The 91,331-nt window shown below is 48.1% G+C and carries 60 protein-coding genes, 2 tRNA genes and 3 pseudogenes; 26 read left to right on the top strand and 39 right to left on the bottom strand.

Annotation, left to right across the window (positions count from 1 at the left end; all coding sequences use genetic code 11):
- A partial coding sequence (locus HMPREF0650_RS09490; RefSeq protein WP_004350344.1) for a BspA family leucine-rich repeat surface protein occupies positions 1-501 on the bottom strand: 501 nt, incomplete at its 3' end.
- 405 nt (positions 502-906) lie between these two features.
- Between HMPREF0650_RS09490 and HMPREF0650_RS09485 the strand changes: the two genes are divergently transcribed.
- Positions 907-1,875, top strand: a complete 969-nt coding sequence (locus tag HMPREF0650_RS09485; RefSeq protein ID WP_004350342.1) for a cation diffusion facilitator family transporter — start codon at positions 907-909, stop codon at positions 1,873-1,875.
- Positions 1,876-1,971: 96 nt separating this feature from the next.
- Here HMPREF0650_RS09485 and nadC read toward each other — a convergent pair whose 3' ends face one another.
- The 6 genes from nadC to ruvB all read right to left on the bottom strand — a co-directional run bounded on the left by nadC (position 1,972) and on the right by ruvB (position 7,762).
- Positions 1,972-2,844, bottom strand: coding sequence for a carboxylating nicotinate-nucleotide diphosphorylase (nadC, locus tag HMPREF0650_RS09480; RefSeq protein WP_004350340.1), 873 nt, complete (start codon positions 2,842-2,844; stop codon positions 1,972-1,974).
- Positions 2,845-2,909: 65 nt separating this feature from the next.
- A complete protein-coding gene (nadA, locus tag HMPREF0650_RS09475) occupies positions 2,910-3,902 on the bottom strand; it encodes a quinolinate synthase NadA (RefSeq protein ID WP_004350338.1) in 993 nt (330 codons plus the stop codon).
- Between the two features lie 21 nt (positions 3,903-3,923).
- On the bottom strand, positions 3,924-5,510 hold the full coding sequence (nadB, locus tag HMPREF0650_RS09470; protein WP_004350336.1) for an L-aspartate oxidase: 1,587 nt from the start codon (positions 5,508-5,510) through the stop codon (positions 3,924-3,926).
- Between the two features lie 253 nt (positions 5,511-5,763).
- Positions 5,764-6,189 (bottom strand): rRNA maturation RNase YbeY, encoded by a 426-nt coding sequence (ybeY, locus tag HMPREF0650_RS09465; protein ID WP_004350334.1) that lies wholly within the window; start codon positions 6,187-6,189, stop codon positions 5,764-5,766.
- Between the two features lie 48 nt (positions 6,190-6,237).
- Positions 6,238-6,711: a pantetheine-phosphate adenylyltransferase gene (gene coaD, locus HMPREF0650_RS09460; protein ID WP_004350333.1), complete on the bottom strand. Its 474-nt coding sequence runs from the start codon at positions 6,709-6,711 to the stop codon at positions 6,238-6,240.
- A gap of 16 nt (positions 6,712-6,727) precedes the next feature.
- On the bottom strand, positions 6,728-7,762 hold the full coding sequence (gene ruvB / locus HMPREF0650_RS09455) for a Holliday junction branch migration DNA helicase RuvB (RefSeq protein WP_004350331.1): 1,035 nt from the start codon (positions 7,760-7,762) through the stop codon (positions 6,728-6,730).
- Between the two features lie 405 nt (positions 7,763-8,167).
- Between ruvB and HMPREF0650_RS09450 the strand changes: the two genes are divergently transcribed.
- Positions 8,168-10,018: a heavy metal translocating P-type ATPase gene (locus HMPREF0650_RS09450; protein WP_004350329.1), complete on the top strand. Its 1,851-nt coding sequence runs from the start codon at positions 8,168-8,170 to the stop codon at positions 10,016-10,018.
- Between the two features lie 154 nt (positions 10,019-10,172).
- On the opposite strand, the gene HMPREF0650_RS09445 is transcribed toward HMPREF0650_RS09450, so the two are convergent.
- Entirely contained in the window at positions 10,173-10,970 is a 798-nt protein-coding gene (locus HMPREF0650_RS09445) for an ADP-ribosylglycohydrolase family protein (RefSeq protein WP_004350328.1), read from the bottom strand.
- A 940-nt stretch (positions 10,971-11,910) separates the two neighbouring features.
- Here HMPREF0650_RS09445 and HMPREF0650_RS09440 point away from each other — a divergent pair.
- The 3 genes from HMPREF0650_RS09440 (at position 11,911) to HMPREF0650_RS09430 (ending at position 14,724) form a co-directional block, all read left to right on the top strand.
- Entirely contained in the window at positions 11,911-12,897 is a 987-nt protein-coding gene (locus HMPREF0650_RS09440; RefSeq protein ID WP_004350326.1) for a DNA adenine methylase, read from the top strand.
- An 18-nt stretch (positions 12,898-12,915) separates the two neighbouring features.
- Positions 12,916-13,755, top strand: coding sequence for a type II restriction endonuclease (locus HMPREF0650_RS09435; protein WP_004350325.1), 840 nt, complete (start codon positions 12,916-12,918; stop codon positions 13,753-13,755).
- Between the two features lie 90 nt (positions 13,756-13,845).
- Positions 13,846-14,724: a DNA-methyltransferase gene (locus HMPREF0650_RS09430; protein ID WP_040563070.1), complete on the top strand. Its 879-nt coding sequence runs from the start codon at positions 13,846-13,848 to the stop codon at positions 14,722-14,724.
- A 203-nt stretch (positions 14,725-14,927) separates the two neighbouring features.
- Here the strand turns inward: HMPREF0650_RS09430 and HMPREF0650_RS09425 are convergent, their stop codons facing one another.
- Positions 14,928-15,800: a hypothetical protein gene (locus HMPREF0650_RS09425; protein ID WP_004350320.1), complete on the bottom strand. Its 873-nt coding sequence runs from the start codon at positions 15,798-15,800 to the stop codon at positions 14,928-14,930.
- Positions 15,801-16,018: 218 nt separating this feature from the next.
- Between HMPREF0650_RS09425 and crcB the strand changes: the two genes are divergently transcribed.
- Positions 16,019-16,396 (top strand): fluoride efflux transporter CrcB, encoded by a 378-nt coding sequence (crcB, locus tag HMPREF0650_RS09420; protein ID WP_040563087.1) that lies wholly within the window; start codon positions 16,019-16,021, stop codon positions 16,394-16,396.
- Between the two features lie 161 nt (positions 16,397-16,557).
- Positions 16,558-16,631: transfer RNA gene (locus HMPREF0650_RS09415), tRNA-Ile, on the top strand.
- A 231-nt stretch (positions 16,632-16,862) separates the two neighbouring features.
- Here the strand turns inward: HMPREF0650_RS09415 and HMPREF0650_RS09410 are convergent.
- Together HMPREF0650_RS09410 and HMPREF0650_RS09405 are read right to left on the bottom strand one after the other, a co-directional pair.
- On the bottom strand, positions 16,863-18,611 hold the full coding sequence (locus tag HMPREF0650_RS09410) for a PspC domain-containing protein (protein ID WP_004350315.1): 1,749 nt from the start codon (positions 18,609-18,611) through the stop codon (positions 16,863-16,865).
- A 26-nt stretch (positions 18,612-18,637) separates the two neighbouring features.
- Positions 18,638-18,967: a PadR family transcriptional regulator gene (locus HMPREF0650_RS09405; RefSeq protein ID WP_036879848.1), complete on the bottom strand. Its 330-nt coding sequence runs from the start codon at positions 18,965-18,967 to the stop codon at positions 18,638-18,640.
- Positions 18,968-19,455: 488 nt separating this feature from the next.
- Between HMPREF0650_RS09405 and HMPREF0650_RS09400 the strand changes: the two genes are divergently transcribed.
- The 3 genes from HMPREF0650_RS09400 to HMPREF0650_RS09390 all read left to right on the top strand — a co-directional run bounded on the left by HMPREF0650_RS09400 (position 19,456) and on the right by HMPREF0650_RS09390 (position 25,436).
- On the top strand, positions 19,456-19,872 hold the full coding sequence (locus HMPREF0650_RS09400; protein WP_040563063.1) for a DUF6769 family protein: 417 nt from the start codon (positions 19,456-19,458) through the stop codon (positions 19,870-19,872).
- A 77-nt stretch (positions 19,873-19,949) separates the two neighbouring features.
- On the top strand, positions 19,950-24,272 hold the full coding sequence (locus HMPREF0650_RS09395; RefSeq protein ID WP_004350309.1) for a CusA/CzcA family heavy metal efflux RND transporter: 4,323 nt from the start codon (positions 19,950-19,952) through the stop codon (positions 24,270-24,272).
- Positions 24,273-24,275: 3 nt separating this feature from the next.
- The gene (locus HMPREF0650_RS09390; RefSeq protein WP_004350308.1) at positions 24,276-25,436 is read left to right on the top strand and encodes an efflux RND transporter periplasmic adaptor subunit; all 1,161 of its coding nucleotides are present in this window, start codon (positions 24,276-24,278) and stop codon (positions 25,434-25,436) included.
- A gap of 103 nt (positions 25,437-25,539) precedes the next feature.
- Here the strand turns inward: HMPREF0650_RS09390 and HMPREF0650_RS09385 are convergent, their stop codons facing one another.
- From HMPREF0650_RS09385 to HMPREF0650_RS09365, 5 genes and pseudogenes are all read right to left on the bottom strand, one after another.
- Entirely contained in the window at positions 25,540-27,693 is a 2,154-nt protein-coding gene (locus HMPREF0650_RS09385) for a GH92 family glycosyl hydrolase (RefSeq protein WP_004350305.1), read from the bottom strand.
- An 82-nt stretch (positions 27,694-27,775) separates the two neighbouring features.
- Positions 27,776-29,637 (bottom strand): annotated as a pseudogene (locus HMPREF0650_RS09380) (family 43 glycosylhydrolase).
- A 13-nt stretch (positions 29,638-29,650) separates the two neighbouring features.
- Complete coding sequence (locus HMPREF0650_RS09375) at positions 29,651-31,660, bottom strand: hypothetical protein (protein ID WP_004350300.1); 2,010 nt, start codon at positions 31,658-31,660, stop codon at positions 29,651-29,653.
- 144 nt (positions 31,661-31,804) lie between these two features.
- A complete protein-coding gene (locus HMPREF0650_RS09370; RefSeq protein ID WP_004350298.1) occupies positions 31,805-33,379 on the bottom strand; it encodes a RagB/SusD family nutrient uptake outer membrane protein in 1,575 nt (524 codons plus the stop codon).
- A gap of 29 nt (positions 33,380-33,408) precedes the next feature.
- Positions 33,409-36,603 carry a SusC/RagA family TonB-linked outer membrane protein gene (locus HMPREF0650_RS09365; RefSeq protein WP_040563060.1) on the bottom strand — a complete coding sequence of 1,065 codons (3,195 nt, stop codon included), beginning with the start codon at positions 36,601-36,603 and terminating at the stop codon, positions 33,409-33,411.
- Positions 36,604-37,040: 437 nt separating this feature from the next.
- Between HMPREF0650_RS09365 and HMPREF0650_RS09355 the strand changes: the two genes are divergently transcribed.
- The 3 genes from HMPREF0650_RS09355 (at position 37,041) to HMPREF0650_RS09345 (ending at position 39,893) form a co-directional block, all read left to right on the top strand.
- Positions 37,041-37,112: transfer RNA gene (locus HMPREF0650_RS09355), tRNA-Arg, on the top strand.
- A gap of 292 nt (positions 37,113-37,404) precedes the next feature.
- On the top strand, positions 37,405-39,705 hold the full coding sequence (locus HMPREF0650_RS09350; protein WP_004350295.1) for a hypothetical protein: 2,301 nt from the start codon (positions 37,405-37,407) through the stop codon (positions 39,703-39,705).
- Between the two features lie 8 nt (positions 39,706-39,713).
- A complete protein-coding gene (locus tag HMPREF0650_RS09345) occupies positions 39,714-39,893 on the top strand; it encodes a hypothetical protein (protein WP_040563057.1) in 180 nt (59 codons plus the stop codon).
- Between the two features lie 199 nt (positions 39,894-40,092).
- Here HMPREF0650_RS09345 and mutS read toward each other — a convergent pair whose 3' ends face one another.
- The 6 genes from mutS to HMPREF0650_RS09315 all read right to left on the bottom strand — a co-directional run bounded on the left by mutS (position 40,093) and on the right by HMPREF0650_RS09315 (position 49,463).
- Positions 40,093-42,756 carry a DNA mismatch repair protein MutS gene (gene mutS, locus HMPREF0650_RS09340; RefSeq protein WP_004350291.1) on the bottom strand — a complete coding sequence of 888 codons (2,664 nt, stop codon included), beginning with the start codon at positions 42,754-42,756 and terminating at the stop codon, positions 40,093-40,095.
- A 129-nt stretch (positions 42,757-42,885) separates the two neighbouring features.
- A complete protein-coding gene (locus tag HMPREF0650_RS09335; RefSeq protein ID WP_004350289.1) occupies positions 42,886-43,485 on the bottom strand; it encodes a 7-carboxy-7-deazaguanine synthase QueE in 600 nt (199 codons plus the stop codon).
- Between the two features lie 12 nt (positions 43,486-43,497).
- Positions 43,498-43,866, bottom strand: a complete 369-nt coding sequence (locus HMPREF0650_RS09330; protein WP_050774866.1) for a 6-pyruvoyl trahydropterin synthase family protein — start codon at positions 43,864-43,866, stop codon at positions 43,498-43,500.
- A 90-nt stretch (positions 43,867-43,956) separates the two neighbouring features.
- Positions 43,957-44,628: a 7-cyano-7-deazaguanine synthase QueC gene (gene queC, locus HMPREF0650_RS09325; protein ID WP_245543492.1), complete on the bottom strand. Its 672-nt coding sequence runs from the start codon at positions 44,626-44,628 to the stop codon at positions 43,957-43,959.
- 1,021 nt (positions 44,629-45,649) lie between these two features.
- A complete protein-coding gene (locus HMPREF0650_RS09320) occupies positions 45,650-47,623 on the bottom strand; it encodes an LTA synthase family protein (protein ID WP_004350284.1) in 1,974 nt (657 codons plus the stop codon).
- 7 nt (positions 47,624-47,630) lie between these two features.
- Positions 47,631-49,463 carry an ABC transporter ATP-binding protein gene (locus HMPREF0650_RS09315; protein WP_004350283.1) on the bottom strand — a complete coding sequence of 611 codons (1,833 nt, stop codon included), beginning with the start codon at positions 49,461-49,463 and terminating at the stop codon, positions 47,631-47,633.
- 298 nt (positions 49,464-49,761) lie between these two features.
- On the opposite strand from HMPREF0650_RS09315, the gene HMPREF0650_RS09310 reads away from it, so the two are divergent.
- A complete protein-coding gene (locus tag HMPREF0650_RS09310; RefSeq protein WP_004350282.1) occupies positions 49,762-50,226 on the top strand; it encodes a MaoC family dehydratase in 465 nt (154 codons plus the stop codon).
- A gap of 123 nt (positions 50,227-50,349) precedes the next feature.
- Entirely contained in the window at positions 50,350-52,020 is a 1,671-nt protein-coding gene (locus HMPREF0650_RS09305) for a pseudouridine synthase (RefSeq protein WP_050774864.1), read from the top strand.
- 84 nt (positions 52,021-52,104) lie between these two features.
- Here HMPREF0650_RS09305 and HMPREF0650_RS09300 read toward each other — a convergent pair whose 3' ends face one another.
- The 4 genes from HMPREF0650_RS09300 to HMPREF0650_RS09285 form a co-directional block, all read right to left on the bottom strand.
- Positions 52,105-53,988, bottom strand: coding sequence for an LTA synthase family protein (locus HMPREF0650_RS09300; RefSeq protein ID WP_050774863.1), 1,884 nt, complete (start codon positions 53,986-53,988; stop codon positions 52,105-52,107).
- A gap of 8 nt (positions 53,989-53,996) precedes the next feature.
- Positions 53,997-55,658 (bottom strand): putative transporter, encoded by a 1,662-nt coding sequence (locus HMPREF0650_RS09295; RefSeq protein WP_004350278.1) that lies wholly within the window; start codon positions 55,656-55,658, stop codon positions 53,997-53,999.
- A gap of 151 nt (positions 55,659-55,809) precedes the next feature.
- A complete protein-coding gene (locus HMPREF0650_RS09290; RefSeq protein WP_004350277.1) occupies positions 55,810-56,976 on the bottom strand; it encodes an acylneuraminate cytidylyltransferase in 1,167 nt (388 codons plus the stop codon).
- 373 nt (positions 56,977-57,349) lie between these two features.
- Positions 57,350-58,213 carry a helix-turn-helix domain-containing protein gene (locus tag HMPREF0650_RS09285; protein WP_004350276.1) on the bottom strand — a complete coding sequence of 288 codons (864 nt, stop codon included), beginning with the start codon at positions 58,211-58,213 and terminating at the stop codon, positions 57,350-57,352.
- Between the two features lie 296 nt (positions 58,214-58,509).
- Here HMPREF0650_RS09285 and HMPREF0650_RS13590 point away from each other — a divergent pair, with 296 nt between their 5' ends.
- The gene (locus tag HMPREF0650_RS13590; RefSeq protein ID WP_227962137.1) at positions 58,510-58,806 is read left to right on the top strand and encodes a hypothetical protein; all 297 of its coding nucleotides are present in this window, start codon (positions 58,510-58,512) and stop codon (positions 58,804-58,806) included.
- A gap of 38 nt (positions 58,807-58,844) precedes the next feature.
- Positions 58,845-60,593 carry a hypothetical protein gene (locus tag HMPREF0650_RS09275; protein ID WP_245543491.1) on the top strand — a complete coding sequence of 583 codons (1,749 nt, stop codon included), beginning with the start codon at positions 58,845-58,847 and terminating at the stop codon, positions 60,591-60,593.
- A gap of 197 nt (positions 60,594-60,790) precedes the next feature.
- Here the strand turns inward: HMPREF0650_RS09275 and HMPREF0650_RS12835 are convergent, their stop codons facing one another.
- The 6 genes and pseudogenes from HMPREF0650_RS12835 to HMPREF0650_RS09250 form a co-directional block, all read right to left on the bottom strand.
- The gene (locus HMPREF0650_RS12835; protein ID WP_040563075.1) at positions 60,791-61,282 is read right to left on the bottom strand and encodes an RNase H family protein; all 492 of its coding nucleotides are present in this window, start codon (positions 61,280-61,282) and stop codon (positions 60,791-60,793) included.
- An 18-nt stretch (positions 61,283-61,300) separates the two neighbouring features.
- Positions 61,301-61,513: pseudogene (locus HMPREF0650_RS13665) on the bottom strand (endonuclease domain-containing protein); the annotation flags it as partial.
- A gap of 313 nt (positions 61,514-61,826) precedes the next feature.
- Positions 61,827-63,647 (bottom strand): arginine--tRNA ligase, encoded by a 1,821-nt coding sequence (gene argS, locus HMPREF0650_RS09265; RefSeq protein WP_004350271.1) that lies wholly within the window; start codon positions 63,645-63,647, stop codon positions 61,827-61,829.
- A gap of 352 nt (positions 63,648-63,999) precedes the next feature.
- Entirely contained in the window at positions 64,000-64,515 is a 516-nt protein-coding gene (locus HMPREF0650_RS09260; protein ID WP_004350270.1) for a HutD/Ves family protein, read from the bottom strand.
- Positions 64,516-65,444: 929 nt separating this feature from the next.
- A complete protein-coding gene (locus HMPREF0650_RS09255) occupies positions 65,445-65,897 on the bottom strand; it encodes a DIP1984 family protein (protein ID WP_004350268.1) in 453 nt (150 codons plus the stop codon).
- 26 nt (positions 65,898-65,923) lie between these two features.
- A complete protein-coding gene (locus HMPREF0650_RS09250) occupies positions 65,924-66,484 on the bottom strand; it encodes an NUDIX domain-containing protein (RefSeq protein WP_040563073.1) in 561 nt (186 codons plus the stop codon).
- Between the two features lie 187 nt (positions 66,485-66,671).
- Here HMPREF0650_RS09250 and HMPREF0650_RS09245 point away from each other — a divergent pair, with 187 nt between their 5' ends.
- The 3 genes from HMPREF0650_RS09245 (at position 66,672) to HMPREF0650_RS09235 (ending at position 71,703) form a co-directional block, all read left to right on the top strand.
- Positions 66,672-67,904 carry a spore maturation protein gene (locus HMPREF0650_RS09245; RefSeq protein ID WP_004350266.1) on the top strand — a complete coding sequence of 411 codons (1,233 nt, stop codon included), beginning with the start codon at positions 66,672-66,674 and terminating at the stop codon, positions 67,902-67,904.
- Between the two features lie 178 nt (positions 67,905-68,082).
- Positions 68,083-69,576 (top strand): oligosaccharide flippase family protein, encoded by a 1,494-nt coding sequence (locus HMPREF0650_RS09240; protein WP_004350265.1) that lies wholly within the window; start codon positions 68,083-68,085, stop codon positions 69,574-69,576.
- A 15-nt stretch (positions 69,577-69,591) separates the two neighbouring features.
- Positions 69,592-71,703 carry a S46 family peptidase gene (locus HMPREF0650_RS09235; protein WP_004350263.1) on the top strand — a complete coding sequence of 704 codons (2,112 nt, stop codon included), beginning with the start codon at positions 69,592-69,594 and terminating at the stop codon, positions 71,701-71,703.
- A 29-nt stretch (positions 71,704-71,732) separates the two neighbouring features.
- On the opposite strand, the gene HMPREF0650_RS09230 is transcribed toward HMPREF0650_RS09235, so the two are convergent.
- Positions 71,733-71,921: a hypothetical protein gene (locus tag HMPREF0650_RS09230; RefSeq protein WP_004350261.1), complete on the bottom strand. Its 189-nt coding sequence runs from the start codon at positions 71,919-71,921 to the stop codon at positions 71,733-71,735.
- A 123-nt stretch (positions 71,922-72,044) separates the two neighbouring features.
- Between HMPREF0650_RS09230 and HMPREF0650_RS09225 the strand changes: the two genes are divergently transcribed.
- Genes HMPREF0650_RS09225 through HMPREF0650_RS09210 form a run of 4 tightly spaced genes read left to right on the top strand, consistent with a single transcriptional unit; the run spans position 72,045 to position 73,997 of the window.
- Positions 72,045-72,524 (top strand): DUF4252 domain-containing protein, encoded by a 480-nt coding sequence (locus tag HMPREF0650_RS09225; RefSeq protein ID WP_004350259.1) that lies wholly within the window; start codon positions 72,045-72,047, stop codon positions 72,522-72,524.
- Positions 72,525-72,558: 34 nt separating this feature from the next.
- Positions 72,559-73,071, top strand: a complete 513-nt coding sequence (locus HMPREF0650_RS09220) for a GFO_1088 family ECF-type sigma factor (RefSeq protein WP_004350256.1) — start codon at positions 72,559-72,561, stop codon at positions 73,069-73,071.
- Positions 73,058-73,531, top strand: a complete 474-nt coding sequence (locus HMPREF0650_RS09215) for a PG0215 family putative anti-sigma factor (RefSeq protein ID WP_004350255.1) — start codon at positions 73,058-73,060, stop codon at positions 73,529-73,531. The genes HMPREF0650_RS09220 and HMPREF0650_RS09215 overlap by 14 nt, the downstream gene beginning before the upstream one ends.
- Complete coding sequence (locus tag HMPREF0650_RS09210) at positions 73,515-73,997, top strand: DUF4252 domain-containing protein (RefSeq protein WP_004350253.1); 483 nt, start codon at positions 73,515-73,517, stop codon at positions 73,995-73,997. The genes HMPREF0650_RS09215 and HMPREF0650_RS09210 overlap by 17 nt, the downstream gene beginning before the upstream one ends.
- 342 nt (positions 73,998-74,339) lie before the next feature.
- On the opposite strand, the gene HMPREF0650_RS09205 is transcribed toward HMPREF0650_RS09210, so the two are convergent.
- Positions 74,340-76,559 carry a putative Ig domain-containing protein gene (locus HMPREF0650_RS09205; protein ID WP_040563053.1) on the bottom strand — a complete coding sequence of 740 codons (2,220 nt, stop codon included), beginning with the start codon at positions 76,557-76,559 and terminating at the stop codon, positions 74,340-74,342.
- Positions 76,560-76,856: 297 nt separating this feature from the next.
- Between HMPREF0650_RS09205 and pnp the strand changes: the two genes are divergently transcribed.
- Positions 76,857-79,193, top strand: a complete 2,337-nt coding sequence (pnp, locus tag HMPREF0650_RS09200; RefSeq protein WP_004350249.1) for a polyribonucleotide nucleotidyltransferase — start codon at positions 76,857-76,859, stop codon at positions 79,191-79,193.
- Between the two features lie 144 nt (positions 79,194-79,337).
- Here pnp and HMPREF0650_RS09195 read toward each other — a convergent pair whose 3' ends face one another.
- Both HMPREF0650_RS09195 and HMPREF0650_RS09190 read right to left on the bottom strand, forming a co-directional pair.
- Complete coding sequence (locus HMPREF0650_RS09195) at positions 79,338-80,549, bottom strand: GH25 family lysozyme (RefSeq protein WP_004350248.1); 1,212 nt, start codon at positions 80,547-80,549, stop codon at positions 79,338-79,340.
- Positions 80,546-81,556: a hypothetical protein gene (locus HMPREF0650_RS09190; protein ID WP_155813622.1), complete on the bottom strand. Its 1,011-nt coding sequence runs from the start codon at positions 81,554-81,556 to the stop codon at positions 80,546-80,548. Before HMPREF0650_RS09190 ends, HMPREF0650_RS09195 begins: the two co-directional genes overlap by 4 nt.
- A 634-nt stretch (positions 81,557-82,190) precedes the next feature.
- Here HMPREF0650_RS09190 and HMPREF0650_RS09185 point away from each other — a divergent pair.
- Positions 82,191-84,650 (top strand): annotated as a pseudogene (locus tag HMPREF0650_RS09185) (TonB-dependent receptor).
- Positions 84,651-84,905: 255 nt separating this feature from the next.
- Here the strand turns inward: HMPREF0650_RS09185 and HMPREF0650_RS09180 are convergent.
- Genes HMPREF0650_RS09180 through HMPREF0650_RS09170 form a run of 3 tightly spaced genes read right to left on the bottom strand, consistent with a single transcriptional unit; the run spans position 84,906 to position 91,185 of the window.
- Entirely contained in the window at positions 84,906-85,916 is a 1,011-nt protein-coding gene (locus HMPREF0650_RS09180; protein ID WP_004350243.1) for a DUF4973 domain-containing protein, read from the bottom strand.
- Between the two features lie 31 nt (positions 85,917-85,947).
- Positions 85,948-88,008 (bottom strand): RagB/SusD family nutrient uptake outer membrane protein, encoded by a 2,061-nt coding sequence (locus tag HMPREF0650_RS09175; RefSeq protein WP_004350242.1) that lies wholly within the window; start codon positions 88,006-88,008, stop codon positions 85,948-85,950.
- Between the two features lie 21 nt (positions 88,009-88,029).
- Positions 88,030-91,185, bottom strand: coding sequence for a SusC/RagA family TonB-linked outer membrane protein (locus HMPREF0650_RS09170; protein WP_004350240.1), 3,156 nt, complete (start codon positions 91,183-91,185; stop codon positions 88,030-88,032).
- Positions 91,186-91,331 lie beyond the last annotated feature (146 nt).

Below are 91,331 nucleotides of genomic sequence, written 5' to 3'. Positions count from 1 at the left end.
TTTGCTCACATCGAGCGATGTCAATGCCTTGCAGAAAGAGAACATGAAGCTCATGTTGGTGACGTTTTTGGTATTGAAGTTGCTCACATCGAGCGATGCCAATGCCTCGCAGCCAGTGAACATGCGGCTCATGTCAGTGACGTTTTCGGTATTAAGGTTCCGTATGCCCTCGATGTCCTGCAAATTGATGCAATATGCGAACCAAGAGCGGGTGCTGATGGGACGGTACTCGGAAAAGGAAATGTCGAACACAACATGCTTGATATTTTCCTGGTATAGGCGTGCATAATTATCACCTGCCCAAATGGGTTTCTCCCCGGGTTTGGGCATATCGTAGATGCGTTCGTGATTCTGAAGAAAGTGGGTGTACTGATTGTCATAATAGAAAGTGAGCGTCCCGTCGTCAGGTGTTAATACGGCATAAGCCTCTTGTGCTGCCACAGGCAGGCTACCCGTGACCGCCAAAAGAGCAACGAGGAGTGAAAGTAGATAATTTCTCATGATGATGGTTTTGAATGAATAAGAAGGTCTTGTTTCCCAAAGGGAGGGGCTTGGGCAAACTCGTGACCGTGAATAACTATCAATTGCGGATTGCAGTACACATTCATCTTTTCGTGAACAGATGATGTTCCTGCATCGAAAATCTCACCTCAGCCATACCAGTTGCGTGTCGCAGAAGGTGAATACGAATACAAAATTAAATATAAAAACCAGAAAAACAACGGGTTACCCTAAAAAAAATAAACGATCAATCGTTTAAAGTGAGTTTCAAGTGAGTGAGCCTCCACCTACATCAGAACATAAGATTGAGCATCATGTTATTTTGCAGATATTCTAAAGGTGTACACAGCGTGTAGTTAAAAATCACTATATTTGCCGGAGCAACCCTTTATTTTTAAAACATTGATGGAAAAATCCGATTCCGACCGTCAGCGAGAACAGTCCATTTACCGTGTCACCATTGCCGGCAGTATCATCAATGCTGTGTTGCTGGCGCTCAAGTTCACGGCTGGAATCTTGGGCGGATCGGCTGCCATGATAGCTGATGCCGTGCACTCGCTGTCTGACTTCATGACCGACATCGTGGTGTTGCTGTTCGTTAAGCTCGGCAACAAGCCGCAAGACGAGGACCACGACTATGGGCATGGCAAATACGAGACGCTGGCCACCGCCCTCATCGGCATAGCCTTGATGGGCGTGGGGGCGATGATTTGCTACAACGGCTTAACCAAAACGTGGGCTGTCATCAACGGTGAGCAACTGAAGTCGCCGGGAATGATAGCCTTCATTGCGGCCATCGTGAGCATCGCGCTGAAGGAGTGGGCCTATCGGTTCACCGAAAAGGTGGGGCGCGAGGTGGGCTCCCAGGCCGTGCGGGCCAATGCCTGGCACCATCGGTCGGATGCCCTGTCGTCCATCGGGACGGCCTTCGGAATTGGTGGTGCCATTCTCTTGGGTGCGCAGTGGGCGGTACTGGACCCGCTGGCGGCCATCATCGTGAGTTTCTTCATCTTGAAAGCGGCCTACGGACTGATTGTTCAGGCCACCAATGAACTGTTGGAGAGTAGTTTGCCAAAGGACGTTGAGGCGCAAATGGTGGCACTGGCGGCCGAGGAGGAGGGTGTGGCGGACATCCACAACCTGCGAACGCGCCGCCTTGGCAACAAGATAGCCATTGAGATGCACGTGCGAATGCCGGGCGAGATGTCGCTCTATGAGGCGCATGAGAAGGCCACCCGCATCGAAAAAAGGTTGCGCGAGCAGTTCGGTGAGCATACCCACATCGCCCTGCATCTGGAGCCTTTGAAGGTGAATGGCTGTTATGTGAGTCCGAAAGAAATGAACGAACACAGCCGCACGTCAACACAGTCTTGAATGCGTGTGTAATCAATAGTAACGAAAACGCTCAGTTTTCGCCAGTGTTTTTAGATTCAAAAACCAGTTTAGGCTGATGCTTCAAACCAGTCTTTTTTAGATTTTGAGCTTGTCGCTACCCGCGGCTTTCAGACTCATATCCAGACCTTTTACGCTGTGGGTGAGCGCGCCGAAGGAGATAAAGTCAACCCCCGCTTTGGCGTATGGAATCATGGTGTCGAACGTGATGCCGCCACTCGATTCGGTTTCACAGCGTCCGTTGACCTTTTCTACGGCCTGGCGGGTCTGATCGGGCGTGAAGTTGTCGAACATGATGCGGTCGCATCCCTCGGCCAATGCCTCGTCCAACTCTTGGAAATTGCGTACCTCACATTCAATTTTCAGGTTCTTGCCATGCTCTTTGCAATACTTCTTGGCGCGCGAGATGGCGTTGCGAACACCCCCACAAAAGTCGATGTGGTTGTCTTTGAGCAGAATCATGTCGAACAATCCGATGCGATGATTCATGCCCCCGCCTATCTTCACCGCCTCTTTCTCGAGCATGCGCATGCCCGGCGTGGTTTTTCTTGTGTCCAGCACGCGTGTCTTTGTGCCGGCCTCAATCAAGGCTTGCTGGTAGCGGTGCGTCATGGTGGCGATGCCACTCATGCGTTGCAGGATGTTCAGCACCAATCGTTCGGTCTGCAAAAGGCTTTGCTCGCGTCCTTTTACCGTCAGCACGATGTCGCCCGGGTGGACGTGCGTGCCATCGGGTATGTGTATCTCAACCTCCAAGTTGGGATCAAAACGATGGAATACCTCTTGGGCAATGTCTGCGCCAGCCAATATTCCTTCCTCTTTGATGAGTAGCTTACATTCACCCATGGCATCGTCAGGGATGCAGCACAGTGTGGTGTGATCGCCGTCACCAATATCTTCACTGAAGGCGAGGTCAAACAATTTGTCGTTCAATTCTTGTACGGAGAGCATGATTTCTTGATTTTGTGATGATGAAAAATGATGAGTTGACTGGCATATAGTCGTGTGAAAAACGGTCAGAGTCCCAACTTCTTGGATATCTCCAACATGCGGTTGATGGGGCGAATGGCCTTCTGAGCCACGTCAGCAGGAACCTCTATGGTGGGCCATTCATACTTCAAACAGTTGTATAGCTTGCGCATGTTGATGAGCTTCATGTAGTTGCACTCGTTGCAGGCGCAGGTGCTATCGTTGGGAGGAGCAGGAATGAATGTTTTCTGCGGAGCCGATTTCTGCATCTCATGCAGGATGCCGCTCTCGGTAGCCACGATGAATTCTTTCGCATCATCGGTGATGCTGTACTTCAGCAGGGCCGCCGTGCTGCCCACTTTGTCGGCCAATTTAACCACCGGCCCTTTGCATTCGGGGTGTGCTAAGATTTTGGCACCGGGGTGTTCGGCCTTGAGTTGGAGAATCTTTTCCACCGAAAACTTCTCGTGCACATGGCAGGCACCCTTCCAAAGCAGCATGTTACGGCCGGTCAGACTGTTGATGTATCCGCCCAAATTCTCGTCGGGACCGAAGATAATCGGGGTGTCTTTGGGGAATGATTCAACGATTTGGCGTGCGTTGCTGCTGGTTACCACCACGTCGGTGACGGCCTTTGTGGCAGCGGTGGTGTTGACATAACTAATCACGGTGTGGTCGGGATGTGCCTCAACAAACTGCTTGAACTCGTCAGCCGGACAACTCTCGGCCAGCGAACACGAGGCGTTGAGGTCGGGTACCAGCACTTTCTTGTCGGGACAGAGTATCTTATTGGTCTCGCCCATGAAGTGAACGCCGCACATGACGATAATCTCTGCATCAGTGGTGGCAGCCTTTTGCGCCAGTGCCAAGCTGTCTCCCACGAAGTCGGCGATGTCTTGAACGTCGCTCTCTGTGTAATAGTGAGCCATGATGATGGCATTCTTCTCTTTGCACATCTGGCGTATCTCAGCCTTGATGTCTGTTCCTTCTGGGATAGGCTCGTTGACAAAGCCATTTTCCTTCCATTCTTGTTTGATCATAATGTATTGTATAAGTGCCTGCTAAAGGTCGTAGGCATGTTTGGGATAGTCTACCGTATAGTGCAGTCCTCGGCTCTCTTTGCGCTCGATAGCCTGCCGTGTAATGAGGTAACCCACGTTGATGATGTTGCGCAGCTCGCAGATATCTCTGGTGGCTTTGACGCGTTTGAACAGCTCTTCGGTCTCCTCATAGAGCAGATCGAGGCGTTTCCAAGCACGATGTAGTCGCAGGTCGCTCCGCACGATGCCCACATAGTTGGACATGACTTGTCCCACTTCGCGCTCGTCTTGGGCGATGAGCACCTTCTCTTCGTTGCTCATTGTGCCTTCATCATTCCATTCTGGCACCTTGTCGTTGAACTGATAGTCGTCGATGACACCCACGGCATGTTCGGCAGCCGACTTGGCATAAACCACAGCCTCGATGAGTGAGTTGCTGGCCAAGCGGTTTCCACCATGCAAACCGGTGCATGAGCATTCGCCCACCGCATAGAGCCGGTGGATGGAACTCTCGCCGTTAAGGTCAACCTTGATGCCTCCACACATGTAGTGTGCGCTGGGACAGACAGGGATGTACTCCTTGGTGATGTCGACACCTATGGTGAGACACTTGGCGTAGATGTGCGGAAAGTGTTTTTTTGTCTCCTCCGCATCTTTGTGAGTGACGTCCAAACAAACGTGATTGAGGCCGTGTAGCTTCATCTCTCTGTCAATGGCGCGAGCCACAATGTCACGTGGAGCCAGTGACAATCGTTTGTCGTACTTCTGCATAAACTCCTCACCATTGGGCAAACGCAGCACGCCACCGTAACCTCTCATGGCCTCGGTGATGAGAAAGGCGGGGTGAGTTTCGGCCGGATTGTAAAGCACCGTGGGGTGAAACTGCACAAACTCCATGTCCTTGACCGTTCCCTTGGCCCGATAAACCATGGCAATGCCGTCGCCTGTGGCGATGTTTGGATTGGACGTGGTGGCATACACGGCGCCCGTTCCGCCTGTTGCCATCAAGGTGACGCGGCTCAAGAAGGTGTCTATCTTATGGGTGTCGGGATCCAAGACGTAAGCGCCGTAGCACTCGATGTCGGGCGTTTTACGCGTCACCTCAATGCCTAAATGGTGCTGGGTGATGATTTCTACCGCAAAATGGTTTTCCAACACGGTGATGTTCTTGTTGGATCTCACGGCAGCCATCAATCCTCTTTGAATCTCAAAGCCCGTGTCATCCTTGTGGTGTAATATTCTGAATTCGCTGTGTCCGCCCTCCCGATGCAAGTCGAATTGGCCTTCTGGGGTTTTGTCGAAGTTGACTCCCCACTTCACCAAGTCGTCTATGGCCTTGGGAGCATTGCGCACAACATGTTCAACCGCCTTGCGGTCGGAGATGAAGTCGCCCGCAATCATCGTGTCCTCAATGTGTTTTTCGAAGTTGTCTACCTTCAAATTAGTCACCGAGGCGATGCCTCCTTGTGCTTTGGACGTGTTGGTTTCGTCCAGCGTAGTCTTGCATACCAAGGCCACTTTACCTTTCCCACTGTTGGCAACTTTCAGTGCAAAGCTCATGCCTGCTACTCCGCCGCCTATAATGAGGAAATCAAATTTGCGTATCATGATGTGCTATATGATGTTCATTTACCGTTTTATGCAAAGATAGTGCAAACCGAAAATAGAGAAAGTTTACTTTCTATATTGAGGTGCCGCCTATTTTATGCAAAGATAGTGCAAACCGAATACAAAGCAAACTTGTTTGTTTTGTTGAGGTGCCGCCTATCTTATGCAAAAGTACTGAAAAACTTTTATATTTGTTACCTGCGTTACAAAAAGCCAAAGAGAGTGACCGTAGCCCGCCTCCTGGTTGCTCATTTTATGTCGTTTTCTGCTTTCTCATGGCCAAAGCCTTATCTTCCGCAGCCTCCATAATCTCGCGTTCGCCCGGTCCTTTGTCGTTGATGCCGCAGAGATGCAGGATGCCATGGATAATCACGCGATAGAGTTCTTCCTCGTAAGGCTTGCCGAAACGTTCTGCGTTGGTGCGCACCGTGTCCAGACTGATGACGATGTCACCGTTGATGATGTCGCCCTCGTCGTAATCAAAGGTGATGATATCGGTGTAATAGTCGTGTCCCAAGTACTCGTTGTTCACTTCCAGAATCTTCTCGTCGTCAACGAACATGTAGCCCACCTCTCCTATTTTGCGTCCGTAGGTGGCTGCCACGGCCTTGATCCAAGCGGATGTTTCGCGCTTTTTAATCTTCGGCATCTTCACGCCGTCTATGTTATAGGTAATCATATAAAAACCATTTTTCGGTTTCCACTCGCATGAGTGTATCTGTTAGATCTATTTTGTATGATCTGTTTTTCGTTGGGGAAGAAACATGGATGCGTCGGCACCATAGTGCAATAGCTCACGCACAAGGGACGAACTCACGCTGGCCATCCCTGGGTCGGCAAAGAGCAGGATGGTGTCGATGCCACCGATTTGCCGATTGATGTCGGCTTGTTCGCGCTCGTACTCAAAATCTTTCACCGACCGTACGCCTTTGATGAGATACTTGGCACCCTCTCGTTTGGCGAAATCCACGGCCAAGTCGTGATACGACTTCACGCTGATGCGCGGCTCATCGGCATACAGATCGCCAATGGCCTTAATGCGTTCTTCCTCGCTGTATCTATATTTTTTTTGCATGTTTACACCCACACCGATGACCAAGCGGTCAAACAGAGGTAAGATGCGGCGCACGATGGAGTCGTGTCCGATGGTGTAGGGATCGAAACTGCCTACGAAAATGCCGATTTTAGGCTTGCTATCCATGTTTTCTTCCTTGTCGTTAAGTAAACAGTCCGGGTTCCATCAAGTTGCCTTTGTAAAGATCTCTGCCCAGATGTTCGTAGGCCAAATGAGTGGCCATACGCCCTCTTGGCGTTCGCTTGATGAATCCTTCCATGATGAGGAAAGGCTCGTACACCTCTTCCACCGTACCCGTATCTTCGCCAATGGCGGTCGCAATGGTGCTTAGTCCTACGGGACCGCCCCGGAACTTGTCGATGATGGTGAGCAAGATTTTGTTGTCTATCTCGTCCAGGCCATATTGGTCGATGTTCAATGCCTGCAAGGCAAACTGTGCGATGCGGGTGTTGATGCTGCCATTTCCCTTGACTTGTGCGAAATCGCGCACCCTTCTCAGCAGTGCGTTGGCGATACGAGGCGTGCCTCTGGAGCGGCGTGCAATCTCGTAAGCGGCATCCTCGTCGATGGGTACGTTGAGGATGTTTGCGCTGCGCCTGATGATTTTCTGCAATGTTTCGGGCGCATAATACTCCAAGTGCATGTTGATGCCGAAACGAGCACGCAGCGGTGCCGTGAGCAGTCCGCTTCTTGTGGTGGCTCCCACCAAGGTAAACGGGTTCAAGTCTATTTGGATAGAGCGCGCCGACGGACCCTTGTCGATCATGATGTCGATGCGATAGTCTTCCATGGCCGAGTACAGATACTCTTCGACTACTGGCGACAGACGGTGGATCTCATCGATGAACAGCACGTCGTTTGGCTCGAGCGAGGTCAAGATGCCAGCCAAGTCGCCCGGTTTGTCGAGCACTGGTCCGCTGGTTAGTTTGAACCCTACGCCCAGTTCGTTGGCAATAATGTTGCTCAAGGTAGTCTTTCCCAGTCCGGGAGGCCCGTGCAAGAGGGTGTGATCGAGCGGTTCGCCACGGTATTTGGCAGCCTCTACGAAGATTTGAAGATTCTCCACAACCTTAGGTTGCCCGCTGAAATCGTTGAATTTCAGGGGCCTCAACGCATTCTCAAACTCTTTTTCTGCCGATGAAATGCGTTCATCTCTGATGTCGAAATCTTCTTCCATACTTGTCGGGACAGTCGTTTTTATCTGTTGCAAAGATAGTACAAATCGCACAAAAAGCAAATTTGTTTACTATGCTTAGGCGCAACCTATCTGTTGCAAAGATAGTGCTAATCGCACAAAAAGCAAATTTGTTTACTATGCTTAGGTGCCGCCTATCTTATGCAAAGATAGTGCAAACCGAATACAAAGCAAACTTGTTTGTTTTGTTGAGGTGCCGCCTATCTTATGCAAAGATAATCATTTTTAATTGATAATGCTTGCAACAGATGTTATTTAACGCATGCCGAGGCAAAGAATGGCGTGTGGCAAGTGATTCTTTTCCTTGGCGCAAGGTGCACTTTGCAACCCGGTTGCATCTTCTTTTTCGTACTTTTGCAGCAGTAAAATTTTAATATACACAAAGATATGGAAGACATTCATGAAGAAGAGCAGATGGCCTGGTGGAAGATTATCCTGTCGGGCGTGATGCTTGTCGTGGGCATTGCAGCCCCATATATTGGGTTAACGATTCTCGATGACCAATGGATATCCTTGGCATGGTACGTCGTGGCGTTTGCCTTTGTGGGCCTGCCAGTGATGAAAGAAGCGTGGGAATGGGCTGTGAAAGGCGACGTATTCAGTGAGTTCATGCTCATGACGATTGCCTGTATCGGTGCTTTCGCCATCGGTGAATATCCCGAAGCGGTTGCCGTGATGCTGCTATACTGCATTGGTGAGGCGTTGCAAGACCGTGCTGTAGACCGTGCCCGAGACAACATTCGCGCGCTGGTGGCTTTCAGACCAACCCTGGCTCGCGTGGTCGTTGATGACACAACCGTGGAGAAACAGCCGGCTGAAGTGGCCGTGGGCGATGTGATTGAGGTGAAGGCTGGCGAGCGAGTGCCACTTGATGGAACGCTGTTGTCAGACTCGGCCTCGCTGAATACAGCAGCTCTGACGGGCGAATCGATGCCCCGAACGATGGAAAAAGGCGAAGAAGTGATGGCGGGCATGATAGCCGTTGACCAAGTTTTACGCCTCAAGGTGACCCGTCCTGAAAGTCAGTCGGCCATCTCGCGCATCTTGAAAATGGTGGAAGATGCTGCCGAGCGCAAGGCTCCTACCGAACTGTTCATTCGTCGCTTCGCCCGCATTTATACCCCCATCGTTGTCATGCTGGCGGCCTTGACCATTCTGCTACCTTATCTATATAGTTTGTTCGACGCCAACTTTACCTACGTTTTCAATGATTGGTTTCGCCGTGCGTTGGTCTTCTTGGTTATCTCTTGCCCCTGCGCGCTGGTCATCAGCGTGCCGCTGGGTTATTTTGCGGGCATCGGTTCGGCCTCCAAGCGGGGCATTCTGTTCAAGGGCAGCAACTACCTGGATGCCATTACCGAGGTTGATTTGGTGATGTTCGACAAGACCGGCACGCTCACTACGGGCGAATTTGCCGTGCAAAGTGTGGAGGGACTGGATGAGGAAGCGCTCAAAACGGTGTCGGCTATCGAGAAGTCGAGCAATCACCCCATCGCTAAAGCCATCGTGCGTTATTGTCCGACGGACGAGAAGATAGATGCCAAAGACATTGCCGGGCATGGCTTGCAGACCGATGAGTGGCTGGTGGGCAACCTGAAACTGCTGGAGCGTGAAAACGTGTTCTTCCCAGATGCGTTGCGAAATATTCCGGAAACTGTGGTTTGTGTGGCCCATCTCGGTCGCTATGTGGGGCATATTATCCTGGCTGACAAGGTGAAAGATGATGCCAAACAGGCTGTAGAATCGCTGCCCGTGCGTGTGGAGATGCTGTCGGGCGATCGTCAGGAGCTGGTTTCAAAGGTGGCATCGAGCCTCGGCATACGCAAGGCATACGGCGACTTGCTGCCCGAAGGTAAGGTGAAACACATAGAGCAGGCCAAACACATGGGGCAGCGAGTGGCCTTTGTGGGCGATGGTATCAACGACGCCCCGGTGCTGGCGCTGAGCGATGTGGGCATTGCCATGGGTGGTTTGGGTTCTGACATGGCCATCGAAACCGCCGATATCATCATCCAGACCGATCAACCTTCGAAGGTGGCCGATGCCATCCGTATCGGTAAATACACGCGCCGAATCGTCAATCAGAACATCTGGCTGGCCCTCATCATCAAGGCTCTGGTGATGCTGTTGGGTCTGTTGGGCCTGGCTAACCTGTGGATGGCCGTGTTTGCCGATTCGGGTGTGGCACTGTTGGCTGTGCTCAATTCGTCACGCATCTTCTTGAAGAACAACAAATAGCAAGCGTCCCATCATGACATCCGTAGGCCTGATGCCCGTCAGTCATGGTCATGGAGCATGATTGGAAATTCAACATCAATCGAAACGGCCACCCATCGATTTTCATACGATGGGTGGCCGTGTCGTTATTGCTTGCGTGCAATGCTGCGTGATGCTACGAATTGATCCTCCTTCCCACGTGATCGTAGAAACGATCAATGACGCGTAGCATGTCGCTGGGCAGGTATTCGTAAGCCTGTTCAATCAGTTCTTCCGGCACTTCATAATATGCCTCGGCAATGCTTCCGCAGATAGCAGCCTTGGTGTCGGTATCGCCACCCGCGCCAACGGCGATGCGAATGGCGTCTTCAAAACTCTCACTTTCCAGGAAACAGCGGATGGCCCATGGAACCGTTTCTTGACATGTGCTGTCAAAGTGTCCCTGACTGCCTATTCTGTAGATGTCCTTCAAAGGTGGAATGTCATACCCGAATTTGCTCTTCACGGCACTTTCTATTTCGTCTTTCGTGATGCGACAGGTACGCAACCAATACACCAGCGTGGCGATGCACTGAGCTCCCCTGATGCCTTCGCTGTGGCAATGGCTTACCTCGGTGCAGCGTTTGCTTTCGCGAAGCACGTCGTGAAAGTCGTCAAAGAGCCATCCTATCGGACTAACGCGCATGGCTGCGCCATTGCCAAACGAACTTTGTGGGAGTGGGTTCTTCTCTTGTAGCCAAGTTTGATACATGTTGCCATAACCATTCATGGGGTTGGGATAGCGGTGACACCAGTCGAGAAGCGACTCTTGATAAGGGCGCATCTGGAGTATGGCGTCGGCTATGGCCACCGTACAGACGGTGTCGTCGGTGTAACTGCATTCTTCTGCGAAGAGGGTAAAACCTGCTTTTGGTGCAGATTGGTCAAATTCGTATGGCGAACCTACAATGTCGCCGATGATGGCTCCTAACATATAACGATTTAATAGAATTTAAGGTGTTTGACAAATTTATAAAATACTTCTCATACTTTTATCTATCAATCATGAAGTAAGCTCTTTTTTTACGCTTTATTAACAAACTGGATGCGCTAAAATTTGTCCTATCTGTTTTGTAGATGATATGGAGTGACTGCCAATCAGACATAAAGAATTTTCTTGACAACATACCCTTCTCTCCTTGGCGTATTTGTGAACAACCTTGATCTTGGTTGCAAATACGCCAAGCATAAGCGATTCTTGCATGTGATTGATAAACAGGTTTTTATAAATTTCCTTCGGTGTTTTTCAATCTTTTATGACGTCTTTTTTTGCCAAAAGCATTGCATGAAGCCCCTAATGTGTATGCTTTTGCGGGACAAAGGCATGTTGGTAAGCAGGCAAAATGATGCCTTTCATCGCTTAAAACCCGCTTTTTTGTGGAAATAATCGAGATTACGCACAAAATAACTGCTTGTTTGCGATACATTTGCCTATTGTTTTTTTCTAGATTGAAAGTTTTGAAGTGCCGTTTTTGGGGCCATTTTTTAATAAAATATTCAACAAATTGGTGTGTTGGTGGATAGTTCCTGATTATGAATTGGTTATGAATGAATGGCCGTGTAGAGAGAATGTAAAAAAGATGTAAAATAATTTGAGGCGTGAAACTTGGTCTACATTTGTGTATATTCAAATGTAAAATTTGGGTAATCAGAGTTTTTTATGTACTTTCGCAAGAGAGATCGAAAGATGTTAGACAAGGCTAATCTGAGACGAGTAAGAGGCGTATCACGCAATTGCTCCTTGAAAACTGTGAGAGGCTTGATGTGTCACCCTATAAAAAGGTTTTAATTTTCTTTCAAACCAAAAATAACGACTACTATCCTTGCATTTAATCACTCTTTGCAGAAAGGAAGATCGCTTGTAAAAATAGTATATGATAAGTAAATCCCTAAAGGCAAAACCTTTTATCAAATGGGTTGGAGGTAAAACTCAATTGATAGACCAAATAGATAAGCAACTCCCAATTGATTTTGACAATTGGGATAATGTAACGTACATAGAACCTTTTATAGGTGGAGGGGCTATGCTTTTTTATATGCTTCAACGTTATCCAAATATCGAGCGTGCGGTTATCAATGACATCAACTCAGATTTGTGTAAATGCTATCAGGCGGTGAGAGACATGCCTGAACAGTTGATAGACTCATTGCGAGCTATGGAAAGAAACTATCAGAACCTTGAAACAGAAGAAGATAGAAAATGTTTTTATATGAACATGCGCGAGCATTATAACGAAAAAAGCATGGACATTGTTGAAAATACTACACTATTTATATTTCTTAATAAAACCTGTTTTAATGGATTGTATCGCGTAAATAAAAAAGGTAAGTTTAATGTTCCCTTTGGGAAATATACAAACCCAACCATTTGTGATGCCGAGACCATTCGTTTGGATAGTAAATTGTTGCAAGGAGTGGAAATCCTTAATGGTGACTTTGAATCAACTTTTGATTATGCACATGGTAATACGCTTTTTTATTTTGATCCGCCATATCGCCCATTAAGTGATACGTCAAGTTTCAATGATTATACAAAAGAGGCTTTTAATGATAATTCGCAGATAAGATTGAAAAACTACTGTGACAAAATTCATAAGGCAGGTTATAAGTTGATGCTTAGCAATTCTGACGGTAAGGGAAAAAATGAAAGCGACAATTTCTTTGATCAGCTTTATAGTTCGTATCATATAGAACGTTTATGGGCTTCGCGAAGCGTTAATTCTAATCCACAAAAGAGGGGTAAGCTAACAGAAATATTGGTGCGAAATTATCGGGCAACCAAAGCAAATGCAGTGAGAGAAAATTTGCTATTTACTCCTGTTGCTATTTCAGAAGAAAATGTATTGACACGTATGGTTTGATTAAAATGTGAGATAGAAATGAAAACTAATTTTGAAATATTTATGTCTCAATTGCAAGAGACAAATCAAACATTGGATTTCTTCTGCAATTTTGGGAAAATCTCGAAGAATGTCGAAGACATAAAGTTAAGCCTTTGTATTTTGAATAGTCTTATAGGTTCTACAAACCTTCGCAAGAGTGTAGAGACTATTTGGCTTCGTGACAAAACAGCCTTTAGTATCATGGATGTTCTTATTGCAGTGCGAGGTGGAGGACAGAAGAAAGTTCTTAATTCCAAGGGCGAAACCACAGTCCTGAATAGATTTTTTGAAAGCGTTGATGGAGTTGTTGAATACTTGGAGACCACTGGACTTGCGGACATCCTTACAAATGGAAAAATTAAAAATCTTGTTGATTATGTTTTTGGTATAGAGACAGGTCTTGATAGTAATGCTCGTAAGAATAGAAGTGGATATATAATGGAAAATATGGTATCAAGAATTTTTGATGAAAACCATATCGCTTATAAAAGAGAAGTCAAATCTGCCACATGGAGCGAAATTAAAACTGTTTTAGGAGATGACGAAAAACGTTTTGATTTCGTTGTAGAGACACAGAACACAATTTATCTTATAGAGGTTAACTTTTATAGTGGGGGAGGTTCGAAACTCAATGAAGTTGCTCGTTCATATTCAGATATCGCACCAAAGGTAAACTCTGTTTCAGGATTTGAGTTTGTGTGGATTACTGACGGACTTGGTTGGAAGAGTGCAAAAAATAAACTTCAAGAAGCCTACAACATTATTCCCCACATTTATAATTTAACCAGTATAGACGAATTTATTTGTCTTGTAAAAAGCAAGGAGCATCAACTGTGAACATAGCTTTCATAAAGCTGTAAACTTGATAATGATTCATCGGAACAGTTAGAATAATTGCATTAGATAAGCACCAAAAACTTGTTCAAAATGATACCCTCATATTACAAGTCTTCGTCAAAGGATTTTACTCTTATTCAAGGAGATTGTGTTGAAACGCTATCGAAGTTTAAGTTTGGATTCGACATGGTTTTTGCAGATCCTCCTTACTTTTTATCGGGAGGAGGCATTAGCTACCAAAGTGGAAAAGTTGTGTGTGTGGATAAGGGAGATTGGGACAAGCCTGTTACTTCTGAAGAGTTAGATGCATTTAATTTGCGTTGGTTGACGGCTGTCCGTGAACACATGAAAGACAATGCTACCATCTGGATTTCTGGAACTCACCATAATATTTTCAGTGTGCAGCAACAATTGTTAAAATTGGGCTTCAAGATCCTGAACATCATTACATGGGCGAAAACAAATCCGCCGCCCAACATTTCTTGCCGTTACTTTACATTCTCAACAGAGTTTATTATTTGGGCTCGCAAATCTCCTAAGGTACCCCATTATTTTAATTATGCCTTGATGAAAAAGTTGAATGGCGACAAACAGATGACTGACGTGTGGCAACTACCTTCTATAGGAAAGTGGGAAAAATCGTGCGGTAAGCATCCTACTCAGAAGCCTTTGGGTGTATTGGCTAGAATTATTCAGGCGAGCTCTGAGCCTAATTCGTGGATTCTCGATCCGTTTAGTGGTAGTGGTACTACGGGTATTGCTGCAAATCTATTGGGGAGAAACTATCTTGGTTTGGAAAAGGATAAAGACTTTTTGCTCATGAGTAAAAAACGAAGAGAAGAATTGGAAAATCCGAGTGTCCGAATTAATTATCTAAAGCATTTAGAGAAAAATGGAATGATATCTCAATCAGAAGATTCTTTTTTGTCGGACAGTTTTGTATTACAATATGGAATCCCTTGGCTATAAAAAGGCTCTATTCCAAGTTTCACTCCTTATTTTTTACAATCCCTTTGCTGTCGCCGTTTCAGCATATTGATGATGGACTTTGTGCCCTATAATTTTTTTTATTTTCTTGAATGGTTCATGTTTCAAGTATAATTTGTCATATATTTCCATGGTCTGCTTGGAAGGCCTGAATAGTGAGTCTAATAGTATGTGAAGAATCACGACTAATCAGTACCCGTCTGACTTTCTTTCACGCTCACGGTGATGGTAACATGCAGGCTATCCCTATTTTCAAGTTTGTAGATTAATTGTCCTTTGGCATCCTGTGGGATTCTTAGTTGTAGCCAGTCGTATGGATAAGTTCTGTCGTCATTTGTTCCTTTTGGTGCCAGGACGTTGAAAGGTGTTTCAACAGCTGCCGACACCAGTTTCCATCCACCGTTACCATATTTGATTAAGAAATTCAGCAGTTCACCTTGTTGACATTCTACCTCAAGTGTGCTGCCAATAACGTCCCAGCCTTTGTTGACGCTCACGTTGACGTAGCGGACGACACCTCGGGTATCGGCGAGCTGGAATGAATGTCTTCCCGGCTTGATGCTTTCGATGACCAGCACGCCATCTGGGTCGATGCCGACTTTGGCCACACCATTTTCCTGGGTGTCACGCAGTATCTTTATCTTTCCTGTTCCGAACTTGAGGCTTGGATATCTCTGTCTCACCCCATACGATTGGTGCAGGTCGTAGATAGTGGGAGTTAAGTCAGGGTGTGTGGATTGTATTTTGATGTGTTGTGACAATCCACTCTCGTCCGTAACCTTCAGAAAGGTATAGTCGGCGATGAGTTCTACTGTCACATGGTGGTCTTTGATGGTGATTTTGGGTGCAGTAGGTGATTGGGTATCCGCACTTTCTACTGTGAACTTGCCCTTGCATTTGATTACGTCAAACGAAAATGTGAGCTGGTCTGTTGTTACCTCCTCGGCTACAGAAATCTCTGGTGGTGTAGGGTCGCCTTCCTCAAAAGTGTCGCTGCAAGCGGTAAGGCATGCCACTACGCATCCGATGAGGAACATTCTAAAAATCTTCTGGTTCATATCTCGTGATTTATGGCATCAGCATATTTTTTGCTTCTTTGATGATTGCCAGGCATTCCTGGCATCGGTTGGTGATGTCAGTCTTACTTTACAAAGTTAGTATTTTTGGCTAAACCAGACAAATTATCAACCTAAAAACCATTTGAAGTTGAATCTACCCAATGATATTTGTCTTGGCCTATGAAGGGACATTCAAAATGATTTCATATCTTTGCACCATGAATTTTCTACGCAGTATGTTGATGGTTGCCATGGGTGGAGCTGTTGGCTCGGCCATGAGGTATCTTACGTCTAAAGTCATACAAGATTGGCTTCCTAATGCCTTTCCCTATGGTACGTTTGCAGTCAATCTTTTGGGTTGTTTGGTCATTGGAATCCTCTATGGGCTGATTGACCAAAACATGCTTGGTAACAACAATCTCAAACTACTCTTGATAACAGGTTTTTGTGGAGGCTTTACCACCTTTTCCACTTTCTCTCATGAAAGTTTGTCTCTCGTGCAACAAGGTCATCTTTCGTATGCCGTTCTGTATGTGGGAGGGAGTGTTTGTCTCGGAATGATGATGGTGCTGATTGGAATCAAATTGGCAGGTTAGCCTCCGTGGTGTCTTTTTCAGCAATTCTTGCTATGCAACGTCTGGATGATGTTTTTGCGAAAAAATGTGTTAAATAAAAGTTTTTCTCACTTCTTCCTCCGATTATCAATTTTATTTTTTACCTTTGCAGCCATAAACTTATTCGCTTTCCGCAATAAGTCGGACTTGTAGCTCAGTTGGTTAGAGCAACAGACTCATAATCTGGAGGTCCCTGGTTCAAGCCCAGGCTGGTCCACAATCAAAATAAAGGAGTTACGAAGTTCGCAACTCCTTTTTATTTGCAATTCAATTTAATTCTTCAACTTAAATAATAAACAGCCTGCTATATGAGCCATACACGCTAATTGGTACATGCTTATTTCATCACGCTCAATGCGCATCAACCATTATAGGGTGGAGGATGAGCTGCGCTAACCGTTGTGTGCTGATACCATGTCGTTCGAGGGAACAGGCTTGATTGCCCTTTTTATTTCAAGTTGAAGTCTGCTGCCGACACCCATTGTCCTGCGAACGTGGTGCCGGTGAAGCTCGATTTAGTGGAAACACCGTAGCGAACGGTGCCTTTGGTACTGCGTATGTTGTTGATTTCTATGCGGTTCCATCCATATCCCTTGCCGTCGTTAGCGTCAACGATATTCTGATAATAGGTCCTGTCCGGATCGGATGAGAGCGAGTCTGCGATGCTCAACCTACGTTTGGCCTCTGCCCAGATATCTCCGCCCGTATTGCCATTGGCTGGTATCTCCACCATATATTTACGTCCATCGGCAATGGCATATACATAAGCCCCCTTGCCATTGGTGCGAGCGGCCACGCTCAAGGTATATGTGCCAGGTGTAACCTCGGTTTTCTCACGCTCCACCTGATAGCCCAACCCCCATTCAGAGTATCCGCTCAGATAGCGCATGCCCTGGTTGCCAGTATAATATTCTCCACTTGAGGTGTAGCGGTCCTCACGATTTGACGGAGCAACCAGCAGATACCATCCGCCCTGATTCAGGAAATCCCAATCGGTTTCGTTAATGAATACGCCATTGTGGGTGTTCTCCTTGATGTAGGCCTCATGCCTTATATCATCCAGTTTCTCCTCGGCAATAGTCATTCTTGCGCCAATGGCGATACCACTGACGATGGCCACAATGAGGCTCACGGTCCACAGTCCCGCCCACATCAGGCGTTGCGGAGTACCCATTGGCATGAGTTTTTGGGTGTTGCTAAGAATTGAGTGGATGCCGCAATAAAGGGTAATGAACAGCACTCCTGCCATACCCACAACACATACGATGCTCAATGACGGACTAACCGCGTGTGAATAAAGCTTTGCAAACTCACTGTCGCCAAACAAATCGGGCATGGTCAGCAGCACGATGAGGGTGGCCAATGCAGCCACCAAAACCAGTCCGGCAACAATACAGGCAAGAATAAACATGCCTTTTATCAGCAGCAGGATAATCTTGAAAAAGCCAGCTACGCATCCCGACGCTCCACTCCGGCGAGGTTGAGAAGCGTCGGCCTGTATGTGTTCTTCGGTCACTTCCTGCGCCAAGCTTTGTGGTGTCACATCCTTTCCTTTCATTTTCAGTCGGTCTTCGGGATTCTGTGCCACGGGTGTGATGATCGAAATCATGAAATAGATGATTACCAGCCAAAGCGGTGTCCATGTGAATGGCGTTACATGGAAGAATCTGCCAGAAGACAAAGACGTATTAAAAGTGATAAACACGAGCAACACACAAGCCAGTCGCCACCACAAGGGGTCGCCACCAAAGTAGCGGGCACATCCAGCCAGCAGTCCGGTTATCTTCTTGTCGGTGGGGTCTCGGTATAGACGTTTGCCCGATTTTCTCAATCGTTCGAAATAGGCCACAACTTCTTCCTTCAGTCGGTTGCCCATACTCTTTTCTTCTGCCTGCTCCTCCTCTTGCACCGCCGTCTCCTCATCTAAGGGTTCCTCCTCGACCATTTCTTTGGGATCTCCGATTCGTGTGATGATGTCCTGCACGTGCTGAATGTTGATTGCTTCAACGCCTTGTGCCTTCAGGTCGTCAAACAGTTCCGCAATGCGGGCCTCAATGTCGTCGGCAATCTCTTTTCCATCGGGCTTATGCGCAAAATAGCTGCGCAGCGTGTCGATATATTGTTGCAACAGTCCGTAGGCGTCTTCATCGATGGCGTAAAGCCTGCCTAACATATTGATGGTGATATTCTTTTTCATAATGACTGGTTGAATAAAAATAGAACTTACTTAGGTTGTTTCAGATAGTTGACGGTGGCGGCAATCTCACCCCACGCCTTGTCCAATTCGCGGAGGAAGACTGCTCCTTTCTCAGTGAGCATATAGTATTTTCGCGGAGGCCCCTGCGTACTTTCCTGCCATTTGTAACTCAGCAAATGGTCGTTTTTCAGTCGCGTAAGCAACGGGTACAACGTTCCCTCCACCACCAGCAGTTCGGCCTCCTTGAGCCGCTGAATGATGTCCGACGTGTAGGCCGACTGTTTTTCCAGCAGCAACAAAATGCAGTATTCCAGCATTCCCTTGCGCATTTGCGATTTCACATTGTCTACATTCATAATCATCAATTTTTCAAGTTGATGTCACAAAAGTAGGTAAAATATAAGTACCTTGCAAAACATAGTACTATAAATAATTACTATATTAACTTTATTTAACTGAAAAGGCGTAGTGAATATTTATTCAGCGATCACAGCTCTTCCATTAAAACGGTTGCTTATTAGCAAAAACAATCATTTGTTGTTCAACCCCAATAGCCTTAAACATAATGGCCGTGTTATGCGAATGTGCTGGTGGCAAAGCCTATTTTTTATATTCGAGAACACGGTTAGTGTGTTGACAATCAGCATGTTCGATGAATATCTGTATAAGAGAGTGCGCAAGCGCATCTACCTTGAAAACCAAAGTCAATGACATTGGCACCCAAAGTCATTGACTTTGGTGTCCAATTCACATGACTTTGGCGTTCAAAGTCAATGCTATTGGAAAACAATGTAAATGAGCACTTTGCAACCGAGTTGCAACAATCTTTTGCTACCTTTGCATCATGATGAGGGGAAAAGCGCTCATAGTAAGTCTTTGGCTGGCAATGCTCATGGTGTTGCTGGTGTTGGCCGTGCCTCATCATCACCACCTGAGCAACGTTTGTTTCGTGGAAGAGAGGTGCGAGACAGACGGTCAAATCAATGACCGCCACACCCAGCATCATTCTTCCGGACAGGAATCGCAGGCAGACAACTGTCCCGTAGAGCAAATCAGACACATTGTTAAGGACGATGCGGATGTGCAACCCGTCATCCAAGTGGTGCAGCAGCAGCCTCATTGGCTGTGCGCCCACGCTGCTGACATGCACCCGCACGTGCTGGAAGTCTCGCCAGTTGGCGAAACGCCCGACCCCATCGTCCGATTGCTTGAGGCACATGTAGCCTCAAGTGGCCGAAGGGGTCCTCCCACCTTATCATAACCCATTGTTTTTATCGAGTGGCAGAGCAGTTGTCAACAGCTGTTCCGCAGTAAGTCGTACATGTTCATTCTAAGGTTATGATTAACAAGATTATCTATTTTTCCATTCAACATAAATTTCTGGTGGTACTCCTGTTGGCGGCCATCATCGGCGGTGGAGTGTATTCATTGCGAACAATCAACGTAGACTCCACGCCCGACATCACGAACAACCAGGTGCAGGTCATCACGGTTTCTGAAAATCTCTCGACGGCCGACATCGAGCAGTTTGTCACCTACCCCGTAGAGTTGGCCATGTCCAACTTGCCCGGCGTTGAAGACATCCGTTCCATCTCACGCTTCGGCCTGTCTGTGGTCACCATCGTTTTCAAAGAAGACATGGGCACCTACTTGCCTCGCCAGCTGGTGCAAGAGAAGCTGGAAGAGGTGCGCGAGGACATTCCAGAGGGATTCGGAACGCCCGAGATGGGTCCCATCAGCACGGGACTGGGCGAGATTTTACAGTACACCCTTGTTCCCAAAGACACCGCCCGTTACAGTACGCAGGAGCTGCGCACCATTCAAGACTGGATAGTGAAGCGCCAGCTGTCCATGATTCCGGGCGTGGTGGAGGTCAACTCGTTTGGCGGAAGCATCAAGCAATACGAGGTGGCCCTCAACCCCCAGCGGCTGAACGCCATGCGCGTGAGCGTGGGCGAGGTGTACGAAGCCTTGAAAAAGAATAACGTCAACACGGGCGGCGCCTACATAGAGCGCGACCACATGGCCAGCTTCATCCGGGGCGAAGGACTGGTGAAGTCGGTTGACGACATTGAGAACATCGTGGTGAAGAATGTCAACGGCACCCCTGTTCTCGTGCGCGACGTAGCCGACAAGGTGGGCTTTGGCTCACAAGTGAGGTACGGCGCTTTCACGCAAGACGGTCATGAGGCAGTCGGGGGCATGATCATGATGCTTAAGGGTGCCAACTCTGACAAGGTGGTCAGGGCGGTGAAGGAGCGCATGGAGAGCGTCAGAAAATCGCTGCCAGACGGCATCGACATCAAACCTTTTCTCGATCGGTCCGACCTTATCGAGCGTACAACGAGCACCATCGCACGAAATTTGACAGAAGGCGCGCTCATCGTGATATTCGTGTTGGTGCTGTTGTTGGGAAGTTTGCGCGGAGGTGTCATCGCCGCATCGGTCATTCCGCTGTCCTTGCTGTTCGCCCTCATCATGATGCGGCTCTTTGGCGTGAGCGCCAACTTGATGAGTCTGGGGGCCATCGACTTTGGAATTATCGTCGATGGGGCGGTGATTATCGTGGAGGGTACGGTGTTCGAAATGGAGAAAAGAATCAGGAAGCACAGCCAACTGGGACGGGGCGGCATGAACGCCGTCGCCTTCGAGGCCGCCTCTTCGATGATGCATTCGGCCTTCTTCGGTCAGCTGATTATCCTCATCGTGTTCACCCCCATCATCTTTCTCTCTGGCGTCAGCGGAAAAATGTTCTCCCCTATGGCCTATACCTTCTCGTTCGCCGTACTGGGAGCCATCATTCTGTGTCTGACGTATGTGCCGATGATTTCATCTTTGCTCATTCGTCCACTGAGCCACCAGGGCGGAAGGTTGGCGCGGATGGAACGCAGCTTGCAGCGCGTGGGCAACCGTGTGACGGGGCGCATCATACATGTTTATCACCCGCTGCTGCTGTATGCCCTGCGTCATAAAAAGATGGTACTTGCTTCTGCCGCCGCTTTGTTTCTGGCTGCCGCATTTGCTTTCACGCGGATGGGAGGCGAATTTGTGCCTGAACTCGATGAGGGCGACATCGCCATGCAAACCTTCCTCCGCCCCGGCAGTTCGCTCTCGGAAACCATTAAGCGCGAGGGAGAGGTAGAACGCCTGCTGCTTCAGAGCTTTCCGGAAATCAAAACCGTATGCGCACGCATTGGGGTGGCCGACATACCCACCGACCCGATGGGGTTTGACTACACGGACAGCTTCATCATTCTGGAAAAAGACCGCAGCAAATGGACATCGGCCAAGACCAAAGAAGAATTGATAGAAAAGATCAAAGAAAAGTTGCAAATCCTGCCGGGGCTCAACTTCTCGTTCTCACAACCGGTGGCCCTCCGTTTCAACGAGCTGCTCACGGGTGTGCGCGAGGATGTGGCCGTGAAACTTTATGGCGACGATCTCGACAAACTCGGCGAACTGGGTGAGCAGATGGTGAGCATCATCAGTAGGATAGAGGGAGCCGAGGATGTGACCCTTGAGCGCACAGACGGACTGCCGCAGATTACGGTGAAGTACGACAGGCAGCGGGTGGCGCAATACGGTTTGCACATCGATGACCTCAATGCCTATGTCAGCAGCGCATTTGCCGGAAGTTCGGCAGGGTCGGTGTTTGAGGGCGAGAAACGGTTTGACCTGGTCATCAGGCTCTCTGACGCTTACCGGAAGAGTATCAACGACCTGCGCCAACTTTACATACCGCTGCCCAGCGGGGCACAGATACCCTTGAGCGAGGTGGCACATATTGATTATGAGTCGGGGCCCATGCAGATTTCTCGCGAGCAAACCTCGCGCAACATCTATGTCGGCGTGAACGTCAGAGGACGGGATGTGCAGTCGGTTGTGGATGAGATACAGGACAAACTCGATCAGCAACTGCGCCTGCCCGCTGGCTATCGGTTGGCGTATGGCGGTGAATTCCAGAAACTTCAGGAGGCCAAGAATCGCTTGATGATTGTCTTGCCCATCGCCCTGCTCCTGATCTTCGTGCTACTTTATTTCGCCTTGAAATCGCTCAAACAGAGCCTCATGATTTACATGGCGGTTCCGCTGGCCACGGTCGGCGGCGTATTGGCCTTGCTGTTGCGCGGCATGCCCTTCTCCATCTCGGCAGGAGTGGGCTTCATCGTCCTCTTCGGAGTGGCCGTGCTCAACGGTCTGGTACTCATCAATCGCTTCAACTCGTTAAAGAAAGAAGGTATGAACAACATCAACCGCAGAATCATCAAGGGTACGCAAGAGCGCATCCGCCCCATCCTTCTCACGGCCACGGCCGCCATGTTGGGCTTCTTGCCCATGGCAGTGTCGGGGTCGGCAGGTGCTGAAGTGCAGCGACCTTTGGCCACTGTGGTCATCGGCGGACTGTTCACGGCTACGCTGCTTACCTTGCTTGTCGTTCCTTTATTGTACGCTTTGGAAGAGAAAGCGCAGCGAAAAACTGCCCATAGGATACCCAAAGCGGCCTTTGCCCTGATGCTGACGCTGCTGGCACCATGCGGCATGCAGGCTCAACAGCCAGTGAATTTACAACAAGCCCTGCAACTGGCCGAGCAATATCATCCAAGCATCCGTCTGGCACGGATGGGGGTTAGTCGTGAAGAGACCATGGTCAAAGGCGTAAGCGAGGTGGGACTTACTGAGCTGTCGGCAGGGGTAGATGAGCTTGGAAGAGGCAATGATGCCACTTTTACCCTGTTGTCTGTCAGGCAAAACATTGACGTACTGGGGAACAGACAGCGCGTGCGCACCCAACGACAACAGGTGAATGTGGCTCGTGCAGAGATGAATCTCACCGAACATCAATTGCGCAAAGCCGTTTACCGCGATTATGCGCAGGCTTACATCCTAAGGCAAAGGATGAACGTACATGCCATGATAGACTCTATCTACCAGAACTTTGAGCATGCGGCGAAAGTGCGTTACGAGGCAAGAGAAACGTCGAAGCTGGCTTATCTGGCCGCCAAGAAGAAGGCTGTTGAAACCAAAGAAAACTTCAAACAGTCGGTATTTGATTACCAAGTGGCACTGAAAGCCTTGTCACGGTGGCTGGGAGAGGGACTTTATGAACCCACTACGGCTCCAGACGAGACGCTTGGAGAGGTAGCAGACAGTGCAAGTCCCGTATTGACTTGTCAGTCGGAGAGGGTTAAATTGGCCGAAGAAAACATCCGACTGGAAAGGTCCAAAGGGCTTCCGGCATTCTTCGTGGAGGGTGGTACACAGCGCATTGGCGACAAAAACGGCTACTGGACATTCGACGTTGGCGTGAGTGTTCCGCTGTTCAGACGTTCGTACAAGGCCCGACAAAAGGCTGCCGCCCTGGACAGGGACATCGAAAACACGCAGCTTGACTTGCTGAAAAAGCAACTGGGTGACAACCAAGCACGCTTGCAGACGGCGTATCAGAAGTGGCGTCACAAACTGCAATATTACCGAGAAACAGCTCTTCCCACGGCCAGGGCGCAGCAACGTGGCGCGTCTTCTGCGTACAAACTGGGCGCAACCGATTACATTGGGTTCATTCAGACCATGGGTGATGCCGTGCAAACCGAGCTTGATTATTGGGAAGCATACGAACAATTCATCGACACAATCATCAATTTACAATATCCAACCATTTAAAAAATGAAAACAAAAGCATATCTCATCCTTTCGCTCATCGTCTTTCTGGCAGCTTGTGGCAAGCAAAATAAGGACGCTGGCGAACAAGAAAAACAGTCATCGGACAGCATGACAAAGGTGGAACTCACCGATGAACAGGTGAAAAAGTTAGGCATCAAGGTGGGGAACATCGCCGACACGATGCTCATCAGCAGTGTGGACGTCAATGGAAAGTTGGCCGTTGACCCACAGAGCGAGGCAACCATAACCCCGCAAATGGGCGGTAACGTCAAACAAATATTGGTTCATCAAGGGCAATCTGTGTCCAAAGGAATGGTGGTGGCCTATCTGTCTCATCCTGATTTGGTAAACCTTCAGACGGATTATTTCTCGGCATTGAACCGGCAGAGATACCTGAAAAAGGAGTTTGACCGCCAGACCATGATGCAGAACGAAGGTGTAGGAGCCGGCAAAGATTACGATCGAACCAAGTCGGAGCTGCAAACTGTGAGCGGTCAGGTGCAGATGCTTGCCGCACAACTCAAACAACTGGGCATCAGTCCGTCTGCCCTTCGCAAGGGGAAGCCAATGCTGGCCATCGCTTTGAGAAGTCCCATCAACGGCACGGTGGAACAAATCAACGTGCAAACGGGGCAATATGTCTCGCCCGAGATGGCCATGATGAAGATTGCCAACACCAGTAACATGTATGCAGAATTGCAGGTATTCCAACGTGATGTGCCGAAAATCAAGGTGGGACAGGATGTTGCATTGAAGATTGTTCATGCCGACGGAACCGCCTGCAAGGGAAAAGTGTACTCCATAGGCAAGACTTTCAGAGCCGAGACACAAACGGTTGACGTGCGTGTTCGTTTGGATGGGCAGCACACGGGACTGATTGTAGGGATGTATGTTCAGGCGAAGATTGCAACAAGTAGCGAAAGGACGAAAGGCGTTTCGTCTGATGCCATCGTTGAAGTGGATGGAAAATCCTATATCTTCACGGCGGAAAAGCAAGGGAACAACTGGCATTTTGTCCCAACGATGGTCAAGAAGGTGAAGGAAGAAGGCGACCTCGTGGCCATAGAAACCAAGGAGCCAGCAGATCGTCTTTCACGCATTGTGCAGTCGGGCGCTTACTATCTGCTTTCTGAGATGAAGAAAGACGAGACGGGAGAGGAATAAAACATGACCGAAACGCAATGGATGTTTGGTAGGCGGGAAATTGCCACGCTACCAAACATCCATCATGTTTTCAATATCAAAAGAACAAAACTGCAGTTGATTTTTATGGGCGACGGTCGGTCATGAAGAACTCCAGCGTGCCGCCGGCCATGATGTCCTTGTAATCAATGTACAGCTTATTGTAGAGTTTTCCGTTGAGCTTGATATAGCTGACATACATGTTCTTCGGACTGTTGCCGTGCGCCAGGATGGTAAACGTCTTGCCATGGCCCACATTCACCTCAGCTTTGTCAAACAAAGGCGAGCCAAACATATACTTTCCGCCAGAGGGTTCCACCTGATAGATGCCCATGGACGACAAGATGTACCAGGCCGACATCTGTCCAACATCCTCGTTTCCGCTCAGACCATCAAAGTCGTTATGGTACATAGTTTTCAGTACCTCACGCACCTTCTCAGCTGTCTTGTAGTGCTGGTTCACATAGTTGTACATATAAATAATGTGGTGGCTGGGCTCGTTACCATGCGCATACTGGCCAATGAGTCCCGAGATGTCAGGTGAGGCATCGGCACCGAGGTCGCCAACGACCGTGAACAGCGAGTCAAGCTTGGTGACAAACTTCCGCTTGCCGCCGAAAAGTTTAATCAAACCAGGCACGTCATGAGGCACGAGCCATGTGTATTGCCAGGCATTTCCCTCGGTATAGTCGTCGTTGCGGTGGGAGGAATGGAACGGATTGAATGGCTCACGGAACTTACCATTGGCCACGCCACGCATGAAACCGGTCTTCTTGTCAAAGTAATACTTATACGATTGACTGCGTTTCAGGAAGTAGCGATAATCTTTCTTGGCACCAACCAGCTTGGCTACCTTGGCCACAGAGGCGTCTGCCAAGGCGTATTCCAGCCCTTTGGCGACCGTTTCGTAGGTAGAATCGCTGTTCCATGGAATGTAACCATACTTCTTCAGGTTGTCCAGGGAGCGTTCATCGAGCATGGCCGAAGTACGCATGGCCTTGAAAGCGGCCTGCTTGTCCACGTCAAATCCCTTGAGAACGATATCGGCCAACACGGGAATGCCTGGGTTGCCCACCATACAGTCGGTTTCGTTACCAACGAGATGCCACACGGGCAGCTTGCCTTGCTGTTCAAAAATGTGCAGGAAGGTCTGCGCGATGTCACGCTGTTTCTCGGGATGGATGATGGTCATCAGCGGATGAGCCGCACGATAGGTGTCCCAAAGCGATAGGATGGTGTAGTTGGTAAAGTCGCCTTTGTGAATCTTTCCGTCACTGCCACGGTACTCACCATTGACATCTGAGAAGACGGAAGGAGCCGTCATGGTGTGAAAGAGTGCCGTGTAGAAGATGGTTTTGTCATTGAGATCGGCGGTTTCTACCTTGATTTTGCCAAGTTCTTTGTTCCAGGCAGCATCGGCATTGTCGACAACTCGGTCAAAATCCCAATCCTTGATTTCGGCACGCAGGTTGGCTTTGGCATTGTCAACGCTCACGGCCGAGATGCCAACGCGCGCCAACAGTGGTTTCATGTTCTGCCCTACGGAGAAGACGCCCACGCTGTCGCCCTGCATTTCCTTGAGCTTCAAAGGCTGCGAAAACTCGGCAAAGAAATAAATGCGCTGGTCTTTTGCCCAGCCTTCTGAGTAACGATAACCACTCACCGTCGTGCTGTTTTCCTGCGTCAACTGGCATTTGGTCATTTTATCCCAACCAATGCCTTGTTTAAGATTAATCTTCAAGAGAGGCTCTTTACCACTAAGCGGGAAGGTATAACGATGCATGCCCGCACGCTGGGTAGCCGTCAATTCGACCAGTATCTTGCTGTCGGCCAGGCGAACGGTGTAATAACCGGGGCGCACATACTCGCCATCGTGCGAGAAACGCTCCGTGTAGGTCTTGGCATCGAATGTTGGCAAGAAGGCAATGTCGCCCAAATCGCCAATGCCGGTACCACTCAAATGGGTGTGACCAAAGCCAATGATGAGCGAGTCGCTGTAATGATAGCCCGAGCACCAGTCCCACCCGCGTGTGATTTGCGTGGGCCCTAACTGCACGGCACCAAAGGGAACATTGGCACCGAGGAACACATGTCCGTGTCCACCCGTTCCGATGTAAGGATTGACATAGCGCGTCAATTGAGCTGAAACGTCTTGAGACTGAGCCAACATGCCATGTCCTGGTAAGAACAGGAGCACTGTGGCAACGATGAAAGATTTGAACAATTTAGTATAGGTCATAAGATTTATGGATTAAAGTTTCTATGAATGTACTCCGTTCTATCTTGCGATGGAGCGAAGATGATAATGAGAATTTGAGGCGTTACCGTTTATCTTGTTTCAGGAAATGGAACGAACCGTTGACCAAACTGAAGCCTCGATCGGTATGACGGAGCTTCACCAAGGCAACTTTTCGGGGTGTTGGCTGGGTGGTATTGCGGTGAGTATGCAAGACATACTGCCACTCGCCGGCCGCATTCTTAAACAAATCGCCATGGCCAGTGCCGTTATAGCCCGTCAGTCGCGGACTGATAAGAGGTTCTTTGTGTTTGGTCCAAGGTCCCAAAGGCGAGGTGGCTGTGGCATAACCAACAGCATAATCGGGATTGCGATAATCGTTACAAGAGAAGAACAGGTAATAGGTTCCATCTATCTTGACGACCGTTGGCCCTTCACATACTTTCCAATCGGCATTCCAAGTATCCTCCCATCCTTTCTCGGCCGAAACACATTCGCGGGCAGTCTTCTCCTTAACCGACTTGAGGTTCTTATTCATTTCGGTCACAAAGATGCGGTTGCCGTTGATGAGGCGAACATGGTAGAGGTAAATCTTGCCATCATCGTCGAAGAACACGAAGGGGTCAATCTGACGCATCTTGGCGGGAAGCATTTGTTTTTCTTTTGCTTAAATGGTCCCAGTGGGCTATCAGCCTCGGCAATGGCCATTTGCTCATCGGCCGTATAGGCCATGTAATACTTGCTACCGCGCTTGAATACCTGTGGAGCCCAAAACCCCTTGGTGCCAAACACGTCGCCCTTGACCAGGGCCATGCCGTCGGTTGCGCCGACAGGGCCTGTCCACGTTTCCAAATCCTTGGAGGTGTAGACATCGAACCCTTCGCCAGGTGATGTGCCATAGAGGTAATAGGTACCGTTATCAAAGAAGATGGTAGGGTCGGCCAGCGTGATTTCGTCGAACACAGGGCGCGCTGCGACTTTCGAAGGTTGACTGCCCTGCATGTGCGGCCAGCCATCTATCCACTCCACCTTGTCGAGCCACACCTTACGTCCTGCATCGGGATCGTTGCGACTGAAGCCGTGATACAGCATCCAATCATCGCCATTGTCATCAGTAACCAGCTCGGCATGGTGTCCAGGTCCAGCCACCAGCTCATTGCCATGCAGCAACACCTCGTAGTGATTGTCCAACAACGAGCGTCCTTGCTTGTCGACATACGGCCCAAAAAGATTCTTAGAGCGGCCAACCGTGACATGATAGGTGCTGCGATTGCCTTCGCAACAGCTGCCTGCGGAGCCAAACAAATAATAATAATCGCCACGCTTATGAACGTAAACCGCTTCCATGAAGGTGCCTGCCACTTGCTGTTTGCGCGCGCCGTCCTTGATTTTCAGTCCGTCATCGGTTAGCTCAATGGCATAAATGCCGCGAAAACTTCCCCAAAAGAGGTACTTGTGCTCTCCGTCTTCGTAATAGAAGGGGTCGATGCTGTTTTGCACACCAATTTCTTTACTGATGAGAATGGCGCCATGGTCGGTGAAAGGTCCTTCGGGTTTGTCGGCAGTTGCCACGCCAACGCCACAGGTCCACTCGCCTCCCCACTCTGATTTGGCGTAGTGGAGGACATACTTGCCATGGATATAACTAATGTCGGGTGCCCAGATGTTCCCTTTCGGATTCCACTGGGGACGCGTCTCATCCGTGAAAGCCGTACCCACGAACGACCAATCCACAAGGTTGGATGAGCGGTAGATAGGCAGATTGCGGATGTTTTCAGTACCATAAAGATAGAAATAACCATCCTTTGCACGAATAACAGTGGGGTCGGGTACGCTGACATCAATAACGGGATTGCGGTATACTTGCGCATCATTCTGTGCAGCATGGATGGGCATGACAGATGTCATGCACAACCATAACCATAAAAATGTTTTTATCTTCTTCATAAATAGGATGGAATTACTTTTTCAACAAGAAATCAGAGGTTCGGGTAGGAGAATACAATTCCCAGAGAGAGGCCACGGTCCAGCCCGGTGCGAAGATATCGTTGTAGAATCCTTTGCCATTGCGTCCGTAGTCCCATGCGGTGTGCTGAACCACTTCAGGATAAAAGCCCTCCATGCCAATGCCACACATGCGATTGGTGGTTGGCAGGAGTTGGCTGAGTGAAGAATAAATTACGTCGTACATTTTACCAAAGCGAGGCTCGTTGATTTGTGTGCCCAGCCATTTCATGATGTGCGGGAACTCGAAGACGAAGACATCGATATGATTGTTTTCTACCGACACATTGCCCCATCCACGACTGCGGAAACCTAAGTCGCCGAGCATCTGACCTTCGGCAAATGGCACGTCCCAAAGATAATACCACGACAAGGCGAAATAAGTAGCCTTGCGACATAGGTCGATATAGTGCTGGCGTTCTTTGCCTTTGGTCACCATGGCAAGGTAGTAAGTAGAGGTAACAGCGGCGATGGCAGCTTCCTTATCTTCGCAGTTGGCATCGAGGGTTGACGAGAAATAATCAGCGGGGGCAATGATGTTCTTTTCCACATAATCCACCGTCCGCTTGGCTGATTTGAGATAGTTCTTGTTGCCGAAATATCGATATCCCATGACCAACGTTGACGTAGCTGATGGTGTGCTGCCGCCACTGGCATCTACATCAGTGCCATCGTCGTTGAACTTGCGGGCAAAGTGGCCGTCCGTCTTCTGCAACTTGATGAGGTTGTCAAGCAGTGCGCGGGTCTTTGTTTCCCAAGACTTGTGCTTACGTCCTTGGCTCTTTTCGTATTTCAGATAATGAAGAATGGCATAAACCGCCTCTGACTGTTGACGAATGGAGTGCACCTCCTCGGCGTTAAGTCCGTCGCGATCGAAGTTAACGAAGTCGCGCAGATAGCCATTTTGCGTGAAGCCATGCTCGAGATAACTGTCAAAGATGGCCTGTCCCTGCCTAACCAAATCACTCTGTCCGTTCTTTTCACCATATTCTATCTGGTTGAACGCATTCAACAGCACACGCCCCACGAAGCCCAACTGAACCTCACCTACCGGTGTACAGTGGTCGATGTGCAGCGTCATGCCAGAATTAAACTTCAAAGGATATTTGGAAACATACGACCTGCGGAAGTAATTGCTCATGGCCGACTTCATTTCATCTGCGGTATATAAGGCGCGAAGCGGCTTCGGTTGCATGCGGTCGAACGTACTTGTCCATGTGTTGGCCAAGAACTCACTGAAGTCGGCGGCCTGTTCCTTGCGCACAATCCATGTCAGGGTGCGGCTCTCACCCTTCTCCAACTTCATGAAAGCCTCGATGGAAGGTGCTAAGGTCAATTTACGAATATAGCGTTTCGGTGTTTCCACATAGGGGAAACCAAAGGTCAACTTGGCCACGCCACTCTCGTTATCAAAGCCAACGTAGCCGATAGAGGTCTTGCCCGACACGATAACTTCACCTTCTTGTGCCGTGGTCAGTGCTTCGGCAGGCTCATCCAACTGACGCAAGATAGTCATTCCTTGGCCTGATTTCAGGTTAAAAGCACCACTCAGTGGCGACGACAAACGGTCTTCACGAACATTCCAACTCTTCGAAGTGTGGAAGGATGGAGCTTCCTTGGGCGACCGCAAATTCTTATGATACCAAAATCCCGGCAGGTAAAAGTCGCAGTCGTTGGTGTTAAATCCCGTAGGAATCGCCCCTCCAAAGTTGAAATACACTTTCTCGTTGGCACGGATGGTCACGGCAATCACCTCATCTTGTCCGTTGCGACTCATCGTCTTGGTGAGGGTTAAAGGCAATGGAGCGGAGGCTTCAAGCTTCCCATTGCGATCGGTTAGGGTATAAGTAACGGCCTTGTTTCCCGGTTGTTTCAAACTGATATGGCTCTCCACATCTGCAGCATAGGTCATTTGTGATGCCAAAAGGGCATAGGTCAAGAGCAAACCTTTCAATGATTTCTTCATAAAAATGATTCGTAATCGTTCAATAACTAGTTTAACTTTTTGCAAAGTTAATCATTTCAGCGCACTTATAAGAATATAAAAAACAAAAAGGAGGGTTTCTTGCTCCCTCCTTTCTCAATGATGATAAATTCCTTCAGCCACAGTTTAGTATTGATACCCCTCTGTTGGTTTCAACTTCGGGTTGCGCTGAATCTCATTTTCAGAGATAGGCCATACCAAGTCTGATTGCTTGAATGTTTCACCCGAACCATTGGTGGCCCCGATGAGGTCAACATAGGTAACTTGTCTCTTGGTACCTGAAATAACGGGGAACTTCATGGTGCGCACGCAATCGTCCCAAATCTTGAACTCCAAGGGGAACTCTCGCAGACGTTCTGTCCAACAAGCCTCGATAAACTTCTCTTTGGAAAGGGCTTGCAAAACAGGGGTCAATTCAGCAACGGTCTTGCCTAATGCGCGACTTTGCACTTGTGCGAGATAATCAGCTGCCTCAGCATTTACGCCCGAACTCTGTGCAATAGCTTCGGCAGCATCAAGCAAGGTTTCTGCGTAGCGATAAACATTCCAGTCTTTCGTTCCACGACCAGTAACCTCCATGGCCTCTTGGTCGAAATAGTACCAGGCGCCAAATTCATCTGCCGATGCAGCTTTCCATGTCTTATTATTCACTTGGTTGGTGTATTCCCACACGAAGAACTGCTGATTTTGCGCACGAAGGTCACCTTCATCATAAATGTTCAGGAAGGAAGCTTTCAACGGACCAAACACGCGTTCGAAAATAGAATACTTGCTGAACACGCTGGTGGCACTTCCGCTAAAGGCGTAGGTTGGCCACCAACCGCTGGTAGAAACCGTGTTGTCATACTCTTGTGCATAGATTACCTCATCCAGGTCATCCGTCGTACGCAGCTTGTTGTATGCGCTGCCAAGGGCCAGGTCGTCGTTCGTTGTCAGCGAATAACCGCCATTGTTGATGATGTCTCTCGCAGTAGCGGCAGCTTCAGCATACTTTCCCAGATACATGTAGACATCTGTCAAAGCCATTTCTGCCACATATTTTGTAATGCGGTGATTCGCATCTTGCCACTTGTTAGCCACCAATGAGGCTACAGCTTCTTTCAAATCGTTAACAACCAGCTCCATAATCGTTGCTTTGGCTGTTCGTTCATAATTCATATTTGCCGCACCGTCGGTAAAAGGTTCTGTTGACAAAGGCACGTCACCGAAGGTTTTAGCTAAGAAGAAATAGTTGAATCCGCGAAAGAACTTGGCTTCACCTACATATTGTTTTTTATTTGCTGCCGAAAGGGTTACGCCTTCACCCTCAACACCTTTTATCACGCTGTTGGCAACATTAATCGCATCGTAACATCCATCCCATACGCCATCAACAACACCCGACACCGTGTTCACTTGGCTCTGGCGTGTTAACTCGCGCGCATACTGGCAGGTTCGCTCCTGTCCTTCATATGAATTTCTAAAGTATCCGGTCAGCATGCTGTTCAAGGTTGCGAACGAACCCACATAAGCACTGTTGGCCGATGCAATCTGGCGGATGGCGCCACTACGGTACAAATAGTTTACTTGTCCTAGAAAATGAGCATCCGTTTTGTTGAAGTCTTGGTTCGTGAGAATAGAGCCGGGTTTCTCTTTCAGGAAGTCTTCGCAAGAAGTTAGCGTCAGCCCGGCACAAGCCAAAATAATAAATATCTTTTTCATATTTCGATTTTTCTTTGAGTATTGTTTAATTAGAAAGTTACATTCATGCCAAGTGTAAAGGTCCGGGCTCTCGGATAGGAGAAGAAAGTCATGTTTTGTCCGAAGTGATTGCCTTGCGAGGTCGCTTCAGGATCATAGCCCTTGAAATCTTTCGAGCAAAGCAACCAAAGATTCTGACCACTTACATACAGTCTCAAAGCATCAATGCCCAGCTTGCCACATGCTTCTTTACCAAAGGTATAACCTAACTGCAACATGTTCAGGCGCAGGTAAGAACCATCCGTAATCCATGCCGAGTCAATGGTGGTATCTTGTCCAGCATGACCATTGTTAGCCATACGAATCATTTGTTGCATCGTTTCTGGATTCGTTCCGTCGTAAGCACCATACAGGATGTCCTTTAACCCATTGGTCAATCCAAAGCGGTCATAGGTAGAGTGGAAGAACTGTTGCATGGTCTCAACGCCAGCCACAAACTGCCAATCCATCGTGAAGTCCCAGTTGCGATACTTCAGGTTGTTAATCCAGCTGCCTGTCCAGTTGGGGAATCCCTTACCCAATACCTCTTTCTTGGCCGAACGATTGGGGCGTCCAATCTGCTCTACCGAATAGCGTTTCTTGCCCACGGCATCTTTCGAGCAAAGATTATTATTGAAGTCTTCGGCGGTCCATACCACGTTCTCTTGCATCTCTTTCGTTATCACGCCATAGCGACGGTAACCATAGAAGCTTCCCATACTTTCGCCTACACGAAGAATCGACTCTGAACCACCTACCCAGTACATCAACTCGATATCCTCGTCATTATCTCCGAGATGGAGTATCTTGTTCTTGTTGTAGTTCGTGTTGAGGGTGGTCTGCCATGTGAAGTCATTCGTGCGGACAGGATAAGCAGAAATCATGATGTCGAGTCCGGAGTTCTTTACAGAACCGATGTTCTTGTAGATTGATGAGAAACCCGTGAAATGAGGAACTGGGCAATCCAACAACAAGTTTGTCGTCTTCTTGGTATACCATGATAAATCAAGATTCAGCGCATTGTTGAACAAACCTAATTCGAAACCAATGTCAAACTGTGCTGTCTTCTCCCATTTCAACTCAGTATTTGCCATCGAACTCAGTCGATAGTAGGAAGAACGGGAACCGTTAAGGAGTAGTGTTCCTGCATTAGTACGAGCCAACGAACGGTACGTACCAATCTCAGAGTTACCGGTCAGTCCATAACTGGTATGGAATTTCAAGTTGCTCACGGCTGTGACGTCTTTTAAGAAATCTTCCTCAGAGGCAATCCATGCTAAACCGGCAGAGGGGAAGAAAGCGTATTTGTTGTTCTCACCAAATTTGGACGAACCATCATAACGCCCCGTCACCGTTGCTGAATAACGATCCATGTAGGTATAAGCCAAACGGAGGAAATACGAGTTCATGGCCCACTCGTCAATGTTCGATCTTGGTGACTCTGGGTTGGTTCCAACGCCCATGTTGTTATCTTCAAAGAAGTCGTCGGTGAAACCTTCTGTTACCGCACCGTTGGCCCGCGAGGTGTAGCCAGTCCAAGAAAGACCCAGCATACCGTTGAAACGATGACGGTCAACGGTCTTGTTGTAGGTTAGGTATGTTTCCTCCTGCCAGTACAGGTTGCTGTAATGTGAGTATTCAGCTCGGCCATTAGGCATGGAGATATTGTTCAGCGTTGTGGCGGCATAGCGACGGTAGTCAATGCCGTGCCAGTCGATACCCAACTGTGTTTTCAAATCCAGGTTAGGCAACAGATGGAATGTTAAAGCCGCATTGCCAAAGATTTGTGTGTTATAGTACATACGTTTTTGCTGTTCCAGAATCATGGCAGGGTTTGACATTCCTTCAAATCCATAGTTCATCTTAGGTGACGTGGCCGTGGTATAGTTGCCCGTGTCAGGTTCTCTTAACGGCAGCCACGGCAGCATTTCAATCATGGTGCGGCGCGCTTCCTGACCACCACCGTATGCATCGGTGAAACGACCCCACATGTGGTTCACCAACAAGTTGACACCTGTTGTCAGCCAGTTGGTAGGATTGGCATCATAAGCCATCTTGGCGCTCACACGCTTGTTCCATGTATTGTTCATGATGCCTTGATAATCAGAGTAGTTCAAGAATGCACCCATCGACGATTTGGCCCCAGCTTGCTGAATGTTCACCTGGTGGTTGTGCGAAATGGTCGTGCGGGTGGCTTCGTCCTGCCAATCGGTATCATACAGCGGATTACCATTGGCGTCGAAATAGTTGCGGTCGGTAAACCAGTCGGTACGATTCAGTGACCACTTCTTGCCGTTATAAGTGTTTTCGTTCTCCAGACCTTTCATCCAAGCGTCGGTCCACTCTTGTGCATTCAGCAAGTCCATCTTGCGTGCGATGCTGCGCATGCTTACCGAACCCTGGTAACTAATCTTCGTACCGGTATCGCCTTTCAGGCCTCGCTTGGTGGTCACCATAATCACGCCATTAGCCCCACGCGCACCGTAAATGGCGGTGGCCGAAGCATCTTTCAGCACTTCCATCGACTCGATGTCGTTAGGATTTACCAGGGCGAAGTCGCTCATCACCACGCCATCAACCACATATAATGGGTCCGAACTGGCATTGATGGTGGCCATGCCTCGAATAATCACGCGGGGCTTGGAGGTGGCTATGTCTTCTGAATTGGAGAACACGTTCACACCAGAGGCCTTGCCGCGAAGGTTGTCCAATGCAGAGAAATTCTGCGACTTGGTGAGCTCTTCACCCTTTGCAACAGCGATGGAGCCCGTCACGTCCGACTTCTTCATCACGCCATAACCTACCACGACAACGTCGTCCAGCATCTGACGGTCTTCCACCAGCACCACGCGTAGGGTAGAAGATTGTCCTGCATTGACGGTTTGTGTTTGATAACCAATGTATGACACTTGTATCTGACTTCCTGCAGGTACATCCACGACACATTGACCATTGATGTCGGTAGACCCGCCCGACTTGGTTTCCATCACCAGCACACTGGCACCGATGATAGGTTCGTTGGCGTCATCGACTACCGATACCGTCACCTTTCGCATGTTTTGCTGTAACAGAGAAGCGTTGCCGCTTGGGGTGTCAGCGGCAGACACGGTCTCAAATGGCACGGCACAGATTGAAAGCGTGCAGACTGAGAATAAGATCAGCGAACGATTCTTCGCTTTTCTTAAGATTCTGTTTTCTTTAATCATTGTAAATTTAGGTTTTAGTTTTTAATTACGGCCACCTATCCATTCAAGTAACCTGCTGAGCACCTACATGCTTCACATGAAGACAAGTTTGAATGGGGCTGTTTGGGTGTAGCATGATTTACTGTAATAGATGAATTAGCCAAAGCAAAATTAACGAATAATCTCATCAATAGCGCTGGATAGAGTCATTTCTTGAATAAATTTTACTTAAATTAACTAGTTGGTTGCGTATTTCAGCATGCCACACCGGTATGAATGTTCTTGATAACCTACCGCTTCTTTTTTGTCGCTAATTTCACCGAATGTCTGTCGTTTAACAAACGCAATGCTGGTATGGCCATTGCCTGTCAAATAGAAAAGTATTGCTTTTATTTGGGTCGAACTGATAAAATGTTTATCTTTGCACACCCACGCAACGCTGCGACAAACACTGATTTGCTCCCATAGTTAAATGGATAGAACGTAGGTTTCCTAAACCTTTGATCCGGGTTCGATTCCCGGTGGGAGTACTTTTCGCAAACTATCAACGCCAACCTGCTGCGCGTGTAACCTTTTTTAGTCTCTCTAAAAGTTACAATTTGATAGTTTGGTGGTTCAAAATAGCGTTGTAGCCACTAGCATTCCCTTTAACTTATTTGTTTCCTTCTGTCTCAGAAAAACATGTTCCGCCTGGCTTTTCTCAGGTTGGAGTCACTCCCAGATGCTGCGAACTGTTAAACTTTCTTAACAAATAGGGGGGGGTAAAAATATTACATAAATTCTAAATACTTTTGAAGAGTTTACAAACTTAAAAAAGGCTTAATGATGGCAAGAAAACATTTTTACACATTATTAATTACGTGCCTCGCACTGCTGTCCTCCGTCACAGCCAAGGCTGGTAACAGGGAATGGACAGTAAATCCGAACAATTCGAAAGAATTGTTGTACACGTACAGGACAGGAAATTATACCTATGGCGGTTATAACATCTACGGTGAAATTACATTTTCATTTGTCAACGAGCGTGTGAATCGTGAAGCTAACGACAACTGGAAAGATTTTCACATGCGCATAGGAACCGTTGAAGAGAATGGCAAAACATATCAAACGTCTGGAAATGTTAAAGTTGTAGGAACTGATGCCAATGGAAATCGGTATTATTTACCAAATTATTGTCACTTTCATTATTACAACTCAAATATTAATGAAGATAAGAATGACTTGGTAGAATTTAATGATTTTGTAGTTCAAGGCGGTGGCTGGTGGGATATGGATGTGCAAAGCAGTATTAAATTATTCTTCCAAGACTACACTGGTAAAGTTCTTGAAGTAGTACGCATCCCTCGCCCCATCGATAATACAGTTAAATGCTACAGTACCACCGAAGGCTCACTACTCGCTGATCAAAAACTATTAGTGCGTCACTATCGCACCAACCTTTTGAATCGCTATAATAGTTTTAATCAGCACATGAACAAAGGCGTGATGTTTGTGAAGAGCAATGGCGACGGTACATATCTTTTCGATCCTGTATGGGAAGAATTCAAAACCACTGATGCAAACAAAAATCAATATGCCCGAAACACATACAAACAAAACGCTTTAGGATGGACAGGACAAGTTAGTAGCGACAAGGTTGTCGTAGCTCCCAAAGGCGCAGATGGAAAATATCGTCTTTCCATAAATGCACTCATACCTGTTGCTACAGTCGAAGAACAAAAGGACCGTTTAGCCTATTCACTGTTCCAAGCCATTGTACGTGCACCAAAAGGTGCTAAGGTCCGAATGAGTATCAAGGCTTGGGACTATCTATATAAAAAGTACAACTTGGTTGAAACAGATGGTGCCGTTGTAGCAGGGGTTGGTATTGACGACAATCCCGATCTTACAAAGAATACTGCATACGGCACGGTTAATAAACATGGTCGCGTAGACTATCTAAAACGTGATGCTAATGGTGGGTGGTTGAAATTGGAATTTCCAGCTAGAATGACTCAGAAAGAAAACATTCAAGGGCAAGAAATGGAATCGAGAGGCTACATGATTCTCACTTCTGACCAACCTTTTGAGGTGAGCGACATTTTTATGCTGTGGCGTCCCAATCAGCCTGGATACTACCAAACATCTGCGAATTACACCCCCAATAATATAGGTGATGATGATATTAACACATCGTACGTTGATCTGACAAAAGAAAAAAAGTTCAGCCTCTTTGACCGAGGAGACAATCTCAATCGTGTGGTAAAGGTTAATGCAAACACTACCTTTGCACTTGAAGGGCACGAACACCCTTGCAACGTCTTAGTAGAAGGTAAAAATATGCCGCTGCTTTATCTTACTGACCGTGGTGTGCTGACAAACGACAACGGCTCATACAAAGCAAATACCGGCGTATGGTTGAACAAAGACAAGAAACAATACATGGAGAGCGGCTATACCTTCGGTGTAAAGGAAGGCTTTACGGCTGATAAGGTATGGTTCGACCGCAACTTTGCCCGTAGACAAGATGCTAACGGCAAATATCACAGCATGTCCACCGTTTGCTTACCGTTTGACATGGATCAAAACGACCTTAGGAAATTCAATGTAGAAAAGGCCTACACCTTCAAATCTGCCAACAGCAACACCGCAACATTCGAGGAGGTGACCTCTACTAAAGCAGACACACCTTATTTGATAGAACCGAATGCGGCTATCGAAACAGCTAACGAAAAGCCTATCGAGTTTCTCAACAAGCAAATCCCAGCCAGCAAGATTGCGGATGGTGACTTTATCGGCACTTACCAATATCGCAACTTGCCTGCCTCCAAGGACGGATATCGTAATTACATCTTCGGTTTCAACACGCAAAAGTTCAATTATGTCAAGTCTAACGGTGCTTCGTTTAAGCCTTTCCGTGCCTACCTGCGCTCCAAGCAACCAGCTGGCAGCTTGGCGAAGAGTATCGAATTCAAAATTTGGGATGGATCGGTGACGGGTATTGAGCAAATCGATACTAAGGATAACACACCATCACATGCACCCATCTACACCATCGACGGACGCATGGTTAGCCCAACGGGAAATCTACAACTCCTCCCTCAAGGCATCTACATTCAGAACGGAAAGAAAATCATTAAATAAGCAAACAAATGAATAAGATATATCAACAACCCCTCATCAACATAATTAAAATCAACGCCGAAGACCTATTGAAGAAAGTAGTAGTAGCATCGGAGCCAGACGAAGCAGCAGGAGCCAAGAAGGCCGACTTCGACTACTCGGAAGACGAGGACTGGGAGCAGAATCGATGGTATGATGGTGGAAAATAAACATGTGCGTGGTGCCTGACAGAAGGTAAACCCACACACATCCATCAAGTAGGAGGTAAACGTTAATCATCAGCGTTTACCTCCTACTGTTATTTTTACCCGGCAATCTCTTCAGTGTTGCAGTGCAATGCATAGGATGGAAACAAGGAAGGCAATGCCCAGGAAGATTGGTTATTCAAACATTTGGTTTTTCACCTGATTATTCTGCCCCAATGATTTTCTTGATTTCGTTGAGTTTGTTCAATGCCTCCATGGGCGTAAGGTTATTGATGTCAAGACCGAGTATCTCGTCACGAACCTGACAAAGCACGGGGTCGTCCAGCTGAAAGAAGCTCAACTGCATGCCTTCCCTGCTCTCTTCCAAGCGTTTCACGCTGGGTTTGCCCACCGAACCCACCTCGCTGTTATCAGCTTCCAGCTGTTTCAAGATTGCATTGGCACGTTTGACGATGCTTCGAGGCATGCCCGCAATCTCGGCCACATGAATACCAAAGCTGTGTTCTGAGCCGCCACGTTCCAACTTACGCATAAAAATCACTTTGCCATCTGCCTCTTTCACACTCACATTGTAATTGTGAATCCTCGGGAAATGCTTCTCCATTTCGTTCAATTCATGGTAGTGTGTGGCAAAAAGCGTGCGCGCCCGAGCCCGCGGTTGCTCGTGCAAGTACTCCACAATCGCCCAGGCAATGGAGATACCATCGTATGTTGACGTTCCCCTACCCAACTCATCGAAGAGCACCAGCGACCTGTTGGTGACGTTGTTCAGGATATTTGCCGCCTCTGTCATCTCCACCATGAAGGTTGATTCACCCAAGGAGATATTGTCAGAAGCCCCCACTCGCGTGAAAATCTTATCCACCAAACCTATCTTCGCACGCTCCGCAGGCACGAAACATCCTATCTGCGCCAATAGTACTATTAATGCCGTTTGGCGCAACAGCGCCGACTTTCCAGCCATATTGGGTCCGGTAATCATCATGACCTGCTGTTTCTCCGTATCCAAGTAGATGTCGTTAGGCACATATGTCTCGCCTAAGGGCAGCTGCATCTCAATGACTGGGTGACGACCTTGCTTGATGTCAAGTACGTCGGTGGCGTCTATTTGCGGACGCACATACTGGTTTTCCTCCGCCACCTGTGCAAAGCCAAGCAGACAATCCAAATGGGCTATCAGGTTGGCATCAAGCTGTATCTGCGGAATGTACGGCTGCATGTCGACGATGAGTTCACGAAACAGCTTGTCTTCCAACATCATGATGCGCTCGTCAGCTCCCAATATTTTCTCTTCATAAGCCTTCAGTTCCTCCGTAATGTAGCGTTCTGCCTGTGCCAATGTTTGCTTGCGAACCCAATTCTCCGGCACTTTATCCTTATACATATTGCGCACCTCGAGGTAATACCCAAACACGTTGTTATATCCCACCTTCAGCGACGCGATGCCCGTTTGCTCAACCTCACGCTCCTGTATCTGTATCAGATAATCCTTACCGTTGCGCGATATTTGTCGCAGCTCATCAAGTTCGGTATCATAACCATCGGCTATCACCCCACCTTTGTTCACCAACAGGGGCGGATCGGGTTGTATCTCGTGTTCAATGCGGTCGCGAATGATCTCGCAAAGCTGCAACTGTTCGCCAATTCTCCGCAAGCTCTCGTTCGATGCTTTCATGCAGGCAGCCTTCACGGGTTGTAGGGCTTGCAGCGCATTCTTCAGCTGTACCACCTCTCGGGGCGACACTCTGCCCACAGCCACCTTTGAGATAATGCGCTCAAGGTCGCCAATGCGCTGAAACTGCTCACCCACCAACTGTCGGAAATCGGGGTCTTTGAAGAAATAATCCACCACATCCAAGCGTTGTTGAATGGGCGTTACGTCCTTCAACGGAAACACCATCCAGCGGCGAAGCATTCGTCCTCCCATGGGTGTGATGGTCTTGTCGATAATATTCAGCAACGACCGTCCACCCTCTTGCATGGTGTCAATCAGCTCGAGCGAATGAATGGTAAACTTGTCCAACCGCACATAGCGTTCTTCTTCGATGCGGGCAAGCGACGTGATGTGCCCGATATTGGTATGTTGGGTAATCTCCAAATACTGCAAAATGGCACCCGAAGCCACGATACCGCTTTTCATTTGCTCTACGCCAAAGCCTTTCAACGACTTGGTACCAAAGTGTTTCAGCAGTCGTTGGCGTGCACTCTGCTCGGTAAACACCCAGTCTTCCAATTCAAAGACACAGTATTTGGTGCCAAAATGGGTATCAAAATCGCGCTTGTTGTTGTGGTCGTACAACACTTCCTTGGGCGCAAAGCTGCCCAATAGTTTCTCCACATAGTCATAAGTACCCTCACCTGTGAGAAATTCGCCCGTCGAAATGTCCAGAAAACTCACGCCGCAAGCCGCCTTACCAAAATGCACCGCTGCCAAGAAGTTGTTTTCCTTGTAGTTCAACACATTATCCCCCATCGCCACACCTGGCGTCACCAACTCGGTAATGCCACGCTTCACCATCTTGTCGGTAGCGGAAAGTCCCTTCTTACCTTTCAGTTCTTCTCGCTTTTTCTTAGGGTCTTCTAATTGGTCGCAAATAGCTACGCGCTTGCCTGCCCTTATCAGTTTAGGCAGATATGTATCAAGAGCGTGGTGCGGAAAACCAGCCATAGCCGTTTCGCCACTATTGCCCCCATTGTTTCTTTTCGTGAGCGTGATGCCCAAGATGCGCGAACCCTCAATGGCATCATCGCCATACGTCTCGTAAAAGTCGCCACACCGAAAGAGCAACAGCGCATCGGGATGCTGCCGCTTCATGCTGAAAAACTGCTTCATCATTGGTGTAAGACCTTTATCTTTCTGTGCCATAGGGGAATATTTCTGTTGAATTTACAAAGTTATCAAAAAACGATTGGTAGGCAAAATAATTGAGTTATTTTTAGAATCTTAAAAAAGTCTTGCTCCTTTATCCCAAATTTTACCAAACTGTCATTATCGTTACTGAATTCCTATGAGCTTATGTAATTGCAAAGACAGTTTCCATTGGGGGTGTGTTTTCACAAACTGAATTGCTTGCTGCATAATTTCTTTATTCCTCAATTCATCGCCCACGTCACAAGGTTGCACATATCGTTCCTCCGACTCGATGCCAAATGTGCTTATCGGGTGTATGCCGTCATACACCACCTTTATCTCGTTGGCTTGCTTAATATGCACGTCTCCAGCTTCTATAAATGCCTTTTTTGGCGAACAGGTTACCCAATCAACACCTTTAGGAATGGGATGCGTGCCATTTGTTTCCATCGAAACATAATAACCATGTATATGAAAAAGCTGCAACAGTTCAGGCGTTACTTGCAAAGTAGGCTCTCCTCCAGTGATGACAACAAAGTGACAGGGCGCATATTGTTGCACGTTTTCTATAATTTGTTGTGCTGACATTTCCGTAAACGTATCAAAATTCGTATCGCAAAACCAACAGTGTAGATTACATTTAGCAAACCTTACAAACACGGCTGCCCTACCTGCATGATGTCCTTCGCCCTGCAGTGAGTAAAATATTTCGTTAACCTTATAGGTGCGCGCGTCGCAATTCATTTCCGGCTATATTTACATGACGAGGTTTTCTATACCCACTATCTTTGTTTCGTCTATCGCCTGGGCCACGTTTCCTTCGCTTTCTTGCACCTCTGCCTTATAACACTCGTCGAATTGATTAACGACCCATCGCGCAATATTCTCCGCTGTAGGATTATAGGGAATGACGTCGTTGATGTAAGCATGGTCTAATTGATCGTGAATAGCCTTTTTGATGTGCGTAAAATCGAACACCATCCCATCGGCGTTCAATTTGTCTTTCTTAAATAGATACACGGTAATTATCCAGTTGTGTCCATGCAAACACTGGCACTTGCTTTCGTAAGAGAGCGAAAGCCGGTGAGCGGCACTAATTTCCATACGTTTGGATACGCAATAAATCATATTTCTTGATGTTACCAGTAGGCGTTGAAAGAACCGCATGGGTTCTTTCTTCACCTCTTTTAATTTCTATTTGTTATCAATGCCTTTTTAGTCTTCGTATGGCGTGTCGTCATTGATACCTGCAAATGCCAATGCTTCTTTGCGCTCAACGCATGTCCCACATTTGCCACACTGCTTATCTCCTCCCTTATAACACGACCAAGTTTCGGCATAATTGATACCCAGTTTTTTACCTCGCAAGGCTATCTCGCCTTTGCTAATCTGCGTATAAGGTGCTAAAATGGTGATACCCTCAAAGGTGCCAGCAGCCATGGCTTGCGAAAAACTATCAATAAACTCTGGTCGGCAATCGGGGTATATGGTGTGATCGCCGCCATGGTTTGCAATCATCACATATTTCAAATGGTTGCTTACAGCTAATCCGCAACCCACAGCCAGCATGATTCCATTGCGAAAAGGGACTACTGTCGACTTCATGTTCTCTTCCTCGTAATGTCCTTCGGGAATGGCGTCATCACCTTCCAGCAGACTGCTTTTGAAATAATCGTGCATAAACGACAAGGGAATGACGATGTGCCGTATGCCTAATCGGTCACAATGCATCTTTGCCAAGGGTATTTCTTTTTGGTTATGATTGCTGCCATAATCGAATGAAACGCCTATTGCTATACGCTGCTGGTACTCGTAAAGCATGGTGATGGAATCCATGCCACCACTCACAATAATCAAACTGTCTTTTTCCATTTTATTCCTTTCCATTCTTGTTATCCCCATGATGTCTTTCTGCCTACGAAGACAGATAATCTACTAAGTTGTTCACCAAGGGGTGGTGTACAACCAATACCTACGTTTTTTCTTTATCAATAACTCCGCTAATTCTCATTTAGTCAGTTAAAAATAAGATGGTTGATTCATGAATTTCAGTTCATTCCGCATCTTATGCGCACACACCAAACCAAAAGTTACTTAGTCATGTTATCAAAGAACTCCTTGGCTGTCCGCGGATAGCCGCATAAGCATTCGCTCATATTTTTACGAACTATAGTGAAATTGTTATAGTGGCTTTATCAAATGCTTTTGCAAAAATACGAAATGAATCTGAGTACAGCAAGCAAAATGTCAGAAACCATCCCGTCAAACGGTAAGGAAAGAACATGAAAAACAGCAGTGGTCCTCTTTTTCAGGGTCATGTATTCCTGTGGCCCCTTGAGCAAAAACAGCCACTGCATTATGTAGGTGAAGACAGCTCATGATAATGAATTTTCTTGACAACGCACCGCTTCATATTTCGCTTATTTCAAAACAACTTTGGTTGTTGGTGCAAATTCGCCCAAAATAGGCCGTATTCTTATTAGATTGATTATTAACGCATTACGTCAGCATGGTGATAATATGTATCCATCTTATATGCGTTTTTAGGGTAAAAGCATTGCAATTGGGGTGAAATATGCATGCTTTTACCTGATTAGGGCATACAGATTGCCAGCCAAAATGATGCTGTTAATGGTGTAAAAACAAGGCTTTGGGGGTGAAAATCGATTTTTCTTGCCACGACAACCGCTTGTATGCACCTTCCATGCCTATTGATTTTTTCCAGAATGAAAGTAGGGAAGGGTTGTTTTAAGGCTGTTTTTTGGATAAAAAATTAAACAAATTTTGGCGTGCAAATGCGCTCGCTCGAGCAAATGCGCATGTGTTTTGTGAAGCTCGTGACGAACGGTTAAAGCGGGCAGATGCGATGACCTGCCCCGTTAAACTGCCGGCCGTGCGCCTATGGGGGTCAGGGCATCAGCTGGTCGTTCTCCATCCTGTACATATATTGTTGGATGATGGCTTTCAGTTCTTGCTCCATCTTGCGCTGTTCCTTCACCCTTCCTTTCAGGTTGTGCCGCATCAGCAGGTCGTCCAAGGCATAGATGCCACGCGTTTGTTGACCGTCGAACTGCAACACATAGTCATACTTACAATACTGATATATGCCGTTGAGGTAGTTCACGGCGTAGGTTTCTGCGGCGGGAGTGGTCATCAAGTCGCAACCGAACGACAAGAAAGGCTTGTCATAGCCCAACAGACTCAGTACGGTGGGCAGAATGTCTATCTGCTGTGCGATGCCGTCGTGCATGCCCACGGGTACCTCTCCGCTGGGATCAAAGATGATGAGCGGTGCCGAAAAACCGCCGATGTCGGTCTGATACTGCGCATGGTCGCTCAGGTTGGTGTGGTCGCTGGTCAGCACAAAGAGGGTGTTCTTGTACCACGGTTGCTGCTTGGCCGCTTCGAAAAACTTGCCGATGGCCATGTCGGTATAGCGTATGCATTTGTGGATGGGTAGCCCTTCTTCGGGATACACGTCCTTGTATTTTTCCGGAATGACGTAGGGCGTGTGGCTCGATACGGTGAAACAGGCCGTCATGAAGGGTTCTTTCATCTCGCCAATCTTCGTACACCAGTATTGCAGGAAAGGCTCATCCCAGATACCCCAGTGCCCGTCAAAGTCGGCATCGCCGCCAAATCGGTGGTCGGCGGCATAGTCTTGTCGGCCATAGTACGCCTGGAAGCCCACCTTGTTGGCAAAAGCCAGGAATCCCATGCTGCCCCGGTTGGCACCGTGGAAGAACGCCGTGTGGTAGCCCTCGCGCGCCAACAGGCCGGCCATGCTGGTGTAATCGTTCATCGAGGCGTTGGTGAGCACGAACGGTTCTTTAAACATAGGAATGCCACAAAGCACGGATGGCATGCCGTCAATGCTCTTTCGTCCGTTGCAGAACGAGTATTTATAGGTGGCACTTTGGCTGATAAGCTGGTCAACGTATGGGGTGTAGCCCTTGTATCGGCCGTTTTCGAGCTGTTGGTTGAAAGCTCCGATATACTCGCGGCCAAAACTTTCGACGATCAGCACCACCACGTTCTTCTTTTGGAACGCATGCGTGGGCTTTGGACGGTGTATGGGCGTGAACACTTTGGCGGCAGCCTCGAGGTTGGGATAGTAGGTGGGAACGTCGAAAACGTTCTTCCCGATGGTTCTGATCAATGAGAACGGCGTGTTGAGTACCAGCGCGCACTCGGTTGGACGGCGTACGTATTGGTTGGCGTTGTTGACGGTGATGGGGCGTATGCCCGAGGCCAGGCCGCCCCGGCAGGCACCAATGATGAGAGGAGTGAGCAAGGCCAGCAGCACAAACTGGATGAGACCGAACTTCCATCGCTGTGTGGCGGTGGCGTAATGTGTGTGTGCGGTGCGGGGCATGACGTAGAGTTTCCACAGCAGGGTGATGACTACGATGGCCAACAGCACGAGATACCAGTGGCCCACAAACTCGCCCCAAAACACGTCGGCGAGGTTGTTTTCGTTGCGAAATTCGCTGAATACGCTCGTCGTGGTGCGCCGCAGGGTGTAAGGAAAGTACACAGAGTCGCACAAGTTGATGATCAGCGTCAGCGCATTGATGACCACAAACACCCATTTGCACAGCAAATGATAGCCTCTGCGCTCCTTGATCCACAGCGGAAAGAGCATCAGCAGGATGTACAGGGCATTGGTGTAGGCGATGGCGGAGCGGTCGAAGATGTAGCCACCGTAGAACAATTCGGTTAGATGGGATGCCGACAGGTTGCCGGAGAAATAGCTGTAATTCTCGAAAAGGAATTCCACGCGGGCAATGAAGTATACCACGAATGCCATCAACAGGTTGAGAATCATGGCGCCGAAAGGCCCGAAAGAAGTGTGTAGGAATGTTGCTTTAACTTGTTTCATCATTGTGTTAAACCTCTTGCATGTCATGCAGTTTTTTGTAATAGCCCTCTTTGGCGATCAGTTCTTCGTGCGTACCTCGCTCCACGATGCGTCCTTCGTGCAGCACACAGATTTCGTCAGCGTGCTTGATGGTGGACAGACGGTGAGCGATGGCCACCGTGGTGCGGGTGTCCATGAGCCGCTCCAGCGCATCTTGCACCAAGCGTTCGCTCTCGGTGTCGAGCGCACTGGTGGCCTCATCGAGTATCAGAATGGGCGGATTTTTGAGGATGGCGCGGGCAATGGAGATACGCTGACGCTGTCCGCCGCTTAACTTGCTACCCCGATCTCCGATGTTTGTGTCGAATCCTTCCTCTGACTCCATAATGAATTCGTAAGCGTTGGCGATACGAGCGGCCTGGTCTACCATTTCTTGCGTGGCGTGGTCAACGCCGAAGGTGATGTTGTTGAAGAACGTGTCGTTGAACAAAATGGCTTCTTGGTTGACGTTTCCGATGAGATGGCGCAAGCTGCGTACGCCCAAGTCACGCACGTTGATGCCGTCGATGAGCACCTCACCTTCCTGTACGTCATAGTAGCGTGGAATCAAGTCGACCAAGGTTGACTTGCCACTGCCGCTCTGTCCCACCAACGCCACGGTCTTTCCTTTGGGAATCACCAGATTGATGTCGCGCAACACCCATTGTTCCGCATACCTGAACGATACATGGCGGAATTCGATTTGATGTTCAAAGCTGTTGAGGTGAATCGGTTTTTCAGGCTCTTTAATGGCTACTTCAGCCATCAGTATCTTGTCTACCCGCTCGATGGATGCCAGTCCTTTCATGATGGCATAGCTCGCCTTTGACAGTTCTTTCAACGGGTTGATGATGCTGTAGAGCATCACGAGGTAGTAAATGAACGTGGGGCCGCTGAGCACTTGCTCGTTCAAGACCAGCGTACCACCAAACCATAACACGATGACAATCATCAACGTACCCAGAAACTCGCTCATGGGATGGGCCAATTGCTGCCGGATGGTGACCTTGAGGATGCTGTCTCGGTAGTTGGAGTTAATCTTGTCGAAGCGCGCATTCATCTTTTCTTCGGCCGAGAAGGCCTTGATGATGCGCAGTCCGCCTAACGTTTCTTCCACCTGACTCATGGTGTCGCTCCACAAGTTTTGTGCCTTCACGCTGTTTTGTTTCAGCTTTCGGCCCACCAACCCCATGAACCAGCCGAAGAGAGGAACAAAGAGAATGGTGAACAAGGTGAGCTCCCACGAGATGATGAGCAGTGTGGTGAAGTAGGCAATGACGAGGATGGGATTCTTGAACAGCATGTCCAGCGAGGCCATGATGGAGTTTTCAATCTCTTGAACGTCACCACTCATGCGGGCGATGATGTCGCCTTTGCGCTCTTCAGAGAAGAAGCCAAGTGACAGACTCGTTATCTTTTGGTACAGTTGGTTGCGTATGTCGCGCACCACACCCGTGCGGATGGGCATCACACTGGCAGAGGCAAGAAAGTAAGAACCTGTCTTGAGAAACGTCATGAAGGCCAAAAACAAGCCGATGAACAGCAGGGTGGTGGTGGCTCCGTAATGGTCAATCATCGTCTGTACATAGTAATTGGCATTGTTGCTCAGTACGTCGGGCAGTTCATTCATCGACGAGGGCCATGGCATCAGCGTGGTTACGCGCTCCTGTCCAATGTTGAAAAGGATGTTGAGAATGGGGATGAGGGCTGCGAAAGAGAAAATGTTCAATACCGCAGACAGGATGTTGAACAGTACAGAAAACCCTAAATAACGCTTGTAGGGTGCTACAAAGCGTCGCAAAACCTGTATGAATTCTTTCATGTAATAACAGAATGATGCGGAAAGCAGAAAGCCGCAACCTCTCTTTCCGAATGCTGGAACGTAGTTTATGCACTGCAAAGATAAACCAATTATTTAGAAATGACAACTTTGCCCTTATATTTTTGGTACACAGCAGCATGGCGCACAGCGTGTTGCCGGCAATCGTTTTCATTGTTTGTGCATGTCGTTTGGTTTGCTTATCTTTGTCATCTGAACGAACAATATAAAGCCTTTCACACCTGATTGCGGGCGTATGATGAAGGGCATCCATAGGTATTGAATATCAAAAGAGACAAGTATGAGTAAATTAGTAGTCAACTCTTACGACGAGTTTGCAGCCTTTGAGGGCAAAGAATTGGGTGCATCCGACTGGTTGCTGATTGACCAGGATCGTATTAATCTATTTGCTGACGCGACATTGGATCATCAATGGATTCATGTGGACGCTGACCGTGCCAAGAAAGAGAGTCCGTATCAGAGCACCATCGCACATGGCTATCTGACGCTTTCACTGTTGCCTTACCTCTGGTCACAGATCATCGAGGTGAACAACATCAAGATGTTGGTTAACTATGGCATGGACAAAATGCGCTTTGGACAGGCGGTTGTTACCGGAAGTAGGGTGCGCATGGTGACCAAGCTGCATGCCATCAGCAACCTACGCGGCATCTGCAAGACCGAAATCGACTTCAAAATAGAGGTTGAAGGTCAGCGAAAACCAGCCTTGGAGGGTATTGCTACCTTCCTGTATTATTTCAAATAGCGTACCATGGTCAGGCTTGTGCGCCGTTGAGAGGGTGGCGAATGCCTGCTTTTCTCTTCCCTTTATTAGGCGCATGGCGTGTATCATGCTTGCCCCTTAGCACATGTTTTCAAATGAAGTAGTATGCCCAATCTTCCCCAGTCGCATTCCTCATCCTTCACGATCTCGTGTTTTCATCCATTGAACACGGACGTGGAGCGACCATTGAGGCTAAACAATCCCTTTCGTTATCAGTCCCATCCTTTGGCTTTGATGGCCATGAAGCACGTCCAGGAATACATTCAGAGCATGCAAACGTGGCAGGAAGAGGTGGCAAAAGGGAAGATGTTCGGGGTTTTGGTCGTGGAAAATCAGCAGCAACAGCTGGGCTTTTTGGCGGCTTATTCAGGACAAATCGAGAGCAGGAGCGATTGGTCGGGCTTCGTTCCCGCCGTGTTCGATTACCTACAGCCGCAAGGTTATTTCAAAAAACATGAAGAACAGATCACACATATCAATGCGCTGGTAGAGCAAGAGGAAACGGATGCTGGCTGTTTGGCGATGAAACAAGAACTCAAACGCTTGGAAGAAGAGGCGCAACAAGCACTTGCTGCGTTTCAAAACCGCATGAAAGAGGCCAAACAGAAACGTGACCATCTGCGGAAAACATCCTCGCTTTCTGCCGAAAAAGAGGCCGAACTCATTCGGGAAAGTCAGTTCATGAAGGCCGAACTGCGCCGCCTCAAGCACCGATGGGCGACTGTTTTGGCGGACAAACGAGCCGGGCTGGCGCAGCATGATGACCGCATTGGGCGACTGAAAGACCAGCGCAAGCAGCGTTCAGACGCACTGCAACGGTGGTTGTTTACTCATTTTGTGATGCTCAACGCACGGGGTGAGCAGCGCAATCTCTTGGACATTTTCGCTGAAACGCCACAACATGTTCCGCCGGCGGGGGCGGGAGAGTGCTGCGCTCCCAAACTGTTGCAGTACGCTTATCAGCACCATTACAAGCCAATCGCCATGGCAGAGTTCTGGTGGGGAGCCTCACCGAAGGCCACCATACGGCACCATGGCGAATGTTATCCAGCCTGTCGAGGCAAATGCCTGCCCATCCTTCGCTTCATGTTGCAAGGTCTTGAGGTGGACGATGAATATCCAGATGATGCCGAACCCATGCAGCTTCAAATGGTATATGAGGATGATGACCTGGTTGTTGTGAACAAACCAGCCGGATTACTCTCCGTTCCAGGACGATCAAGTCGCCCCTCTGTCCTGACCATCTTGCAGGAAATGATGCCTCAAGACATGCCGTTGCATGCCGTACATCGTTTGGACATGGCTACGTCTGGACTGCTCATCGTGGCCAAGAACATGAAGGTTTACCACCATTTGCAAGCCCAATTCAAGGCTCACACCATCCAAAAGGAATACATCGCCGTACTGGATGGCAAGGTAACACAGACAGATGGTTCTATTAACCTGCCACTTCGGCCCGACTTACTCGACCGTCCAAGACAAATGGTAGACCGCGTTCATGGCAAATCGGCCATCACTTTCTACCGTGTTTTGTCAGTACATCAGGGGAAAACGATGCTCGCTCTCTCGCCCATGACAGGCCGTACGCATCAGTTGCGCATGCACTGTGCCCATCAAGAGGGGCTGAATTGTCCCATCCTGGGCGATGAACTTTACGGCCATCAGGCTGACAGACTTTACCTACATGCTGCTTCCATCACCTTTATTCATCCCACCTCTGGCAAGCACATGACGCTGAAAGCCCCCATACCCGACTGCTTTAATAACGTAAAATAGGCTGCTTCAGACAGCAAACCATTTGTTTTTGCCAACTAAAACAGCCCATGTCGCAGGTGACGTGAAAGGCTATTGCCTACGAACTCAATGCCTGTTACCCTCTTTCACTGGCTCTGTAGACAACCGATCGATGGTGTCATAGATCTTTTGCAGGTAGGCTTTCCCTCGCTTGAGATTCTTTCCAGGCCGCTTACCCCGGTCCAAAACAACCTTCTTCGACTCGTTATTGAAGACCACCTGATTGTCCTCATCCACTAAACCAAAGGCATCTGGGAACGTGAAGAACGCAAAATGAGGGGATGACGGATTGAACATATCCTTGCTATAAGTAAACTCGTGATGCGCAATTCCCATCTGCCCTAACAGCGTGGCGGCAATGTCAGTCTGCGAACCATGGATGTCTACCGTGCCAGGCCCTTTGAGTGCACCTCCCAAGAAGATGAGCGGAATTTGATAACGCTCTACGGATAGGTTGTCAATGTCCTGGGGGTAGCAGCCCAAATGGTCGGGAACCAGTACTACAAGCGTGTTCTTCCACAGCGGCAGTTTCTTCAATTCGTCCACGAAGTGACCCACGCAGCTGTCGGTATAAGCAAACGCATTGAGTATTTTGTCATTCAAACGGTGGTAAGGAACATCGAAGGGTTCGTGGCTGCTCAATGTCTGTACCACCTTGAACCACGGCTTTTGATGCTTGTTTTGCCGCAAGTTCGAGAGCACCTTCTCGAACAACAGGTGGTCGGGTACTCCCCATTTGCTGAGCCTATCTGACACAGGAAAGTCTTCATCACACACAATCGTCTCAAATCCAGTTCCCTTCAAATACGACCGCATGTTGGTAAAATCGGCATCGCCACCATAATAATAATCGGCCGTATAGCCCACCTTGCGTAAACTTGCGGCAATGGAAGGCAAACTTTGAGACACTTTTGGCATCTTCATGATGCTGTTGGTGGGCAGCGAGGGGAATCCGCTGAGGATTGAAACAAGTCCTCTGTCGGTTCGAAAACTCGTGGCATAGAAGTGGCGGAACAGCAATCCTTCGGCCGAAAGTCGGTCCAGATTGACCGCCACATTGCGCTCTCCGCCCAGTGACGCCATGAGTTTGGAGGAGAAACTCTCCATCACCACGAACAGAATGTTAGGCCGAGCGGTGGTCAATATCCATTGTTGGGGTGCCTGATATGACCGATGTACAACATCCTGGTCGTACATCTGTGCAACCAACTTGTTGGCTTCGTCATCCTTCATGAAGCGATATTGCTGCTTAAAGTTTTCTTGTTTGATCAATGAAACCAGCAGACTGAACAATGGATTGGTCGCGGCGTGGTTCAAACGCATGTTCTCACTGAAATATACTTTGCCGATATTCATGGTCGATGCCTTGAATCCGCCACGGATAGGGATGAACAAGGCCGCCCAAAGCAGCACGAAAAGGAAGGTGAAGAATGGTCGGTTGAGGGGCAAGAGCTTCTTTTCGAGCACGTCATCTCTCAGCAACAAATAAAACAGGGCATAGAGGAGGACGGTCATCAGCAGCAAAGTCACGATGCCACCGATAAGTTCCCATGCGCTGGCACTGGCCAATGCATCCCCCGGAGAGGAGCAGAAATAGAACAAGGGCGTGGCGTCTAATCGGAATCCCCAATGCCGATAGAGGCCCAGGTCGATGACAAAGACGGCCGACAGGACGATGGCAATGACGGCAAAATAGGCCTTTGCCAGTCGTCTCCACAAACGTTTGCGCGACCAGATGGTGCAAATCAACAACAATCCGGGGATGATGGTGAGGTACCCGGCCAACGAAAAATCCAACGGTAGGCCATGGTAAGGCACCAAAAACCAATCTTTCCACGTTGCCTCTTTGAACAAAGACAGGTGGTAAAGCATGAACAGAGGTTTCTGAATGATAAAGATTAGGACAAAGAAAACGTAGGTAAGAAAGAAATACTTAAAACGAGTTTTCATTATTTTTGTCACACAAAGAACATGATTAATACTTGGGCTATGATAACCCGAATAAACATTCCGATTGGGTAAACCGTGGCATAGCTGATGCTGGGTGTATCCCCTTCGATGGTGTCGTTGGCATACGACAGTGCCATTGGGTTGGCCATGGCTCCGCAAAGGATGCCGCAAATGGTTCCGTAGTCAAGTTTCTTGGTTCGCAAGGCAATGCAACCCACGATTAAAACGGGTACGATGGTGAGCAGCGCACCGATGCCTACCCACAGCAACCCTTCAGGACGGAACACCGTACTGAAGAAATCTTTGCCCGCATCAAGCCCCAGACAGGCCAGATACATCGCCAATCCCAACCGGCGAAGCATGAGGGAGGCCGAGCGAGTGGTGTACGAAATGAAGTGCATGTGTGGCCCCAACGCCCCTACGAGGATGCCCATGATGATGGGACCGCCGGCAATTCCCAGTCGAATGGGTGAGTCCATCCCGGGGAAACTGATGGGGATGGCGCCCAAGGCCAGTCCTAAGATCATGCCAAAGAAGATGCTTCCCACGTTTGGTTCGTTGAGTGTCTTCACCGAATTGCCCAAGAAATGCTCGGCACTCTCTAATTTTTTCGGCTCACCAACAACCGTCAGACGGTCACCATACTGCAACCTGAGGTCTTTGGTGGCCAGCAGTTTGACATCACCACGCGTGACACGACTGACATTGACGTCGAAACTTTCGCGCAAGTGGATTCTTCCCAGTAGCTTACCATTGAGGGCCGTACGGGTTAATACGATGACGCGCGACTCCACGTTCCGGTCGATTTGATTCCAGTCTATCTCCCCTTTGTTCCAATCGCGTTCTACTCTTTGGCCGAAAAGAATCTCCAAGCCCGACACATCATCAGGGTTAGTCACCACCATGAGGTTGTCGCCCGTGTGCAGTTGCGTTGAGGCACCTGGCACCAACACTTCGTCCTGTCGCCAAACGCGTGAGATAATGAACCTCAAAGGCGTACTCATGGCCAGCTCACCGATGGTTCGTCCTTCAATGGCTGGATTGACAATGAGGAACTGGCACACGAACGTGTGGTCTTCGTCCACAGGAGATTTTGGCACCAAATCTGCCGGCTTGACAAATAACTTGCGCATGATGAGTATGCCCAGGATAACGCCTACGACACCCAGCGGATAGGTTACGGCAGTAGCCAGGGCCACACCGCCGGTTGGAAGGCTCATGTGTTCCAATGCTTGTTGGGCCGCACCGAGTGCCGGTGTGTTGGTGGTGGCACCGCACAACAAGCCTACCATCGTGGGAAGGGAGATGCCTGTCAGCGGACACAGTGCCACCGCCAGCACCGTTCCCAAGACGACGACGGCCAGTCCCCATAGGTTAAAGCTGGTCCCCTCGTGGCGGAAAGCACCGAAAAAGTTGGGACCCACGTACAATCCAAGCGTGTATACGAACAAGACCAAACCAAAGGTTTCGGCATAGTTGAGAGCCGCTGAATCAACGGAAAGCCCCATGTTTCCGGCGATGATGCCGATGAAGAAAACAAACGACACACCAAGAGAAACTCCCATGAACTTGATCTTGCTCAATGCCGTGCCAACAGCGATGATCAGAGAGATGACCACCACTGCCTGTACTGGGGACGGAATTGTAAAAAGAGCGTTAATCCAATCCAACGTTATCAACTTTTATGATACATCAAACACAAGTGTTATGTATCTACTTATCAACTGGTTTGCTATTGATGGGCAAAGGTACTGTAAATAAAAGAACCAGCAAAACAATTGGTGCCAATTGTTGACTGGTGAGGGTTTGCAAGGCTTTATTTTACCGACTGCCCAGCAAATATTGGTCAATAAACTCACGCACGCATCCCTCGCCGCCGGCCTTCTGCATGATGATGATGCCCGGAATTTCCTGAATAGGGCGCATCGCATCGGCTGGACAGGCGCAAATACCAACGGCACTCAGCAGTTGTTGGCAGTTGACGTCATCACCGATGTAAGCCACGTCGCACAACGTGATGCCCATCTGGTCGCAAATTTCCTGAGCCGCCTCAAGTTTCCCACCATGTCGCTTGCCCTGAACGAGAAAATCTACCTTCAGCTTTTTAGCCCTGTTCTCTACCAGCTTGGTGTTTTCAGAGGTGATGATGCCCACCTTGACACCTTGCGCCTGCAAGAGTTGTAGCCCCATTCCGTCGCGTGTGTTGAACTTCTTCAGCTCGTCACCGCTTTCCGCATAATACATGCCGCCATCGGTCAGCGTGCCGTCAACGTCGCACAAGAAGAGCTTTACGGATTTCTTTGGGCTGTCCATCGCCTTGTTCAGCACATTTTTTCGCATAAGATGTTCCATTAGCGTCCAATCGTCTGCCTCTTCAATCTCCATGGCTGTATAAGCCGGCATCTCATAGATACCAATGCGACCACTTAGCCTGTTGCCCGATGATAAGATGTTTTCTACCTTATTTATATAGAGCGCGCCGTTCTCCATGAGCGTTCCTTCGAAATTATTTCGGGGCGGGCGGTGTGTGTAGTCGTAGTTCATGCTGGTGCCATCGGCGTTCCAAAAGAACCTGTAATTGCGCACACAGGAGAGGATGGAGTCGTATCGGGCGGTGTTGTACAGCGCCAAGGCTTCACTGAAATGTTTCGTTTGCGTCATGGGCGACGTGGCTTGCACCAGCATGAAGCATGTGTCGGGTGCCGGATTGGCAGCATGGATGTACGCCAGCATCACGCTCTCGGCAGAGGCGGTGTCGCTGGCATTCTCGGCAGAGTGGCGATAAATCTCCGTCTTCTGGTATGGACGGGAAGCCACTACCCCTTCTATCTCGTCCGAATCGGTGGCCACAATCACCTTGTCCACCTCGCGGCAGGCCTCCAAAGCCTCGATGCTCCAACACACAAGGGGCTTTCCGCAAAAAGGTTTGATGTTCTTCTGGGGGATTGACTTGCTGCCACCCAGCACAGGAATGAATGCTATGACCATCTTAACTTGATTCTTTTAAAGTTGTCGCACTGCACGTTTTGATATCCAGAACAATCCACACAGTTCCCTGTTGAGCTCTTCGGCCAACGGAATCTTCATCATCTGAGGCCGCAACGTGCAGATTTCTGCTTGTAAGCCTTCATGCTACAAGGCTTTGTCTGCAAATATATAAAATAATCACTCATTGACGGAATGAAACGACATGTTTTTTTATTGCGTGCGACTACAATGGGGGATGAACGGGCAAGAATCAACCTGTTTGAACAAAGAGGATGATGTGTGCATTTCAATAGCATTGACTTTAGACGCCAAACTCATTGACTTTGTAAGACGTTCGGCGACAGCATGTTACGATATGTTTCGCAGACCGGCATCATAGGGCCTGCTCGGGCTTTACTACGCCGTTTCTTATTTCACTCGGTGTGCCGCCAAGTGTTTCCTTACAGAATGTGGAAAGACGCTGTACTGAGGAGAACTTAAACTGGTTGGCTATCTGCTCCAAGGTGTCGCTGGTGTTGAGCAGCGCCTTGAACAGCGCCTCGCCTTTCACCTTGCTGACCCAAGCCTTGGGCGTTTCGCCAAAGCATTGCTTGAAGTGGCGTATGAATGTGGGGCGACTCATGCACACTTTTTCTGCCATTTCGTCAATAGAAGGATAGGTGTGCGACATCGCAATAATGGTGTCCTGGAACGACAAATCCACCCCATAGAGCGGAGCTAGAAACGGCGCCAGGTCGTCCTTGGAATAATAGGCCTGCATGACGGCCGTGAACTCGCGCTGCTTGCTCAGCTGTATGTCACAACAGAGCAGTCCGTCCATGACATAGTCGGCCGTCTGCCGAGCCAGCACTACCACTGGTTTAATCATGTCCAAGGCAAACAACCAGTCGGCACGCTTGGGCGCATTCTCGATCATCTCATCCGTGATGATATTGTGGCAAAACTTGAATTTGCTGTCTATAAAATAAAGCACCAATACCAAACTGTCCTCCATAAAGCGAATGGAGTTGTCTACACCGGCTGGCATGGGAAACATCTGGCTGCCATGAACGGTGAAATCAGGAAACCGTTTACCTTCCACACGCAAGGTTCCCTCCAACAGAAAGAGCATGGCCGTACGCGAAGGAGCCGTGTGTCTCACTGCGCCTTTCTTTTCCCTTACAACCCTGAAGCCTACGGGGGAGTTGCCTTGGTAATGCTCGCACATGAGGTGCTTGTTCAGATAATATACTTTCATAAGCTGATTCCATTCATTGATAGATGCTGTAAATATATGAAATTTTTACAAAACTAAACAAAAATATGAAGGAAAGTTGCAAATTGAATGATAATTTTAAAATAAACAACTCGTTTCACCCACTTAATTGTTCTTAAATCCTATCCTTTTCACCTATTATATATTATTTATTAAAAGACCATTCGGTAGGCATGCTATACTGAAATTATCAGAATGGAAGAATTGTGAAGATTGAAACAAAAGGATAATTTTTTGAATCAATTTGTTAGGTGGTGCAATCCTAAAGATGTCTAATTTTGCAAACAGAAGAAAGACAGAATATCTTTACCGAAGAAAATAACAGATACAAAGTACGTAAACACAAATATAAAAAAGCAACGAATCAAATTGAAAAGAGGTGCAAGTATATGAAAAAGAAGTATATAAGTCCAAAGGTGGATGTAATTAAAACAAGATTAGAAAGCGAGATACTGGCAGGATCTAATATAGGAGGTGGCATTGATGAAGGAAGCAATGCTAAAACTCATGACTTTGACTTAGACGATTTCACAGATGAATCCATGTGGGGTGATGAAACAGATGGAAATAACTAATAACAAACTATTTAAAACGATTAAATATGAAAACCGAAATGAAAAAGAACATTTTTACGTTCATAGCCATTAGTTTGCTGGGCTTCTTGACTGGTTGTTCGGAGAACGATGTGCTGAACGACGTGCAAAAAGCTGCAGCCGACCAGGCTTCGAGTGTCATATCTGGGACAGCATCATTGGATCTCGATGAAATGAACGGTGTGTTAAACGCCACTCCAACGACGCGAACAAGAGTAATATACAATAGCAACAAAAAGCTGAGCTATCGTTTGAAAAAGGGGGATAGAATACCTGTATTCGTATACTACAAACAAGATAATAGACAGAAAATTGTCGAAGATGAGGTATATGTAGTAGAGGGAAATAGATTAAGATTTGACACAAAAATACCTGCTGACTTCGACCGAAGGAAGGGAAACCTCTATATGGGAGCTGTCATGGGTAAACAACCTGGCGTGAACAACGGCGCATGGGCAAGTGGTATGACGGCTGACGGCAAGTTAAGGATTGAGGTCTCTCACACTGTAGATGCTGCATCACAGCAATTCAACTTGCCTTTCTGTGCTCCACTAAAGCTTATTAAACCTAGTGGTGATATTTATCTTCACTTCAAAGCTCTCGGTAGTTGGTTTGCTGTGACTTTGAATGTGCAGAAGGATATCAATCCCGATTTCATGGTGGTAAACTCTGATGTGGTGGCCACCAATGGCACACTCGACCTGTTCTCCTCTAAGAATGGTGAGTTTATTTGGCAGCCAGAAGTTACGACGCAGAAGAACATCAGGTATGATGTGAAAAACTTTGAGGTGAAGGCTAAGCAAGAGAGCAAGCCATTGATTGTGTGGTTCATGCCCATTCTTAACAAAGAATCACAACAGCCTACTACATTGAGTCTTCAAACAAAGGCTACCTACTCAAGCAAAATGCTTCAATATTCTAAAAAAGTCTTTGACAAAAACGAACAATTAAAGAATAACAAGACTTATAATGTGAATATTACTGAGGATGCACCCGTTTGTGACAAAGGCTTGGTGATTACACAATTCTGGTCAACACGAAAGAATAGATGCTGCAACCGCAACGTTCTTCAGATTACTAATATCAGTGATCACGACATCAGCTTAGAGGGTTATTATCTTGTTCGCTCTGTATTTGGTAGTGCTGAAACGCCTTCTGGCGTGATTGACTTGGGTAACCTGGAGGAAAACAACGCACAGTTCTTGTACAATGATCGCCAAAAGAAAGTACTTCCCAGTGGTGCCTCGCTGCTGATAACCGGCTTTAACAGAAGAGTTGCCGAAGGTACTTTCGATTACTGCGACGACGAAATTTATCAAATAGCACTCCTTGGAGAAGATGAAAACCTGCTGCAACAGTTTGTTCCAGAGGGTAATCGTGACCGCTGGGGACGAGAGTCGAACTGCCATTTCTGCAACGCTTATTTCTTGACTTTTAACGGTACAGATATCTCTTTGTCAAAGCCAAACGACATTGTAGATAACTTTGGACGCGATGCTTGTGGCAGAATCTACAACTTCCAGTTCTTGAACCGCACCTACTATCGTGTACCTTATTGTTATATCTATATGGGCGAGCAAGGCCTTGGTGGCGAAGCTACTCATCTCTATAAGCCAGAAAGGCGAGTATATTATCCTGGTTCGTACTGGGGACCGATGGAGAACTTTAGCACATGTTCCTGGAGATTTGAAAACGAGAACAAGATTACATCATTAGGTTTCTGGGGAAAATACGGTGATATTTTCATGTTCAGAAATAATATGTACTAATTGTCATTGATGATTTCAATGAAGGAATATTAAACAAGTGGGGTGATAAAGACACCCCACTTATGTAAAACCGTTGGCGAAAAGGATGATGCCATCATTCTTTTCGCCAACGGTTTTTTATATCATGTGCCGCATGTAGACGTGGAAAATGCACAACCTCATGGGTGCAAGGGATAAAAAGCAGGGTGTAAATGGATTTACTTTCTGCCGAAATCAGCGGGAATTTCACCCCATTCGGCTGTTTCCCATTTAACGACAGGGTTGCGGTAAGCGTGCGTTTTCAGCCATTGTTCGGCGCGCGAGATAATCTGATAGAGTTGCTCTGTTTGTGGTGTGCGCTTCAACTTTGTTTTACATTGTTTCTTCTTCACCCACAAAATGGCGTTGTAGCTATCCGAATAAATGGTTTTTTGCGTATCGCCCTGTTTCCACAACAAGGCCAACGCATGCACGATAGCCAAGAACTCACCTACGTTATTGGTGCCATGTACGGGCCCGAAGTGAAAGATTTCCGATCCTGTCGCCAAGTCGATTCCCCGATATTCCATGGGTCCTGGGTTGCCTGAACATGCCGCATCTACCGCCCATGCCGAAGCCCCCCTCTGTCCCCCCGATAGGGGGGAAGATGCTAACGGCGTAACTAAGTTGGTCTCTTGCGAATTGTTTTTTATCTGTTCTGCTTGATCCATGTGGTCTAATGATTTGAGTATTTGAGAGATGACGGATGAAAGACGGTGAAGCACCTGTTCGTTTGTGAAACGTAAAACGGTAAAACCACGACTTTTTAAATCAGCTGTACGTTCGGCATCCATGAGCGGTTGACTACCTTGTAGATGATAAGCACCATCTATTTCAACCACCAATTTGAAACGAATGCAAGCAAAATCAGCAATATAGTTGCCGATGATATGCTGTCGTCTGAACTTACATCCTCATTGGTTTCCACGTAATGCCTCCCACAACATGCTTTCTGCCTGTGTTGAATGCCTTCTACTTCTCTTTGCAAATGCCTTCAATAACTCATAATTCGCACAATCTGCCGTTTCGTGTTTCCGTTTCATATCATGCGGTCAAATTGCATTCAAGCCGATAATGTATTTCCCTCTATATATAATAAGGTGGATTATCGGCATCAGCAAACGAGAGTTGATCGATTAACATCCGTCAAGTAGATGGGCAAACAAGGTAACTTCCTTCTCCCTCCCCTACTGGGGAGGGCGGGGAGGGGCTTCCCTACATCCTCTCAGGAACCTCTATACCAAGCAGTAGCATGCCGTTCTTGATAATCTTTGCCACGTTGTTGGCCAGCACCAACCGGGTGAGTTTCTCCTCTTGCGTGTCGGCGTTCAGTATGCTGTAGTCGTGGTAGAACTGGTTGAAGTCTTTGGTCAACTCGTAGCAATAGTTGGCAATGCCGCTCGGACTGTAATCCGTTGCAGCCTGTTCTATCACCGCACCGAAGTCGTTCATCTTCTGTATCAATGCAATTTCCTTGTCGTTCAGTGGCGCATCGGTGGGCAGTTGTGCGGGCAATGCCATGCCCTCTGCCGCCGCTTTGCGCATGATGGAGCGGATGCGGGCGTAAGTATATTGGATGAACGGACCCGTGTTGCCATTAAAGTCGATAGACTCTTCGGGGTTGAACAACATGTTTTTGCGGGCATCTACCTTCAAGATGAAGTATTTCAGTGCGCCCAATCCAACCACGCGGGCAATCTCACGCTTCTCTTCCTCGCTCATATCCTTGAACTTACCCAGCTCGTCACTGGTCTTGCGGGCATCGTCTATCATGGTTGCTATCAACTCATCGGCATCCACCACCGTGCCTTCGCGGCTCTTCATCTTACCGTTTGGCAATTCAACCATGCCGTATGAGAAGTGTACCAACTCCTTACCCCACTTGAATCCCAAGCGGTCGAGCAAGATGGAAAGTACCTGAAAATGATAATTCTGCTCGTTGCCGACCACATATATCATTTTGTCGATGGGAAAATCCTTAAACCGCATGTCTGCCGTTCCGATGTCTTGCGTCATGTACACGCTGGTGCCGTCAGAACGAAGCAACAGCTTTTGGTCCAAACCCTCTTGTGTCAAGTCTGCCCATACGCTGTTGTCATCCTTTCGGAAGAAAAGACCTTTCTCCAGTCCTTCTTCTACCTTAGCCTTTCCCTCGAGGTAAGTATCTGATTCATAATATATCTTGTCAAAGCTAACGCCCAACGTCTTGTACGTTTCATCAAAGCCGGCGTAAACCCAGTTGTTCATTTTTTGCCACAAAGCGCGCACCTCTTCATCGCCCTGCTCCCACTTCACGAGCATTTGGCGCGCCTCTTTCATCAGCGGAGCCTCTTCTTTCGCCTTGTTTTCGGCGGCCTCTTCGTCCAGTCCCTCGTCTGTCATGAACTTGTTTTTCAGCTCTGCCACCTCGGCCCTGTAGTGCTTGTCAAACGCCACATAGTAATCGCCGATGAGGTGATCGCCTTTCTTTCCGCTCGATTCGGGTGTCTCCCCGTTTCCCCATTTCAGCCAAGCGAGCATCGATTTGCAAATATGAATGCCTCGGTCGTTCACGATATTGGTCTTCACCACCTTGTTGCCATTGGCTTGCATGATTTGCGCCAACGACCATCCCAACAAGTTGTTGCGCACATGACCCAAGTGAAGTGGCTTGTTGGTGTTGGGCGATGAATATTCTATCATCACCAAGGGCGATTGGTCTGTGACGGGTTTTTCTCCGAATTTTTCATCCGCATGCATGTCATTGAGCAATCCCACCCATGCCTCTTTGGCGATGTTGAGGTTCAAGAAGCCCTTCACGACGTTGAAACCAGCTACGGCCGAACAGTCTCGCACCAGCAACTCGCCGATGGCTTGCGCCGTGTCTTCGGGTTTCTGGCGTGATATTTTCAGGAAAGGAAATACCACTAAGGTGAGGTTTCCTTCAAAGTTACTCTTTGTTTTTTGTAGTTGTACCATCGACATGGGTACATCTTGTCTGTAGAGTTCTTTCACTGAAGCAATGACAGAACTGGCTATTTGGTTCTCAATTTTCATGCTAATAAAAAATAAAATTTACTGACACTGAAACAATCTTCATGCTTAAAAAGCATACCTATCAACGTTTTTGATGCTTTATCAATAGAAGATTTATGTGCTGCAAAGGTACAACATTTAATTCAAAACCACTGGATAACCGCTGTTTTTTATCCCAGCTTCCACCCTCATCTCTTAAAATACAGTCAGTAGATGGTCGTACACCATGCGCTATACGCCCTGCATTCTTCTACCCAACGTTTGGCATGGCGAAGAAACATATAATCATCATCGAAACAATCCCTCCCTTTGGGAGAACATTCTGCTTCATGCAATAAGATTATTTTTTTCTTGTATCAGCCGTAACTACAGCTCAAGGAATTTCTACGACCACTGCTTTTCCTGTGAACTTGTATGGCTCGGTTGTGAGAATAGAATTGTATTTCTCCACCTTCCTGCCATTGATATCGATGTCCTCGAGTGCAAAAATGAAGGTGGTGGCGGTCTCGTCGCTTTCTCCTTTGTGAACGACAGTAACCTTTGTTTTGTAGTCTTTACGGCAAATGACATTGAAATCAATAGCCCCACTGCTGTTTACCGAACGAACATTTTTGCTCCCTTCGAACACGAAAGGGAGGTCATTACTCAGTTGGTGCGCATGCCCATCTATATATAAGGTGATGTTTCCCTCAACTGGTAACAAAAAGCGTTGATAATTTGAAAAGTCAGAAAAAGTACTTTCCGTGAGGTGAATCACCGCTGACGATATCCGCAGGTCGAAGTTTCTCTCTGCAAGACTACTGTCGTGAGGGAGGATGAACAGCTCTCTTGTGATGCCACCGCTCCATTGGTTTACCTTATAATCTGACTGTTGGATAATTTTGAACATCTTTTGTTGGTTTTGATGATAGAAGAATAGCTTTGTCCCAATGTTGAAGTGAAAGCCACCTTCTCAATGAACGATGTGGCGAAGATACAAATAAAATGAATAGGTTCGCACGCTTTTCAATGAATTTTATACGATGACGAAGGACTGCTCGTTGACGATGAGTTCCTCGATGCGCCATGAAAGTTCGGTGCATAGGTGCTTTTTGTTTTTAAATCAAACCCAACATTCTTCCGTGAAATATCTGCTCTTGTAACGTGTTTTTAACACAAATGCTGGGCGTTTTTACAGCCAACTTGTTCGTAAGGCGTCAATAAGCCCATTATGAAAGGATTTTGTTATTGAGTTGATTAGTAACGACTTATATGCTTTTTGCTCCTATGTGGTAATTAAAAAGCAACGTGTTTGGGGCAAAAAGCCCTTCAATATGATGCAAATTGGGCGGTTAAAGCATGCAGATTGAGTGGTTAAAGCATACAGTTTGGAGGGCAAAAGCATGCATATTGCCCATTTGCTGCATGTGAATAGGGTACAAGAGGCTGAGTTTAAGGCTTTGAATACCTTAAAAATCTCCTCATTTTGTCTATTTCTCAATTTTATTTTGTTAAAGAAAACGAATTAATTTAACAAACGAAAGGTTTGTTAACAAAGTAGAGCGTCGGTAGCCCTACACATGTAAAAAATCCCACATCCCACCCTCATCTCAAAGAATACAGTCAGTTGACGGTCGTGCTACGTGCTCTTTACGCCGTGCATTCGTATGCTGATGTGCTGAACCTGCACCGTGACTTGATTCTAAATAGAATCATGCTGTTGGTTCCGAACAGCGCAAGTGATCATACTTTTCTTTTTCAACTCGCCCTGTATTGCGAGACTACGTCCATAAAATGTCATTGCGCAACCCGCGAGTTGCGTTTGTCGTTGATGCGACCTTATACCAAGTCTACCTCAAAATTGGTGGCCTGAATTTGCATGTCCAGCTTGCGCAACTCCTGCGAAAAGTGGTCAATCTGCTTGTTCAGCGCCTTGATGTCGATTGTAGAAACGTATTTAATCTCGGTACGCGAATAGCGATCTTGAGTCTGAGTTGCAGCGTTAAAAGCCTCTCTGAGAATGCCAATGCGCTTGGTCAGCATGTCGCGTTCGGCCATCATGGCGGTCAGGGTGCGTCCATTGCGCTCTGTCTTCAGGTTGGTGATGTTGATTTTCAGAATCAGTTCCTCGAGCTGTTTCAAGCATTCGTCCAGCACTTTGAGCAGCTCTTCCGGCTGTTCGGCAGGCTCGTCGCCCTCTTGGATTTTCACGTTTTGCTTCAGTCGACTGCTCAATTGATCAATCTTTTTCTGCAAATCTTTTCTCAAACTTAATGCTTCTGCCAGTTTCATGATGATATGTTTTTATTGATTTTTATTCATTTGTTTGGTTTCTTGCCTACGTTTGTCCAACCCATTTCGCTGGCTCTTTCGAGGAAAATGCGCAAACCTTGGCGGATAGAACGCAGTCCGAACTGCTCGGTGCGAATCTCATTTAGCGGCAACCACAAGGCTGCATCGGCGTCGTCACCAGCTTTCAGACAGGATGTATCGCTCACTTCGCAACGGAAAAACATGTCGAGTGTAGGGATATCCAGTCCGCTGTAGCGGTATTTGTTGGGCAGACTGAACATATATTCCGCGCGGTCTACCTGCAAATTCGTTTCCTCTTTCACCTCCCTGATGATGCCTTCTTCGCCCGTTTCGTTTGCATCGGTGAATCCACCGGGAAGATCCAGCGTTCCTTTGCCGGGTTCGTTGCGCCGCTTCTCAACCAACAATTCGCCACGTTCGTTGAGGATGAAGGCCACGTTGGCGGCACTTGGATTCATGAAATACACAAAGTCACAGTTCTCACATCGTTTGCTCTTCTCGTTATTTTCCACGAAGTGTTGGCTCCCACACACTGGGCAGAACTTGAATTTTTCCAAAAAATGCATCATAGTTAGTCATTCTTATCTTGTTGGACACTATCCAAATACAAATTTAGACAAAATATTTGAATTAGAGGTCTGTTTTGATGAAAATTGAGAAAGGACCTTGATTTACCCCCGTACATCGTACATTGCTGGTAAAAAATATCCGTTTACTTGGGTGAACCGCCATTTTTATATAATTTTGCACCAAATGGTATTGAACTATATTTGGGTTTCATTTTTCATCCTTGCCTTTGTCATCGCTTTGGCTAGAATGGTTTTCATGGGTGACATGGAGGTGTTTCCGGCCATGATGAATTCTACGTTTGACTCGTCCAAGACAGCTTTCGAGATTTCGTTGGGACTTACGGGCGTGCTTTCTTTGTGGCTCGGTATCATGAAGATAGGCGAGCGGGGAGGCGTCATCAACGTCTTGGCTCGTATGCTTTCACCCGTATTCTCTAAGGTGTTTCCCGACATACCGGAGGGACATCCCGTCACAGGTTCTATCTTTATGAACATGGCGGCCAACATGTTGGGGCTTGACAATGCCGCCACGCCGCTGGGACTGAAGGCGATGGAACAGCTACAGGAGCTGAACCCGAGGAAAGACACGGCCACCAATCCGATGATTATGTTCCTGGTTCTTAACACCTCGGGACTGACCTTGATACCCGTGAGCATCATGGTGTATCGCTCACAGCTGGGAGCTGCGCAGCCCACCGACATCTTCATCCCCATTCTGCTGGCTACTTTTTTCTCTACCATTGCCGGTCTTATCATCACATCTATCTATCAGAAGATCAACCTGCTCAACAAGGTCATGGTGCTCACCCTTGGCGGAATGGCGGCCATCGTGTCGCTCATCATCTGGGGATTCGGGCAGATGAGCAAGGACACGATGAACGTGGTGAGTACCAGTGTGGCCAACATTCTGCTCATGACCATCATCGTATTGTTCATCTTCGCTGGTTTGCGCAAGAAAGTGAATGTCTACGACGCCTTCATCGAAGGGGCGAAAGACGGGTTTACCACGGCAGTGCGCATCATACCTTATTTAGTAGCCATCCTCGTGGGCATCGGTGTGTTCCGCGCATCGGGTGCTATGGATATGTTGGTCGACGGCATTGGATGGTGCGTATCGGCGGTAGGAGGCGACAATCAGTTTGTGGGTGCCTTGCCAACCGCCCTCATGAAACCGCTCTCGGGCAGTGGTGCGCGCGGCATGATGGTTGATGCGATGACCACGTATGGTGCCGATTCGTTCGTTGGTCGCTTGAGTTGCATCTTCCAAGGCTCTACTGACACCACCTTTTATATATTGGCCGTCTACTTCGGCAGTGTCAACATTCGCTACACACGTCATGCCGTGGCGTGCGGATTGCTGGCCGATTTGGCGGGTGTTGTGGCGGCAATAGCCATCGCATACATGTTTTTTGGATAGAAGCCTCTCCCCCAGCCCCTCCCCGAAAGGGAGGGGAGTGAATAGCTGTATTGTGTTGTATTATGTAATGGGACTATCAATTTGTGAGCTTGTCAATTAAACCAACTATCTATTCCCCTCCCTTTCGGGGAGGGGTTAAGGGGTGGGGCTGTAATTTGTAAACTATATCATTTCAACTATGTCGAATCTAAAGTCATTGGTTAAGGATACAGCCATTTATGGACTGAGCAGCATTGTCGGTCGTTTTCTCAACTACCTGCTCACTCCCCTGTACACCATCAAGCTGGCATCGGCCAGCGGCGAGTATGGCATCATGACCAACATGTATGCCGTGACGGCATTGATACTCGTGATATTGACATTCGGATTGGAGACCACCTTTTTCCGTTTTGCCAACAAGTCGGGCGAAGACCCACGCAAGGTTTATTCTACAACGCTGATTGCCGTTGGCTCCGGCGCGCTCAGTTTCTTCCTGTTGGTGCTGATGTTCTTGTCGCCCATCGCCTCGTTCATGGGCTATGCCGACCATCCTTCGTATATATGGGTCATGGCACTCACGGTGGCTATCGACTCGTTCCTGTGCATTCCGTTCGACTACCTGCGTTTTAAGAATCGCCCTATCAAGTTTGCTTCTCTCAAAGTATTCATTATTGTTCTGAATATTTCGCTCAACTTGGTTTATTATCTCTTGCTGCCAGCACTCTATGAGCGTCATCCAGAGACGGTGGGAATGGTCTACAGTCCGTCTGTTGGCGTGGGTTATGCGTTCTACATCAACCTGGCTTGCTCGGCGCTCACCATTCCTTTGCTGTGGAAAGAGCTGACCTGCGTGAGCTATGTCTTCGACAAGAAGCTGATGAGGCGCATGCTCTCGTACAGTTGGCCCATCCTTGTGCTGGGGTTGGCGGGCATCCTGAACCAGACAGCCGATAAGATATTGTTTCCACATATCTATCAAGGAGCCGACAGTTTGGCCCAGCTTGGCATCTATGGAGCCGCCAGTAAGATAGCTATGATTATGGCTATGATCACACAGGCCTTTCGCTTTGCCTACGAACCCTTTGTCTTTGGCAAAGCAGAGGAACGCGACAATCGAGAAACCTACGCCAAGGCCATGAAATATTTCATCATTTTCACCCTGCTGGCCTTCCTTGTTGTGGTGGGCTATATGGACATCTTGCGCTATCTCATCGGCAAGGATTACTGGGAAGGACTGCGTGTGGTGCCCATTGTTATGGCCGCCGAAATCATGATGGGCGTTTATTTCAACCTCTCATTCTGGTACAAACTCATCGACAAGACCATCTGGGGAGCGTATTTCTCGGGCATTGGTTGCGCCGTACTCATTGCCATCAACGTCATCTTTGTGCCCCGTTACGGCTACATAGCCTGTGCATGGGCTGGCTTTGCGGGCTACGGCGTGGCCATGATTCTGTCGTATATTGTCGGACAGAAGATGTATCCCATCCGCTATCCCATGCGCAGCATCCTCACCTATGTGGCGTTGGCAGTGGCTTGTTTCTTTGTCATGACAGCCTTTAATGATGTACTTACCACAGCTGGCGCACTGGTTGTCAACACATTGCTCATTGCGTTGTTTGTGGCCTACATCATCAAGTTCGACTTCCCATTGCGCCAATTGCCCATCGTAGGCAAATATTTCAGAAAATAAATCAATTACAATCATATGAAAAAATCAACATTACTCCTTGCCGGACTGCTTGCTGCCAGTGTAGCAAGTGCCGACGAAGGCATGTGGACCTTGTACAACTTGCCGCAAGCTGTGTATGAACAGATGCAGGCACAGGGCTTTCAGGTTCCTTACAACGACTTGTACTATGGCGATCAGGCCATGAAGAATGCGGTGGTCAACTTCTCCGGTTATTGTACCGGCGTGGTGGTCTCGCCAGACGGATTGGTGTTCACCAACCACCATTGTGGCTTCGAGGGCATCCGCAGTCACTCCACTGTGGAGCACGATTACATGAAAAATGGCTTTTATGCCAAAAGCTATGAGGAGGAACTGCCTAACAAAGACATGTTCGTGAGCTTCATGGTCGAGCAGAAAGACATTACCGACAAGCTGAGAATGATGGACTTTGACAATCTCACCACCGAGCGACAAGACGCGATACTCGACTCACTACAGAACGCCATGAGCGACTCCATCAAGTGCATTGACAAGACACTACACATAGGGATTGACGCCTTCTACGAGGGCAACACTTACTATGCCACCACCTATCGGCAGTTCAACGATCTGCGACTGGTGTTCGCTGTGCCCAAGTCGATGGGCAAATTTGGCGGCGAAACCGATAACTGGATGTGGCCACGGCAAACCTGTGACTTCTCCGTGTTCCGCATTTATGCCGACAAGAAGACCAACGGCCCGGCCGAATATTCAAAGGATAACGTGCCATATCATCCTAAAAAATGGGCACAGGTAAGTCTGCAAGGCTACAAGGATGGGGACTATTCTATGACGATTGGTTATCCTGGGTCGACCAGCCGCTACCTTTCGTCGTATGGTATTCGTGAGCGTAGGGACGCACTCAACGCTCCCCGTGCGCAAGTGCGTGGTGTAAAACAAGCCATTATGACCCGACACATGCGGGCAGACGATGGCGTACGCATCAAGTATGATTCGAAGTTTGCGCAGAGTTCCAATTACTGGAAGAACTCCATCGGCATGAACAAGTGCATCGACTCCATCGGCATCATCAACCAAAAGCAGCAGTACGAGCAGAAAATACGCCAATGGCAACAGCAAACAGGGTACCTGAAGGGCAAGCTCGACTTTGATACCATGGCCCGACTTTACAACCAACGCCTCGATGTCATGAAGGCTTTTATGTTCTTCCGTGAAACATTCGGCCGCACCAACGAGTTCACTACCCGTGCCATGCAGCTGAATAATAAGGAAATACTCGGCCCCAAAAACAATCCCAAGAAGCAGTATATCCTCTTCAAGGACAACAGTGATGAATGGGATGAGGCATTGGATAAGGAAGTAATGGCTGCGCTGCTCAAGAATTATAAAGACAAGGTGGCGGCCAAATATCTACCTAAATTCTACCAAACCATCACCACCAAGTACGGCGGCGATTACACCCGCTATGTCAATGAGCTGTATAAAAAGTCGTTCCTGATGAAGAGTGGCAAGCGAATCTACGCCAACAAGAAAAGCTACCAGCGTGATCCAGGAGTCGTATATAGTCTTGATTTGCTGGAGACCATGGGTGAATTTACAGCCGATTTGTCGGCATTCGAGGACAGTATCAAGCTCCAAGAGAAATATCTCTGTGCCGCCAAGCTGCGCATGGAGGAAGACATGCCCCACTATTCGGATGCCAACTTCACCATGCGGTTGAGTTATGGACAGGTTGGAGGATTCTTGTTAGGCGGTAAACCTTCGGGCTATTACACTACAGCTGAAAGCATGGTGGAGAAAATGAACCAGGCTGATAAGGTGTACGAATATCAGGCAGAACCTGTGATGAAAGAGATTCTCAGCGCCAAGGACTTCGGTCTATACCAGGACAAGCACACGGGTAAGATGCAACTTTGCTTCCTCACCAACAACGATATCACCGGTGGAAACAGCGGAAGCCCGATGTTTGACGGGCAAGGACGGCTCATCGGACTGGCTTTCGACGGCAACTGGGACAGTCTTTCGAGTGACATCAACTTCGATTCTCGCTTAGCTCGCTGCATCGGAGTGGACATCCGTTATGTGCTGCTGATGATGGATCGCTGGGGACATGCTGACCGTTTGCTCAAAGAAATCAACGCCCAGTAAAGCACTGCTTATATGATAGCGGTGACAAGTCACGTGGGCAGGATGAAACGTGAAGCGGATTGCCTACCATGTTTCATTTCGCCTTGCACCCTATCTTCACACAAACTGTTTTCCTTGCTCAGCGAATTGCCTGAACGAGGAAGACAGTTTTTCTTGTTTTTCCATGGTTCGTCATGGGTGATATGACAGCCACTTAACTCCAAAGAAAGGTTCATCATCCTAAAAAAAGTGTTTGATATTTGTAACACAATCTGCGTTTTCTACGTCTGATGAAATAGAACACCACCATGATAGCGTGTTTTTGAAGTAACATAACATAATCCATTAAATAATAAAAACGTATGAAAAAAGTGATGATAATCGCAGCATTGGCATTCATGACCATGACTGTTCAGGCCCAAATGTCGGTAGATCGTTTGATGAGGAAGTACAAACATTCGCCCAAGGCTGAATATGTACATGTGCCGAAAATGATGATGTCGCTTGCCAAGGCAATAACGACCAACGATGCCGACGACTATTCGAAATACATCAAGCATATCAACAGTATCAAAGTCTTGGACATGGAGGATTGCTCAAAAGCTGTTAAACAGCAGTTTTTCAAGGATGTTGCTCGACTGAAAACAGTCGGTTACGAGGAGTTGATGACGGCTAAGGAAGCAGATGAGCAAACCGTAATCATGGTGAAGAGGAGCAAAACTAGGATTAAAGAGCTTGTCATCATCGATTCGGGTGATGACGATGCCGCATTAATCCAAATCTTAGGAAACATCAGGAATTCAGAGATACAAAAGATTCTTGCGGAGGAAAAGAAGAAATAATCAGCTCCCCAACCCACTCAACCTTACAAGCTGTATGGATGCCTCACAATTTAAACAGTGTTTCTTGCCATGTCATGAGCAAATGTACCGCATGGCATGGCGGCTCACAGGCAATGCGCAGGCGGCCGAAGACCTGGTGCAGGAGGCTTTCCTAAAGCTGTGGATCAAGCGCGATGGACTGCAAATTACCGACTCGGCCGAGGCTTTCTGCGTCACCACGGTGAAGAACTTGTTCTATGACCAGGTGCGTAAGCGGCGTCCACAGACCACGGATTATACCCCGGAGGAGTTGCAGATACCCCACGATGACGATGCCGGCAGGGCGATAGAGCAGGCAGAAGACAGGCAGATGGCGTGGCAACTCATCAGCGGTCTGCCCGAGCAGCAACGGCAAATCGTGATGATGAGGGACATCGGCGAGATGGCGTATCGGGAGATAGAGCGGCAAACGGGACTCACAGCGGTAAACATCAGGGTGCTGTTGAGCCGCGCCCGCAAGCAGATGAGAGAACAACTAAAACAGATGAAAGACAATGGATACAGATAATATCAGGCAACTTCTTGACCGCTACTATGACGGACAGACCAACGAGCGCGAGGAACAAGAGCTGAAAGACTATTTCCTTCAGGATGACGTTCCGCCTCAGTGGGCGACCGACCAACAGCTGTTCCGGCAGTTGTATGGCGCGAATATGCCGGCCGTTGATGGTCTGGAGCAGCGGTTGTCGCGGCAGATTGACGGCTGGAACCGTGTGGAGAAGACGACTAGTCGGCGTTCCCGCACCGTCGGTCTGCGGTGGATGGCCGGCATTGCGGCCTCCCTGTTGTTGCTTTTCACCATCGGCCTACTGGTCGACAGACAGCAAAAACAGGCGCAATATGCCGTGCAGCAAGATACATTCGACGACCCGAGGGATGCGTATGCCGAAACACAGAAGGCCCTGATGATGTTTTCCAAGTCGATTAACAAAGGTTTAAATAAAGTAGAAAATGTTACACAAGAGTGATTTGACTGCATGGCTGAGACCATTGTCCCTGGCCATTTGCCTCGTATTGGGGTGTGTGTCGCTGTCGGCACAGGATCGTCTGTTCAAGCAGTTTGAGAACACCAAGGGCGTGTCCACGGTGTACATCTCGCCCGCGATGTTCAAGCTGATGCCCAAACTCGATGTGGGCGACAAGGATTTGGCCAAGCTGGCCTCCCGGCTGACGCGCTTGCAAATCCTGCAATGCGAACGCCCATCGCTGATTCCTTCTATCAAGAAGCAGGCGCAGGCGTACTATGACAACAACCGCTATGAAGTGATTATGCGGGTGAAAGACGACGACGAGCACACCACCATCTACCAGAAAGTGGTAGGTAAGGGCAACAATGAGTTTGTTCTTCTCAACGAGGAGAAAGCCGAGCTGTCACTCATCCACCTCATCGGGAACATCACATTGGGGGATATAAAAGATCTCTACGACCGATAGGTGACGAGCGCGTCATACGGAAGAAGGCTGGTTTGAATGGACAAACCAGCCTTCTTTTTTCGATGGAGGGTGAGTATGGATTTCAAAGCTTGATGCATGATTGTAACTTACTGTCATCTACGGCTTTGCAATAGCATTGACTTTGGGCGCCAAACCCATTGACTTTGACTGCCAAACCCATTGAGTTTGACGACCAAAGTCAATGAGTTTGAAAACCGATAAGATGATGGTATGATGTAGGGGCGTAATTCATCACGTTTCTAATAAATATAAATGGCCTGGAGGGTAGTGGTGGTATCACGCTCCTCCAGGCCATCGTGTTGTTGTGTAAAGGCTTAACTATCAGTATTTCACCTTGATATATTTCACGCCGTGAGTGGGCACAAAGTAATTAGTGTCGGTGGTCGACAAGTCTTTCTGCTGCCACAAGTCACGCACGGATTGCAACTGCCGAATGCCCAGTTGGCCGAAATATTTGGAAAGATCCACGCGCGCATCCTCGCTTCCTACATTAAAGATACCGATGGCATGACAGCCGTCGGCCAGTGGACGTTGCCATATTTGGATGTCACCGTCCAGCACGTCGCGCTTGGCTTGCTTGCCCAGTGCGTCTTGGTTGATGGCGTTTACCTCGTTGTTGCACAACAAGCCGAAGGTGAAGTCGTCCATCTGACTGAGGTCACCGCCCATGAGCATGTTGGCAGCCAGCAGAGTCCAGAGCGAGATGTGTGTGTACTGCTCGTCGGGTGTCAGGCGTGTGTCGTGGAGTTTTGGACCCCATCCCACCTTACCTACTACCAGCATGTCGGGATCGTTCCAATGACCTGGCCCGGCGTAGGGATAGAGTTCGGCCTGACGTACGAATCCGATGTAGTACAACGACTGCCATGTATCGGTGATATCGCCCGTGGTTCTCCACGAATTGGCATCAACCGCATGGCCCCATTTCCACACGTCGGCCATGCCGTATTGACATAGACTGTAGAAAATGTCGCGTGGCTGTGCGCGCAAGTATTCCTGCATTTTCAAGTAAGGACGCACGTATGCGGCCACGGAAAGGTCACCATCGGCATCAAACTTGCGGCTGTAACCACACCAATCGTATTTCAGGTAGTCAACACCCCACTCGTTGTAGGTCTTCGCATCCTGCTCCTCATGGTCGAGCGAGCCAAGGTAATGCCCGCATGTAAGGTCGCCCGGCGAGGAGTAGATGCCAAAGCGCAGTCCGTTGTTGTGCAGCCAGTCGCCCAGTCCTTTCATGTTCGGGAACTTTTCGTTCACGGCAATGGTGCCGTCGGCGTTGCGCTTCTCGGCCTCCCAGGCATCGTCCACGTTGATGTAATTATAGCCGTAGTCGGCCAATCCACGGTCGATGAGTGCCTTGGCGGATGCCATTACTTTCTCTTGTGACACGCTGGTGCCCCAGCAGTTCCAGCTGTTCCAACCCATAGGCGGTGTCAAAGCAATCTGATGTCCAACGTGGATGCTGAAGTCTTTCTCATCTTTTCCCTTGCTGTTTTCGGCCACCAAGGTGAGTTTGTATTCGCCTCTCTCTTTCAAACTGCCGCTGATGACACCGTTTTCGGCGTTGACGGAGAGCCCGGCTGGCAGGTTCTTCACACTGAACTTCATGGGTCTGTCGCCAGAAGCAGGGATGCGGAAGATTACTGGAGAACCCGGGCGCACACCCATCACTGCTGCACTGTTGATGCGGGGCGTGGCTGGAGCAATGGGCGTGAGAATGTATTTGGGCGCATAGTGGCGTGTGATGCTCTTCTTGCTTTTGGCATCTGTGTAAACACACTGGATGCGGACATAGTTGTGGGGGTTATAAAAAACGGCGATGACTGACTGCCCGTTGGCTTTCAGGGAGAGCTTGCGTTGTTGCTGACTCAATACTTTTCCAGTCTCGGGGTTCACCATGTTGATTTGAAGGGTTCCTTTCTGTGCGAACTTGAAGACGTTCTTGAATTGAATCTTGCACACGTCTTTGCCTTTCACCTGGGTCTCGCCGAAGGTGATTTTGAGTCCATCCACTTTATTGGGAACGTTCAGCTTTGGGGCACGGAAGTACATGCCACCGTCTCCTCCGCCATTATATACGCGCACGGCAATGACGTTTTCTTGTCCCCATTTCACGGCTTTGTGCTTGGCGGAGATGCTATATTCGCGCTCAGCGTCGAACGCTTCCTTGTATCCTTGTGGCGAATCGGGCAGGCTTCCCGTGCCACCAATGCGCACACCATTGAAGAACGCTTCATCGGCATCATCAATCTTGCCAAGGTAGATGTTGATGGTTTGTTTTAAATCAGAGTTGTCCAGCATCGCTTGGGGCAAGATAAACTTGAAGCGATACCATCCGTAGGTATTCGTCTTGGTGGGTCCTTGCTCTCCCCACTTCATGGTAGTTTTGAGGGTTTTCCAGCTGCTGTCGTCGAAATCGGCATTCTTCCATTCGGGATTGTCGCCCATCTGGAACTTCGCTTTGTCAAAAGTAAGTACTTGCGCATAGGTCATACTAGTTATGAAAAGCAGCAGTATGGCTAAGATTTCTTTTCTCATGAAAAATGTTGTTTTTGGTTATTACGTTGGGTTTTGTTGCAAAGATAACGCTTTCAAGATAAACTCATGCCCCGAAAAAGAAGAAAAAAGAGAAATAAAGGCGTGTTTTTTCGTTCTTTTCTATTTATTTTCATACCTTTGCGAGGTTTTGGGATGGGAAGGTGAATGACCTAAACGATACATGAAGATGTCGATGGGACATCTCGAATGAGCAGAAAAGTAGCCTGAAAGAAAATCCCAAATTGGATGAAATATTAGATGATAGACAAGACAATAAGTATTATTTATTTTTTTTAGATGAACGTAATTACGAAAACAGTTCAATTGCCTGATGGCAGAACCATCAGCATTGAAACCGGGAAAGTTGCAAAACAGGCCGATGGCTCAGCGGTAGTTCGCTTGGGTAACACGGTGCTTCTCGCAACTGTTTGTGCAGCAAAGGATGCAGTTCCCGGAACAGATTTTATGCCTTTGCAAGTTGATTATCGTGAGCAGTACAGTGCCGCAGGCCGTTTTCCAGGTGGATTCACCAAGCGCGAAGGCAAGCCTAGTGATAATGAAATCTTAACTTCTCGATTGGTGGATCGTGCGCTTCGTCCACTTTTCCCTTCTAATTATCACGCCGAAGTGTATGTGCAAATCATGCTTCTTTCTGCCGATGGCGTAGATCAGCCTGATGCTTTGGCTGGGTTGGCAGCATCAGCAGCCATGGCATGTTCAGATATTCCTTTCGATTTCTATATCAGTGAGGTTCGTGTGGCACGCATCAATGGCGAATATGTCATCAACCCAACCTTCGAACAGATGAAACAAGCCGACATGGACTTGATGGTAGGTGCCACCAAGGACAACATCATGATGGTGGAAGGCGAAATGAAAGAAGTTTCTGAGCTTGACCTAATTAATGCTTTGAAGGCTGCACACGAGGCCATCAAGCCTATGTGCGCCGTTCAAGATGAGTTGAACAAGGAGCTGGGTAAGGATGTGAAGCGCGAGTATGATCATGAGGTGAACGATGAAGACTTGCGTGAAAAGATGAACAACGAGCTGTACCAGCCCGTGTATGACATCACCAAACAGGCTCTTCCTAAGCAGGAACGTCACGACGCTTTCGACAAAGTACTCGCCGATTTCTTGGAAGAATACGATGCTGCTCACGCTGCTGATTTGACCGAAGAGGAACTGGAGGAGAAGCATGCAGAGGCTACACGCTACTATGATGACGTGTTGAAGAATGCCATGCGCCGTTGTGTTTTGGACGAAGGTAAGCGTTTGGACGGTCGTAGGACCGATGAGATTCGTCCTATCTGGTGCGAGGTTAGTCCGCTGCCAATGCCTCACGGAAGTGCAATCTTTACGCGTGGTGAGACGCAGTCGCTGTCAACTTGTACGTTAGGAACCAAACTCGACGAGAAAATGGTTGACGATGTCTTGGACAAGAGCTATCAACGTTTCCTATTGCATTACAACTTCCCCCCATTCTCAACAGGTGAAGCCAAGGCTCAACGTGGCGTTGGTCGCCGCGAAATAGGGCATGGACACTTGGCATGGCGAGGCTTAAAGGGTCAATTACCTGATGACTTCCCCTACACAGTGCGCTTGGTGAGCCAGATATTGGAAAGCAACGGATCGTCTTCCATGGCCACTGTTTGTGCCGGTACGCTGGCTTTGATGGATGCAGGTGTACCTATGAAGAAGCCTGTTAGCGGCATTGCCATGGGCTTAATCAAGAACCCGGGTGAAGATAAATATGCCGTTTTGAGCGATATCCTTGGTGATGAGGACCATTTGGGCGACATGGATTTCAAGACAACCGGTACGCGCGACGGATTGACTGCTACGCAGATGGACATCAAGTGCGATGGCTTGAGCTTTGAAATCTTGGAGAAAGCGTTGTTACAAGCAAAGGCAGGACGCGAGCATATCTTGAACAAAATGCTCGAAACGATAGCTGAACCTCGCCCAGAAATGAAGCCTCAGGTGCCACGCATCGAAGCGTTTGAGATACCGAAAGAGTTTATTGGAGCTGTTATCGGGCCTGGTGGAAAGATTATCCAACAGATGCAAGAAGACACAGGAGCCACCATTACGATTGATGAGGTTGACAACGTGGGTAAAATACAAGTGAGTGCGCCCAACAAAGAGTCAATTGATGCGGCCATTGCCAAAATCAAATCCATCGTTGCCATCCCAGAAGTAGGCGAGATATACGAAGGAACAGTACGCTCTATCATGCCATACGGCTGCTTTGTAGAGATACTTCCGGGCAAAGATGGCTTGCTGCATATCTCTGAAATAGATTGGAAACGCCTTGAAACGGTAGAGGATGCCGGCATTCATGAGGGTGACAAGATTAGGGTGAAGTTGTTGGAAATCGATCCAAAGACGGGCAAATACAAGCTCTCTCGCCGTGTGTTGTTAGAAAAACCTGAAGGCTATGTAGAGCGCGAACGTCGTCCTCGCCGCGAGAATGGTGGTGAGCGTCGCCCACGTCGCGATGACAATCGTGAGGGACGTCGTCATTATGAGAATAGTGATCGTCAACCTCGTCGCTTTGAACATCGCAACGAAGGCTCTGATCGTGCTTATAACAACGAATCCAACGAGTTTAACGATACGTTTGATGCAGAGTAAGAATCAAATTTTAATCGTACGCATCAAGCATTGATCATTGATAGTCCCAACGATTTGGGACATTAAAATAAGGGGTGAATGGCAAGCATGCCGTTCACCCCTTTTTAGTTTTATTGGGTCGAATGGACGTTGGTAAGGTGGGATTTACTTGATTCGTTCGTTCTGTAAGAAGTCTTCGTAATGGTCTTGATAGCCATTGAAAACATTGATGTCTACATCCCCTTTGATTCCATTTACCCGCCCGTCAGGACTCAGTTGCCATATCACCAGGTGTACATCCGGCTTGTATTCGCCATAGCGAGCAATCCATACGTTGTAGTTTTCCATGAGCTCGGGAGCGTCGGGCAAATACTTGTTTACAAACGTTTGACTGATGTATAATATCGGTTTCACGCCCACGCGCCTCTCTACTGCTTGAAGCCACGCTCTCACTTCGGTGAACAAAGCCTTGGTGCCACCCATCCTTTTGATTTGACTGGGGAAGGGTTCTACATCGAGAACGGGTGGAAAATCGCCTTTTTCAAAGCGAGTGTGCCGTATGAAATAGGCTGCTTGCGCCTTACCACTGGTCCGGGTGGAGAAGAAATGATAGGCTCCGCAATGGATGCCGTGTCGCTTTGCCGCCCGATAGTCACTCATGAAGTACCTGTTCCGGATGGTCGTTCCTTCGGTTGACTTGATGTAACAAAACGAAATGGGATAGCTCACGGTGCCTCGTATGCGTTTCTTACTGATAGTACCGAGGTGCGTAATGCGCAGTTTATTCCAATGAATGGGGTAGTGTTTCTTGCCAATATCGTGCTGATGTCGGGAGATATCGATACCATAAATGCGCTGATCGGTATAAACAAGTCGTTCACCCAAGTACCTGTCGGCTTTCCATTCGCCCAAACGTAGCTTCTTGGAAGACGACGAAAAGCCGAACCCCCAGCGCTGATTATCCCGCCAATAGCCATGATAATACGTGCCGTCGTGCGATTGGTAAGTGCCTGCACCCTCAGCCAAACCTTCTTGATTCAGCTGTCCATGGTAGGTTCCGTCAGCGTCGGTACGCGTTCCATGCATCAACGTGTCGGCCTTCCATTCGCCCACGATGCGCCGTCCATGTGCGTCGTAACTCACACCCATTCCCTCTCGCTTACCCGCTTTCCACTGACCCGCGTACACGATGCTGTCTTTGTACCGCATTTCACCGTAGCCTTCGTATGCGCCATGCGCCACCGAACCCCTGTATGTGTAATCTCCATGGCGCACCAATTCTAGTTCGTCTGGCTGAATGTTACAGCTAAAAAAGAACAGCGTTAATGTCGCCAACGTGACATGAGCCCATTTCAAAGAGAGTAGATGGCGTTTCATGGTTGCTTCTCCTTTCTCAAAAGGTCGCGCAGTTGGCTCCGCGTGATGACCTCGTTCCCTCTGGTGATGCCGATGAAATAACCGCGTGTGCTGAATACTGGCGACCCATCACCGCCCAACACCGCCGGCAAGTCGTGCCGATTATCATGAAGTGTTGTTGAGATGATGCTGCACGAAGCATCGTTGCTGGCCAGCTCCTTCACGTCAAGTCCGCCGTAGCCCACAGCAAGTGCTGCGCCATGCGCCTTGCCATTTACAAAGAAGATGGACAACGGAGCCACGCCCGTGGGCGTCGTTCGTCCAACCGTTTGCAGCAAAACCGTTTGGCATTGCTTGGAAGAGCCAACCTCACGCATGCGTACTTGCTGGCATTCACCATTCGGAAGACGGTAGTAAGCGGTATAAACCGCCTTGCGTATCAGCTGTGGCCGGTCGGCTTGCCGCACCGTATCAAACAACTGTGCAAGCCTCATGCAATGAGCTTTTTCATCTTCTTTTTCATAAGCGTATGCCGCCACCGTGTTGTATCCTTCGTCATGAACGTCATGAATGCGCAGGTAGTAATTCAATTCTTTCAACTGATCACGCAGCTGACGTATTCTTTTCTGATTTCTTTCTTTCTCCTTTTCAATCAGCTTCCATGCGTCTTGCTGATTGATTTCGTTTGGCTTTGTCATGACAGAGATCATTCTTCCTCGGCATGAAGGCATGAAAGCATATCTGTTCGCCCACACGCCTGTGGCATAAGTGGTGCGTACGCATGAATCTTGTTGCAAGGAGGGACGCACCAAGGCGGTGTCGGACGCGATGTCGGAAAAATAGAGTACCGTCTTTCCTTTGCACACCATTTCGTACCACGACTGACAAGCGACAATGGCCACCGAGCGCTTCATCTGTCGTGCAGATGAAGGCCATAAGCTCCATGTCACCCATGCGATGATGGCAGATAGCAGGATGACCAGGATCATGAGCTTCAAGCGGGGGATGTGTCGACGTCTTTGTTTCATGCCATGCAAAGTTAGTTGAAAAACCAGATAGAGCAAAATGTTGTTTGTTTAATTTTCAAGATGTACTTTTCAGCCATTCATCACGCCTGAACAAGAAGGGAAGAGGATTGGCATAAATTGTTAGGATTTTTGCTCGTTTTAGGCCCTTAAAACGGCACTTCAAAACTGCTCATCTGGAAAAAATCAATAGGCGAGGAGGAAGCAAATTAGAGATGATTTGGCAAGAAAAATGATTTTTTACGCTTAAAACAACGCGTTTGCTCTACTGTAACGATGCCTATGGCGGGCAATTTACATGCTCTTGTCGTGTTAAAGCATGCAGATTGCCCTTTAAAAGCAATGCTTTTGTCAGGAAATCGCATGGCGCATTGGGGGTTAATTGTTGGCGAATATGCATAAAATATTGTGTATTAATGAGGTATAAAGCTCGCTCATGCTTGGCGTATTTGCGCCCAAGAGCAAGGTTGTTTACAAATAAGCCAAGGAGCGAAGGGTGTCGTGTCAAGAAAATTCGCATTGATCGATTATTTCTGTTTTCAGTCAGTAAGCAGGTCACATTTACCTATTATTAGGTGTTGGGTGGGAACTTTATTATTCCTACCTTTGCACCTCGATAAAAGAATGATTATAAATGATGAAAAAATTACTATTTCTTTTAATCGCATTATGCGGTATGACGGCGTCTTATGCCCAAAAAACTGACGCTATGCTCTTCGGAGATGTGAAGAGCAAAACCACGGGCAAGCACTTGCCTTATGCCATCATCAGCGTAAAAGGCACACAGATGAAGACCGTGGCAGATGAGAGCGGACACTTTAAGATGGCTCACCTGCCTTTGGGCAAGCAGACCATAACAGCTAGTCTCATTGGCTATCAGGAGCAAGGCATCGAGGTGAACATGGTGTGCGGCAAGGGTTCGGAGGTATACTTTGTGCTGGATGACGACGTGTTGAATCTCGATCAGGTGGTGGTGACGGGCACTCGTACGCAGCACTATGTGAAGAATGTACCCATTCGGACAGAGGTGATTACGTCAGAAGCGTTGAAAAACAAGAATGCACTGAATGTTTACGAAGCGCTGCAAGGCGTTCCCGGCATAAGAGTGGAGCAGCAATGCCAGTTCTGCAACTTCTCACAAGTACGCATGCAGGGCTTAGGTGCCGAGCATACACAGGTGCTCATCGACGGCGAACCCATCTATTCGGGGTTGGCCGGTGTATATGGTTTGCAGCAAATGGGAACCACCGACCTGGATCGTATTGAGGTGGTAAAGGGTGCCGGCTCTGCCCTTTATGGCAGCAGTGCGGTGGCTGGAGCCATCAACTTGATATCAAAAGAACCCACGTTTGAGCCGAGCATCAAGGCTGATTTGCAGTTTGGTAACTGGGGACTCAAGAGTTACAATGCCTCAACATCCCTTCGCAACCAGCGCATTGGGTTCACGGCCTTCGCCCAGCGCATGGAGACCGATGCCATTGATGCCACGAAAGAGGGGATGACGCGCAAGGAAGTGAAGGGCAAAGACGGCGTATCTGACCGTGTAGAGAGCAAGCTCAACAATTTTGGAGTAGGCGTTTATTTCTACAGTCCGTTTGCCAAGAACGACAAGTTGGTCATCCGAGGCAAGGCAACACAGGAAGACCGTGTGGGTGGAACCATGACCGATGACGCATTTCGCAATCCCTTTACCGAAGGCACGGAGAACATCAGCACCAACAGATTGACGTCAGAATTGGTGTACACGCTGCCCATCGGCTTGACATCGGAGTTGAACTAATCGGCAGCCTACGTTCATCATCAGCGCAAGGCCACCAACGACAGCTTTTTAAGCGACTACATGGCCACGCATGACGGAAAGACACCCGACGTGCAGATGATGCGCCCTTACATGGCCAAAGAGAACACGTTTACCACCTCACTGACCTTCGGAAGCCGGCTGGGCGACCACAACTTACTGGTTGGCGCACAGGCCTATTTAACCAAACTGCGCGAAACGGGCCTGTACTGCATTGCCGATGAAACTTCTCAATACCTGGGAGAAGCCTATACATCGCTGGGCAAGAAGCACGCAACAGAGTTTGGCTTCTTCGCACAAGACGAGTGGAACATCCTCGACAACCTGTCCGTAGTGCCGGGAGTGCGCCTCGATACGCATCGTTCGGGTGAGGAATACGAGTCGAGCAAGAAGGTTTTTGACAGTGCGTTCCCTGACACGCATTTCAATGAGACCAGCGTCAACCCACGTTTGGCCATAAAGTATGAGGTGAACCCATCGTTGGTTTTGCGTGCAAACCTTGGCACAGGCTTTCGAGCACCTTACGGATTCAGCGAAGATTTGCACCTTTGCTCTGGTTCGCCGCGTGTGTGGAAATCGTCTAACCTAAAGGCAGAAAAGTCGATGAGCTTCAATCTGTCGGCAGATTATTATGGCAAGAACTACCAACTGAGTGCCAATCTCTTCCGTACGAACTTGAAAAATAAGATTGAATTTTCTGATGCAGACGAACAAGTACGACGACTGGGTTATACTTATCAGTGGGAGAATGTGGATGATGCGTATGTTCAGGGAATTGAACTGAGCGTGAAATACAATCCCATACGCGACATCAAGCTGGGCGTGAACTGGACCTTCAACCAGGGACAGTACAAGCACGAGCGCGCAGACTGGACCGACCGTCTGGAATTGGTGAAGGCGAAAGCGCCAAAACTTGTACAACAATATGAGCAGTATGCCAAGGACAGCAAGAACGTTTCGCGCTTCCCAGCCATGACAGGTGACTTTGTTGCCGAGTACACGCCTGGCACCTGGACCTTCTCACTCATCGGTTCGTTGCAGGGCAAGATGTACATTGATTATACGTTTGATGGCGAAAACGACTTGGCAATCGCCCAGAATTCAAAGATCAAGCAAACCGAAACTTTCACCACATGGAATCTGCGCATGGCCAAGCGATTGGGTAATTTTACCCTGTATGCTGGCGGCAAGAACATTTTCAGCTACATTCAGGATGAGAAGCATCTTGACGATGCAGCCTTCATGTATGCCCCTGTGTATGGAGCCACATGGTATGGTGGGGTGAGCATCAAGCTGTAGCAGCAGGAAGAGGGTAGGTTTTGTACATGAATCATTACCCAGCTTTTCGGAGGGTGTATCATCATTCGTTGTTATGATGCACCCTCTTTTCGTGCCATACTATCTCTGTTTGTTAGATGTCAGGCCAAACAAAGACGCCTCACCATGCAGATAGCGCAAGGTGAGGACGCATGATATTCAATCGTTATAGATAACAAAACACCCATTGCATGAAACGTGCAATGGGTGTCTTGTTGCTGATAGTAGTGTTTTTGTCTACCAAAGAATGGCTTGTTCCTCGTCGGGAATCAAGATGTTGTACTGGCGTTCCATGGTCATATTTCCTTTGCAATGGAAACGGATGGGATTACTTGGGTCTGACGTGATGTCTGAGTACTTGTAATCCAGATACAACGTCATGATGCGACGCTCGAGATAAGGCTTGGTGGGATGCTTCGATACCCGGTAGGAATAGGTGCAGTTGCCACTCTGCTCAATGGCCACCTCATTGGCTGGGTCGCCTGCTGTGATGGTCACGGGACCAGTGATGTTACCCTCGGCATCGGGTGTTCCTTCCCCAAAGGTGGCAATCACCTTGTACTTATGACGGTTTACATCCTCCTCCCAAACGGTTCCAGCATAGAAGAAGATAGAATGGTCGTCTACAACGCGGGCCAGACGATTGTCTTCAACGGCAGGATCGTTGGTTGTTCCGTCTATGTAGATGTTCATGTTAGTTGCCGAATATCTTCCTGAATAGTCATTGAACAGGTTGATATTCAACAGCGCCTTGTACCATCCCTTGCGCATGTTCTGCGTATAGGAGCTGCTGGGTTCGATGGTCAATGGAAGTACCCACTGCTCATTGAGGTCCAGTCCCGAGAGGTTGAAGTCAATGATGTAGTTGGCTGTGACCTTTCCTGATGGGATGTGGCATGTTGGAGATGGGAACGAATAAAAGCGCTCGGGCAGTTGTTTGAACCATAGGTCGTTGCGTCCTACGGCAAAGCGTGCCTTGTTGAGGATGTTCAGCGTGTCATTGTCTACACCAATCTTCACGTCGATGTCGCTTGCATTTGGCGTGGACCCGCTGACAATGACGGGCAATTTGTATTGTCCCGTTCCGTCAGCCTTGTACCTCATATATATATTGTATACACCGTTGCTGCCTCGAGGAGCCTTGAAAGAAACCATTTGTGTATACAGCTCGTCTTCCCATTCATTGTTGCAGGCGGTGTATGCCATACCTGTAATGGCCATAATGGCGAATAAAAATATTTTTTTCATATCGTGTATGTTTTTTGATGCTGCGCATGAATTAATCATAGTTCTCCCATCCTGGAGCCTGCGTCATATTCCTATTTCGTTTCAGCTCGGTGTAGGTGATGGGCCAGAAGTATTGCTTGCGTGAGAAGGATGTCTGTAGGTTAGGTACGCGTACAGGTACATAGAATTGCGTTCTGTACTCCTTGCTCATGTTGGTATTGCAGCCATAAACCTGTTCGGCCTCATTCTCTTCGGCAATCTTCCAGCGACGAAGGTCGAAGAAGCGTTGGTTCTCATTGAAAAGCTCAACCTGCCGCTCATGAACGATAGCCTTGAAAAAAGCGTCACGGCTGGCGTAGGTTTGTTCAGAATAGTCGGGAACGCCGGCACGCATCCTTACTGGCATCACGCCACGCTTCATCTGTTGGATGTCGCGTGACACCGTATAGGTTTGCTTTCCGTCCCAGGTAGGGATGTTGTGAGAGGTGGTGAGGTTGTTCAGAGCCTCGGCGTACAGCAGCAGTATGTCGGCATAGCGAAGGGTAGGTTCAACCTTTACCTTGATAAAGCTGCCATTACCCACGGCACAATCGTCTGGATGAACGTATTTCATGATGCCGATACCAGTGTTGACCCATCGCTCATTGCTATTGACACGGCCATTGCCCTCGCCACGATAATAGAATACCTGTTGGTTTTTATAAATATTTTCCTGGCTACTTGAGCAGTACCATATAGATCCACTGTAAGCCACAGAGGCGTAGAAACGCGGTTCACGGTTGGCATATCCCAGCCAGATGCCGTTGTTGGGCAAATGGTCGTAGGGATGTAGTTTGGCATTATTTTTTGTCGTGAACTGCTCGTTACCATATTTCTCCAGTACTGCCTCTCTGCTGTAAGGAGTTCCATCTGCCATGTCATAGGCGTCGCATTGCTTTTGTGTCATGCCATGAATGTTCCAACCACCACAGGATGAAGGCATTTGGTGCCGTACCAAGTCGGTGACAGCTCCATTTGTTTCTAGATCACCCTTGTCACCATTCCTACCGCGCGTGAATATCAACTCTGGATTTTCGGCAGCATACAGTTCGCCATTGAAAACTGAACGATAAGACTCGAACGGATCGATGTCAGCCCATCCTTCTGGGAACGGACGACTGGAATAGGGCTCACACACAGGCGGTGTGATGGTCGCAGGGAAAGAATTGTCAATAGCTTTCTCTCGCACGGGTGTGGTGTAGATACGATAAATACCAGTTTGGTCAGCATAGTCAATCAGATCCCTGCACGCTGCTGCGGCCTTTGCCCACTTTACTTCGTCGTAGGTTTGTGATATGAGCTGGTTACCTTGCTTGTCTACAAAGTCGGCCATCTCTGTGTTTCCGTTGTAAAGAGGACTCGCTGCATACGTCAATACCTTTGCCCTAACAGCCAGTGCAGCTCCTTTGGTAGGTCGGGCGATGTTTTGGTTGTCGCGCTTCTCTGGCAAATCCTTGGCTGCCAAAATCATTTCTTCTGCGATGAAATCAACACAATCATCAAAGGTGTTGCGTGGATACGACAGTTTGTCATAGCTTTTTGTATAGTCGGCACCTTCTGTGGGCATGATTGGAACGGGGCCATACTTTCTGATGAGCAGCCAATAGAAGTAAGCTCGAAGGAAGCGAGCCTGCCCTTTCAGATCGTCTATCTCCTTTTGATTCAATTCTTCTGTGGCGTGAGCATTCATCAAGAAGATAGATGCTTGGCGAATGGCGTCGTATGCCCATGGCCATGAATTGGTGTAGTAATCCTGGAAGGCATAACCATAACCGTATTCACCAAGCTTGAATCGGCGGTAACGTTTGCCGGCTTCTCCCTCGTTAAAGGTTTGGTCGTCAGAGAAATTAGTTGGACAGATGTCGCTGTGTCCAATCTCTATGTTGTCTCCTTGCAGGCGGCTGTAGCAGAATGAAAGCCACTGCATGGTACTTTCTTTATCAGAGAAAATGTGGTCGATAGACTCAATATCCTTGAAATATTTGTCTACTTTCAGGTAGTCGGAACATGAGACCGTGGTCAATGTCAGACTGACGGTCAGCAATTCGATGGCAATATATTTGATTCTTTTCATGATTATATGCTTGTTAATCGGTTATAGGCTGAATGTTATACCCAGTGTATACGTTCTGGCCAGTGGGTATTTCTGTCCATCAGAACTGCCCATTTCAGGATCCCATAAGTTGAATTTTGAAAAAGTGAGCAGGTTGGTACCCATTAAATAGATTCTGACATTGTTGAGGCGCATGGCTGTAACGACTCTCTTTGGTAACGTGTATCCGATGTCAAGATTCTTAAGACGTAAGTATGAGCCATCACGCAGCCAGTAGGTTGAGCGGCGATAGTTGTTTCTATTTCCGCCATAGCTCAAGCGAGGATATTTGGCATTAGTGTCTTCGTTCTTACCCAATGACCAGTAGTTGTCTATCACGTCGGTCAGGATGTTGCCTTCCGATCCTTTTGTAAACGGATAAACGGTATATCCACCAATAAAGAACGATGATTTTCCTACGCCTTGGAACAGTACATTAAAGTCTAATCCTTTCCAACTTGCAGAGAATCCAAAGCCATAAATCAGGTTTGGTTTGACGGTGGCACCGATTGGCACAACATCGTTTCCATCAATCACACCGTCACCATTGACGTCCTTGTACTTGATGTCACCTGGAGCAATGTCCTTGCTGACTTCACCGGATGCGAGCCCCTCTTTGGTCAGACCATCTTGATTGGCATGGTAGCGTATGTCTTCATAGTCTTTGAAAAGACCTTCTGCAATCAGTCCTCGGGCCTGTCCTACGCGGAACCCAGCCTGTTGGGTATATGGGTAATGGCTATAAGCCTCATCGTATTCCAAAATTTCACTCTTGCTATAAGTGAAGTTTCCACGCAGTGTGAAATCAACCTCCCCTATCTGATGGGAGAATGCCAGGTTGCCGTCAAATCCTTTTGAAACAACAGATCCAATGTTTGCCGAAGGTTTCTCAGATGCATTAACACCGATACTCTGTGGCAGGTGACCGCGCCCCATGTAGATGCCGTCGCGCTGTTCATGGAAATAGTCGATGGTACCGCTTACTTTGTTGCTAAAGAAGTAGAAATCAAGACCAAGGTCATGCTTGGTTGCCACTTCCCAGGTTACCTCCTTGGATGCCAGGTGCTTGTAGTACAAGCCTTTGTAATAATAGTTGGATGTACCAACATCACCGTACATGTAGTCTGCCCTTGATGCAGCTTTAGAGTCATCACTCTTTTCATTCTTACTGTCATATACATAGAACGTGGGTTGATAAGGGAAGCGTGTTGACAAGTAATCGTTACCCACCTTACCGTACGAATAACGTATCTTGAACATGTTAACCCAAGATAGTTTTTGCTTTACAAGCGGCTCCTCACCTAAGTTCCATGCCACAGAATAAGCTGGGAAGAAACCAAACTGGTGACCGCTGGCGAAATTCTCAGATCCGTTGTATCCAAAGTTGAAGTCGAAATAGTAACGATATTTCCAACCATAAGTGAAACGCCCTGCGATACCTTGGTGACGTCGCTCAATGGCTGCGATGGTCCTGTCCATGCCAGAAAGCCAACGTTGTTCAGAGTTGTTGATGGTTTTGTCTTGAGTATATTTCAACACCCCACCCGTTTGATGGTCACCGAAAGCACGCTCATAGTGCAATTCAGCCTCGAGGTATTCTTTTCTTTCACCGTTAGAGTATGGGTTGGACGTCATCAGTGATTCGTTGACCAACTTTCTAAACTCAATCTCGCCAGCTGAGTTACGAAGTCTTTCGGCGCGCCATCCTTCCGGAGACTTCGAATGATTGTTGCCGTTGCGTGTGTAAATGTCGAAACCATATCGCCCGATAAACTTCAGTCCAGGGGTGATAAATCGGAAGTCTTGCTCCAACGTAGCTGTTGTCTGTACCGTGCTTTTCCAGGTTTCGTTATATCCACTTTGGGTAACCAGCACCCATGGGTTGTTTCTACCTTCGTCACCAGACGATCCCCAGCGGCCATTCTTATACTTAAGAGGTGTGGTAATGGGATTGTATTCCATGAGCGAACGCCATATCCATCTGTAGTCAGCCCCAGGTTTGTTTTGTTTTTCCATTGATCCCGATACGCCTACTTTCAACAAGGTTGTCTTTGACAAGTCCATGTCTACATTCATTCGGTAGTTGAAACGGCTATAGTTCGAGTTGGTATCATAGTCCTTCAAGGCTTTGTCTGTCTCATACATGCCGCCTTCGTTGACATAACTGGCGGATACGAAGTAGCGTGCAAAGTTGCCACCGCCATTCACATCAATATTGGCACGGTAGGTAGGAGCACCTTTCTTTAGAATCATGTCCATCCAGTTGATATCTGGAAACACCTCTGGGTCTAATTGACTTTCAAATAAGTAGATATCGTCGTCGGTAAATGCAGCAGGCTCGTTGCGGGTGGTGAGAGCCTCATTCATCATTCGTGCGTAGGTAGGACCATTTACAAACTTAGGCAATACGGTTTGTGTGCTATAGCTGGTTTCTACCTTTCCGCGAACTTGGGTATTGCCCTGTCGGCCTCTTTTGGTTGTAAAGAGCAATACGCCGTTGGCACCACGAGAGCCATAGATGGCAGTTGCCGATGCATCTTTCAGGACGGTAAATGTCTCGATGTCTTCAATGTTGATGTCGTTGAGATTACGCTCGAATCCATCTACCAACACCAGGGCGCTCTGTCCTGCACCAAAGGTGGAGACACCACGAATCCAGAACTCGGATACGTTGTCGCCAGGTTGACCTGTTGTTTGGCGAGCGAACACACCTGGAACAACTCCTGCAAATGAGTTGGAAATGCTGGCGGTAGGCGTTCGTAGATCTTTTGTGTCCACTGTCGTCACTGCACCTGTCAGTGTAATCTTCTTCTGCACACCAGTACCCGTTACGGTTACCTCGTCGAGAACGGTTTTCTTGTCTTCTTTCAGTACGACATTGTATATCTTCTTTTCTTTCACGAATACCTCTTGCGTTTCCAGTCCGATGTATGAATAAACCAAATGCGAGTAGAGAGGCACTTTAATGGTGTACTTGCCGTCAATGTCAGTCACTGCACCTTTGCCGACAACGCCCTTGATGGTGACGCTAACGCCAATTAAAGGCTCGTGCTGCTCATCGGTGACAGTGCCGCTAACTTCTATAATTTCCTGATCTTGAGCGTATGTAGTTGTCGTCCACAGTACCGTCAATAAAAATAGGATGATATATTTTTTCATATAGCTTAGATTGTTAAAGGTTATTCTGTTGCCACATAGCGAATGCCACGGTTGTTATTGTCACCTATATACCATATTTCATCACTGGGGTCGTAGGCCAGACCACAAGGCCTATGCAGGCGTGCTTCTTTCAATGGATCACCATC

The organism is Hoylesella buccalis ATCC 35310 (assembly GCF_000177075.1).
Classification (GTDB): Bacteria; Bacteroidota; Bacteroidia; order Bacteroidales; family Bacteroidaceae; genus Prevotella; species Prevotella buccalis.
This window is presented reverse-complemented; position numbering and strand designations above follow the sequence as displayed.

Bases quoted from the DNA above. Each gene is read 5' to 3' on its own strand.
- HMPREF0650_RS09485 (WP_004350342.1), top strand. From the start codon at position 907: ATGGAAAAATCCGATTCCGACCGTCAGCGAGAACAGTCCATTTACCGT.
- nadC (WP_004350340.1), bottom strand. From the start codon at position 2,844: ATGCTCTCCGTACAAGAATTGAACGACAAATTGTTTGACCTCGCCTTC.
- nadA (WP_004350338.1), bottom strand. From the start codon at position 3,902: ATGATCAAACAAGAATGGAAGGAAAATGGCTTTGTCAACGAGCCTATC.
- nadB (WP_004350336.1), bottom strand. From the start codon at position 5,510: ATGATACGCAAATTTGATTTCCTCATTATAGGCGGCGGAGTAGCAGGC.
- ybeY (WP_004350334.1), bottom strand. From the start codon at position 6,189: ATGATTACCTATAACATAGACGGCGTGAAGATGCCGAAGATTAAAAAG.
- coaD (WP_004350333.1), bottom strand. From the start codon at position 6,711: ATGGATAGCAAGCCTAAAATCGGCATTTTCGTAGGCAGTTTCGATCCC.
- ruvB (WP_004350331.1), bottom strand. From the start codon at position 7,762: ATGGAAGAAGATTTCGACATCAGAGATGAACGCATTTCATCGGCAGAA.
- HMPREF0650_RS09450 (WP_004350329.1), top strand. From the start codon at position 8,168: ATGGAAGACATTCATGAAGAAGAGCAGATGGCCTGGTGGAAGATTATC.
- HMPREF0650_RS09445 (WP_004350328.1), bottom strand. From the start codon at position 10,970: ATGTTAGGAGCCATCATCGGCGACATTGTAGGTTCGCCATACGAATTT.
- HMPREF0650_RS09440 (WP_004350326.1), top strand. From the start codon at position 11,911: ATGATAAGTAAATCCCTAAAGGCAAAACCTTTTATCAAATGGGTTGGA.
- HMPREF0650_RS09435 (WP_004350325.1), top strand. From the start codon at position 12,916: ATGAAAACTAATTTTGAAATATTTATGTCTCAATTGCAAGAGACAAAT.
- HMPREF0650_RS09430 (WP_040563070.1), top strand. From the start codon at position 13,846: ATGATACCCTCATATTACAAGTCTTCGTCAAAGGATTTTACTCTTATT.
- HMPREF0650_RS09425 (WP_004350320.1), bottom strand. From the start codon at position 15,800: ATGAACCAGAAGATTTTTAGAATGTTCCTCATCGGATGCGTAGTGGCA.
- crcB (WP_040563087.1), top strand. From the start codon at position 16,019: ATGAATTTTCTACGCAGTATGTTGATGGTTGCCATGGGTGGAGCTGTT.
- HMPREF0650_RS09410 (WP_004350315.1), bottom strand. From the start codon at position 18,611: ATGAAAAAGAATATCACCATCAATATGTTAGGCAGGCTTTACGCCATC.
- HMPREF0650_RS09405 (WP_036879848.1), bottom strand. From the start codon at position 18,967: ATGAATGTAGACAATGTGAAATCGCAAATGCGCAAGGGAATGCTGGAA.
- HMPREF0650_RS09400 (WP_040563063.1), top strand. From the start codon at position 19,456: ATGATGAGGGGAAAAGCGCTCATAGTAAGTCTTTGGCTGGCAATGCTC.
- HMPREF0650_RS09395 (WP_004350309.1), top strand. From the start codon at position 19,950: ATGATTAACAAGATTATCTATTTTTCCATTCAACATAAATTTCTGGTG.
- HMPREF0650_RS09390 (WP_004350308.1), top strand. From the start codon at position 24,276: ATGAAAACAAAAGCATATCTCATCCTTTCGCTCATCGTCTTTCTGGCA.
- HMPREF0650_RS09385 (WP_004350305.1), bottom strand. From the start codon at position 27,693: ATGACCTATACTAAATTGTTCAAATCTTTCATCGTTGCCACAGTGCTC.
- HMPREF0650_RS09375 (WP_004350300.1), bottom strand. From the start codon at position 31,660: ATGAAGAAATCATTGAAAGGTTTGCTCTTGACCTATGCCCTTTTGGCA.
- HMPREF0650_RS09370 (WP_004350298.1), bottom strand. From the start codon at position 33,379: ATGAAAAAGATATTTATTATTTTGGCTTGTGCCGGGCTGACGCTAACT.
- HMPREF0650_RS09365 (WP_040563060.1), bottom strand. From the start codon at position 36,603: ATGATTAAAGAAAACAGAATCTTAAGAAAAGCGAAGAATCGTTCGCTG.
- HMPREF0650_RS09350 (WP_004350295.1), top strand. From the start codon at position 37,405: ATGATGGCAAGAAAACATTTTTACACATTATTAATTACGTGCCTCGCA.
- HMPREF0650_RS09345 (WP_040563057.1), top strand. From the start codon at position 39,714: ATGAATAAGATATATCAACAACCCCTCATCAACATAATTAAAATCAAC.
- mutS (WP_004350291.1), bottom strand. From the start codon at position 42,756: ATGGCACAGAAAGATAAAGGTCTTACACCAATGATGAAGCAGTTTTTC.
- HMPREF0650_RS09335 (WP_004350289.1), bottom strand. From the start codon at position 43,485: ATGAATTGCGACGCGCGCACCTATAAGGTTAACGAAATATTTTACTCA.
- queC (WP_245543492.1), bottom strand. From the start codon at position 44,628: ATGGAAAGGAATAAAATGGAAAAAGACAGTTTGATTATTGTGAGTGGT.
- HMPREF0650_RS09320 (WP_004350284.1), bottom strand. From the start codon at position 47,623: ATGAAACAAGTTAAAGCAACATTCCTACACACTTCTTTCGGGCCTTTC.
- HMPREF0650_RS09315 (WP_004350283.1), bottom strand. From the start codon at position 49,463: ATGAAAGAATTCATACAGGTTTTGCGACGCTTTGTAGCACCCTACAAG.
- HMPREF0650_RS09310 (WP_004350282.1), top strand. From the start codon at position 49,762: ATGAGTAAATTAGTAGTCAACTCTTACGACGAGTTTGCAGCCTTTGAG.
- HMPREF0650_RS09305 (WP_050774864.1), top strand. From the start codon at position 50,350: ATGCCCAATCTTCCCCAGTCGCATTCCTCATCCTTCACGATCTCGTGT.
- HMPREF0650_RS09300 (WP_050774863.1), bottom strand. From the start codon at position 53,988: ATGAAAACTCGTTTTAAGTATTTCTTTCTTACCTACGTTTTCTTTGTC.
- HMPREF0650_RS09290 (WP_004350277.1), bottom strand. From the start codon at position 56,976: ATGGTCATAGCATTCATTCCTGTGCTGGGTGGCAGCAAGTCAATCCCC.
- HMPREF0650_RS09285 (WP_004350276.1), bottom strand. From the start codon at position 58,213: ATGAAAGTATATTATCTGAACAAGCACCTCATGTGCGAGCATTACCAA.
- HMPREF0650_RS09275 (WP_245543491.1), top strand. From the start codon at position 58,845: ATGAAAAAGAACATTTTTACGTTCATAGCCATTAGTTTGCTGGGCTTC.
- HMPREF0650_RS12835 (WP_040563075.1), bottom strand. From the start codon at position 61,282: ATGGATCAAGCAGAACAGATAAAAAACAATTCGCAAGAGACCAACTTA.
- argS (WP_004350271.1), bottom strand. From the start codon at position 63,647: ATGAAAATTGAGAACCAAATAGCCAGTTCTGTCATTGCTTCAGTGAAA.
- HMPREF0650_RS09260 (WP_004350270.1), bottom strand. From the start codon at position 64,515: ATGTTCAAAATTATCCAACAGTCAGATTATAAGGTAAACCAATGGAGC.
- HMPREF0650_RS09255 (WP_004350268.1), bottom strand. From the start codon at position 65,897: ATGAAACTGGCAGAAGCATTAAGTTTGAGAAAAGATTTGCAGAAAAAG.
- HMPREF0650_RS09250 (WP_040563073.1), bottom strand. From the start codon at position 66,484: ATGCATTTTTTGGAAAAATTCAAGTTCTGCCCAGTGTGTGGGAGCCAA.
- HMPREF0650_RS09245 (WP_004350266.1), top strand. From the start codon at position 66,672: ATGGTATTGAACTATATTTGGGTTTCATTTTTCATCCTTGCCTTTGTC.
- HMPREF0650_RS09240 (WP_004350265.1), top strand. From the start codon at position 68,083: ATGTCGAATCTAAAGTCATTGGTTAAGGATACAGCCATTTATGGACTG.
- HMPREF0650_RS09235 (WP_004350263.1), top strand. From the start codon at position 69,592: ATGAAAAAATCAACATTACTCCTTGCCGGACTGCTTGCTGCCAGTGTA.
- HMPREF0650_RS09230 (WP_004350261.1), bottom strand. From the start codon at position 71,921: ATGATGAACCTTTCTTTGGAGTTAAGTGGCTGTCATATCACCCATGAC.
- HMPREF0650_RS09225 (WP_004350259.1), top strand. From the start codon at position 72,045: ATGAAAAAAGTGATGATAATCGCAGCATTGGCATTCATGACCATGACT.
- HMPREF0650_RS09220 (WP_004350256.1), top strand. From the start codon at position 72,559: ATGGATGCCTCACAATTTAAACAGTGTTTCTTGCCATGTCATGAGCAA.
- HMPREF0650_RS09215 (WP_004350255.1), top strand. From the start codon at position 73,058: ATGGATACAGATAATATCAGGCAACTTCTTGACCGCTACTATGACGGA.
- HMPREF0650_RS09210 (WP_004350253.1), top strand. From the start codon at position 73,515: ATGTTACACAAGAGTGATTTGACTGCATGGCTGAGACCATTGTCCCTG.
- HMPREF0650_RS09205 (WP_040563053.1), bottom strand. From the start codon at position 76,559: ATGAGAAAAGAAATCTTAGCCATACTGCTGCTTTTCATAACTAGTATG.
- pnp (WP_004350249.1), top strand. From the start codon at position 76,857: ATGAACGTAATTACGAAAACAGTTCAATTGCCTGATGGCAGAACCATC.
- HMPREF0650_RS09195 (WP_004350248.1), bottom strand. From the start codon at position 80,549: ATGAAACGCCATCTACTCTCTTTGAAATGGGCTCATGTCACGTTGGCG.
- HMPREF0650_RS09190 (WP_155813622.1), bottom strand. From the start codon at position 81,556: ATGAAACAAAGACGTCGACACATCCCCCGCTTGAAGCTCATGATCCTG.
- HMPREF0650_RS09180 (WP_004350243.1), bottom strand. From the start codon at position 85,916: ATGAAAAAAATATTTTTATTCGCCATTATGGCCATTACAGGTATGGCA.
- HMPREF0650_RS09175 (WP_004350242.1), bottom strand. From the start codon at position 88,008: ATGAAAAGAATCAAATATATTGCCATCGAATTGCTGACCGTCAGTCTG.
- HMPREF0650_RS09170 (WP_004350240.1), bottom strand. From the start codon at position 91,185: ATGAAAAAATATATCATCCTATTTTTATTGACGGTACTGTGGACGACA.